The 115,343-nt window shown below is 34.2% G+C and carries 87 protein-coding genes, 2 tRNA genes and 1 other RNA gene (1 of these 90 running past the window's edge); 60 read left to right on the plus strand and 30 right to left on the minus strand.

Annotation, left to right across the window (positions count from 1 at the left end):
- Positions 1–201: 201 nt before the first annotated feature.
- Together B2745_RS06025 and B2745_RS06030 are read right to left on the minus strand one after the other, a co-directional pair.
- A tRNA-Arg gene (locus B2745_RS06025) sits at positions 202–275 on the minus strand.
- Between the two features lie 188 nt (positions 276–463).
- Positions 464–916: a hypothetical protein gene (locus B2745_RS06030; protein ID WP_304064348.1), complete on the minus strand. Its 453-nt coding sequence runs from the start codon at positions 914–916 to the stop codon at positions 464–466.
- 194 nt (positions 917–1,110) lie between these two features.
- Here B2745_RS06030 and asnS point away from each other — a divergent pair, with 194 nt between their 5' ends.
- Positions 1,111–2,559 carry an asparagine--tRNA ligase gene (asnS, locus tag B2745_RS06035; protein WP_304064349.1) on the plus strand — a complete coding sequence of 483 codons (1,449 nt, stop codon included), beginning with the start codon at positions 1,111–1,113 and terminating at the stop codon, positions 2,557–2,559.
- 113 nt (positions 2,560–2,672) lie between these two features.
- On the opposite strand, the gene B2745_RS06040 is transcribed toward asnS, so the two are convergent.
- Entirely contained in the window at positions 2,673–2,897 is a 225-nt protein-coding gene (locus B2745_RS06040; RefSeq protein WP_304064350.1) for a hypothetical protein, read from the minus strand.
- A gap of 201 nt (positions 2,898–3,098) precedes the next feature.
- Between B2745_RS06040 and B2745_RS06045 the strand changes: the two genes are divergently transcribed.
- From B2745_RS06045 to B2745_RS06075, 7 genes are all read left to right on the plus strand, one after another.
- Positions 3,099–3,719, plus strand: a complete 621-nt coding sequence (locus B2745_RS06045; protein ID WP_304064351.1) for an L-threonylcarbamoyladenylate synthase — start codon at positions 3,099–3,101, stop codon at positions 3,717–3,719.
- A gap of 29 nt (positions 3,720–3,748) precedes the next feature.
- Positions 3,749–4,927 carry a Na+/H+ antiporter NhaA gene (nhaA, locus tag B2745_RS06050; protein WP_304064352.1) on the plus strand — a complete coding sequence of 393 codons (1,179 nt, stop codon included), beginning with the start codon at positions 3,749–3,751 and terminating at the stop codon, positions 4,925–4,927.
- 176 nt (positions 4,928–5,103) lie between these two features.
- On the plus strand, positions 5,104–6,345 hold the full coding sequence (nhaA, locus tag B2745_RS06055; RefSeq protein WP_304064353.1) for a Na+/H+ antiporter NhaA: 1,242 nt from the start codon (positions 5,104–5,106) through the stop codon (positions 6,343–6,345).
- A 438-nt stretch (positions 6,346–6,783) separates the two neighbouring features.
- On the plus strand, positions 6,784–7,497 hold the full coding sequence (locus B2745_RS06060) for an ABC transporter ATP-binding protein (protein ID WP_304064354.1): 714 nt from the start codon (positions 6,784–6,786) through the stop codon (positions 7,495–7,497).
- A gap of 67 nt (positions 7,498–7,564) precedes the next feature.
- Positions 7,565–8,113 (plus strand): cob(I)yrinic acid a,c-diamide adenosyltransferase, encoded by a 549-nt coding sequence (locus B2745_RS06065; protein ID WP_304064468.1) that lies wholly within the window; start codon positions 7,565–7,567, stop codon positions 8,111–8,113.
- Positions 8,114–8,188: 75 nt separating this feature from the next.
- On the plus strand, positions 8,189–8,410 hold the full coding sequence (locus tag B2745_RS06070; protein ID WP_002996718.1) for a DUF2795 domain-containing protein: 222 nt from the start codon (positions 8,189–8,191) through the stop codon (positions 8,408–8,410).
- 169 nt (positions 8,411–8,579) lie between these two features.
- On the plus strand, positions 8,580–8,729 hold the full coding sequence (locus tag B2745_RS06075; RefSeq protein ID WP_155977818.1) for a lmo0937 family membrane protein: 150 nt from the start codon (positions 8,580–8,582) through the stop codon (positions 8,727–8,729).
- A gap of 141 nt (positions 8,730–8,870) precedes the next feature.
- Here the strand turns inward: B2745_RS06075 and uxuA are convergent, their stop codons facing one another.
- Positions 8,871–10,076 carry a mannonate dehydratase gene (gene uxuA, locus B2745_RS06080; protein WP_304064355.1) on the minus strand — a complete coding sequence of 402 codons (1,206 nt, stop codon included), beginning with the start codon at positions 10,074–10,076 and terminating at the stop codon, positions 8,871–8,873.
- A gap of 142 nt (positions 10,077–10,218) precedes the next feature.
- Here uxuA and B2745_RS06085 point away from each other — a divergent pair, with 142 nt between their 5' ends.
- The 5 genes from B2745_RS06085 to B2745_RS06105 all read left to right on the plus strand — a co-directional run bounded on the left by B2745_RS06085 (position 10,219) and on the right by B2745_RS06105 (position 19,027).
- Positions 10,219–12,063 (plus strand): sugar-binding domain-containing protein, encoded by a 1,845-nt coding sequence (locus B2745_RS06085; RefSeq protein ID WP_304064356.1) that lies wholly within the window; start codon positions 10,219–10,221, stop codon positions 12,061–12,063.
- 376 nt (positions 12,064–12,439) lie between these two features.
- A complete protein-coding gene (locus B2745_RS06090; protein ID WP_304064357.1) occupies positions 12,440–13,585 on the plus strand; it encodes a glycosyltransferase family 1 protein in 1,146 nt (381 codons plus the stop codon).
- Between the two features lie 13 nt (positions 13,586–13,598).
- On the plus strand, positions 13,599–14,720 hold the full coding sequence (glf, locus tag B2745_RS06095; RefSeq protein ID WP_304064358.1) for a UDP-galactopyranose mutase: 1,122 nt from the start codon (positions 13,599–13,601) through the stop codon (positions 14,718–14,720).
- A 1-nt stretch (position 14,721) separates the two neighbouring features.
- The gene (locus tag B2745_RS06100; protein WP_304064359.1) at positions 14,722–16,875 is read left to right on the plus strand and encodes an SDR family oxidoreductase; all 2,154 of its coding nucleotides are present in this window, start codon (positions 14,722–14,724) and stop codon (positions 16,873–16,875) included.
- Between the two features lie 181 nt (positions 16,876–17,056).
- A complete protein-coding gene (locus B2745_RS06105) occupies positions 17,057–19,027 on the plus strand; it encodes an alpha-L-arabinofuranosidase C-terminal domain-containing protein (protein WP_304064360.1) in 1,971 nt (656 codons plus the stop codon).
- 481 nt (positions 19,028–19,508) lie between these two features.
- Here the strand turns inward: B2745_RS06105 and ychF are convergent, their stop codons facing one another.
- Positions 19,509–20,609 (minus strand): redox-regulated ATPase YchF, encoded by a 1,101-nt coding sequence (gene ychF, locus B2745_RS06110; RefSeq protein ID WP_304064361.1) that lies wholly within the window; start codon positions 20,607–20,609, stop codon positions 19,509–19,511.
- Between the two features lie 170 nt (positions 20,610–20,779).
- Here ychF and B2745_RS06115 point away from each other — a divergent pair, with 170 nt between their 5' ends.
- From B2745_RS06115 to B2745_RS06125, 3 genes are read left to right on the plus strand one after another with little or no spacing between them, the layout of a single operon-like run.
- Positions 20,780–21,271, plus strand: a complete 492-nt coding sequence (locus tag B2745_RS06115) for a DUF5362 family protein (protein WP_304064362.1) — start codon at positions 20,780–20,782, stop codon at positions 21,269–21,271.
- A 36-nt stretch (positions 21,272–21,307) separates the two neighbouring features.
- Entirely contained in the window at positions 21,308–23,611 is a 2,304-nt protein-coding gene (locus tag B2745_RS06120; protein ID WP_304064363.1) for a family 20 glycosylhydrolase, read from the plus strand.
- Positions 23,612–23,621: 10 nt separating this feature from the next.
- Positions 23,622–24,224 (plus strand): hypothetical protein, encoded by a 603-nt coding sequence (locus B2745_RS06125; protein ID WP_304064364.1) that lies wholly within the window; start codon positions 23,622–23,624, stop codon positions 24,222–24,224.
- Here the strand turns inward: B2745_RS06125 and B2745_RS06130 are convergent.
- The gene (locus B2745_RS06130) at positions 24,221–24,826 is read right to left on the minus strand and encodes a hypothetical protein (RefSeq protein ID WP_304064365.1); all 606 of its coding nucleotides are present in this window, start codon (positions 24,824–24,826) and stop codon (positions 24,221–24,223) included. The two genes, B2745_RS06125 and B2745_RS06130, sit on opposite strands and share 4 nt — an antisense overlap.
- On the minus strand, positions 24,813–25,310 hold the full coding sequence (locus B2745_RS06135) for an RNA polymerase sigma factor (RefSeq protein WP_304064366.1): 498 nt from the start codon (positions 25,308–25,310) through the stop codon (positions 24,813–24,815). The genes B2745_RS06130 and B2745_RS06135 overlap by 14 nt, the downstream gene beginning before the upstream one ends.
- 109 nt (positions 25,311–25,419) lie before the next feature.
- Here B2745_RS06135 and B2745_RS06140 point away from each other — a divergent pair, with 109 nt between their 5' ends.
- The 7 genes from B2745_RS06140 (at position 25,420) to B2745_RS06170 (ending at position 32,011) form a co-directional block, all read left to right on the plus strand.
- Positions 25,420–26,493 (plus strand): formylglycine-generating enzyme family protein, encoded by a 1,074-nt coding sequence (locus B2745_RS06140; protein WP_304064367.1) that lies wholly within the window; start codon positions 25,420–25,422, stop codon positions 26,491–26,493.
- A gap of 333 nt (positions 26,494–26,826) precedes the next feature.
- Positions 26,827–27,417 (plus strand): hypothetical protein, encoded by a 591-nt coding sequence (locus tag B2745_RS06145; RefSeq protein WP_304064368.1) that lies wholly within the window; start codon positions 26,827–26,829, stop codon positions 27,415–27,417.
- Positions 27,418–27,475: 58 nt separating this feature from the next.
- A complete protein-coding gene (locus B2745_RS06150) occupies positions 27,476–28,561 on the plus strand; it encodes an alpha/beta fold hydrolase (protein ID WP_304064369.1) in 1,086 nt (361 codons plus the stop codon).
- A 735-nt stretch (positions 28,562–29,296) separates the two neighbouring features.
- Complete coding sequence (locus B2745_RS06155) at positions 29,297–29,518, plus strand: hypothetical protein (protein WP_304064370.1); 222 nt, start codon at positions 29,297–29,299, stop codon at positions 29,516–29,518.
- 261 nt (positions 29,519–29,779) lie between these two features.
- Positions 29,780–30,787 carry an STM3941 family protein gene (locus B2745_RS06160; protein WP_304064371.1) on the plus strand — a complete coding sequence of 336 codons (1,008 nt, stop codon included), beginning with the start codon at positions 29,780–29,782 and terminating at the stop codon, positions 30,785–30,787.
- Positions 30,788–30,962: 175 nt separating this feature from the next.
- The gene (locus B2745_RS06165; RefSeq protein ID WP_304064372.1) at positions 30,963–31,520 is read left to right on the plus strand and encodes a GNAT family N-acetyltransferase; all 558 of its coding nucleotides are present in this window, start codon (positions 30,963–30,965) and stop codon (positions 31,518–31,520) included.
- A gap of 2 nt (positions 31,521–31,522) precedes the next feature.
- The gene (locus tag B2745_RS06170; protein WP_304064373.1) at positions 31,523–32,011 is read left to right on the plus strand and encodes a DUF4199 domain-containing protein; all 489 of its coding nucleotides are present in this window, start codon (positions 31,523–31,525) and stop codon (positions 32,009–32,011) included.
- A gap of 183 nt (positions 32,012–32,194) precedes the next feature.
- Here the strand turns inward: B2745_RS06170 and mgrA are convergent, their stop codons facing one another.
- Positions 32,195–33,187 carry an L-glyceraldehyde 3-phosphate reductase gene (mgrA, locus tag B2745_RS06175; RefSeq protein WP_304064374.1) on the minus strand — a complete coding sequence of 331 codons (993 nt, stop codon included), beginning with the start codon at positions 33,185–33,187 and terminating at the stop codon, positions 32,195–32,197.
- Between the two features lie 156 nt (positions 33,188–33,343).
- Between mgrA and trxB the strand changes: the two genes are divergently transcribed.
- Positions 33,344–34,294 carry a thioredoxin-disulfide reductase gene (gene trxB / locus B2745_RS06180; protein ID WP_304064375.1) on the plus strand — a complete coding sequence of 317 codons (951 nt, stop codon included), beginning with the start codon at positions 33,344–33,346 and terminating at the stop codon, positions 34,292–34,294.
- A 74-nt stretch (positions 34,295–34,368) separates the two neighbouring features.
- Here the strand turns inward: trxB and B2745_RS06185 are convergent, their stop codons facing one another.
- Entirely contained in the window at positions 34,369–35,037 is a 669-nt protein-coding gene (locus tag B2745_RS06185; protein ID WP_304064376.1) for an outer membrane beta-barrel protein, read from the minus strand.
- Between the two features lie 223 nt (positions 35,038–35,260).
- Between B2745_RS06185 and B2745_RS06190 the strand changes: the two genes are divergently transcribed.
- From B2745_RS06190 to B2745_RS06225, 8 genes are all read left to right on the plus strand, one after another.
- Positions 35,261–35,626 (plus strand): hypothetical protein, encoded by a 366-nt coding sequence (locus B2745_RS06190; protein WP_304064377.1) that lies wholly within the window; start codon positions 35,261–35,263, stop codon positions 35,624–35,626.
- Positions 35,627–35,636: 10 nt separating this feature from the next.
- Positions 35,637–36,350: a head GIN domain-containing protein gene (locus B2745_RS06195; protein ID WP_304064378.1), complete on the plus strand. Its 714-nt coding sequence runs from the start codon at positions 35,637–35,639 to the stop codon at positions 36,348–36,350.
- A 54-nt stretch (positions 36,351–36,404) separates the two neighbouring features.
- Positions 36,405–37,724 (plus strand): MFS transporter, encoded by a 1,320-nt coding sequence (locus tag B2745_RS06200; RefSeq protein ID WP_304064379.1) that lies wholly within the window; start codon positions 36,405–36,407, stop codon positions 37,722–37,724.
- A gap of 66 nt (positions 37,725–37,790) precedes the next feature.
- Entirely contained in the window at positions 37,791–38,528 is a 738-nt protein-coding gene (locus B2745_RS06205; protein WP_304064380.1) for a (Fe-S)-binding protein, read from the plus strand.
- A gap of 312 nt (positions 38,529–38,840) precedes the next feature.
- Complete coding sequence (locus B2745_RS06210) at positions 38,841–39,770, plus strand: hypothetical protein (protein WP_304064381.1); 930 nt, start codon at positions 38,841–38,843, stop codon at positions 39,768–39,770.
- A 365-nt stretch (positions 39,771–40,135) separates the two neighbouring features.
- The gene (locus B2745_RS06215) at positions 40,136–40,738 is read left to right on the plus strand and encodes a hypothetical protein (RefSeq protein WP_304064382.1); all 603 of its coding nucleotides are present in this window, start codon (positions 40,136–40,138) and stop codon (positions 40,736–40,738) included.
- Between the two features lie 162 nt (positions 40,739–40,900).
- A complete protein-coding gene (locus tag B2745_RS06220) occupies positions 40,901–41,056 on the plus strand; it encodes a hypothetical protein (protein WP_304064383.1) in 156 nt (51 codons plus the stop codon).
- A 29-nt stretch (positions 41,057–41,085) separates the two neighbouring features.
- Positions 41,086–41,226: a hypothetical protein gene (locus tag B2745_RS06225; RefSeq protein WP_304064384.1), complete on the plus strand. Its 141-nt coding sequence runs from the start codon at positions 41,086–41,088 to the stop codon at positions 41,224–41,226.
- A gap of 211 nt (positions 41,227–41,437) precedes the next feature.
- Here the strand turns inward: B2745_RS06225 and B2745_RS06230 are convergent, their stop codons facing one another.
- Positions 41,438–43,771, minus strand: coding sequence for a M1 family metallopeptidase (locus B2745_RS06230; protein ID WP_304064385.1), 2,334 nt, complete (start codon positions 43,769–43,771; stop codon positions 41,438–41,440).
- A gap of 8 nt (positions 43,772–43,779) precedes the next feature.
- The gene (locus B2745_RS06235) at positions 43,780–44,355 is read right to left on the minus strand and encodes a HupE/UreJ family protein (RefSeq protein WP_304064386.1); all 576 of its coding nucleotides are present in this window, start codon (positions 44,353–44,355) and stop codon (positions 43,780–43,782) included.
- Positions 44,356–44,406: 51 nt separating this feature from the next.
- Between B2745_RS06235 and B2745_RS06240 the strand changes: the two genes are divergently transcribed.
- From B2745_RS06240 to tnpA, 4 genes are all read left to right on the plus strand, one after another.
- Positions 44,407–44,883 (plus strand): DUF6702 family protein, encoded by a 477-nt coding sequence (locus tag B2745_RS06240; RefSeq protein WP_304064387.1) that lies wholly within the window; start codon positions 44,407–44,409, stop codon positions 44,881–44,883.
- Between the two features lie 57 nt (positions 44,884–44,940).
- On the plus strand, positions 44,941–46,182 hold the full coding sequence (locus B2745_RS06245) for a DEAD/DEAH box helicase (protein ID WP_304064388.1): 1,242 nt from the start codon (positions 44,941–44,943) through the stop codon (positions 46,180–46,182).
- A gap of 59 nt (positions 46,183–46,241) precedes the next feature.
- Positions 46,242–48,950: an alanine--tRNA ligase gene (gene alaS / locus B2745_RS06250; RefSeq protein WP_304064471.1), complete on the plus strand. Its 2,709-nt coding sequence runs from the start codon at positions 46,242–46,244 to the stop codon at positions 48,948–48,950.
- A 468-nt stretch (positions 48,951–49,418) separates the two neighbouring features.
- Positions 49,419–49,868, plus strand: a complete 450-nt coding sequence (gene tnpA, locus B2745_RS06255) for an IS200/IS605 family transposase (RefSeq protein WP_304064389.1) — start codon at positions 49,419–49,421, stop codon at positions 49,866–49,868.
- Between the two features lie 90 nt (positions 49,869–49,958).
- Here tnpA and B2745_RS06260 read toward each other — a convergent pair whose 3' ends face one another.
- From B2745_RS06260 to B2745_RS06270, 3 genes are all read right to left on the minus strand, one after another.
- The gene (locus B2745_RS06260) at positions 49,959–50,132 is read right to left on the minus strand and encodes a hypothetical protein (RefSeq protein ID WP_026903530.1); all 174 of its coding nucleotides are present in this window, start codon (positions 50,130–50,132) and stop codon (positions 49,959–49,961) included.
- 29 nt (positions 50,133–50,161) lie between these two features.
- Positions 50,162–50,232: transfer RNA gene (locus B2745_RS06265), tRNA-Cys, on the minus strand.
- Positions 50,233–50,276: 44 nt separating this feature from the next.
- Complete coding sequence (locus B2745_RS06270; RefSeq protein ID WP_304064390.1) at positions 50,277–51,032, minus strand: TrmH family RNA methyltransferase; 756 nt, start codon at positions 51,030–51,032, stop codon at positions 50,277–50,279.
- On the opposite strand from B2745_RS06270, the gene B2745_RS06275 reads away from it, so the two are divergent.
- Positions 51,023–53,350, plus strand: coding sequence for a BamA/TamA family outer membrane protein (locus B2745_RS06275; protein ID WP_245584797.1), 2,328 nt, complete (start codon positions 51,023–51,025; stop codon positions 53,348–53,350). The genes B2745_RS06270 and B2745_RS06275 overlap by 10 nt on opposite strands.
- Before the next feature lie 2 nt (positions 53,351–53,352).
- Here the strand turns inward: B2745_RS06275 and B2745_RS06280 are convergent, their stop codons facing one another.
- Together B2745_RS06280 and B2745_RS06285 are read right to left on the minus strand one after the other, a co-directional pair.
- Complete coding sequence (locus B2745_RS06280; protein WP_304064391.1) at positions 53,353–53,895, minus strand: hypothetical protein; 543 nt, start codon at positions 53,893–53,895, stop codon at positions 53,353–53,355.
- A complete protein-coding gene (locus B2745_RS06285; RefSeq protein ID WP_304064392.1) occupies positions 53,892–56,204 on the minus strand; it encodes a patatin-like phospholipase family protein in 2,313 nt (770 codons plus the stop codon). Before B2745_RS06285 ends, B2745_RS06280 begins: the two co-directional genes overlap by 4 nt.
- Before the next feature lie 48 nt (positions 56,205–56,252).
- Between B2745_RS06285 and B2745_RS06290 the strand changes: the two genes are divergently transcribed.
- From B2745_RS06290 to B2745_RS06305, 4 genes are all read left to right on the plus strand, one after another.
- Positions 56,253–57,482: a DEAD/DEAH box helicase gene (locus B2745_RS06290; protein ID WP_304064393.1), complete on the plus strand. Its 1,230-nt coding sequence runs from the start codon at positions 56,253–56,255 to the stop codon at positions 57,480–57,482.
- An 80-nt stretch (positions 57,483–57,562) separates the two neighbouring features.
- An RNA gene (ffs, locus tag B2745_RS06295) (signal recognition particle sRNA small type) lies at positions 57,563–57,661 on the plus strand.
- Between the two features lie 178 nt (positions 57,662–57,839).
- A complete protein-coding gene (gene fsa / locus B2745_RS06300) occupies positions 57,840–58,499 on the plus strand; it encodes a fructose-6-phosphate aldolase (RefSeq protein ID WP_026903537.1) in 660 nt (219 codons plus the stop codon).
- A 254-nt stretch (positions 58,500–58,753) separates the two neighbouring features.
- Positions 58,754–60,589 (plus strand): DNA topoisomerase 3, encoded by a 1,836-nt coding sequence (locus tag B2745_RS06305; protein WP_304064394.1) that lies wholly within the window; start codon positions 58,754–58,756, stop codon positions 60,587–60,589.
- A 54-nt stretch (positions 60,590–60,643) separates the two neighbouring features.
- On the opposite strand, the gene B2745_RS06310 is transcribed toward B2745_RS06305, so the two are convergent.
- The 3 genes from B2745_RS06310 to B2745_RS06320 all read right to left on the minus strand — a co-directional run bounded on the left by B2745_RS06310 (position 60,644) and on the right by B2745_RS06320 (position 63,600).
- Positions 60,644–61,981 (minus strand): sigma-54-dependent transcriptional regulator, encoded by a 1,338-nt coding sequence (locus tag B2745_RS06310; RefSeq protein ID WP_304064395.1) that lies wholly within the window; start codon positions 61,979–61,981, stop codon positions 60,644–60,646.
- A gap of 95 nt (positions 61,982–62,076) precedes the next feature.
- A complete protein-coding gene (locus B2745_RS06315) occupies positions 62,077–62,499 on the minus strand; it encodes a hypothetical protein (protein ID WP_304064396.1) in 423 nt (140 codons plus the stop codon).
- Between the two features lie 186 nt (positions 62,500–62,685).
- The gene (locus B2745_RS06320) at positions 62,686–63,600 is read right to left on the minus strand and encodes a YihY/virulence factor BrkB family protein (RefSeq protein ID WP_304064397.1); all 915 of its coding nucleotides are present in this window, start codon (positions 63,598–63,600) and stop codon (positions 62,686–62,688) included.
- Positions 63,601–63,708: 108 nt separating this feature from the next.
- Here B2745_RS06320 and proB point away from each other — a divergent pair, with 108 nt between their 5' ends.
- The 6 genes from proB (at position 63,709) to B2745_RS06350 (ending at position 69,433) form a co-directional block, all read left to right on the plus strand.
- Entirely contained in the window at positions 63,709–64,743 is a 1,035-nt protein-coding gene (proB, locus tag B2745_RS06325) for a glutamate 5-kinase (protein ID WP_304064398.1), read from the plus strand.
- 12 nt (positions 64,744–64,755) lie between these two features.
- Positions 64,756–66,003 carry a glutamate-5-semialdehyde dehydrogenase gene (locus B2745_RS06330; protein ID WP_304064399.1) on the plus strand — a complete coding sequence of 416 codons (1,248 nt, stop codon included), beginning with the start codon at positions 64,756–64,758 and terminating at the stop codon, positions 66,001–66,003.
- A 143-nt stretch (positions 66,004–66,146) separates the two neighbouring features.
- A complete protein-coding gene (locus tag B2745_RS06335; RefSeq protein WP_304064400.1) occupies positions 66,147–66,992 on the plus strand; it encodes a hypothetical protein in 846 nt (281 codons plus the stop codon).
- Positions 66,973–68,007, plus strand: coding sequence for a glycoside hydrolase family 113 (locus tag B2745_RS06340; protein WP_304064401.1), 1,035 nt, complete (start codon positions 66,973–66,975; stop codon positions 68,005–68,007). The genes B2745_RS06335 and B2745_RS06340 overlap by 20 nt, the downstream gene beginning before the upstream one ends.
- A 661-nt stretch (positions 68,008–68,668) precedes the next feature.
- On the plus strand, positions 68,669–68,938 hold the full coding sequence (locus tag B2745_RS06345) for a T9SS type A sorting domain-containing protein (protein ID WP_304064402.1): 270 nt from the start codon (positions 68,669–68,671) through the stop codon (positions 68,936–68,938).
- A gap of 150 nt (positions 68,939–69,088) precedes the next feature.
- Positions 69,089–69,433: an L-rhamnose mutarotase gene (locus B2745_RS06350; RefSeq protein ID WP_304064403.1), complete on the plus strand. Its 345-nt coding sequence runs from the start codon at positions 69,089–69,091 to the stop codon at positions 69,431–69,433.
- 17 nt (positions 69,434–69,450) lie between these two features.
- Here the strand turns inward: B2745_RS06350 and B2745_RS06355 are convergent, their stop codons facing one another.
- The 4 genes from B2745_RS06355 to B2745_RS06370 all read right to left on the minus strand — a co-directional run bounded on the left by B2745_RS06355 (position 69,451) and on the right by B2745_RS06370 (position 77,458).
- Positions 69,451–70,035 carry a hypothetical protein gene (locus B2745_RS06355; RefSeq protein ID WP_304064404.1) on the minus strand — a complete coding sequence of 195 codons (585 nt, stop codon included), beginning with the start codon at positions 70,033–70,035 and terminating at the stop codon, positions 69,451–69,453.
- A gap of 169 nt (positions 70,036–70,204) precedes the next feature.
- Complete coding sequence (locus B2745_RS06360) at positions 70,205–72,778, minus strand: DUF7594 domain-containing protein (protein WP_304064405.1); 2,574 nt, start codon at positions 72,776–72,778, stop codon at positions 70,205–70,207.
- A gap of 65 nt (positions 72,779–72,843) precedes the next feature.
- Positions 72,844–74,385 (minus strand): RagB/SusD family nutrient uptake outer membrane protein, encoded by a 1,542-nt coding sequence (locus B2745_RS06365; RefSeq protein WP_304064406.1) that lies wholly within the window; start codon positions 74,383–74,385, stop codon positions 72,844–72,846.
- Between the two features lie 10 nt (positions 74,386–74,395).
- Positions 74,396–77,458 (minus strand): SusC/RagA family TonB-linked outer membrane protein, encoded by a 3,063-nt coding sequence (locus B2745_RS06370; protein ID WP_304064407.1) that lies wholly within the window; start codon positions 77,456–77,458, stop codon positions 74,396–74,398.
- A gap of 503 nt (positions 77,459–77,961) precedes the next feature.
- Here B2745_RS06370 and B2745_RS06375 point away from each other — a divergent pair.
- The 5 genes from B2745_RS06375 (at position 77,962) to B2745_RS06395 (ending at position 85,036) form a co-directional block, all read left to right on the plus strand.
- The gene (locus B2745_RS06375) at positions 77,962–78,654 is read left to right on the plus strand and encodes a hypothetical protein (RefSeq protein WP_304064408.1); all 693 of its coding nucleotides are present in this window, start codon (positions 77,962–77,964) and stop codon (positions 78,652–78,654) included.
- Positions 78,655–78,669: 15 nt separating this feature from the next.
- Positions 78,670–79,914, plus strand: coding sequence for a hypothetical protein (locus B2745_RS06380; RefSeq protein ID WP_304064409.1), 1,245 nt, complete (start codon positions 78,670–78,672; stop codon positions 79,912–79,914).
- 192 nt (positions 79,915–80,106) lie between these two features.
- Entirely contained in the window at positions 80,107–81,345 is a 1,239-nt protein-coding gene (locus B2745_RS06385) for an MFS transporter (RefSeq protein WP_304064410.1), read from the plus strand.
- A complete protein-coding gene (locus B2745_RS06390) occupies positions 81,342–83,870 on the plus strand; it encodes a T9SS type A sorting domain-containing protein (RefSeq protein ID WP_304064411.1) in 2,529 nt (842 codons plus the stop codon). The genes B2745_RS06385 and B2745_RS06390 overlap by 4 nt, the downstream gene beginning before the upstream one ends.
- Positions 83,871–83,953: 83 nt before the next feature.
- A complete protein-coding gene (locus B2745_RS06395) occupies positions 83,954–85,036 on the plus strand; it encodes a glycoside hydrolase family 88/105 protein (RefSeq protein WP_304064412.1) in 1,083 nt (360 codons plus the stop codon).
- A 144-nt stretch (positions 85,037–85,180) separates the two neighbouring features.
- Here the strand turns inward: B2745_RS06395 and B2745_RS06400 are convergent, their stop codons facing one another.
- The gene (locus tag B2745_RS06400) at positions 85,181–87,877 is read right to left on the minus strand and encodes a glycoside hydrolase family 2 TIM barrel-domain containing protein (protein WP_304064413.1); all 2,697 of its coding nucleotides are present in this window, start codon (positions 87,875–87,877) and stop codon (positions 85,181–85,183) included.
- Between the two features lie 5 nt (positions 87,878–87,882).
- A complete protein-coding gene (locus tag B2745_RS06405; RefSeq protein WP_304064415.1) occupies positions 87,883–89,325 on the minus strand; it encodes a hypothetical protein in 1,443 nt (480 codons plus the stop codon).
- A 411-nt stretch (positions 89,326–89,736) separates the two neighbouring features.
- Here B2745_RS06405 and B2745_RS06410 point away from each other — a divergent pair, with 411 nt between their 5' ends.
- The 4 genes from B2745_RS06410 (at position 89,737) to B2745_RS06425 (ending at position 98,006) form a co-directional block, all read left to right on the plus strand.
- A complete protein-coding gene (locus B2745_RS06410; RefSeq protein WP_304064417.1) occupies positions 89,737–92,817 on the plus strand; it encodes a SusC/RagA family TonB-linked outer membrane protein in 3,081 nt (1,026 codons plus the stop codon).
- A gap of 1 nt (position 92,818) precedes the next feature.
- On the plus strand, positions 92,819–94,375 hold the full coding sequence (locus B2745_RS06415) for a RagB/SusD family nutrient uptake outer membrane protein (protein WP_304064418.1): 1,557 nt from the start codon (positions 92,819–92,821) through the stop codon (positions 94,373–94,375).
- Positions 94,376–94,378: 3 nt separating this feature from the next.
- Positions 94,379–95,875, plus strand: a complete 1,497-nt coding sequence (locus B2745_RS06420; protein ID WP_304064420.1) for a DUF7594 domain-containing protein — start codon at positions 94,379–94,381, stop codon at positions 95,873–95,875.
- Positions 95,876–96,020: 145 nt separating this feature from the next.
- A complete protein-coding gene (locus B2745_RS06425) occupies positions 96,021–98,006 on the plus strand; it encodes an FAD-dependent oxidoreductase (RefSeq protein WP_304064421.1) in 1,986 nt (661 codons plus the stop codon).
- 24 nt (positions 98,007–98,030) lie between these two features.
- Here B2745_RS06425 and B2745_RS06430 read toward each other — a convergent pair whose 3' ends face one another.
- Positions 98,031–102,149, minus strand: coding sequence for a hybrid sensor histidine kinase/response regulator transcription factor (locus tag B2745_RS06430; protein ID WP_304064422.1), 4,119 nt, complete (start codon positions 102,147–102,149; stop codon positions 98,031–98,033).
- A 339-nt stretch (positions 102,150–102,488) separates the two neighbouring features.
- Between B2745_RS06430 and B2745_RS06435 the strand changes: the two genes are divergently transcribed.
- The 3 genes from B2745_RS06435 to B2745_RS06445 are packed head-to-tail and all read left to right on the plus strand — an operon-like array spanning position 102,489 to position 107,342.
- The gene (locus B2745_RS06435) at positions 102,489–104,141 is read left to right on the plus strand and encodes an alpha-L-fucosidase (protein WP_304064423.1); all 1,653 of its coding nucleotides are present in this window, start codon (positions 102,489–102,491) and stop codon (positions 104,139–104,141) included.
- An 11-nt stretch (positions 104,142–104,152) separates the two neighbouring features.
- Positions 104,153–105,763, plus strand: a complete 1,611-nt coding sequence (locus B2745_RS06440) for an alpha-L-fucosidase (RefSeq protein WP_304064424.1) — start codon at positions 104,153–104,155, stop codon at positions 105,761–105,763.
- Between the two features lie 16 nt (positions 105,764–105,779).
- Positions 105,780–107,342, plus strand: coding sequence for an alpha-L-fucosidase (locus B2745_RS06445; protein WP_304064425.1), 1,563 nt, complete (start codon positions 105,780–105,782; stop codon positions 107,340–107,342).
- A gap of 77 nt (positions 107,343–107,419) precedes the next feature.
- On the opposite strand, the gene galB is transcribed toward B2745_RS06445, so the two are convergent.
- Positions 107,420–109,891 (minus strand): beta-galactosidase GalB, encoded by a 2,472-nt coding sequence (gene galB, locus B2745_RS06450; RefSeq protein WP_304064427.1) that lies wholly within the window; start codon positions 109,889–109,891, stop codon positions 107,420–107,422.
- Between the two features lie 25 nt (positions 109,892–109,916).
- Positions 109,917–111,509 (minus strand): alpha-L-fucosidase, encoded by a 1,593-nt coding sequence (locus tag B2745_RS06455; RefSeq protein ID WP_304064429.1) that lies wholly within the window; start codon positions 111,507–111,509, stop codon positions 109,917–109,919.
- 273 nt (positions 111,510–111,782) lie between these two features.
- Between B2745_RS06455 and B2745_RS06460 the strand changes: the two genes are divergently transcribed.
- Positions 111,783–112,652: an alpha/beta hydrolase gene (locus B2745_RS06460; protein ID WP_304064431.1), complete on the plus strand. Its 870-nt coding sequence runs from the start codon at positions 111,783–111,785 to the stop codon at positions 112,650–112,652.
- Between the two features lie 105 nt (positions 112,653–112,757).
- Here B2745_RS06460 and B2745_RS06465 read toward each other — a convergent pair whose 3' ends face one another.
- Together B2745_RS06465 and B2745_RS06470 are read right to left on the minus strand one after the other, a co-directional pair.
- A complete protein-coding gene (locus B2745_RS06465) occupies positions 112,758–113,648 on the minus strand; it encodes an AraC family transcriptional regulator (protein WP_304064433.1) in 891 nt (296 codons plus the stop codon).
- A 420-nt stretch (positions 113,649–114,068) separates the two neighbouring features.
- Positions 114,069–115,343, minus strand: the 3' portion of a protein-coding gene (locus B2745_RS06470) for a T9SS type A sorting domain-containing protein (RefSeq protein WP_304064434.1). 2,496 nt of this gene lie beyond the right edge of the window; the window shows 1,275 of its 3,771 coding nt (coding positions 2,497–3,771); its start codon lies off the right edge, out of view; it ends in the stop codon at positions 114,069–114,071.

Here is a 115,343-nt window from a genome sequence, read left to right on the forward strand (position 1 = left end):
TTCAATGCCAAGATAAAAGCTTTCAGATCGCAGTTCAGAGGCGTAAGAAATGTGAAGTTCTTCCTTTTTAGACTAGCTAAAATATATGCTTAATGTCTCTCCTCAACTTTTACGCTTGATCCGCAAATTCTTTACATTCTTTAAATCAAAAACCTCTAGAAATAAAAAAGGCCTCAGATAATCTCTGAAGCCTTTTTAGGGTGGTCGCATTTGGATTCGAACCAAAGACCTACTGCTTAGAAGGCAGTTGCTCTATCCAGCTGAGCTATGCAACCATCATTCAAAACAATAGTTAAGAATTGCTGCAAATATAGGCTTACAAATCATATTCTGCAATATTTCTTAAAAAAATCTTGAAAAATATCGCAAAACTTTCATCCTTAATTATTTATGAAATCTAAATGCAAAAGACCGATGATGGTCCTTTATCAGCATATCATCGGTCTTATCAGTTTTCTTGAACTTATTCGGCTTTTCTTTTGTCTTTAATCATTTCACCCATCTTTGCTCGTCTTTCTTTCATAGCTGCCTTTTGTTCTTCCGTAAAAGTTGCTTCTAATTTTTCTCTCATCGCTTTAGCTTGCTCTTTTTGTTTAGCAACCATCTCTTTTTGTGCTGGCGTGTAACTTGCTTCTAAGGCTTTTCTTTTAGCCATCATATCTAGCTCTTGATTGGCCATAATTGCTTTTTGCTCTTCCGTAAAAGTTGCTCTTAAAGCTTCTCTATCTGCCTTTTGTTGTTCCATATTGGCTTTGGCTAATGCTTTTTGTTCTTCTGTCATATTGGCTACAAGCTCTTTACCAGGGCCACCACCTTGTGGACCTTTTCTTTTTGCAACTTCTTGTGCTTTAGAACTCACGGTTACAGCTAGCAATAGCATACCAGCCATAGAAACTTTTTGAATTAATTTTTTCATCATCATGGGGTTTAAAATTTTTATATAGGTAAGAATACAAATCATAACAATGGTTTAACAGCACTACCCACCCAATAGCTTTTTTAACAAAAATTAACACCTGTAGGCTTTAACGGTCTTAATAGTTCTATTTGTTGTTTTAATTAACAGAAAGGTTTGTATTTTTGGTCTTTATCAAAAACATCCGATTGAATATGATTAAGAGAGAAAAAGTTAAAAATTTGCTAGCAGCTACCACATTTGGCAAAGAGGTAATAGTAATGGGTTGGGTAAAAACATTTAGAAATAACCAATTTATTGCTTTAAATGATGGCTCTTGTATGGCCAATTTGCAGGTAGTAGTTGATTTTGAACAAACTCCGGATGAAATATTAAAGAAAATTACTACAGGCGCAGCTTTAAAAATTACCGGTAAGTTAATTGAGTCTTTAGGTAAAGGCCAAACGGTAGAAGTTAAGGCAAGCTCAGTAGAAATTTTAGGTGAAAGTGATGCAGAGAAATTTCCACTTCAACCCAAAAAGCATAGTTTAGAGTTTCTAAGAGAAATTGCACACTTACGTTTTCGTACCAATACCTTCAATGCGGTATTTAAAATCAGGCACCATCTAGCTTTTGCTATACATCAATTTTTTCATGATAGAGGATTTGTTTATTTACATACCCCAATTATCACGGCTTCTGATGCAGAAGGTGCCGGTGAAATGTTTAAAGTAACTACTTTAGATTTTGATAAAACCCCACGTACAGAAGCCGGTGAAGTAAACTTTAAAGAAGATTTCTTCGGTCGTTCAGCTAATTTAACCGTTTCTGGTCAGTTAGAAGGCGAGCTTGGTGCGATGGCTTTAGGAGAGATTTATACTTTTGGACCAACTTTTAGAGCAGAAAACTCTAATACCACCAGACATTTAGCGGAGTTTTGGATGATAGAGCCTGAAGTAGCTTTCGCTGATATTGAAGACAATATGAACCTAGCAGAAGACTTACTAAAATATGTCATCAAACACGCATTAGATAACTGTAAAGATGAATTAGAATTTCTGAAAAACCGACTGCTAGAAGAAGAAAAAAACAAACCACAAGCAGAGCGAAGCGAGCTTAACCTTTTAGAAAAGTTAAACTTTTGCTTAGACAACAATTTTGAGCGCCTAACTTATACAGAAGCTATAGAGATTTTAAAACGCTCTAAGCCAAACCAGAAAAAGCAATTTAATTATATTATTGATGAGTGGGGTGCTGATTTACAAAGTGAACATGAAAGGTATTTGGTAGAAAAGCATTTCAAAAAGCCAGTAATCTTAACTAACTATCCTGCAGATATCAAATCATTTTACATGAGACAAAATGAGGAGGAAATTAACGGTAAAAAAACTGTTGCCGCTATGGATATTTTATTTCCTGGGATAGGGGAAATTGTAGGAGGCTCTCAAAGAGAAGAAAGATTAGATAAATTAACCCAACGTATGCAAGAACTGGGTATCCCGCAAGATGAATTATATTGGTACTTAGATACGCGTCGTTTTGGTAGTGCGCCACATGCTGGATTTGGTCTAGGTTTCGAAAGGTTAGTGCTTTTTGTAACCGGTATGACTAATATACGGGATGTAATTCCTTTCCCTCGTTTTCCAAAAAATGTAGAGTTTTAATTTAAATAAAGAAGGCCGGATAAAAATCTGGCCTTCTTCTTTTCATGTTAAGTAATCATTTTTAAGGATGACATGATTACTTGATATATGATATGATAGAGTGAATAGCTTTATTAACTTACTTTTGCTAAAGTAGTAGCATTTCTTTTCCTAAATTGTTCTAACTCGGTTGCTAAAATTTGCTTTAGCTCCATATCAAACCTTTTAGTATTAAAGTTTATCATATTATCTTGATGGTTTTGACGGAATTTTTTAACATCTTCTCTTAAAATAGAGAACAATTCCTGGTCAAACTTTCTTATTATATCTTTAGCTGCTTCAGTTATCATAGTTTTCATAATTTTAATTTTAGATTTGTTAAGACAAATACGAATACTATGCCATTCCAACTCGTAAAAGAGTATTTTTGTTAAATATTTAAGGCTGTTAAATAAAAAAATAGCTTTTTATACCTTTAAACGCATGTTTTAGGAGTTAATAGGCATAAAAATTGTATAGCATACTATACAATAAGTTTTGTTTTAGATAAAAAAAATATCATGCTGTTACGTATATACGAAGAGAATCCAAACGAAAAAGCAATTGAACAAGTAGTACAAGTATTAAAAAAAGGTGGAATTATTATTTACCCAACAGATACTGTATACGGATTAGGTTGCGATATTACGAACAGCAAGGCGATAGAAAAAATTGCTCGTTTAAGGGGTATAAAGCCAGAAAAAGCTAATTTTTCTTTCATCTGTTATGATCTAAGTCATATATCAGATTATATCAAACCCATAGACAATACCACTTTTAGAGTTTTAAAGAAAGCTTTACCAGGGCCGTTTACCTTTATTTTTAATGCAAGTAATAGAGTTCCAAAGCTTTTATCTAGTCAGAAAAAAACAGTAGGTATCCGTGTTCCTGATAATCTTATAGCCCGCTGTATCGTAAAAGAGCTGGGTAATCCTATAGTTTCTACATCTATTCATGATGATGATGACATCATCGAATACTCAACAGATCCAGAATTAATTTATGAAAAATATAAAGATCAGGTTGATTTGGTTATAGATGGTGGCTATGGCGATAATGTAGCTTCTACAGTTGTGAGCTGTTTTGATGGCGAATTTGAAATCATCCGTGAAGGAAAAGGAGATTTAGCCGAATTTCTGTAGCCCTTAATTTTCATCAAAAATTACTTAATATGCCGAAACTTATTAATTTAAAAATCTTTAAAAATTTTTTCGAATCTCAATCTGCCGGAGGGATACTCTTGATGGTATGCGTAATCATATCTCTGATTTTGGCTAATACAGCTTTAGGTCCTGCATTAGAAGCTTTGTTAAACACACAAATAGGTTATCATTCTGAAAATATTCACTTACAATACCCCCTATTGTTATGGATTAATGATGGCTTAATGGCGGTGTTTTTTCTTTTAGTGGGTCTAGAAATTAAAAGAGAGCTGGTAGAAGGAGAGTTGTCCTCTATCAAACAAGCAAGTTTACCTATTTTTGCTGCCATTGGCGGGATGTTAGCGCCAGCTTTAATTTATACACTCATCAATTCATCTGCGCCAACATTACACGGTTGGGGTATTCCTATGGCTACAGATATAGCTTTTGCCATAGCTGTAATTTCTTTATTAGGAAACAAGGTGCCTTTATCACTAAAGATATTTTTAACTGCTTTAGCTATTGTAGATGATTTGGGAGCTATACTAGTTATTGCGTTTTTTTACACTGAAGAATTGCATTTAAGCTATTTACCCTATATTTTGGGAGTTTTAGCCATATTGTTTTTACTCAATTACTTCAATGTGCAAAAGATTTGGATGTATATCATTCCGGGGGCATTTTTATGGTATTTTGTTCATGGTTTTGGTGTTCATGCAACAATTGCAGGTGTTTTAACAGCATTTTTTCTGCCTACTACAGAAGATGATAAAGAATCTCCTTTAGAAAAGTTAGAACATGTATTGGTCAAACCAGTAAATTTTTTGATCATGCCCATATTTGCATTAGCCAATACAAATATCAAGTTCGAATCTACCATGTTAGATGGCCTTACAAGCCCCTTAAGCTTAGGGATAATCATAGGATTGTTAATTGGTAAACCGTTAGGTATTATGCTGATGTCTTTTATAGCAGTAAAAATGAAAATAAGTAGTTTACCCTTAGGTGCTAGATGGCAACAAATTTTGGGATTAAGTCTATTGGCAGGTATTGGTTTTACCATGTCTATTTTTATAGCATTGTTATCATTTTCTGAGCATGATTACCAGATACAAGCTAAGTTTTCTATTCTCATAGCCTCGGTTTTAGCCGGTATTTTGGGCTTTTTTGTTTTAAATTCTATAGCAAAACATCAGCAGGAAGTTTAAAAATTGAAATTTTATAAGTGAAATTTTAAAAAAGCTAGAATTTCTAGCTTTTTTTGTTTTGTTTTTTTGTTATTTTAATAAAAGTTATTGTTTTTTTATGTTATTAATAGATTTAATATGTAATTTTTGTTTATTTGTAATGAAAAAATTAATAGAAGCATTAAAATTATAGAGAAATGAGAAAATTAAGCCAAAATATCTATAAAAAATTCATTGAAGCTGAGTCTAAAGGTGGGATTATACTTATTTTATGTATGGTTCTTTCTATTTTAGTAGCTAACACCCTATTAGGTGATTATTTAATTAACTTATTAAATTTTGAATTTGGTTTTGAAGGTTTTGGATTAGATTTAAAATATAGCACCTTAAGTTGGATAAATGATGGTCTGATGGCTATTTTTTTTCTATATGTAGGGCTAGAAATAAAGAGGGAAATAGTAGATGGAGAGTTAAAATCTGTTAAACAAGCTTCTTTACCTATTATAGCGGCATTAGGAGGTATGTTAATGCCAGCAGCATTATATTTTTTGTTTAATTACGGTGCAAAAACAGAAGGAGGATGGGGAATTCCAATGGCTACAGACATAGCTTTTGCTATCGGAATATTAGCTGTTTTAGGAAATAGAGTACCAAACTCTCTGAAGATATTTTTAACAGCATTAGCTATCGTTGATGATTTAGGAGCTATTGTGGTTATTGCTTTATTTTATACTTCTGATATTCATTTTAACTACTTATTATTAGCTTTAGGTGTTTTTGCTTTCCAAATGTCTTTAAATTATTTTGGTGTTAGAAAAGTAATATTTTATATCATACCAGGTTTAGCTTTATGGTACTTTATACATCATAGCGGTATACATGCTACTATTGCAGGCGTACTAACAGCTATTGCCATTCCTGCTACAAGCGAGAAAAGAAAATATTCTCCTATGGAAAAATTAGAACATGCTTTAAGCAAACCAGTAGGTTATGTGATTATTCCTTTGTTCGCATTTGTAAATACCAATATCAGGTTCGAATCGGCAATGTTAGATGGGGTATTTAGTCCTTTAGGTTTAGGTATCATAGCTGGTTTATTTATAGGAAAACCTCTTGGTATTACACTAGCTTCTTGGATTGCGGTAAAACTTAAAGTAGCTAAAAAGCCAAGATTAGCTAGCTGGAAACAGGTTATAGGTGTTGGGATGTTAGGAGGAATAGGTTTTACCATGTCTATTTTTGTATCACTGTTATCATTTTCATTACCTTTATTTCAGCTACAAGCTAAATTCTGTATTTTGATAGCATCCTTAATATCAGCAGGAGCTGGATATATTTATCTCAGCATACTAAGTAAGAAATCAGCTAAAAATGAAAAAGTTGAAGTTATTCAGGTAGCAGAAACTCAACTTATAACAGATAATTTAAAAGTAGCTTAAACAGTTTTTTGAATAATTCAACCAAAACCCTTGGTTTATTCGAGATTTACAAGCAATCTCTATAAGCTAAGGGTTTTGTGATTTTATATAAGCCTTAATCTAAAAGATTGATGATTTACATGATGTTTTGTTTTAAAAGGAAGAAGAAAACTATTGAGTAGAATTTCTGATAACCAATTGAGTGTCAAGCATCTTAGTGACAGCTTTCCAATCTTTAACAGACACTAGCGGCATACTTAAGAGAGTTAAGTTAATTCAAACAAGTTGAAAAAGACTTCTTCTTCTTCTTCTTCACAGTAAAAAAGCAGGTTGTAGGCCCTCATTTTTAGTATATATCAATAATAGACTTTATTCATCAATTTATTTATGTTTACAATATCGCAAATTTTGGTGTAACAAAAGTTTATGAAATTTGTCTTATACAAAACAAAAAATCACATGCAGCCATTAATAACCATTACAGATATAGGTAGAAAGTATGTTATAGGTTCAGAAACCATACATGCTATAAAATCTGTAACACTTACTATAAACAAAGGGGAGTTTGTGGCTTTAATGGGTCCTTCGGGCTCTGGAAAGTCTACTTTAATGAATATTTTGGGGTGCTTAGATACCCCCACTAAAGGAGAATATATTTTAAATGGTATTCAAGTAAGTCAAATGACGGATAGCGAGCTTGCAGAGGTTAGAAATAAAGAAATTGGCTTCGTTTTTCAAACTTTTAATCTTTTACCGCGTTCATCGGCACAAGATAATGTAGCCTTGCCTTTGGTTTATGCCGGCATAGCTAAGAAGGAACGTGATGAAAGGGCGGCTACTGCTTTAACAAATGTAGGTTTAGCTAACAGATTACATCATAAACCAAACGAGCTTTCTGGAGGACAAAGACAACGGGTAGCAGTTGCCAGAGCTTTAATCAATAATCCTTCTATTATTTTAGCTGATGAACCAACAGGGAATTTAGATACCAAAACATCTATAGAAATTATGGGCTTGATAGAGGAGATACATGCAAAAGGCAATACCATTATTTTGGTTACCCATGAAGAAGATATTGCGCAACATGCACACCGTATTGTGCGGATGAGAGATGGTTTGGTGGAAGATGATTATCAAAACCAGGATATTAAGACTGTAGCAGAAAAAGTTTAAACTAATTTTATAATACGCTCATTTTTCTAAACAAAAAAAGCTTTATTTAGTTAACTCAACAATGAGTATGAAAATATATACCAAAACCGGAGATACAGGTTATACTTCTTTAATTGGTGGAACCAGGGTTCCAAAGCACCACATTAGAATAGAATCTTACGGAACTGTTGATGAGTTAAATTCTTATATAGGTTTAATTAGTGACCAAAACATAGCCCATGAAGATAAAGCTATACTAAAAGAAATTCAGGATAGGTTGTTTACCATTGGTTCCTCACTGGCATCAGATCCAGAAAAATCTAAAATGAAAATCCCTGATTTACATGAAGAAGATATCTTATTGTTAGAAAACGAAATAGATAAAATGAACGAAAGTCTACAACCTCTAAAGCATTTTATTTTACCAGGCGGTATAACGGCTTCTTCTTATTGCCATTTAGCAAGATGTGTTTGTAGAAGAGCCGAGCGTAATGTGGTACACCTAGCAGAAGAGAGCTTTGTTGATGATAAAATAACCATATATCTAAACCGTTTGTCTGATTACTTGTTTACTTTAGCGAGAAAAGTAAATGCAGATCATCAAATTTTAGAAAACAAGTGGATTCCTAGAGTTTAAAATAATGTTGAAAACTTTTTTAGGAACTATGAATTATTCATATACTTTTGCGATTAAATTAAAATTCTAAGAAATATGTATTGGACATTAGAATTAGCTTCTCATTTAGAAGATGCTCCGTGGCCAGCCACTAAAGACGAATTAATAGATTATGCTATCCGCTCAGGTGCTCCTGTAGAAGTTATAGAAAATCTTCAAGCCTTGGAAGATGATGGCGAGCCTTATGAAAACATTGAAGAAATTTGGCCGGATTATCCAACAAAAGATGATTTCTTCTTTAATGAAGATGAATACTAAATTAAAGCCCGAATGTTATGATCGGGCTTTTTTGTATACAAAAATATACGTTTAGCAATAAGCTTACATGTCCTTTTTAACTTCCAAATAACAAAACTGTTTTTGGTCTGGTTTTGGTTTAGGTAATTTTATAATTATCAAAACATTAAAAACTATAAAAAACAAGGACATGGGAAATTTACTTTATTTAATCGCAGTTATATTAGTTATTATCTGGGTTTTCGGAGCTTTTGTATCTCCATTTGGAGGAGGATTAATTCACATCTTATTAGTTATAGCAATTATTGCAGTACTGTTAAGAATTATTAGAGGGGCTTAATATGGCTATATTAAAAAGAAGCGAGGCTCATTTTGGCCTCGCTTTTTTTATGGCTGCTTCATTTTACCAATTCTATTTTTGCTAAACGCATTTACAATATCAGATGAGGATATGATCTTTAGCATTTAATAATCGCCAGATTTACGATTTCCAAGCACCCTCTATACCTAAAGTTAAGCCTGATATTTCGCATAAACCTTTCATACGCCCAATTAAAGGGTAGCCAGGATTACTATCTTTATGAAAATCATCTAAAATCTTTAAACCGTGGTCTGGTCTAAAAGGCATACGTGTATCTTTTCTACCTTCGGTAATCCTCCTTTTTTGTTCTTCCAGTAAAATTTTTAAAATGCCATACATGTCTACTACACCATCTAAATGTGCTGATTCGTAAAAACTTCTTTCACCCAATTTTTTAATATTTCTAAGGTGTACAAAATGTATACGCTCTGCAAAACGTTTGGCAATAGCCATCAGATTGTTATCATTTTTTACTGATAAAGAGCCACTGCAATAAGTTAAACCATTGTTTAAAGATGGATATTGGTTAAATAACCATTCAAAATCTTCTTCGGTACTAGCAATTCTAGGTAAGCCCAACAAAGGAAAAGGAGGGTCGTCTGGATGGATACATAAATTGATACCATATTCCTCGGCAATTGGTAAAACATCTTCTAGAAATTTGGCTAAATGATGTCTTAGCTTAGGTTTATCAATATCTGCATACCTGCTAAGGAAGTATAAGAAATCTTCTTTAAAAGTAGCGGCATTATCCACAGTACCATTAATAAAACCTTGGGTTACCACAATAATGTTAAAAGCCAGGGTGTTTTGCTCTTCCTCGCTCATCCCATCAAAAATGATTTTTGCTTTGTCAACAACCTCTTTAGGGTAATCTTGTGCGGCCTTGGGTCTACCAAGAATAAAAATATCAAAAGCAGCAAAAGTATCATGGTCATATAACATAGATTCGGCTCCGTTATCATGCTTATAATGCAAACTGGTACGGGCCCAATCTAATACAGGCATAAAATTATAACAAACCGTATCTATACCACATAAAGCCAAGTTTTTAAGAGAAGTCTTATAATTTTCTATAGCTATGGCTCTTTTTTGACTGTAAATTTTAATTTCTTCAGCAACAGGAAGGCTTTCTACCACGCTCCAGCGCATACCATAACGTTCAATTTCTTGTTTAACTTTTAAAATTTCTTCTACAGGCCAAACGTCACCAGCTTTAATATGGTGTAGAGCGGTAACAATTCCTTCTACACCAAATTGCTTTAAATCTGATAACTTTATAGAATCTTTAACGCCAAACCATCGCCAGGTTTTTTCTAGTGCCATAACTAATTTTTTAAAAACCCAAAAATAGAAAATGTAAGGCAATTTATGCAATCGGTAGCATTATAGTTTTACAGCTATTTTAAGCTATGGCATACGTATTGAGTGTTTAGGTCATCATCTTCATTTTAAAAACATAAACATCATGATTAAAATAACACCTGCACATCCAAATTACGGGTTATCTAAAAGTAAAGATGAAAACTCTTTAGATGAAAATTTTATTAGTCCTTTACCTAGAGCCGTTATTCGTCCTAATCATTTTATTTTGTTAGATGGCGAGTGGAAATTTACTATCGACCCAGAAAATATAGGTTTACAAGAAAGCTGGTATGTTAATCATGATTATCAATACACAGCACAATGGCCTGGTAGTGTAGAAGAGCATATTAAAAATGGTTTAAAATCTGATGTGAGCTGGTACGATAAATATGTGGTTTGGTACGAAAGAAGTTTCCCTAAGCCAGTGATGCATAAGGAAGATATCCATCCGTCATCCCAATTACAATTAACTTTTGGTGCTTGTGGTTACGAAACGCAGGTTTGGTTAAACGGACATCATTTAAAAACGATTGATGGTGAGGAAATACATTATGGCGAGTATACCTCTTTTTCTTATGAGTTGGATGAGATGCTTCTACAAAATGATAATCGTATTACGGTAAGAATTGCGGTAAGCATGGATGCAGATATCCCCAGAGGCAAACAAGAATCTCATATTTATAAAAGAGGAGGTATTTGGTACCAAACTTATACCGGGGCGGTAAGAAGTATATGGTTAGAAGCGGTAGAAAGAAACAGGTTACGTTCTAGAGTGGGTGTAGTAAGCGTTGTTGAGGATAATTTGGTAAGATTTAATTTTACTACCCGTATACACGACCCAGGTTTGTATACCATCCGACTAAAGGTGTATCATAAAAAACAAGAAGGAGAAGAGCCCATTGCTGTAGATGAGTTTCCTTTACTTTTGAGTGCTGGCGAAAAACAACAACGCTTAGTAATGGAGATTCCTGAAGCTAGGTATTGGTCGCCAGAGTCTCCACACTTATACAGGTTGGTGGCACAGCTTGTTGATATCAATGGCTATGCTGCGGAGATAGAAACTCATTTTGGACTCCGGAAAATTGAAGCCAGAGGTGCTTATGTTTATCTCAACAATCAAAGAATTTATTTAGATGGTATTCTTTACCAGCCCGGTACAGCTACTTATGAGGAAATAAAAAGGCACATGTATGCCATGAAAGAATTGGGGTGTAACCTGGTCAGAATTCATATTGCTGGGGTAGACCCCCGTATTTATAAAATTGCAGATAAGCTGGGTTTATTACTTTGGTTAGAGGTACCTAGTCCACACAGTTCTAGTCATAAAAGCCGCATGAATCATAAGGAAGAGTTAAACCGAATGCTGGCCTTGATAGAAACACATCCATCCGTTATTATATGGAGTTTATACAACGAAGATTGGGGCGCACAAGATATTGCCAGTAACCCTGAGACCCGCAATTACATCATAGAAAGGTATCATTTTATGCAGATAGAGCATCCTCAGTTTTTAGTAGTTGATAATGATGGCTGGCAACATATTTCTTATCAAGGACGCTTAAAAAGTGATTTGTTAACGGCTCATTTATATACGGCAGAGCTTGAAAGATGGAAAGAAATGTTAGATAATTTGATATCCGGGCAAATAGACCATGTTGCTGTTTTACCTTTGGTTGTAGGCGATCCGTTTTTTTATCGTAAACAAGTGCCTTTACTAGTGAGCGAGTGGGGTGGATTTGGTTTTGCTAACTATGGCGGCCCGCAAGATGCAGCAGATAGAGAAATATCAATCAAACAATTTAAAACGGAGTTAAGAAAGAGAGAAATTGCTGGCGATGTTTATACCCAAGCTACTAATATTGAAGACGAGAAGAATGGTATCATTGATTTTAAAACAGGTGCTTTAGAGGTAACACCCGGGTTATTAAACTCTAACCCTTATTTATAAGGCTTTATGTAGCATATTCATTTTTATTGTAGCTTAAATGATACTACTTAGATGATAAAAAAGTCATGAACAAAAGATTAAACAAAAAATTCCCTTACGTATTAATACGGTAAATTTTTAAAGTCTTAACCTAAAAGACGATTAAAAATAGTCCTAAAAAATAGATAAACGTATTAGTTATTGTGCAGATTAACAATGTTTCTTTTGGTGTAATTATAAGATATACAGATAAATGCTACCTGAACTAACGGCACACACTTTGAATTTTAACCATTAACTGATATAAAATTTCATCAGTTGTTTGGTTTGGATAAAATGTTATCATCATGATGTCAAAACCAACCATTATCTACCAAAAATATGACAGCTAATTATTATGAAAAACATCACTAAATCATTACCAGAAAATTTGCTATGCTTTTCTCATCTAAGATGGGATTTTGTATTTCAAAGACCACAACATTTATTAAGCAGGTTTGCGAAGCAGATGAAAACCTACTTTATAGAAGAGCCATTTTTTGATGCCGAAGAACCCTATTTCTCTGTAGAAAATAAACAACCTGGTTTATGGGTTTGTACACCACATTTACCTGTAGGTTTAGAAGAAAATGAAGTAAACAATCTGTTAACAAGCTTTTTAAGTAATTTCTTATCGCAAAAGGATTTAGAAGATTTTGCTTTTTGGTATTATACCCCAATGGCATTAGCTTTTACAGATAAATTTAGACCCAAACTTACCATATATGACTGTATGGATGAATTATCGGCCTTTAAGTTTGCTCCAAAAGAGTTAAAAGTTTTAGAAAAGAAACTTATACAAAAAGCCGATATCATTTTTACAGGTGGCCACTCTTTATACGAAGCTAAAAAGCATTTACACGCTAATATTTATCCGTTTCCTAGCAGTATAGAAAAGGAGCATTTTCAAAAAGCCAGAACAATTAAAACAAGCCCGGCAGACCAACAAGAAATTATAGGCCCAAAAATTGGTTTTTACGGCGTAATAGACGAACGTTTTGATATTGAGCTTATTGAGGCTATTGCTGTAGAAAAGCCAGATTGGCAAATTGTATTGATAGGCCCAGTAGTTAAAATAGACCCTACAACCTTACCTAAAAACAAAAACATCCATTACCTAGGGCAAAAAAACTATACCGAATTACCTGCTTACTTAGCCGAATGGGATGTAGCCCTAATCCCTTTCATGCTTAACGAGTCTACCAGATTTATCAGCCCTACTAAAACTCCAGAATATTTGGCGGCCGGCGTACCTGTAGTATCATCGGCTATTAGAGATGTAGTAAAGCCCTATGGCATAAAAAACTTTGTACATATTGCTAACAATAAGTTGCAGTTTATAGAAGCTATAACAATAGAGCTAAACAAAAAAGATAAGTTAGCTTGGTTAGCAGCAGTTGATACTTTCTTAGCTAATAATTCTTGGGATAATACTTGCCGTAACATGCAAGAATTAATGTTAAAAACCCTCAATAATAAACAAGATATATCTATAGCCAGCTAATTTAAAACCATTTATGTTTGATTATTTAATTGTTGGCGCTGGTTTCGCAGGAAGCGTACTGGCCGAGCGTTTGGCTCGTGTAGCTCATAAAAAAGTTTTATTAATTGATAAAAGAAATCATATTGGTGGTAATGCTTACGACCATTATGATGAAGCAGGTATACTGGTTCATAAATATGGGCCACATATTTTCCATACCAATAGTAAAGATGTGTTTGATTATCTTTCTGCTTTTACCGAGTGGAGAAATTATCAACATCGGGTTTTGGCTAGTGTAGACGGACAATTACTACCTATTCCAATAAATCTTACCACCATCAATAATATGTATGGTTTAAACCTTAATTCTGATGAATTAGAAGACTTTTTTGCCTCAAGGGCAGAGGATGTGAAACAGATAAAAACTTCTGAAGACGTGGTGGTTGCCAAAGTAGGCAGGGAGCTTTACGAGAAATTTTTTAGAGGATATACCCGTAAACAATGGGCTATGGATCCATCAGAACTTAATGCCTCTGTAACAGCTAGGGTACCTACTAGAATCAATAAAGACGATAGGTATTTTACCGATACTTATCAGGCCATGCCGCTACATGGTTATACCAAAATGTTTGAGCAAATGTTAAATCATCCTAACATCAAAATCATGTTAAATACAGATTATAAGGAGATTATAAACGAGATAACTTATAAAAAATTAATTTTTACTGGTCCGGTAGATGAATATTTTGATTATTGCTATGGTAAATTGCCTTATCGTTCTTTAGCATTTAAGTTCGAAACCCATGATCAGGAAAAGTTCCAAGAAACCGGAACCGTAAATTATCCTAATGATTATGCTTTTACCCGTATTTCTGAGTTTAAGTATATCAGTGGGCAAAAACATGCCAAAACATCTGTCGTTTATGAGTTTCCGCAGGCAGATGGAGACCCTTATTATCCTATACCTAAAGAAGATAATGCTGCTTTATATGCCAAATATCAAGCTTTAGCTAGCCAATTGGAAAATACTCATTTTGTTGGGCGTTTAGCTACCTATAAATATTATAATATGGATCAGGTAGTAGCGCAGGCTTTGGCAACATTTAAAAATATCCTCAAAAAAGAAACCACAGCTACCGAAACTTTAATAGAATAGGATGGAGATTTGGGGAGGTTTAGAGTGCAGCATCAATAGGATAGGAAATCAATATTTTAATCAGTTAGAGCATGCTGGATATGATAGCCGGCCATCAGATTTAAAAGCTATTTCGGCATTGGGTATCACCAGTATCCGCTATCCGATTTTATGGGAAAAACATCAGCCCCAGCAAAATACGGTTATAGATTGGGATAAAACCCGTGAAGAGCTTCTTTATTTAAGAGGGCAAAATATAGAAGTTATTGCCGGTTTGGTGCATCATGGAAGTGGACCTTTATATGTAGATATTTTGGACGATTCTTTCTCTAGCGGCTTGGCCCAATATGCGCAACAAGTTGCTACTGATTTCCCTTGGATAAATCATTATACGCCTATTAATGAGCCGTTAACCACTGCCAGATTTTGCGGTTTATATGGTTTATGGTGGCCGCATGAGCGTAATGATTATAGTTTTTTAAAAATCTTATTTCAGGAATGTAAAGCAACCGTATTAGCCATGGAAGCTATAAGAACTGTAAATCCGAAAGCCAAGTTAGTACATACAGAAGATTTAGGTAAAACTCATAGCACAGCTCCATTAAGCTATCAAGCCGATTTAGAAAATAAACGTAGGTGGTTAGGTTTAGATTTACTGTGCGGAAGGGTTCATCAGAATCATCCACTATATCCCTATTTAATAGAAAATGGTATTACAAAAGAGGAAATAGCTTTTTTTGAAACCTCTATTGGAATGCCAGATATTTTAGGTTTTAACTATTACATCACCTCAGAACGGTTTATAGATGAAGATTTGGATGCTTATCCTACTCATACACATGGTGGAAATAGCACCCACCAATATGCAGACATTGAAGCTGTAAGGTCATCAAAAGTAAATATCCTAGGACCTTATCCTTTATTAAAGGAGGCTTGGCAACGATATGGAATTAGCTTGGCGCTTACCGAAGTGCATTTACATTGTACCCGCGAAGAACAAATGCGCTGGCTTCAATATATACATCAGGAAGCTAAAAAATTAGAAATAGAGGGTGTTGATATAAAAGCCATTACCATTTGGGCCTTATTAGGTGCTTTTGGTTGGGATAAACTTTTAACCCAGCCAAAGGGAAATTATGAGTCAGGGGTGTTTGATATCAGGTCTGGAAAATTGAGGCCAACTGCTTTAACGGCAATGGTTAAAGCATTAACAAAGAACGAAAATTTTCATCATCCTGTGATAGCTGGTGGCGGTTGGTGGGAGAAAAACTATCGGGTACTATACGGCAACTTAGCTCAAGAAGTAGTGGGTAACTTTAATGGCCAACCCATATTGATTCTTGGTAAAACCGGAACTTTAGGTAATGCTTTCGCTAAAATTTGCGCTAAAAGGGATTTACATTTTAAGCTTTTTAGCAGGGCTGAGCTAGATATAATTAACCCAGCACAAATAGAACAAATAATTATAGAAGAAAAGCCTTGGGCTATCATCAATACTACAGGTTTTGTACGTGTTGATGATGCAGAGGAAGAGCAAGAAGATTGCTACAACAGCAATACTATTGGATGTAAAAATTTAGCAATCCTTTGTAAAAAACATCACGTTAAGCTGTTAACCTTTTCATCAGATTTGGTTTTTGATGGAGTTAAAAATCATCCTTATACAGAAGATGATGAAGTAAATCCGCTCAATATTTACGGTAAAAGTAAAGTACATGGAGAGCATGAGGTACTTCAACATCATCCAAACGCTTTAGTAATCAGAAGTAGTACTTTTTTTGGTCCTTGGGATGAGTATAATTATATCTATCAAGTTATAAATTGTTTAAAAGCAGGTTTGCCATTTATTGCACCTCATGATGTGATGGTTTCTCCAACCTATGTACCAGATTTGGTTAATACCAGCTTAGATGTTTTGATAGACAACGAAAGCGGAATATGGCATCTTGCTAATGTAGGAGGTATAAGTTTTGCAGCATTTGCACTTCTTGTAGCTAAACATCAAGGTTTAGATGAATCTTTAATTATAGCCAAACCTATTCAAGAAATAAATTTAAGTGCAAAAAGACCTTCTTATAGTGTGCTAGCCAGTAAACACGGTTGCTTATTACCCACCTTAAACGATGCTTTAAAACGTTATTTTCAAGAAGTTAAATTGTACGACTTTATGTATTAGTGTCTTTGATGGTTTAGGTAGACATTATTTTAAGATAGCTGATCAGAAGTTTATAGTTTTTAAGAAGAAATCCCTATCTTTTTAATCTTAATACTCAATTTTATATGTGTACTTGGGTAAAAGAGGGCTCTATCTATCATAAGTTGTACTACAAACAACCTAAAACTTTAACCAATTATCCATGGCCATAAAACAATCTTTACCGCTGATTTTTGCAGCAACCATAACCGGTTTTTCTGCAGCAGCCCAATCTGTATTTACAGTACAACCCAACCAAATTAGAGCAGAAATACAAGCTACCATGTGGGGTGTGTTTTTTGAGGATATCAATATGGGGGCCGACGGAGGTATCTATGCAGAAATGATTAAAAACCGCTCTTTCGAGTTCTATAAACCTTTAATGGGTTGGACAGTAGAAGGTAAAAAAGTAGAAGGAGAGCTGTTAATTCTAAACCGTGGCGATGCAAATCCTGCTAATCCTCGTTTTCTAAGAGTTCAGGTTCAGAAAGAGGCTAAAAGTATGGTAAATGAAGGTTTTAAAGGGATGGGAATTAAAGCTGGGCTGAGGTATGATTTTTCATTCATGTACCGTCAAGCTAATGCAGGTATTAAAATTCAGGTAGAACTGTTAAATGAGCTTAATGAAGTCATTGGTAAAGGGGAGGTGATACCAACGTCCGTTGGAGATAAGTGGCACAAGCAAGAACTCAGTTTTAACGCTACCGCTCATGCACAAAAGGGCAAGTTTAGAATTATTTTTAGTGGAGCAGGGGTTATAGATGTTGATATGATTTCTTTATTTCCATCAGACACCTGGAAAGGAAGAAAAGGTGGTTTAAGAGCAGATATGGTACAACTTTTAGCCGATTTAAAACCTGGCTTTGTACGTTTCCCCGGAGGGTGTATTGTAGAAGGGCATGATTTATCTACCCGTTACCAGTGGAAAAAAACGATTGGTCCGGTAGAGGAAAGAACACTCATCATTAACCGTTGGAATAACCAAATGGCTAATCGTTTAGCCTCAGATTATTATCAAACCTTTGGATTAGGTTTTTACGAGTATTTCCAGCTGGCAGAAGACATTGGCGCACAAGCCCTGCCTATTTTAAATTGCGGTATGGCATGCCAGTTTAATACAGCAGAAGTAGTACCGCTAGACCAGTTAGAGCCTTACATACAAGATGCCTTAGACTTAATAGAATTTGCCAATGGCGATGTACAAACACCCTGGGGTAAAGTTAGGGCGCAAATGGGACATCCAAATCCCTTTAATTTAAAAATGTTGGGTGTTGGCAATGAAAATTGGGGTCCACAGTATATAGAAAGATTAAAGTTGTTTACCAAAGCCCTAAAGGCAAAATATCCGGAAATTAAATTGGTAAATAGTGGTGGTACTGATCCGGATGGGGAGCGTTTTGAGTACCTAAATACAGAATTAAGAAAAATGAATGCTGATATCATTGACGAGCATTACTACCGTAAACCCGAATGGTTTTTACAAAATACAGCTAGATATGATAATTATCCAAGAACAGGACCTAAAATTTTTGCAGGTGAGTATGCAGCGCAAACAGATAAAGTAGTTAGTGTAAATAACAAAAACAATTTAAAAAGCGCTATTGCCGAAGCTGCTTTTTTAACAGGTTTAGAGCGTAATGCTGATATCGTAATTATGGCTTCTTACGCACCTTTGTTTGCGCATGTTGAGGGTTGGCAATGGACACCAGATTTAATTTGGGTTGATAATTTAAAAGCTTATGGAACACCTAATTATTATGTTCAGAAATTATTTGCCAATAACAGAGGTACACATGTGGTAAATTTAATTAGGAAGGAGATTAAAGAAACTGTTGGCGATGGCATTTATGCTTCTGCTATCATAGATAAACAAAGTAACGAGCTGATTATTAAGGTGGTAAATGCTTCTGAAAAAGTGCAAGAAGTAATGTTTAATGTGGATAACAAGAAAGGTATTCAAACCATAGCTAAACTCAGTAGCCTTAGTTCAAATAGTTTGGATGATGAAAATACTATAGCTAAACCTAAACAGATTTTTCCAGAAGAAAGTGTCATCAAGGTAAAGAAACATCAAATTGCTCTCCAGCTCAAGCAAAATTCATTACATGTAATTAAAGTAAAATTGATAGATTAATTTTTTGAATGATACGAAGAAAAGAAACTTGCTGATAGAGTTTAAAACTTTTAGCGTTTTGATTTTCGCTTTCAGCTTTTAAGAATGATTGATTTTAAGACAACTTGTGTAACGGCAAGAACAATAATTTTTCATAAAAACTACTTTGTTGAATTTTACATATAACAAGACGAAAAAGTGAAAGTAAAATTTAGTACTTTCTTGAGTTGATTAAACAGGTTGATTGTGTTCCAGAAAAGTTTTTAAAGCATTTGACAGGAACTGAGGGTCTTCCCTATGAGATTAGAATAATAAGAATTTTTGAAATGGGTTTGAATAAAAGAATTGGTTTTACATTCTTGTAAGTTAAAAAAAACAAAAAAGCCAAATCATTAACAATTTGGCTTTATTCTATAAATACTCTTGCGCTCGTTTGTAACGAGTGCTTAACATGGTCTAACGATTCAATCGTATTTGAAACTTATATTATAGAAATGAAAATCTAAACATTAAATCTAAAGTGCATAATATCACCATCTTCAACTATATAAGTTTTGCCTTCAACACCTAGTTTGCCTGCTTCTTTACAAGCGTTTTCAGAACCTAAAGTCACAAAATCTTGATATTTAATCACCTCGGCTCTAATGAAACCTTTCTCAAAATCACTATGGATAACGCCAGCAGCTTGTGGGGCAGTAAAGCCTTTGGTAATAGTCCAAGCCCTAACTTCTTGCACACCAGCAGTAAAATAGGTTGATAAATTTAATAGGCGGTAAGCAGCTCTAATCAATTTAGCCACGCCAGATTCGGTTAAACCTAAATCAGCCAAAAACATTTGGCGTTCTTCATAATCTTCCAGCTCAGCAATTTCAGATTCTATCTTAGCAGAAATAATTAAAACCTCAGCATTTTCATCTTTAACAGACTCTTTTACCAGGTCTACATATTTGTTTCCGGTGTTTACAGAAGCCTCATCAACATTACACACATATAAAACCGGTTTGATGGTGAGTAAGCTTAAATCTACAATAAATTCAAAATCCTCTACAGTGATAGGGGCAGTACGAGCAGATTTTCCAGACTCTAAATGAGATTTTACCGCAGATAATATCTCAAAAGTCTTTTTAGCATCCTTATCAGTACCTGTTTTAGCAGTTTTTTCTACTTTTTGGATACGCTTGGTTACCGTTTCTAAATCTTTCAACTGTAGCTCGGTATCAATAATTTCTTTATCTCTGATGGGGTCTACAGAACCATCAACATGGATCACATTACCATCATCAAAACAACGTAAAACATGGATGATAGCATTGGTAGCTCTGATATTTCCTAAAAACTGGTTTCCTAAACCTTCGCCTTGTGAAGCACCTTTTACCAAACCTGCTATGTCTACAATCTCAATCGTATTAGGAACAACCTTTTGTGGTTTTACCAATTCGGCAAGTTTAGTTAACCTTTCATCCGGAACGGTAATAACACCAACATTGGGTTCAATAGTACAAAAAGGAAAGTTTGCTGCTTGCGCTTTAGCGTTAGACAAACAATTAAATAGGGTAGACTTGCCTACGTTGGGTAAACCAACTATTCCGCACTGTAGTGCCATATTTTTTTATATTATGATTTGTATTTTTTGATGTTTATCTGGGTTTTACCAAGAAACCAAGACTAAAATTTGCGCAAAGATAAGAGTTTAAGTATAAAATTTTGGTTTAAGTGTAGCTTCCTTTTTAAAGAATTTCATTTATATTCATAAAAATTTAAATTTTACTAAACATGGAAGAAAACAACTACTCAGAAAATCTAGACAATCAAGAAAATCAAAACAAAGAAGAAGTAAAGGCATTGGTCTTTAGCTTCTCTATAGAAGAATTTTTGCTAGAGACGGCCAAGTGGGCTAAATTTTTAGCTATAATGGGTTTTATATTTACCGGTTTAGCAGTTTTGTTAGGATTATTGTTCTCTGTTTTTGGTTCGGCTATGTTATCTGCAACTGCTTTTGGTGCCATTGGTGGTGCTGCCTTCGGACTAATTTATATCATTGCTGGTTTGATATATTATTTCCCAGCAAAATACCTGTATGATTTTGCCGTTTATACCAAACAAGCCATTTTAATCAAAGACCAAGAATCTATAGAATATGCTTTTTCCAAAATAAAATCGGTATTTAAGTTTTGGGGAATTATGGTTATCATTATTTTAGTGATATACTTTTTAGCTTTCATTTTTGGTATTGCATCGGCCATTTTTATGGGGATGGGTTCTTAATTATAAATACTAAGCTTTAAATATTTTAACATCGATATGCGCTTTTACTTCTTTATTTTCTGTTCTCTACTCTCTTGTTCTGTATTTAGTCAGGCTGTAAACCAAAACTTAGGTATTATACCCGCACCACAAGAAGTGGTATCTAAAGAAGGTTTTTTTGTATTAACACCGCAAACGGCTATTCTTTATCAGCAAGATGCAGATAGAAAAATAGCAGAGTTATTTAGAGATTTAGTAAAACAGCATAGTGGTTTTGAGTTGGTGGTGGCCAAAAACTTTATTCAAGCACCAGAAAGCCTTATCAGCTTTATCAATCAAGCTTTACCGCAAAATCCAGAAGCCTATGAAATCAACATCGGCGAAAAGCAAATTACCTTAAGCGGACAAGAACAAGGGCTTTTTTACGCCATGCAAAGTTTAGCACAGTTGTATCAACTGCATAAAAACAATCTTAACATCCCGCAGGCTATCATCAAAGACCAACCAAGGTTTCAGTATCGTGGTTTACACCTAGATGTTGGCAGGCATTTTTATCCGCTAGATTTTATCAAAAAGTATATTGATATCATGGCGATGTACAAGCTCAATAACTTCCATTGGCATTTAACAGAAGACCAAGGTTGGCGCTTAGAGATTAAAAAATATCCAAAACTAACAGAAATAGGAGCTTACAGGGCACAAACATTAATTGGTAATTTCCACGACCGTATGCCTCAATGGTTTGATAATAAGCCTTACGGTGGATTTTACACACAAGAAGAAGCCAAAGAAATTGTGGCTTATGCAGCATCCAAATACATCAATGTGATACCCGAGATAGAATTGCCTGGCCATGCTGTTGCTGCTTTAGCATCATACCCAGAGTTTGCTTGTGGTGATACCCCTGGTCCTTTTAAAGTAGAAGAAAAATGGGGCGTTTTCCCTGATATTTTTTGTGCAGGTAAAGAAGAAACTTTTAGTTTTTTGGAGGATATCCTTACCGAGGTGATGGCTATTTTTCCTTCATCTTACATCCATATCGGTGGTGATGAAGCGCCTAAAACCCGTTGGAAAACTTGTAGCTATTGCCAAAAGCGTATCAAAGCTAAAAAGCTTAAGAACGAGGAAGAGCTACAATCTTATTTTATCCAAAGGATAGAGAAATTTGTAAATAAAAACGGTAGAAAAATTATAGGTTGGGATGAAATTTTAGAAGGTGGTTTAGCACCCAATGCCACGGTAATGTCGTGGCGAGGAGAAAAAGGTGGCATAGCAGCCGCACAACAAAACCACGATGTGATCATGACGCCCGGTTCAAACGGTTTGTATCTAGACCATGTTCAAGGTCGCTCAGACCAAGAGCCACTTTCTATAGGTGGCGATGGCAGGATAGGGCTGCTTTACCAATACAATCCAACGCCTTCGGTTTTAACAGCAGCGCAACAAAAATACATCAAAGGGGTGCAAGCCAATATGTGGACAGAATATATGCCTACCACACAAAAAGTAGAGTATATGCTTTTTCCTAGGGTTATGGCTTTGGCAGAAGTAGCATGGACAAATACCTCCCAAAAGGATTATCAAAACTTTGCTCATCAGCGTTTGCCTTTACACTTAAACCTGCTCGACCAAACCTCTACACTTTACAGAGTGCCTACTGCTATAGGCGCTAAAGACACCACGCTAAATATCCAATCAAGCTATACCTTCACGTGGAAACCCTCTGTAAAAGATGCTATTATCTATTATACATTAGATGGTAAAATACCTGATGCTACATGTTTAGTTTATCAAGGGAATTTAGAAGTTACCGTAAAAGAGGGAGAGCGTATTCCAGTAAAATCTATCGTAATTACGCCTTCTGGTAAGCGTAGTGCTGTAATTACCACTTGGTTGGTAAACCGTAAACCTTTAGAAGCTATTACAGATACGCCAGCCGTTTCTGGAAGTTTAAAATACCATTATGTGCCAGGTAAATTCACCAGCGTTTTAGAAATTGATACCAATTTAGCTACAAAAAAAGGTTTAGTTAATCAGTTAGCTTTAAATAAGATAAGTGGTAAAGATAGAAGCTATGGTTTAGTATTTAGCGGATACATCAAAGTAAATGAAGATGCAACTTTTGAGTTTTCTTTATTAAGTGATGATGGTGCTAGGTTGTATATTGATGATGAATTGATTATCGATAATGATGGCAAGCATGCCCGCTACGAGCGAGCTGCCGGAGTTTGGCTAAGACCAGGCTTGCACAAAATTAAATTAGCTTATTTTGATGATGGATTAGGTTCGGCCTTAAAATTATCTGTTAAAGGTACGGATGGAAAGAAAATAGAATTACCCCCTGTGATGATGTTTAATTAGTTTTTAAACGATGAATAAAGTATTGATTTGTGTTTGTGCACTTGTACTAGGTTTAGCGGCTTGTGGCGGAGAAGAAAAAACAGAAAATAAAGCTGTTGAAGCTAAAGTTGTTTTGCCACAACCTTTTAAAAGTATGCAGAAATTGATGGTAAGACCAGGTTTAGATTTTCATATCTTAAACTGGGGTAAAGGTGCCGATACGCTAGGCGCTGTATTAGTTTTGCGTACTGATACTTTACAGCAAGAAAATACGGCTTACAATTTAGAAATAGAAGGCAAGTTTGTGGAGGCTTTTAATACCGATATGGATACCGATGGCAATCCAGAGATTTTAATTTACACCACTTTAAATGATAGTGTTAAAACTCCAGAATTATATTGTTTAGAGTATAATAACGGCGAACCTAACCGAATTAAATTCCCGGCTTTAACCAGTAAAACATCTAAATTATACCGCGGAAAAGATAATTTTTACCTCCACGAAGGCAAGCTGAGAAGAGCTTTTGATTTGTACGAGGATCCTAATCCAAAAGCAAAACCAACGGGTAAAAAACTGATAGAATATAGCATCAGAAGTAATACTTTTGATATTACCGAAATCCAAGAAAACTAATTTTCTTGATTGGCAAATTGCTTTTTTAAACGTTCAAGTTCAGCAATAAGCTCGTTAAAGCGCTTTTCCTCTTTACGGATATAAACCACCCTAATGAAGAAGGTACATAAAGCAAACCAAGTGATAGAAAAAGCTACCGCCAACACCAACGTTATGGTATTTACATGATTAAAAAACTCGATAAAATACAAACCCAAAGCCAGTGCTAAGGCAACAGTATAAACGTAGTAATTACGTGTATTTTGTTGAAAACGCTCTTTTCTAAAGCCCTCAATATAGTCAATATGCTTTTCCGGAGTTTCTAAAAGAGAATCGTTATTTAACGTTTTTAAGTTTTTAATTTGGGTATAGATATAATAAAAACAACAAAGCTCAAAAATAAACATGGCAATATGGGTAGTCCAAGTATTAAAAGATAGGGTAGCCCACAAATAACCAATGGTACAAGCTGCTAAAACCATCCATATAAGTTCTATCCAAATTTTCGCACTAAATTTATTCCTCGATTTTTTATAACGAGAAATCAACTCCTTATAATCAACTTTAGGAGTATTATCGGCTTGTTCGTTCCAAATATTTAATATAGAATCAAAGTCTTTCATGCTTATTAAAAAGTTCTGTAAGCTTGTGTTTAATACGGTGAATTTTTACTCTCAAATTTCCCTCAGAGATACCAGAAATCTCCGCAATTTCTGGGTAAGGCACTTCATCCATCACCAAAGTAATCAAGAGCCTTTCATTTTCTTCTAACTGGGCAATACAATTGTAAAGCGTTTTAATTTGTTCTTGTTTCTCTGAAGTTTCCTCAGCTTTGTTTTCTATGATGTTTGGTGTTAACTCGTCCTTAGCTTGTCTTTTTTCTGTTTTAAGGTAAGTTAAACAAGTGTTTACAGCTATCCGGTAAATCCAAGTAGAAATCATGGCTTGGTTTCTGAATTTGTCCAGATTTTGCCAAACTTTCAAGAAAGTCTCTTGCATTAAATCATTCGCACTATCCTCATCATTGGTATAACCAAAACATAAACGATATATTTTCTTAGAATTAGCCTGAAAAATTTCTTTGAAAACTTGTTCCTTCTGAGACATTTATGTGAGTAGTTTTTTAAATGAGATAGGTTTTGGTTTTAATTGTTACAAATTAGAAGAATAATTTTGATAATTTTAAATTTTGAAAGCCAAACATATTCTACACACGATGCCAAATCTCAGATTAAAAGAGTCTTTATTAGGATTAAGCTTACTAGCTATCACTTTTAATGCTTGCCAGCAAAGCACCAAACAAGTAGATACCAGTAGCGAAACAGATAGCACTGTAACTATCAGTTTTAATGGCGATACTTCTAAAACGGGTATGGTTTACATTCCGGGAGGTACATTTATGATGGGTGGGGATAATGAGCAAGCCGATAAAGATGAATTTCCTAAACATCAAGTAACAGTTTCTGGCTTTTGGATGGATGAGCATGAAGTAACCAATGCGCAATTTGCCAAGTTTGTAGAGGCTACAGGTTATATCACCACGGCAGAGCGCAAACCTAACTGGGAAGAGTTAAAAAAGCAGCTTCCTCCGGGTACGCCCAAACCAGATGAAAGTCAGTTAGTTGCAGCATCCTTAGTTTTTACGCCAACATCTGCTGAGGTTGATTTAAATGATTACAGCCAGTGGTGGCGCTGGGTAGAAGGTGCCAATTGGAAACACCCAGAAGGTCTGGGTAGTGATATTAAAGGAAAAGATAATTATCCTGTGGTACATATCAGTTGGGACGATGCCACAGCTTATTGCAAATGGGCAGGAAAACGCCTACCAACAGAAGCCGAGTGGGAGTTTGCAGCCCGTGGAGGTTTACAAAATGCGATTTATCCTTGGGGTAATGAACATATTAGTAAAGGCATAAAAGCAAACTCATGGGAAGGAAGTTTCCCTTACCAAAATCTTAAAAAAGATGGTTTTGATGGTTTAGCCCCTGTAAAATCTTTCAAAGCCAATGGCTACCAATTGTATGATATGGCTGGTAATGTATGGGAATGGTGTGCAGATTGGTACAGAAACGACTATTACACAACAGCTAAGCAAGCAGGCGGCATAACCAACCCACAAGGCCCAACAGACAGTTACGACCCTGATGAACCTTATACGCCTAAAAAAGTAGCAAGAGGCGGTTCTTTTATGTGTAACGATAGCTATTGTTCTGGTTACCGCGTAGCAAGACGCATGAAAAGCAGCCCCGATTCTGGCATGAGTAATATGGGGTTTAGATGTGTGAGGTAGGTGGTTAGGTTGTTAGTCCTTATAGCTAGGGAGTTGGTGTTTGGTTTAGTCTTTTAAACTTTGTAATTTATATTTCTATTTGTGAAAGTTTTGTTTTAGTTATGATTCAAATTACCTGTAATTTCTACTCTGCTATGTGTATCAAGTAAAAAAACTGTATTTACATCTACTTAAATAATCTTAATATGAAAAAGCATCATATAACTTTTATTTTCATTAATCCTAATGACTTCTATGGTTTCATGTAAGAAAGATGCTATTTTACATGAAATGTTAGCCCCAATCCTAGAAAACCTAACCGATTTAGAAATATAAACTATAACGAACAAAATAATGAATAGACTAAAGTACCTTCTAATTTGCTTAACAATAGCAATTCAATGTTGTAACGGACAAACTAAACCAAAGAAAGAAATTTATAATAAAGACTTTAATTGGACAATTACAATCCCTGAAAATTTTCAAAATGTTAGTGCTGAAGAATGGTCAAAACTGCAAAACAAAGGAGCGGATGCAATTGAAAAAACGTATGATGAAAAGGTTATAAATCAATCAAAGACAATCTTCGTGTTTAAAAGTGACCAGCTCAATTATTTTGAATCTAACTACCAACCTTTTGACATAGCAATTGACGGCAATTATTTAGAATCTTGTAAAAATGTAAATAATATGTTGTACGAGACTTTTAAAACACAAATGCCAGACATAAAAATTGATTCAACATCAACAATTGAAAAAATTGACAATTTGGAATTTCAGACTTTTAAAATGAAAGTTGAGTACCCTAACAAAATGGTATTAAACGTTTTAATGTTCAGTCGACTTTTCGACAAAAAAGAGTTGTCGGTAAATATTATGTATGTTGACAATAATAAAGGACAGCAAATGCTAGAATCTTGGAGAAAATCGAAATTTACAAAATAATGTAATAACACTGCTATTGCTATTCAGGTGTAATTTTATAACCAACAATTTTAAATCCATGCAAACATTGATTTACGTTTTCATTAGCATTTTATTTACAGTAAATGTAAGTTTTTCACAAGACTTTAGTTCATCAAAATTTTCACTTGATGTAAAGTCGATTTATGATAGTGCAAAAGTTGAGTTTAATAATTATGAAAAGAAACATGGGCGTTTTATAAATACAAAAAATGTTCTAATGCACTATCTTGAATGGGGTAATCCCAAGAATACACCTTTAATTTGGGTGCATGGAAGTTTAACAAACAGTTATGAACTAAAGAGTATAGCAGAAGATATCGTACAAGAAGGTTATTATTTGATTGCTATTGACAGCTATGGTCATGGTCTTACAAAAATTCCTGAACATGAGGTTTCTTTATATCACTTAGCAGATGATATAAATGAATTAATGGAAGTGAAAAAAATAAAGAAAGCGGTAATTGGAGGTTGGTCAAGAGGTGGTTTTACTGCGACAGCTTTTTATGACACTTACCCTGATAAAGTTTTAGGGTTAATTCTTGAAGATGGGGGCTCGGTTTCAACAAATACTTATTATCATAAGCTTCTGCCCCATGAATTAGATTTAAGAGTTAAAGATATCTTTAAAGACAGACAATCATACCCATTGTTCAATAATGAATTCGAAGCGTTTAAATTTTTATATGATCAAAGTGCTGGTGGAGGTTCACAATTTGAGCTTTTAGCTTGGTTAACCTTAGATAGTAATAAAAAATGGAGTGTTGGAAGCGGTATTGAAAAGTTATTCAATATGGATAATGAGAGAAAATTTTTAGACAACATTTTGAGACCGACACAGTCTAATTTATTTGGGGAATCTATGGCTATTATTGAACCTAAGATTGTTTACAGAAATTTAAAAGTACCAATGTTAATTTTGGATCCAGTTTCTGATCAAGACGCTTTCCCCTTTAAAAACGAAAACAGAGAATTGAAAAATCAGCACCCGAGTTTAATCACTCATAAAATCTACGAAAATACAGGACATAACATTCATTATGAAAAGCCTAAAATGTTTGTTAAAGACCTAGGCTTTTTTTTAAAGACTATACGAAATCAGAGGCCCAACACAGCGCTAGAATGATAATCAAGCCAAGTGGGCAAATACTCTTGTGCCATGTAAAGCAGAGACTTTAACACAATTTAAACTAACTTTAAAGGACGAATTTTTAGTTTTTTCCTTTCATAGCGATGAGGAGCGAAGAAGCAATCTGTTTTTATTGATTGAATGATTTATTTTTGAATGAGTGATTTCCCTGTTTTTTAATTTTTAATTTTTAATTTTACCTTTTTAATTATGATTTAACCACGGAGTACGCTGAGGACACAAAGCTGGGTGTACACTTATAAAAGCCCTCTGTGAACTTTGTGTTCTTTATGGTTAAAAAAATTCAATTGTCTAGTATCAAGGATGAGTGAAATAAAAAAATAAAAATCAATCTCTATATCATGATTCAAAGCCTTAAGCCTTCCGCCTTTTGCTTTAGGCTTTCTCCCTTCTGCTTTCAGCTTTAAGGTATATCCGGATAATAGTTGTCTTAATTCTTATAATGGTTAGATTTTGTATTTCAAATATTAAAAATCACTTTATAAGATAGGCAGTAACAGTAGAAAAAACCAAAATATAGATGATTATAAAGCATATTAGCCAAATAAAAAGTCTTTTAGATCATTTGAATATTTAAAATCTAATACTAAATCGTAACTTAATCGAAAAATATGCGCTATAGGATAGCGGATATTTACTAGTTAGCGGTAAGTGTACCCGAACAAAATTTATTATAACCATTATATTAATCAACTTGAAATAACGACAGACATGAATCCAACAGACGATAATAAAAACTATAGGTTTGGCTTGTTTTATTATAATCAAGACGACCCTCGAACTATAGTTCCAAGAAAATTGAGAACACTGGGTTATACCATGAATTTCGCAAGACCTATAAGTTATGTTGCTCTCATACTTCTTATAATTATGCTGGTTTTTCTGGTATATGTATTAAGCAATGTTTCTCTCGACCCGAAAGGCTTTGCCTAATATTTAAAAGTAAGGAAGCGAATGCCCAATTTGGGTGTGTAAAATATTTTGCTAAAAGTAATTTGCAGAAATTAGTAAACACACCAACCGCTAACCACAGGTTTAAAAAATTGCGGGCGAAGTGCTTGTACTTTCTTCATCACTTTTTACTAAATTTGGTGCAGGCAGACAAGTTTTTGCAAGAAAAACCGCAAATTCTTAAACCTGCAAACCGTTAGCGGTAATATTACAAAACCGACCGTAACGACAAAGAAACAATTAGTGACAGAAATAAAACTATACAAGACGACAACCAAAGGACTGAAAATTATCGGTATGAGTTTACCATTTGTAGCAATTGGACTATGGATGATAACTCAAGAACCAATCGGGACGACACCTTACATTATGGGTTGGGTCTGCACTTGCTTTTTTGGACTCGGTATTCCAGTTGGACTATTTCAGACATTTGACAAAAGACCGCAGATTATAATAACAGAAAACGGCATTTGGGACAGGACAACAAAACAAGATGAAGTAAAATGGGAGCAAATAATTGAAGCTTATCCGCTTGACATACACGGACAAAAGTTTATTTCATTAATAACAGATGAAACATTCGTTTTCAAGAAGAAAACTTACAAGTGGGCTGAGAAAATAAATAAAGAAGTTGGAGCACAAAATCTCAATTTGCACTTAGGACAAATAAACATTGACGAAATTGAACTGACAAACTTTATTAATCAGCTTACCAAAGAAACAAGAGAAGAACGAAGAAAGTCAATTAAGAATTTTAAGGTTAAAGGGACTAATTTTTCGCAAACAGACTTTCAAAAAATTCTTTTCTATGTTTTAATTTCTCTAACGCTTTTAGTTTTAACTCTAACAAGTTATGTAGCATTTTGGGTAGTTATGGTAGTTATGGGCGTTTCTGCAATTATCGCTCGTTGGCAGCCGGACAACAAGACACTTAAAAAGTATGCAGGTATCGGAACTTGGCTTGGACTTGTAAATTTGGTCTTACTCTTTGGAACAATCAAAATTTATGACAATATAACCGAAGATGTTGGAGAACAACTAGCAATTGAAATTGAAGAGTTTCAAAAACGAAATTCAACTTTTCCAACAGACATTAATTCTATCAATGAAAAATTAGAGTTTAATTACGTAGAACGTTATTTTGCCGACCAAATTGACTATAAGATAATTGACAATGACTATGAATTAGAAGCTACTATGCTATTCAGAAAACTTAGAAAATACGACAAAAACAACAGCGAATGGAAATAAATACTACCGCCAACAAGGGTTTTGCGTCAGGCGGGCTGACGTACAAACCTGGAGCTTTGTGCTTCTATTCAAGTTCTGTGCTGGTTGACAGTTTTGTGCTTCTAAACCCGCCCGAACGCAAAGCCCCGAACCGTTATGTTGCTATTTGGGACAACTTTGACACAAGTAACAACTTATGAAAACATTTGAATTTCCAATACTAAAGACTCAAAGATTTTTGTTAAGACAATTTCTTGAAAGCGACTTGGAGAATGTTTATAAAGGTCTCTCAGATCCGGAAATTATAAAATATTATGGTGTCAGGTACAAAACACTTGAAGAAACAAAAGAACAAATGGAATTTTTTTCAAACTTAGAAAAAGAAGGGACAGGTATATGGTGGGCAGTTTGCTCTTTAGATCATAAAACGTTTTATGGTGCAGGCGGACTGAATTCTTTAAGTAAGGAACATAAAAAAGCAGAAATCGGATTTTGGCTTTTTAAAGAATTTTGGGGGCAAGGAATAATGACTGAAGTACTTCCTGTTATTTGCAATTACGGATTTGAAAAATTAGCACTTCATAGAATTGAAGGGTTTGTAGAATCGGATAATTTAAATTGTAAAAATGCAATGAAAAAACTTGACTTTAAACACGAAGGAACGATGATTGATTGCGAAATTAAGAACGGTAAATTTATTAGCCTTGATATATTCGCAAAAATCCTCAACAATCTGAATGTAAAATACCTTTAGCCATGAATAGTTTAAAAATTGAAATTAAATGGGCAATCATATTTTCAGTGGTTGTATTACTTTGGATGGTATTAGAAAAACTATGTGGACTACATGGAAAGTATATTGACTATCATCTTTATTTGACTAATCTTTTTGCGATTCCTGCAATTGCGGTTATGGTAATGGCTTTGAAAGATAAAAAGAGAAGTTTTTATAACCAGCAAATAAACTATAAACAAGGATTAATTTCTGGAATTATTTTATCAGTTTTTATTGCTTTATTAAGTCCATTAACACAATGGATAACATCTTTTATAATCACGCCTGAATATTTTCCAAATGTGATCAAACGTTCTGTAGAACTAGGTTATTACAAGACAACAGTAGAAGCACAAGCCAATTTTAATTACCAAAATTATGCAGTACAAGGCGTAATAGGAGCTTTAGTTATGGGTATAATAACCACAGCAATTGCTATGATTTTTTTACGGACAAAACAAATTAAATAATTACTTAAAGCCCTAACCCACACTTATCCAAAAAGGAAATAATCATGTTATCCTCAATAAATACCTATAAAAAAAATCTCCTATCCCCAACAAACTAACCACTAACAACCCAACAACCAAACAAACTAACCACCTAACAAACTAACCACCCAACAACACCTAACAACCTAACCACCCAACAACCTAACCACCCAACAAACTAATAATCCTCTCCAGTTCATCTTCGCTAAATACGATATGGTCTAACGCTTTAAGAGAGTCTTCTAACTGTTCGGGTTTGCTTGCACCTACCAAAACAGAGGTAATACGCTCGTCTTTTAACAACCAAGCAATTGCCATTTGTGCTAAACTTTGGTTTCTGCTGATAGCTATATCATTTAAAGCTTTAATTTGGTTTAGTCTTTCTTCTGTGATGTGCTCTGCTTTTAAAAAACCATGAGATTTTGCAGCTCTGGAATCCTGCGGAATACCTTTTAAATATTTATTGGTTAATAAACCTTGTGCCAAGGGCGAGAAAGGAATACAGCCAACACCCTCTTTGCCTAATAAATCTAATAAGCCATGCTCAACCCAACGTTCAAACATAGAATATTTGGGTTGGTGGATGATACATGGAGTGCCCAAATCTTTTAAAATTTGTATGGCTTTGGCACATTCTTCGGGTTTATAATTAGAAAGACCAACGTATAAGGCTTTTCCCTGTCGCACTATTAAATCTAAAGTGCTCATGGTTTCTTCCAGTGGTGTCTCTGGATCTGGGCGGTGATGATAAAATATATCCACATAGTCTAATTGCATACGCTTTAAACTTTGGTCTAAGCTAGAAACCAGATATTTTTTAGAACCCCAATCGCCATAAGGGCCATCCCACATGGTATAACCCGCTTTAGAAGAAATAATCATTTCATCGCGGTAGCCATTAAAATCTTTTTTTAAGATGTGTCCAAAATTTTCTTCTGCCGAACCCGGAGGCGGGCCATAGTTGTTAGCCAAATCAAAGTGGGTAATGCCATTGTCAAAAGCAGTTCTAATGATATTTCTGCCGTTCTCAAAAGTATCTACACCACCGAAGTTATGCCACAAGCCTAAGGATAATGCCGGTAGTTTAATGCCACTTTTACCACATCTGCGGTAAAGCATGTTGGTATATCTGCTTTTTTGAGGAATATAATGCATGTTTTAAGATTTAAAATGCCAAAATAATAATTAATTATAGCTTTAAGGCTTCAAAAAAATAAATGACCGGCAGCATCATAATTTCATCATAATTTCTTACAGATTTGTGTTTTTAGCTGCTAACATTAACTTTGCATCTCAATCACAAATAAAATAATGACAGAAGAATTAGAACACGTAAAGTGCTTAATTATAGGATCTGGTCCGGCAGGCTATACTGCTGCTATTTATGCTGCCAGAGCAGATTTAAAACCTGTGATGATAACAGGTATGCAAATGGGTGGGCAATTAACACAAACCACTGATGTGGAGAATTTTCCGGGTTACCCTGGAGGTGTGATGGGGCCAGAGATGATGGAAGATTTTAGAAAACAGGCAGAACGTTTTGGTACTGATATCCGTTTTGGTTACGTATCATCAGTAGATTTTACAGGTCCGGTACATAAAGTTGTGGTAGATGATGCCAAAACGATATTAGCAGATACGGTAATTGTTTCTACAGGAGCATCGGCTAAATGGTTAGGTTTAGAATCTGAGCAAAAATATAATGGTTTTGGTGTTTCTGCTTGTGCTGTTTGTGATGGTTTTTTCTTTAAAAACCAAGATGTTGCCATTGTAGGGGCAGGAGACACCGCAGCAGAAGAGGCTACCTATCTGGCTAAGTTATGTAATAAGGTTTACATGATTGTTCGTCGTGATGAGTTTAGAGCATCAAAAGCCATGGAAAAGCGTGTGTTAAATACCGCAAATATTGAGATTTTGTACAACTCAGAAACCCAAGAGATTTTAGGTGATGGTAAAAATGTAACAGGTGTTAGGGTTATCAATAACAAAACACAAGAAACTAAGGATTTAAATGTTACGGGTTTCTTTGTAGCTATTGGTCATAAACCTAATACAGATATTTTTAAAGGTTGGATAGATATGGATGAAACAGGCTATATCATTACCAAACCAGATAGTACAGCTACAAATATCCCCGGAGTTTTTGTTTCTGGAGATGCGCAAGATAAAATATATCGTCAGGCAGTAACCGCAGCAGGTTCTGGTTGTATGGCCGCTTTAGAAGCCGAGCGTTATTTAGCTGCTCTAGAAGATTCAGAGTAATAAAACAAAATATAAAATATAAAATATAAAAAAAGCGAGCTTAAACTCGCTTTTTTTATTTCAGATTGATTTTTTTAAAAGGCAAAACCTACAGAGAAAGATAAAACACGATTGTTTTTCTCTACATTAGTTGCGCTGGTACTACCCGGACGTAAGTTAGTTAAACCTAAACCATAACCAGCACCAATATTAAAACCAGAATTAAATTGGTATCCTGTTAAGAAATTGAAACCAAAATCTAGAGGTTTAATATCATCCCCAGAGTCGTTACCTATATCCAAATCAGTTTCTCCCTCGTAATCTTCTCCTAAGAAAGTACCTTCACCTTTTAATTGGGCTGCTACGTTAAACCCCGCATAAGGGCCAGCACCTAAAAAGAATTTACCTGGTCCGGCTGGTACATTTAAAACAAAGTTCACAGGTACCTCAACAGCCAAAATATTTTCTGTTAGTTCATTATTTCCGATAATGTACTTGGCACCTTTACCTTGTAAAGAAATACCAGGTTGTACAGAGAACATTCCTGATAAAGGAACATCAGCATAACCGGTTACATGGAAGTTTACAGCACTTTCTGTATCGTTAGAAGTGTTGGCATCATCATCAGTAAACTGATACTTTGGTAAGTTAACTCCGGCTTTTAAACCAAATTTGGTTGCCCCTGTAGAAGATGTTGTACCTGTTTGTGCATATACAGTGCTTCCGAAAATGAAAGCTGCTGCTACTAAAAAAACTTTTTTCATAATTGTATTATTTAAATTAAATAAGTTCATAACCTTTTGTTCAATATCAGGTCCAATTGGCATGATGTATACTGTTTTTACATTATATGGCTGAAAATGAGCCTGATTTTTGCTGTAAGCCGTATCATCAGCTTTAATTGATTTGTAGCTTATAAAATACATTTTCGTCACTTTTATGTTACAATTTGTCGACTAAAGTATAATCTATTTTTAATTTTGTTTTATGCAAGAGACCAGAAATATCAGCCTAAGCGAAGAAGAAAAAAGTAAACTAATAGGGGAGAAACATCAGGAACAGCTATTTTTATTCCTGAAAAATCAGGAAACTTTACTACACGATTTAATTTTTAGTTATCATTACCATAAAAAGGAAAGGGTGTATGATTTAGTCTTACAAGAAAATCAAATCTATTATCAAACTGCTGAGAGCGGATATTTCATCGTTCATTACCAAATAGGTTTTTTTAATGCTTGTGCGGATTTAGATTACCATGCACCTGAAAAAATGAAAATTGATTTTAATTTTAACCATCAAAGCTTACAACTAAAAGGCGAGTATGTACCAGAAAGAGAAGCAGATGAAATTTAATATGATAATTATGAGAAACTACCTATTTTACACATTAGCACTATTGATAAGCATTTTATCTTCTTGCGGAGGGTCTGGCTGTATAACAGGTTCAGGAGAACAAATCGTAGAACAAAGAAGCATCGGCAATTTTTCGAAATTAAACATATCAGGCGATTTTAAGGTTTTGATTTTTCAATCCGACTCTAGCACCATGAGCATCATGGCAGATGATAATATTATTCCTCATGTAAAGCAAAAAATATCTGGTGATGAACTCACGATAAAACTTGACCAAAATATGTGTGATGGTGGGCCTATTGCTATTAGTTTATCTTCTAAAACTTGGAATGCTATTACAGCATCTGGAGCGGTAGAAATTATAGGAGAAAGTAAAATTACGACCCAAGATTTTGAGTTGGATTTAAGTGGAGCAACTGATATAGCTTTGGTTTTAGAAGCTGCAAGATTAAACACCAAAACATCCGGAGCGGCAGAAATCAGTTTAAAAGGTCAAAGCAGACAGCATTTTGTAGAGAGTAGTGGCTCAAGTACCATTAAGGCATTTGATTTTGTGGTAAGTGATTATAAAATAGAAAGTAGTGGAGCTAGCGATGCACAAATAAATGTTTTAAATAGTTTGGAAGTAAAAACATCAGGACAAAGCAATATCGTTTATAAAGGAAATCCTAAAACTATAAAGCGAGATGAAAGCGGCATATCAAGTATAACTCAGGCAAATTAGCTTTAAAAATTGTGATTATTAAAATGCTGAAATATTTCTATAATTTTAAGCCCAATGTTTAAAGACAATCAAAAAACCATTCGGTCATGGGCCATGTTCGATTGGGCAAACTCCTCTTATAACTTGGTGATTACATCTACCATTTTTCCTGCTTATTATACAGCTATAACCACTACAAAAACAGCTTTTGGCACAACAGATAAGGTTTCTTTCTTTGGCTTAGAATTCGTAAACACAGCATTGTCTAATTATGCTTTAGCAGTTGCTTACCTGGTTATTGCTATCATTACGCCTTTTTTAAGTGCCACAGCAGATTATCGTGGTAATAAAAAAATATTTCTGAAATTATTTACTTGGTTAGGTGCTTTATCTTGTGCGGGTTTATATTTTTTTAAATCAGACACTTTAGAACTTGGGGTTATTTTATTTGCGCTTGCGGCTATAGGTTATTGTGGTGGTATTGTATTTATAAACTCTTATTTACCCGAAATAGCAAGTAAAGAAAACCAAGATGCCGTTAGCGCAAGAGGCTTTGCTTACGGTTATGTAGGTAGTGTTATTTTACAAATTATTTGTTTTGTTTTTGTTTTGATGCCTGATCTTTTTGGTATTAGAGATGCAACTTTTCCGGCTCGTTTATCTTTTCTATTGGTTGGTATCTGGTGGATAAGTTTTGCGCATATATCTTTTAGGGTTTTGCCAAAAGGTAGCCCAAATTATAATAAGGTGGATAAAGCAAAAATAAGTAGTGGTTTTCAGGAATTATTAAAGGTTTGGAAACAGGTAAGTCAAATGGCTGTATTAAAACGCTATTTATTGGCTTTCTTTTTTTACGCTATGGGTGTACAAACCATTATGCTGGTTGCTGCAAATTTTGGCGAAAAAGTCTTACAACTGGGTACAGAAAAGCTCATCATCACCATTTTAATTATTCAATTGGTAGCTATTTTAGGGGCTATTTTAATGTCTAAACTATCTAAGCGTTTTGGTAATATACAAGTACTTATTTTTGTGGTAAGTATTTGGATATTGGTTTGTATTGCCGCTTATCATATTACCAACCAAACAGAATTTTTTGTTTTAGCAGCTGTTGTTGGCTTGTTTATGGGGGGTATTCAATCTTTATCACGTTCAACATTTTCTAAATTTGTACCAGAAAACACACCAGATACCGCTTCTTTTTTTAGTTTTTATGATGTAACCGAGAAGATAGCTATTGTAGCAGGTTTGTTTAGTTTTGGTATGATAGAGGAACTTACAGGTAGCATGCGAAACTCTACACTAGCTTTAGCATCTTTTTTTACTATAGGCTTAATCGTACTTTTTACGGTTTTGAACTCGCAAAAGAAACAAAAAGCTATTGCTGGTATTTAAGCAATTTAAAATTGCCTAACGCTTTTTAACTTATATCCTTTACTTTTGAGCTTTTAACGCCCATACATGAACGTAGAACTCTTTATACCTTGCTTTATTGATCAGCTTTATGCAGAAACTGCCCACAATACCGTAAAACTTTTAGAAAAGGCGGGCTGTAAGGTAATTTATAATCCAGAGCAAACTTGCTGTGGGCAGCCGGCTTATAATGCTGGCTTTTGGGATGAAGCTAAGGAAGTAGGGAGTAAATTTTTAAATGATTTTTCTGAACAAAATTATATCGTTTCTCCGTCTGCTTCTTGTACTGGGATGGTAAAAAACGCCTACAACAATTTATTTTTTAATACAGCAATTCATAATAAATGTAGGACTATACAAAGCCATATTTTCGAGCTGTCAGACTTTTTAATCAACATAGCAAAGAAAGACTATTTTGGTGCCGAGCTAGAGGCAAAAGTTGTTTATCACGACTCTTGCAGCGCCTTAAGAGAATGTAAAATTAAAGAAGAACCACGTCTATTATTAGCCAAAGTACATGGTTTAGAACTGGTAGAAATGAAGGATAATGAAACTTGCTGCGGCTTTGGTGGTACTTTCTCTGTTAAATTTCCTGATATTTCATCGGCTATGGCCGAGCAAAAGGTACTCAATGCTTTAGATACCGGGGCAGAGTATATCGTTTCTACAGATGCTTCTTGCCTTTTACAATTACAAGCTTATATAGATGCGCATCTATTACCTATTAAAACCATGCATTTAGCAGATGTTTTAACTACTGGTTGGATGGAAGATGCTTCTTTATAATGTAATGCTAACCTAAAAACCTTATTGCAAAGATATTTAACATGAATTTTATGTTGATGTGAGGCAAATTTTTAAGGTTAGAAAATATGTCAATTCTTGAAATTTATAATATATTTTGACTTTCAATAAATATTTACTTACTTAGAATTAAAATCTGCTTCATGAAATATATCTATAAAATTTGATGTGAATTACATTACAAAAAATCAATAATAACATGATGAGTTGTACATATACTACCGTATTATGTTGTATTTGTGCAAGTTTATGAGACATATATACTAGTTAGCAGATATAATAAAAAAACCGACAGTGATAACGAACTTACCAACATATAAAGACTTTGAAGATGTTTCTAAACAATGTTTGACTCAAGCATTTAATCTGCTTTATAAAGTTTATGACAATTACAATGAGTACGATGACGATGTAATACGAGCAGAAGTATCTTTAGAGCAAATTTGGGAGCATAACTCAGGGACAATAAGGACTTCTTTAATTCTCCTACACCAAGGAATAGAAACCTTTATGAAATCTGCAATTTGCAAGACGACACCACTTTTACTTATAGAAAAAACAAGAACTGATTGGCCAACTTTACCTTCAAGAGCTGACAAAGAATTTGATAGTTTATATACCATATCAGGCGAAGCACTTCTTACAACATTTTGTGCAGTATCTGAAAATAAAATCACAGAAGAATTTATTGAATTTATTGAAATAGTAAGACAAAAAAGAAACGAAGCTATTCACGGAGCTAACAAGGTTGCAATTAAAGCGAAAGAACTTTTAGACCACATACTAAATGCATACACATATTGTTTTGGCAAAGACGCTTGGTTTTTAGAGACAAGAAATTTCAATTATGAAAATCCACTTTTCGGTTACTTTGACTGGGATATTGAATATGCAGTTGCATACAAACATTTAGATTTTGCATTGGATATACTTGGCAAGAAGAAACTTAATAAATATCTAAGTACTGACATAGTAGGAAGAGCATATTTTTGTCCAGAATGTAAAAGGACAATTGATGGTGATTATGGATATTTAGAGAGCAAATGGGCTTTTTTAAAACCAAACAAACCTGACTCAACTAACATTCATTGTATTAATTGTGACGCTGAATTTAATGTTATTAGAAAAGACTGTCAAGCAGAAAATTGCAAAGGAAATGTAATTCACGACTATGACGGTGAAGAAACGTGTTTAACCTGCTTTGAATACCAAGAAAATGAATAGAATTACATCTGCTAACATGCGTTTGGCCCATTTGGCGCAAGTATGCAGCTGGGGAATGAAGGAAGAGTACTTGTGCCTTTGAAGAGTTATCAATATTAAAAATAAATTGATAATGATGAAAAGTTCTTTTTACAAGGCACAAGTACACACCGCATATGGCTAAGGCTGATACTTGCGCCAGAGGGGGGTAAAAAAACGGGGCGAGATTGAAAAGCTAAACGAGTAGGAAAGTAAATAAATAAGATTATGACTTATACAATTATTAAAGAATTTACAATGTGGTCAGCAAACTCATTAAAACGAAAGGTAGAAAAAAACCTTAATGAAAAAAATAAAGACGGTTATGAAGTTGTGACAGAAGGACTATGAAAACAGGAATTTTATTGTTGATAATAATTTTTATTATTGGGTGTAAATATGAGAACAAACGGACTGAAAATAATGTGGTTGTTAATGCTCAAGATTCATTAAAGCCAAAACAAGAAGTTCTTGATTCACTATCAGATCCATATAGTTATTATTATTTATCAAATCAACCAATAGAAAATAATGCTAGACTTATTCTTATTGACAGCATTTACCCATTAGATAATAAAATCACATTCGATTCAATGGATAGTCTAAGTTCAAAAAATGTAAAAACTAGAAATTTTTTCTTTAAAGTATTTATTAAAATTTTAGATAAAACGGATGGAGCTTTATCGGAAGCAGTAGGAAGTTATGTTTTACAGTATATAGAAAGGTACCCAAAGGAATTTTTAAATAGAACAGATAAAATTGGTAAAAAGTATTTTGATAAATTTGCTCATTTTGCTGGCTATGAGCTAGGTTTTTCAGAAGATTATGGTAAAGGTTGGTTAGACTCTTTAACTAACCGTTGTTTAAATTGTGACTCAAACGAATTTAAAAAACTTAATACTTTTAAAGAAATCGCTCAAGAGACAATAAACGAAGTCAAAAGTCAATAAAAAAATTTCTAGCGTAAGTCTTTCGTGATAGGGTTAAAAAGATATAGGCTAACTTGTACTTTAGATAAAGAAATTTAAAATAAGACAAAAAAAATCATCAGAAGTCAGGTTTTGCACCAATCAGCCCGCTAAGACTTGCGATAAAAAGATAGAATTAACCTTATGGCAACTAAAGAATTAAAAACCTACTCGCTTGCCGAGATGAAAGATAAATATATCGGTAAAGTTGGAACCCAAGAACGTGACGAATACGAATACGAACTCCGTATGGACGTTTTAGGCAAGATGATTAAAACTGCCAGACAAGAAGAAACCTAACACAAGAAGAACTTGGGCGACTTGTTGGTGTGAAAAAAGCTCAAATTTCTAAGCTTGAAAGTAGTGCCAATAGTGCGACAATTGACACCATCATAAAAGTGTTTAAAGCATTAAAAGCCGAAATAAATTTCAATGTGAAAATTGAAGATAACTTTGTTAAACTAGCCTAACACTATGAAATACCAAACCCAACTTAAATAAACCGGGGCGGCAGCGGTATCTTTTTGCCTCGGGATTTTGAGGGTAGGCCTAGAGCGGGCAAAAAAAAAGCAGAGCACCGGACTAGCGTAAAATAGTTTCACAGCCTTTGCTTTCCAAAACAAAAAAAGCAGCGCCTCTTGTCTAGAAACGCTGCTTTCCATAATATTATAAAAATAACTATTATTGCCTTGCTCTTTGCATTGGGTTTACACCTGTAGAAGCACCTCTTGCCGGAGCTTTTTGTTGTTTAAACATCTCGAAACGGGTAGGAGTAAGCTGTCTTGGGAAACTGTTATTACTTTCGTCAATATCTGCGGTTTCTTTGTAAGGGTCTAACTTAACAGAAGCCATTTCTTTAGCTTTAGCAAATACTTTGGTTACTTTTTCTTCATTCTTTCTCCAAATATAAGCCGGGATATAATCTACTTCTTTGCTACCATCGGTATAAGTCCACTCGATAATAATAGGCATTACCAAACCACCTTTATTGGTAAATTCTAACTCGTAGAAATTAGTTTTACTATCATAAAGGGCTTTTTCTTCTGGGCTTAAAGCATCATAATAGTTTTTAAACTGTGCTTTTTTATCTTTGGTAGCAGCAAATCTATCCCATTTATTATAGAAATCGTTTAAAGAAGTATCGGCTTCTACAGCAAAGTTAATATTAGCCTCGCGGTTTCTTTTTCTACTGATGCTATAAGCCTCTTCATCATAAAGTTTTCTATCGTAGGCAGCTTCAATTTCTGGGTTTTTACTATCCATACGGTAATACTTAACGGCATCAAGCGAGATATCTACCGCATCGGTTCCGTAAAACCAGCCTCTCCAAAACCAATCTAAATCTACAGCAGAGGCATCTTCCATGGTTCTAAAAAAATCTGCCGGAGTAGGGTGTTTAAAAGCCCATCTTTTAGCGTATTCTTTAAAGGCATAGTCAAACAGCTCGCGTCCCATAATGGTTTCTCTTAAAATATTAAGAGCGGTAGCAGGTTTGCCATAAGCATTTGGTCCAAAATTGATGATGTTTTCTGAGTTGGTCATGATAGGCTCCAGCTCGTCTTTAGGCAAGCGCATATAATCTGCAATTAAATGTGCCGGACCTCTTTTTGATGGATAGTTATTATCCCATTCTTGCTCTGTTAAATATTGGCAAAAAGTATTTAAACCTTCGTCCATCCAAGTCCATTGGCGTTCGTCAGAGTTTACAATCATCGGGAAGAAATTATGCCCAACTTCATGGATGATAACGCCTATCATACCGTATTTGGTAGCTTCAGAATAGGTACCGTCTTTTTCTGCTCTTCCGTAGTTAAAGCAAATCATAGGGTATTCCATACCATTTGCAGCTTCTACAGAAATAGCAACCGGGTAAGGGTATGGGATGGTGTGTTTAGAATAAACTTCTAATGTTTTAGCAATAACCTTGGTAGAGTATTTTCTGTACAAAGGATAAGCCTCTGGACCGTAGTAAGACATCGCCATAGGGCTATTACCTTCTACATTTACCTTCATAGCATCCCAGACCAATCTTCTGGAAGTTACAAAAGCAAAATCTCTTACATTGGTAGCTTTATAAACCCAAGTCTTTTTTGCTGATGATTTTTTCTTCATCGCATTTTTAGCATCATCTAAAGTCACAATTTCTACAGGTTCTTTAGCTGTTTGTGCTTGTTTCCATCTGCTTAATTGTGCGCTATTTAAAACTTGAGCATAGTTTTGGCATTCGCCAGTAGCACCCACCACATGGTCTGCAGGTACAGTGATATTTACTTTATAATCGCCAAAAGCTAAAGCAAACTCGCCACGGCCAGTAAATTGTTTGTTTTGCCAACCTTGAAAGTCTGAGTAAACAGCCATTCTAGGGAACCATTGTGCTATGGTGTACAGGTAATTATCATCTTCTTCAAAATACTCTAATCCACCACGGCCACCTTGTACCATTCTGTTAGGAATTTTGTAGTTCCAGCTTACTTTAAAGATGTATTTGCTGCCTGGGTTAAGGGTGTTTGGTAAATCTATACGCATCATGGTGTGGTTAATGGTATATTTTAGGTTTTTACCGCTAGCATCGGTAACTTTTAAAATGTTAACGCCATAACCATCTTCTACACCTTTGATGTTTTTAAGCTGGTTATAGGTCATTCTTTCGCTCATTTTGCTGCCATCAAACTTTTGGTTCTCGCCACCAGCTCTATGCTCGTTTTCATCCAATTGTAACCATAAATACGTTAATGGGTCGGGTGAGTTGTTGGTGTAAATTACCGTTTCAGAGCCATAGAGGATTTGTTTGGTATCGTCTACTTCAACATCAATATCATAATCTGCTTTTTGTTGCCAATATTTTGGTCCGGGTGCGCCAGAAGCAGAGCGGTACATATTTGGGCTTCTTAATATGGTTTCTAGCTGCTCAAATTTATTGCCGTGGTTAGCATTTGGGTTGTGCTGTAAAAATTGTGCTTGTGTATAGGCTATTGATGCACTTAATAACAACAGGAAAGCTAAAATTTTCTTCATAAACTATTTTAAGGTATTCTTTCTATAGCCATGATGAGGGAAATCCCAAAAATGGCTGAAGAAATAAACAAGTTCCACTCTCTTTTTTGTACTCTTATCACATTTACCAGTAAAAAGGATAAGACGAGTATCGAAAATACGATAATTATTTGACCGAATTCTAACCCTATATTAAAAGCAAAGAGCTCTGCAACAACATTGTTGCTTTTACCCATCAAACTCTTGAGGTAATTAGAAAAACCTAAACCATGAATTAAACCAAATATCAAAGCAAGCCAATAAGAGCTGCTGATGTTTTTTCTGATGGTTTGTTTATTGATGATGTTTAAAACAGTAGTAATTAAAATGGTTACAGGAATTAAAAACTCGACCCATACTGTAGGAATTAGTATTTTGTTAAATATACTCAATGCTAAGGTAAGCGAATGCCCAATGGTAAATGCAGTAATGAGAATAAGGATTTTTTTCCAGTCTTTAATTAAATAAGTACCGCAAAGTGCTGTTACAAATAAAATATGGTCATAGCCTTGCCAGTCTAAAATGTGTTGCCAGCCAAGTTCAAAAAATAAAGAAAAGTCTTGCATCTATAATTTTTCTTAATTTAGGTTGTAAAATCAACTTTGAAGTTATCAATAATGCTGAAAATATTAAGTTTATTATTAGTGTTTTTTCATCCTTACTACGTAAGTGTTACAGATATAAAACAAAATCCAGAAAGTAAAACCATACAAATAAGTAGTAAAATTTTTTTTGACGATTTAGAAAAGGCTATAAAAGAGGAAAGTGGGCAAGATATCAATATCCTTAAGCCCACAGATAAAGCAGCATTAGAGAAATTATTAGCTGCTTACTTTCAGAAACATCTTTATGTAGTGGTAAATAATGAAACTATGCCAGCTAGTTTTTTAGGTTTTGAGATTGAAGGAGATGCAGCCTGGTGTTACCTGGAAACAGAAAAAGTATCAAAAATTAACAAACTTGAAGTTTTTAACGATATTTTATTTAAACAGCATGATAGCCAAATAAACATTTTAAATATAATAGCTGGCGATACCAAAACCAGTACAAAACTGGATAACCCAAAGAACCGGGCTTTCTTTAGCTTTAAGTAAAAGCTTTATTATACAATATTTAAGATATATTTACAGAAAATATAATTATATAGTCATTTGAAATTCGAAGAATTTAATTTTGTAAGCTCATTACAAGAAGGTTTAGATACCATGGGCTTTACCAAAGCAACCCCCATACAACAACAAGCAATTCCTGTTATTTTAAACAATCAAGATTTAATAGCTTGCGCCCAAACAGGTACCGGTAAAACAGCATCTTATTTATTGCCCGTTTTGCATAAAATCCAATTATTAGGAACCGATGATATCAATACCATCATTTTAGCGCCAACCAGAGAGCTAGCTTTACAAATAGACCAGCAAATTATGGGCTTGGCTTATTTTACTGGTTGCACTTCTATTGCCGTTTATGGCGGTGGCGATGGCATCAATTACGAGCAGCAAAAAAGATCTTTAGCAGAAGGGGTAAACATTATTGTGGCTACTCCTGGTCGTTTAATAGCTCATTTAACAGCAGGAAAGATAGATTTTTCTAAGCTACAACATTTGGTTTTAGACGAAGCCGACCGTATGCTGGATATGGGCTTCTTTGATGATATTGTACGTATTATGAGTTATTTGCCGGCAGAACGTCAAAACATTATGTTTTCTGCTACCATGCCGCATAAAATCAGGACTTTAGCTAATAAAATCCTACGCAACCCAGTAGAAGTTAATATTGCTATCTCTAAACCATCAGAAGGGATCAATCAGCAAGCTTATATGGCTTTTGATGAGCAAAAAATACCTCTGCTAAAAACCATTTTAGCCGATGCAGCCTATAGCAGTATCATCATTTTTGCATCCCGTAAGGAGATTGTTAAAAAACTTAATTCTGAGCTTAATAAGAAAGGAATAGCAGCAGAAGCTTTCCACTCAGACCTAGACCAAGAGCAGCGTGAAGATATCATGAGTAGGTTTAAGGGTAAAAAACTAAGTGTTTTGGTTGGTACCGATGTTATTTCTAGAGGTATTGATGTAGAAGGCATTAGTTTGGTAGTCAATTACGATGTACCGCCAGATCCGGAAGATTATATCCACCGTATTGGTCGTACAGCCAGAGCAGAAACTACAGGAACAGCCATTACGTTTATCAATGATAAAGACCAAAATAAATTTGGTAGGATAGAGGCTCTCATGGGGCGTGAAGTTCCTAAAATAGCATTACCCGAGAGTTTAGGCGAAGCACCTGTTTATAAGCCAAATACAGCTGGCGGAGCTAAAAGAAAAAGCAACTGGAAGAAGAAAAAGTTTAATCAAAACAAAAAGCATCAGCAACAGCAAGCCAAACAAGCTTAGTATTCTGAAATCTTATCTTTAAAAATCCAAAATCAAATTTATCTTTGCAGGCTATGAGTATGACTGCTAAAGAAATCCGTCAGGCATTTTTAGATTTTTTTGCTTCTAAAGGCCACCAGATTGTTCCATCTGCACCTATTGTTGTTAAAAACGACCCCACATTGATGTTTACCAATGCGGGTATGAACCAGTTTAAGGATCTTTTTTTAGGAGAAGCACCCATAAAATACCCTCGTGTGGCCGATACACAACGTTGTTTAAGGGTTTCTGGCAAGCATAATGATTTGGAAGAGGTGGGTATTGATACTTACCACCATACCATGTTTGAGATGTTAGGAAACTGGAGCTTTGGCGATTATTTCAAAAAAGAAGCTATTGAGTGGAGTTGGGAGTTACTTACCGAGGTTTATAAACTAGATAAAGAGCGTTTATACGTAACCATATTTGAAGGCGATGAGAAAGAAGGTTTAGCAAAAGACCAAGAAGCCTACGATTTATGGTTGCAATTTGTACCTAAAGAGCGCATCCTCACCGGAAATAAAAAAGATAATTTCTGGGAAATGGGCGAAACAGGTCCTTGCGGTCCATGTTCAGAAATACATTTTGATAGCCGTTCTAACGAAGAAAGAGCCAAAGTAGATGGAGCTACTTTAGTAAATGCTGATGACCCTCAAGTTATAGAAATATGGAATAATGTTTTTATGGAGTTTAACCGCTTAAAAGACGGTTCTCTTAAAAAACTTCCTGCCCAACACGTAGATACCGGAATGGGTTTCGAGCGTTTGGTGCGTGTAATACAAGGTAAAACCTCAAATTACGATTCTGATGTGTTTACACCGATGATAGATTTTATCTCCAAATCTGCTGGTGTGGCTTATAATGCTGATGCGCAACCAGGCGATCAGGATTGGGGACAAGCCGTTGCGATGCGTGTAATGGCAGATCATATTAGAGCTATTGCTTTTGCTATTGCCGATGGGCAGTTGCCTTCAAACAACAAAGCAGGATATGTTATTCGTCGTATTTTAAGAAGAGCAATCCGTTATGCTTATCAATATTTAGGTTTCAAAGAGCCTTTCATGAATAAACTGGTTCCTTTATTGGCAGAGCAATTCAAAGGTGTTTTTGATGAATTGATAGCGCAACAAGATTTTGTTCAAAAAGTAATCCTAGAAGAGGAAAATGCTTTCTTAAGAACGTTAGCTCAAGGTGTCTCTAGATTTCAGGTTTATACAACTTTGGAAAGAGGTTTTACTGTAAGACAAGAAGAGGATAGCTGGGAGATGATGACTTATCAAACTCGTTATGAGAAAGAAAGATCGCAGAAACTAATTGCTGGAAAATTTGCTTTTGAACTTTCAGATACTTTCGGTTTCCCGATTGATTTAACAGAGTTAATGGCAAGAGAGATAGGTTTTACTGTAGATATTAAAGGTTTTGAAGCCGAGCTTGAAAAACAAAAAACTCGTTCTAGAGCAGCCACAGCTATTGATACAGAAGATTGGGTGGTTGTAAGTGAAGGTGAAGAAGTAGAGTTTTTAGGTTACGATGATTGGGAAGCAAAAGCTAAAATCTTGAAATATCGTAAAGTAAAAGCTAAAGGAAAAGAGCAGTATCAATTGGTATTAGATCGCACTCCTTTTTATGCTGAAAGCGGTGGTCAGGTAGGAGATAGCGGTGTTTTAATTGGTGAAGGCGAAGAAGTTATCATTACCGATACGAAGAAAGAAAACGGTTTAATTATTCATTTTACTGATGCTTTGCCTCAAAACTTAGAGGCAGATTTTATAGCTAAAATAAACTCGATAAGTAGAACTTTAACAGAAAACAACCACTCGGCAACCCACTTACTACATGCTGCATTAAAAATGGTATTGGGAGATCATGTGAATCAAAAAGGTTCATTGGTAAATGCATATCAATTAAGATTCGATTTTTCTCATTTTTCTAAACTTACAGATGAAGAAATACATCAAGTTGAAGCTATTGTTAACGAGAAGATTAGAGAAAACATCGCTTTAAAAGAAGAAAGAAATGTGCCTTATCAAAAAGCTATAGAAAGTGGTGTAACGGCTTTATTTGGCGAGAAATATGGTGATTTTGTTCGTGTGATTACTTTTGACGACCATTACTCAAAAGAGCTTTGTGGTGGTACTCATGTAAAAGCAACCGGGCAAATTGGATATTTTAAAATTGTTTCTGAAAGTGCCGTGGCTGCGGGTGTACGTAGGATAGAGGCGATCACCGCTATTGCTGCAGAGCAATTTATACAAGAGCAAAATCAGCTTTTAGCTAGTTTAAAAGAGTTATTAAAAAATCCTAAAGACCTTGCTAAAAGCGTTGAAGCTTTATTAGAAGAAAACAACAAGCTTAAAAAGGAAGTAGAAAAATCTGTATCAGAAAAAGCATCAGCTATGAAAAATGCTTTGAAAGATAAAGCACAAGAAATAAACGGTATTCAGTTTATTGCAGAAATTGTTGATTTGCCTCATGCTGATGCGGTGAAGAATCTGGCTTTCCAACTGAAAGATGTGCTAGATAATTTATTCCTTGTAATAGGTGCTACTTTTGATGGTAAACCAAACCTTACTGTGATGCTTTCTGACAATCTAGTGAAAGATAAAGGTCTTAATGCAAGCAATATTGTAAGAGAGCTAGCTAAAGAAATACAAGGTGGCGGCGGCGGTCAGCCTTTTTACGCTACCGCAGGTGGTAAAAACGCAGATGGCCTAAAAAGTGCCTTAGATAAAGCTAAAGCTTATTTATAGTTTTCCTTACTACATGATATCAAAGCAGCGTTTTCTTCGAGAGCGCTGCTTTTTTTGTCTCTAGGTTGCACCTAGTGTTATCTCTCTAGGTTGCACCTAGTGTTATCTCTCTAGGTTGCACCTGGTGTTATCTCTCTAGGTTGCACCTAGTGTTGTCTCTCTAGGTTGCACCTGGTGTTATTGACATTTAATCCCGTTGGGATTATGGGTTACTAAGAGCTTTTCTAGTTTTGTTAACTAAGCTATGGATATTATTTTATAAAAAATTTGCTACGTTAATTATTGTTATTAACTTAAACAAAAAAATTAAAAGCATTTCATTGCCAAGTTTCAGGCTAAGCCTAAAGGGCTTAAACTTGATTAACCACAGGTGCAACCCGTGGTCTAAAGCAACAGTAAGCACAGATGTGCCGGCTATAGCAACCACAGGTTACGCAAGCAGATGAGGTGCAACCTATAAAAAACATCATGAGTACCTATACACAAATCATCTATCAAATCGTATTTAGTACTAAATACAGAGGACGTACCCTTACAAGGGATAATAGAAAAGAACTTTTCAAGTATATATGGGGGATTTTAGAAAATAAAAAATGTCACTTATATCGAATCAATGGAGTTGAAGATCACATCCATATTGTAACGCATTTACATCCATCGGTTTCTTTGGCATCTTTGGTCAAAGACATCAAAGTAGCTAGTTCTTTATACATCAAAGAGCAAAAATTATTTGAAAACTTTATAGGCTGGCAGGTAGGATATGGTGCTTTTACATACAGTATTAAAGAAAAAAATAGAGTAATTAATTATGTTAAAAATCAAGAAGAGCATCACAAACAAAAAACATATAAAGAAGAGTATATAGCCTTACTTAATAAACATGGGATTGAGTTTGAAGAGAAATATTTATGGCTATAATTTTTAACAAACTTGTTGAGAAAACGCATAAAAAAACCTATATACCGGCCGATATATAGGTTAAATTTTAGAAGAGTAAATTCTATCGAATTATTTAGATGCGTTTAATGAAGCTAATACTTCATTGTTTTTTACAACTTGACTTCTTCCTTCTTTAGAACGACTTCCTACTTCAATGTTAGAAGCATTCTTAAGAAACTGAACTTCAAGACGTGAAACGGTCTTATTTCTTCTGTCTTTTCTTTTTAAACGCGTTACTGCCATGACTTTTTTTATATATAAAACTTTAAATGAGGTCGAGAGCGGATTCGAACCGCTGTACAAGGTTTTGCAGACCTCTGCCTAGCCACTCGGCCACTCGACCTTTTCTATTTAAGGACTGCAAAAATAGTAAAATTATTATACAAGTCAATTTTTAATGTAATTAATTCTCTTAATTTCTGTACAACAAATAGCAGCAGAAATGGCAACATTTAAAGATTCAGTATTCCCGGCACCTGGTATGGTAATAGCTTCGGTAACTAAAGCTTTGATTTCCTTAGAGATACCATTTCCCTCGCTACCCAAAACAATATATCCAGAAGGAGGCCATTTAACTTCAAAAATATTTTTACCGTCTAATAAAGTGCCATAAATAGGCAGAGTTTCTGTACTTAACAGCTCTTTTAAATCCGTATAAACAACTTTTACTCTGGCTAAAGATCCCATGGTAGCTTGTACCACCTTTGGGTTATATACTTCTACCGTGTCTGTTGAGCAAATAATTTTATCGAAACCAAACCAATCTAAGGTTCTAATAATGGTTCCTAAATTTCCAGGATCTTGTACACCATCTAATATAAAAACAAGTTCATCATCCGCTTTATATCGCTTAAAATCATATTGTTTTGGGATTTCTAAAATGGCTAAAGCTTCTTGTGGTGTTTTTAAAGTGCTAATTTTAGTTAAATCTTGATCACTCACTTCAAAAACTTTTTGTTTCTGAGATAATTTAGGCAATTTTGAAATGTTATCAGCCAAACAATAAATACTTTGGACATTATACTGAGAGTTTAAAAATTCAGTTATAGATTTCATACCTTCAACTAAAAAAAGACCGTTTTCTTTGCGGTATTTTTTTTGGTGTAGAGATTTGATAAAACTTATTTGAGATTTTGAAAGCATATATTATTTATCCTGTTACAATATTACTTCTTTTCACTTTAATTTTAGGTGCTTGTAGGTCTACTAAAAGATTAAAAGAAAATGAAGCTTTAATTACTAAGCTTAACATAAACGGGGTAGATAAAGAGTTTGAAGAGCAAGCAGAGTCTTATGTTTCTTTAGACATTAGACCTAATTCTCCTTTTAATTTATGGGTTTACAATACCTTTAATAAAAAAGGTAAAAAAAGTTTAGGCGAAGCTCCGCACCTTTTAGATAGCTCTTTGGTAGAAGTTTCAAGAGCACAAATTCAGAAGTTTTTAAACACAAAAGGTTTTTTAAATGCTAAAGTAGAAAGCGCTATAGCTTTACAAGAAAAAAAAGCAAGTATCACTTTTACAGCAGTACAGGGTCCATCTTTTAAGTTTAAAGACATAAGTTTTGATATTAAAAATCAAGATATTAAAGATCTTTATTTAGCTAATAGAAATAAATTTACCCGTATAACCCCCGGTCAAAGATTAGATGAAGATAGCATTGCTTATGAAAGAGACCAGGTTTATACGCTGATGAAAAAAAATGGTTATTATGATTTCATCAGGCAATATGTAAGAGCCGAAATAGATACCAATTTAAATAACAGTCAAGCAAACGTTACCATAGAAATTTTAAATCCTGATACTACAACCCACCAACAATACACGCTTAACAATACTTATATCAGAATACAACCAAGTACCGGAATTATCAAACAAGGAGCGCAAAGAAATACATCAGTAATAGATTCTCAGTATTATTTTTTCGATTACTCGAAATTTTTTAAAACATCTAAAGTAGCCCCTTATATTTTTCTAAATAAAGGCGAGCAATACTCAATAGAGAATGTAGAATTAACAAACCAACGCTTGTTTGAGCTCAATGTATTTAAAAGTGTGTCTGTTGATTTTAGGAAAAGACCCAATTCAACAGAGCTAGTGGGGCTAATAGATATTATCCCTTTAAAAAAGAAATCTAATAGGATAGACGGAGATTATACGTTTAACTCTAGTATTACTGGGGCTAATTTGGGTTTAACTTATCAAAACAGAAATATTTTTGGTGGAGCAGAAATTTTAGAAATTAAATTAAGAGGTGGTTTACAGTTTGATAAGAATCTTACAGGAAGTATTTCTGATAGATTGCTAAGTAGAGACTACCAAATAGGTGCTAGTTTAACCTTTCCCAGATTGGTAACACCTTTTAACCTGCCCTTTATCGGTTATAGTGGTATTCCAAGAACCAGATTAGGTACTAATTTTCAGATATATGAATTAAAAGATAGGTACTTAAGAAGAGCACTAGGCACCAACTTTACCCATGATTGGGTAGAAACAAAATATAAACTACATTCTTTAACTCCTATAAATATACAATATGCCTTAGGTATGATAGACCCTGTGGTAGAGCAGGATTTGATTAACAGAGGCTATGCTTTCTTTTTAAATACCTTAAGGTCTCAGTTGGTTTCAAGCTCTATCTACAATTACACACTTAATTTAGCAAGGCTTTCAACGCTAAGTAATTTTACTTTTTTTAATGGAATAGTAGAAGTAGGTGGTAATACAGCAGCTCTAGCAGCACAGGCTATTGGTAAAAGCAATACAAGAGGACAAAAAACTTTATTGGGAGTTCCTTATTATCAGTTTGCTAGGTTAGAAACAGATTTCAGATTTTACAAATATTTGGGTCAAGAAAAACAATTTGTAGTAAGGTTAAACCCAGGTATTGGCTATTCTTATGGAAACGTTAAATCCTTACCTTTTGATAAGCAATTTTTTGCTGGCGGTTCTAGTGGTATCAGAGCTTGGCAAGCCCGTACTTTAGGTCCTGGTAATTATAACCGAAGCTCTTTAGAAAGTGATTCTACACGTTTAAATTTAAGAAATATTGACCAATTGGGAGATTTAAAGTTTGAAGGTAATTTAGAGTATCGCTTTAAAATTTTAGATAATTTTTTTGGTAGTAAAGTAAAAGGAGCAACTTTTGTTGATTTTGGTAATATATGGCAGCTAAGAGACAATGGTTTTGAAGGCGCACAAATTAAATTCAATAAATTATGGCAACAGATGGCCATAGGAACAGGTGTAGGTTTACGTTTTGATGTTTCTTTCTTTGTGTTTAGACTAGATGCTGGTTTTAAAGTTAAAGACCCACAATTTAGAGGTGCAGACCAATGGATAACCAAATACTATTTTGACAGAGAAGCTAAAAAGCAGTTGAAAGCTACTTATGCAGATACCAATAATCCAGACCGTTACTCTACAACACAAATCCAGTTTGGTATTGGAATGCCTTTCTAAGTTTAAAAAAGATTTTTTAAACCATCAAATACACTTTCTATGAAAGTACCCATAGATAAGCCTTTACTGTAATTAAAATAGATATAAGCCATTAAAATAAAAACCATCAAGCCTATTAATTTTCTAAACATATAGCCTAGTAATATTAAACCCACAGGTATGGCTAGTAAAATATACCAACTTATACGGATGGGAGTTAAGCTTTCGCTTGATTTATAGATGTAGTATAAGTTAGAAACATCAGTTTCATCGTTTTCATGTTTAATGTACATGAAAGTAGATTTTTCTATAGGCATATCCCAAGCAGCCACACCATCATGAAAAATTAAATCTTTACTAAAACCATTAATATCAAATTTATAAGTTCCGTTGATAGATGTTCTTGGATTTTTTAGAGAATCTGTAGCAATAACAGCTATTTTATCAGCTTTTAAAAAGCTTTCTTTAATGATGAAATCTTTGATAATAAAATTTTCATGCGTTTGAGAAAAAGCGGTTATCATACCAGATAAGAAGAAAATAAACAAAGTAAAAAGTCTTATCATTCTATAGCTCTTTTATTATAAAGTAAGTATCCGATATGGAATAAAATCCCAAACGGACGGGGTTGATTTTGGTAATAATTAAAATTTAATGCAACTGGTCCAACAGGACTATGATACACCATAGAACTTGCACCTATGAAGTGTCTGTCAGAAAAAAGCGTTCCCAATTTTGTTTGTTGCAAACCTTTCAAACTAACCTCCTCAAAAGGTTGAAAAACATATCCCTCTAAACGCAAATCTAAGTTTCTTTTTAATAAAAAGATATGCTTCATTCCTAAACTTAAATATTTATCGGCCCTTAAATTATCTAAAAATATAGACCGAGAGTCTTGTAAAGGATAAAATGCCGCTGTACTTAACAAATTACTTTTAAAAGTGGTAAAGGTTGGTCGGTTAGCGTAAACATTATCAGTAACATAAGCTAAATGATAATGTGGAGCTATGCGGTAAAATTTCTCGGCCTTTATATCAAATTTAAACCACTGCCTGTTATTGGCTGATGAAGTGATGAGATTAAACTCTGGCGTATTGCGCAAAATATTACCAGGGTTATAGCTTTCTGTACCCGTATAATAAGATAAACCATAACTTAGATAAGACCCCGTATTAGCGTACTGCTTGTAGTTAAGTTTATTTTTAGTGTACCTGATGGAGGATAAAAAGCCATCAAAAGTTGATTTATCTAAGACATCACCTACATTAAAGTTATCAGTAGGGCTATAGTTATCCCGGTTATGAAAATAAGCTCCATGTAAAGTTAAAACGGTATTATTCCTTATCGGGATGCCAAATTTTATACCCACCCTTCTGTCGGATTGTTTAATAAATGCTGGAGGGCGATTATTGATGGCAAATAATTCGCCCGAGCTAAAATAATCCCAATTGTTATATACAAATTCGGTTTCAAAGAAAATAGGTGTTTTAAAAGGGAAATCAAGCCTGATGGCACTTTGTGCTGATTGGTAAAAACGACCCGAATAAAAATTACTATTAAAAGTGTAAGCCAGCTTATTTAAATAATTGTACTGCAAGCCCAAAAAAATATTACTGATAGGTCTGCTAGAAATATTACCACCTAAATCAACCTTAAAATTGGTTTCTGATTGCACTTGAACATCAAATTCGTAATTATTGGTTTCTGGTTTAAATTTTAAGCTCGGATAAACAGTTTCAAAATTATCATCGCCTAAAAGTTTATAATAACCTTCTTTAATTTCTAAAAGCGATAGTTGCTTATTATCGTAATTAAAAGTGTTTTTAATATAAGAGCGCTTCTTAGAGTTTACCCCGTAAACATTTACCTGATTAAAAGTTAGGTATGGGTTTCTATTAGTAAAAGCTTTACGTTTAGCAGTAAGCTCTTCTGATGATGTCCTTTGTGCAATTTTAGCTTTAATTTCTGCCATATTGGCTAATGTTTTTAAATAGCCAGCTTGTATAATAGCTTTTACAGGTTTAAAATTGGTGGCGCTAAAATTGGCCATTTCTGGTTCTATATAAATACCATTTTTACCAATCGCACTAGAATCAGTCTTACTTAAGAAAAGATAAACCAGCAGGCGGTTCATTAATTTATCGTCATTATCTTTTGGGTAATCCGTAAAGTTTTTGGATGAAACATTAGCACCAATAATGATATCGGGTTTAAAGTCTTCTTTCATCACATCAACCGGGAAATTATTATACAGGCCACCATCAAAAACATATTTTCCATCTATTTTTATTGGGCGATAAACTAAAGGAACTGTCATGCTACCTCTTACAGCCTCAGCCAAATTTCCCTTCTTTAGTGCAATCATTTCTTGCGAAAGCACATCAGAAACCATACATCTGTAAGGGATAAATAAATCATCAAAATTATCTTTAGCATTAGCTGATGCTTGCGAGAGCAATTCTATCAAAGCAAAATTTAAAGGAATATCATTGATTAAATTAGAACGTAGTTTTAAATTAAAACCAGAATCAATTTGGATTTTAGCCGTAAAAAAGGAAGGGTTTTCTGGCTTTTTCTGATAAAAATAGCTGTAGTTGCTGCTGTATCTACCTGCTACCCAATTCTGAAATTCATCGCTTAAAGCAATATACTCTATTTCTTCTGGCGAATATCCTGCTGCATACATAGCACCAACTACAGCACCCATAGAAGTACCCGTAATATAATCTATAGGAATATTATTTTCTTCTAAAGCTTTTAAAACGCCAATATGAGCTAAGCCTTTAGCACCACCACCGCTAAAAACCAATCCAACTTTTTGGGCATAAGTACTTTTGATGCAAACAATAAGGATAAGGAGGATTATATTTTTCACGTAGCTAAAAATAATCAATTAGTTTAAAGATTGCTACCTTTGGACAGCATGAAATTCAATAAATACCATATATCACCAGAGTTAAAAAGAAGTTTAGAAGAATTAGGTTTCAAAAAACCTACTGATATACAATTTAAATCTATCCCTCAAATTTTATCCGGACAAGATATTTTGGCTATAGCCCAAACAGGAACGGGTAAAACTGCTGCTTTTGCGATTCCTTTAATTAGCATGTTGCAAGAAAAGAAACGCTACCAGCAAGAGCAACATGTAAAGGCCGTTGTAATGGTACCTACCAGAGAATTAGCCTTGCAAATACAAGATGTATTTATTGAATTAGCTAAGTATACAAACATTAAAACCGCTGCTATTATTGGTGGTGTTGATATAGACCCACAACTTCAAGAAATAAAAGCAGGTGTTGATATTTTAATTGCTACGCCTGGCCGTATTATGGATTTGGTGCACAAAAGTATCCTTAACCTAAAAAAAATAGACTATTTGGTCTTAGATGAGGCCGATCACATGCTAGCAAAAGGTTTTTATGCTGATATACAGAAGCTCATAACCTTTTTACCAAGAAGAAGACAAACCATGTTTTTTTCGGCTACGATTAATGAAACTATTAAAGATTTAGCCTACGCCTTAGTAAATAAACCAGTCAGGATTCAGTTATCGCCTAAAGACCCCGTATCTAAAAATGTTGACCATGCGGTTATTTATGTTGAAATGGATGATAAAAGATTTTTTCTAGAAAGATTGATAAAGGAAAATCCGGAAACAAAAATGATGGTTTTTGTAAGAACAAAAGTAAGGGCAGAACGTGTGGCAAAAGCTATGGAAAGAGTTGCTATTACCACCGCAACCATACATGGCGATAAAGAGCAACAAGATAGATTTGGTGTTTTAGAAGATTTTAGAACCGGTAAAATAAAAGTTTTAATAGCTACCGATGTAAGTTCTAGAGGGATAGATGTAAAAGGCGTAGACTATGTTATTAATTACGATTTACCCGATGTAGCCGAAAATTACGTTCACCGTATAGGACGAACCGGTAGAGGGATAAGCAGGGGTAAAGCTATATCATTTTGTAGTGAAGAAGAAAAAATTATATTAAAAGAAATAGAAACTTACTTGACAAACCCGATTAAGACCATGGAAGTACGCCATACGGAGTATGAAGAAACGTTGGCTATTTCAGAAGATAACCCTCATGATTGGAAGAGTTTATTGAAAGAAGCAGCCCAGGAACCACTTAAAAGGAGAAAGAAAAAATAATTTTCTTTTTGATAATCAGTCACTTGTTTATAAAACAAGAAAATTTGCGTTAAAACGCATAAAAATTATACCTTTGTGCCGGGTTAGTCTTCTACGACCAGCTCCTTCTGAACTCCCCCAGGGTGGGAACGCAGCAAGGGTAAGAGGTTGTAGCGGTGCGATAGAAGGTGCTAGCCCATTTTTTTCTTCTTTAATATTTCTACCAGTATTTTTTTCTGATAATTTCTGATAAAACAATCGATTTAAATGATTAAAAAAAGATTATTTTGATAGATTTGCATCTGAGATGGATACATCACTCATATTAAATTCAACAAATTAACCAAATACATATTCACAATTTTCAAATTAAACAACATGAAATTTTTCATAGATACCGCAAACCTTGCACAAATTAAAGAAGCACAAGATTTAGGCGTTTTAGATGGCGTAACTACCAACCCAAGCTTAATGGCTAAAGAAGGTATTACCGGAGAAGAAAACGTTTTAAACCATTACAGAGCTATTTGCGATTTAGTAGATGATAATGTAAGTGCAGAAGTAATTTCTACAGATTTTGAAGGTATGGTAAAAGAAGGCGAAGCTTTAGCTGCTTTAAACCCTAAAATTGTAGTTAAAATTCCTATGATTAAAGATGGTATTAAAGCCTTAAAATATTTCAGCAGCAAAGGAATCAGAACCAATTGTACTTTAATTTTCTCTGCTGGGCAAGCACTTTTAGCTGCTAAAGCAGGCGCAAGTTATGTGTCTCCTTTCTTAGGTCGTTTAGATGATATTGGTGCTGATAGCTTTGGTTTAATTGAAGATATCCGTTTAATATTTGATAATTACGGATATGAAACCGAAATTTTAGCAGCTTCTATCAGAAATTCTGTACATATTGTAGAGTGTGCTAAAATTGGTGCCGATGTAATGACTGGACCTTTATCTTCTATCATGGGATTATTAAAACACCCATTAACGGATAACGGTTTAGCACAGTTTTTAGCAGACCACGCTAAAGCAGCAGGTAAATAAACCTTATGGTATAGTAAAAGAGCAAAATGGAAAAGCTCTTTCTAAAAAAAAAGTCCTCAATATTTAGTTTATCAACTTTATATTGAGGATTTGTTATTTAATAGTTCTTCGTATGCTGGGATAATTAAAAATGATTTCTAGATTGTTTAAAGCCAAATTTGTTATCAAAAATCCACAACAAAGAAAATTTATTCACATAAGCCTACATCATCAATTATTATCATAAGATTTGTAGCCTTATTTATAAATCTTAAATGAAACTTGTTATAGCCGAAAAACCATCTGTTGCCCGCGAACTCGCAAAAGTTTTTGGAGCCACCAATAAAAAAGGGGGTTATATAGAAGGAAAAGGCTATAGTTTTACTTGGGCATTTGGTCATTTATTGCAATTAGCACCTCCACAAGATTATGGTTTTTACGGCTGGAAACAGCAAAACTTACCCATGCTTCCGCATAAATTTAAGTTGGCTGTAAGAAAAATTAAAACCAAAGATGGACTGGTAGAAGACCCTGCTGTAAGAAAGCAATTAGACGTTATCAAAGCCTTGTTTGACGAGTGTACGGAAATTATTGTTGCTACTGATGCCGGGCGAGAAGGAGAGCTCATCTTTCGATATATTTACTATTATTTGAAATGTAAAAAGCCTTTTCGCCGTTTATGGATTTCTTCCCAAACAGATGCCGCTATTAAAGATGGTTTTAGAAACCTCAAACCCGGGTCTGATTATGATACTTTATTTAATTCTGCCCACTGCCGCTCAGAGTCTGATTGGTTGGTAGGGATGAATGCTACTCAAGCTTTAAGTATTTCGGCAGGAAACAAAGCCGTACTTTCTTTAGGTAGGGTGCAAACACCAACCTTAGCCATGATTTGCCAGCGCTATCTTGAAATTCAACAATTTGTACCTCAAATATATTTTCAAGTAGCCATACAACTAAATAAAGACGGACATCTTTTTAGAGCTATTTCAGCAATCAATTATAAAACCAAAGAAGAAGCAGAAACTGTTTTAGGTCAAGTTTTAGATGTTGCAGCTGGGCATCCAACAGGTGGGCATATCACCAAAGTTGAAGCAAAAGCTAAAAAAGAACCACCACCACTATTACATGATTTAAGTAGTTTACAACAAGAAGCTAATAAGAAAAAAGGTTACACTGCCGACCAAACACTGGGTATTCTACAACAATTGTATGAAAGTAAATTGGTTACTTATCCGCGTACCGGAAGCAGATATATTGGTGATGATATTTATGCAGGTATACCAGCTTTGATAGCCAAGTACCAGCAACACCCACAATTTGGTAAACAAGCAGAATACCTAGCAACCATAAAATTAAACAAGCGAAGTGTTAATGCTAAAAAAGTAACAGACCACCACGCTATTTTACCAACTGGCGAAAATGCCGGCTATTTATCAGAAGATAAGCAAGCTGTTTATGATATGGTTGTTGGTCGTATGTTAGAAGCTTTTCATCAAGAGTGTATCAAAGAAACAACTAAAATAAGTGTAAGCTCCGGGGCTGATTTTATAGCTAACGGTACGGTGATACAATCTGCGGGTTGGCGTTCTGTTTTTAATGACCCCGATGATGAAAAGAAAGAGGGCGAAAACGCTTCTTTACCAAAAGTAGCTCAAGACGAGTATTTACCTGTTACCAATAAAGCCGTTTTAGAAAAACAAACCAAGCCTAAGCCTTTGTATACCGAGGCGACTTTACTTAAAGCATTAGAAACTTGCGGTAAAGATATAGAAGATGAAGAGCTGCGTTACGCCATGAAAGAAAGTGGTTTAGGTACACCTGCTACCCGGGCATCCATCATAGAAACATTAATTAAACGAGAGTATATCGGTAGGGAGAAAAAGAATTTAGTGCCTACAAAGAAAGGATTAGCCGTTTATGAGGTGGTAAAAGATAAAAAGATAGCGCATGCCGAGCTTACAGGACAATGGGAAAAGCGTTTAGAAGAAATAAGATCTGGTGCTTCTGTCCAGGATTTTAAAGCAGAAATAACAGCTTACACCAAAACCATCACACAAGAGCTACTGGCTGCTGGGCAAGGTTTACATCAAATTTTGCAAGAAGCGTAATAAATATATTTAATTAGAGCTATAAAGGTTATGGCATTCTTAAATAACCTATATTTAATCTATCTCATAACGCTCTATTTTAGCATAAAGCGTTTTTCTATCAATATTTAAAAGTTTAGCTGCCTTAGATTTATTATATTTTACTTTCTCTAAAGTTTGTGTAATCAAAAGTTTTTCATTTTGCTCGTTAATTGCTTTTAAATCTGATGTAGGATCTTGTTGAACGGCTTGTTGCCTGTTTACCGTGAATAACATTTCATCCGGTAAAGCGCTTACTTCTGCCGTTTCTGTAAGGCTTAAAAGTACCATTCTTTTAATCACATTTTTAAGCTCTCTTAAGTTTCCTGGCCAAGAATAGCGTAGCAATAAATCTTTAACTTCTGGTGATAGCAGTTTTACATTTCTTTGCAATTCTTGATTAGAAAGTTTGATAAAATGAGCAATAAAAAGCTCTAAATCTTTTCCTCTTGCTCTTAACGGAGGTAATTGAATTTTAAACTCGTTTAAACGGTGGTAAAGGTCTTCTCTGAAATCTCCACGAGCTACGCTATCTATTAAATCATCATTGGTAGCCGTTAAAATTCTAACATCAACTTTAATTTGTTTGGTGCTTCCTAAAGGTTGTATAGTTCTTTCTTGCAACGCTCTTAATAACTTTACCTGCACTTCATAACTTAAATTACCAACCTCATCCAAAAATAAAGTACCGCCATTAGCAACTTCAAATTGCCCTTTTTTATCTTGTAAAGCACCTGTAAAAGCACCTTTAACATGTCCAAAAAGCTCGCTAGCAGCTAAATCTTTAGATAAAGCCCCACAGTCTATAGCTATAAAGGGTTTATGGTTTCGGTTGCTTTGGGTATGGACAGTTCTTGCGGCATATTCTTTTCCTGTTCCACTTTCTCCCTGAATAATAACCGACATATCCGTGGGGGCAACCAAATCTATATAACTGTATAATTTATTAGCCTCTGGGCTATTGCCTTTTATAATGGTATCAGGACTAGTACTTTTTTTAGGTAAACTTTCTACTTTTTTATTCAAAGCATTACTCATAATCATGAGTAATTCATCAGGATTAACAGGTTTAGTGATGTAATCAAAAGCACCTAGTCGCATTGCTTTAACAGCCGTTGGTACATCGTTGAAACTGGTCATGATGATAGCAGACATTCCTAAATTTTTGTGGGCAACATGGTTTAAAATGTCTAAACCTGTACCATCTGGTAAACGGTAGTCTAGCAATAATAGGTCAAAAGAGTTCTCATCAAGCAGTTTAAGACCATTTTTGATGGTATTTGCTGCTTCTACCACATGTTGGTGTTTTTTTAAAAAACCTTGTAAGAGTTGTGAAAAAGTAATATCGTCTTCAACGATAAGTATTTTTGCCATAAAAACCTGTACTGTACGAGCTGAAAAACACAAAAGCCGGACCAAAGTCCGGCTTTATGCGTCATTTATGTGTGTTAATTGTTAAAATGATTGATTTATTGTACTACTTTACCGTCTGCGCCAATTCTGATAGCTCTTACTTCCTCACCTTTTTTTACCTCAATTTGGTAATACTCTTTATCTTCTGATTTAACCAAAGTTGCTGAGCTTGGAATCCATTCTTTAAATAAATCTGCCTGTAAAGTGGTTTTTACTGCCTCTGGAAGATCTTCCATATTTACTGGAGTAGATTGCTCTGCGGTTTGAGTATTTTGTTTGGTGGTGTCTTGCGCAACCTCACTATACATAGACTCTTCTTGCTTTGGTGCAGGTGTTTGTTTAGTAGTATCCTGTTTCACCGTGTCTTGTTTGGTGGTGTCTTGTAAAGCAAATGATCTGTCAAAAGATAATGATTTTGCTTCTGCTGTTGCTAATCCTGCGAACGCTAATACTGCTGCTGATAAAATGAACTTTTTCATAACTTATATATTTTAAATTTTAATGTTTAACAATACAAACCTATGTTTGATAATGATGCCAAATCATAATTTATAATATAAGTTTCTGATAGTTAGATTTTTATAATATAAGTGATTGTTTCTTGATTGTAGATAAACTCCACACTTTGTTGCATCATACAACGATTTACTTACTTCATAACCAGTTTAAACTTCGCCTTTTACTTCTTCAAGTTTGAATTTATAGGCCATACTGCTGGTTTTAATAGGTAATTTAAGCTCTTCGCTCATAGTTTGTATAAAACAAGCTCCGTAGTAAAAAATAAAGGACGAATAGAAAATGTATAACATCACCAATAAAATGGCACCAGAAGTACCATAAATTTCATTAATATTAGAGTTGATGAGTGCTGTTTTCAGGATGATTTTTCCGATAGTAAATAAAATCGCTGTAAAAGTGCTTCCTAAAAAACTAATACGCCAATAAGGTTTTCCATCAGCAATAAACCTAAAAGCAATGCTAAACCAAGTAGTAGCTACGCTTAAAAATATCAATTCGTTAAGAAAATTACCTAAAATAGGCAGGTAACCAAATTCTTTTTCCAGATATATTCTTATCCCTTCTAATAGAAAAACTACAAACAATAAAAAACCACCTAAGCTAATGATACCTAAAGATTTTGCCCTTTGTCTGATATGGAATTTAAAACCGGGATGTTCTTTTACCTTGATACTCCATAACTGGTTAATGGTATTTCTGATGATGACAAATAGGGTAGTAGAAACAAAGAGCAAAAAAATAAACCCCAAAACGGTGATGTACCACGTTTCGCTCATGGCGTAAATATTTCTTAAAATGCTCCTGATTTCATCTGCGCTAACAGTTCCTATATTTTCAGAGAGTTTCTCCAGGATATTTTGTCCAAATTCTCTTCGGTTAAAAAACATCCCAAACACTTGTAAAAGCACAATAATGATAGCCGGTAAGGCAAAAGTTGCGAAAAAAGCTGTAGAAGCGGCCAGTCTTAAAGGGTCGTTTTTCTTAAAATTATCAAAAGCAAGTCTGGCAAATAAGGTAAAATGTTTTAAATGCTTTATAAATCTCTTTCTTTTAGATTCCATACCATGAGTTAAACAAAAATAGAACCACTAAAAAAGCAGCTTTAATTGCACTGATTTAACCTAATTCAATTCAAATTTTTATAGTTTTACGCTTCAAATAAAAAGAGATTGAAGAAGCCCATAATCGTTATCAAATTTGGTTCGGCCTCCATTACTACTAATAAAGGAGAGCTTGATGAACTGGTAGTGAGTGAAATAGCCCGTCAGATTGCCCAATTGCATCAAAATTATAATATTGTTTTAGTTTCTTCTGGTGCTGTAGCGGCAGGTAAAAAGCATTTACAACAATATGCAGGCACTTTAATAGAGCGTAAAGCAGCAGCAGCCATTGGTAACCCTTTATTATTACAAACTTATTCTAAATATTTTGCTCCTTTTCAGTTAGCAATTGCCCAAAGTTTGTGCGAGCGTCATCATTTCTCTAACAGAGACCAGTTTTTACAGCTTAAAAAAACTTATGAAGAGCTTTGGAAGAATGGTATCATCCCTGTTGCCAATGAGAATGATGTGGTGAGTAACCTCGAGCTTAAGTTTTCTGATAACGATGAACTAGCTACTTTAATAGCCGTTGGTTTTGGTGCCGAGCAGATTTTATACAGCACTTCTGTTCCGGGTGTTTTAGATGCCGATGGACAAGTGATTCCAGAAATAAAAGTGATAGACAAAGAAGCTTTATCCCTAGCTAAAAAAGAGAAATCTGCCGTAGGTTTAGGTGGGATGACATCTAAACTTAACTTTGCCCGGCTAGCAACCCAAATGGGTATAAAAGCTGTAATTTTTGGAGTACGCACACAAGATGGCATTTTAAAAGCCGTTAAAGGAGAAACTGGTACGGTATGTTTGGCGCAGCCTTGTAATATTCCATCCAGAAATAAATGGTTAGCCAGCGGTAGTTTAGTCACCGGGCAGCTTCAGGTTGATGATGGAGCACAAAAAGCCTTAAAAGCAAGACATAGTTTGTTAGCCGTAGGCGTTAAAAAAGTATTAAGAGATTTTGAAGCAGGCGAGGTATTTGAGATTTCAGACGAGAAAGGTATAGCTTTCGCAGTGGCAAAATCTAAAATAGATTCAAAAATTTTAAGTTCAGATACCAAAAAGCAAAACTTGGAAATTGCTCATGCAGATGACATCGTTTTACTTTAAATTTTATAGGAAATGGAAAATATTCAGGATATACTAAAAGCAGCATCCAAAGCAACAACAGTCATTAAAAATTTATCTGCGGAAAAAAAGCAGGCAGTTTTACACGATTTAGCTAAAGATTTAATCAAGCATAGCGATTTGATTATAGCAGAAAATCAGAAGGATTTAGTTAAAATGGATGATGCAGATCCTAAAAAAGATAGGCTATTACTTTCTGCCGATAGAATTATTGGTTTGGCTAAAAGCGTAAATGAAGTTGCTGTTTTGGAAGATCCAACTGGGCAGCTTTTATCAGAAAAAACTTTGCCTAACGGACTTCAAGTGCAAAAGAAAACAGTTGCACTGGGTGTTGTTGGGGTGATATATGAATCGAGACCTAATGTAACCATAGATGTAGCTGCTTTATGTATCCGCTCAGGTAATGTTTGTTTGCTAAGAGGCGGTACCGATGCTTATTTTACCAATATCTGTTTGGTGGATATTATCCGCAATGTTTTAAAGGCACATCAGCTAAACCCTGATATTGTACAACTGATGCCGGTAGACCGTAAATATGTTCAAGAATTGCTTACAGCAACTAAATATGTAGATATTATTATCCCTAGAGGCTCGCAGCAATTGATAGATTTTGTAAGACAAAACGCTAAAGTTCCGGTAATAGAAACTGGTGCTGGGGTTTGCCATACTTATGTAGAAAGTACTGCTAATTTGGCTAAGGCATCAAAAATCATCACCAATGCTAAAGTGAGCAGACCATCTGTTTGTAACTCTTTAGACACCATTGTTGTGGATAGAAGTGTTACCGCAGATTTATTAAAATTAGTTGCTGATGATTTGCTACCTCATGCCGTAGAAATTTTCGCAGATGATTATGCTTTTCAAATCCTGAATGATTTAAAATATCCTTTCCTGCAAAGGGCAGAAGCAGAAGACTTTGGTCGCGAGTTTTTATCCTTAAAATGCTCTGTTAAAGTTGTAGATGGGATAGAAGAGGCTCTAGCACACATTAGCGAGTTTTCTTCTAAACATTCAGAAGCTATTATTTCAGAAGATCAAGACCTTATCCATAAATTTATGAATGATGTAGATGCTGCTGCTGTTTACTCCAATGCTTCCACCCGTTTTACCGATGGTGGCGAGTTTGGTTTAGGTGCAGAAATAGGCATCTCTACCCAAAAATTACACGCTCGTGGTCCTTTTGCATTAGAAAAACTCGTGACAGAAAAATGGTTTGTTACGGGTAATGGGCAGGTGAGGTAGGTTTTGGAGTCGGATGTCCGTGGTCCGAAGTCTGGGTGGTGAGTTGGAAGTTTTAGAGTCGGATGTCCGCGGTCCGAAGTCTGTTTTGAAGGGTTGAACATTAACAGCAATAGTTTGTTCATCATATATCAACATTTAAAAAGATGAAACATATACTTATCATATTGGCGTTATTTTGCTTTTCTTGTAATGAAAAAGCACAAACACAAGAAAAAAAGCGAGATCAGTTTGCTGCTATCAGTTCTAATTTTAATCAGGATTGGGCTAATCAAAACCATTGGGATGATGGCTTGGCAGAAGTTGCCGTTTATGAAGCTACTCGTACTATTTACGGTAAAGTGAGAAGTTTTGATTATACCTATATCACGGTATCAGAAGATTTTAACAAAGCTTTTAGGGTTAAAACCGATGATTACCAGCTTAAAGACCTTTATAAAGTATTAAAAGTGAATGCTTTTGCTCGCATCCCTACAGATAACTATCCTTACCATTTGCTTACTTCTATGTTTTTCCTCAGAGAAAACGCTTTAAATTTAGATAAGATGACCACCAGCTCGCAAGAATGGTGTGGTAATACTTTTAAAGAATACCTGCAAGACCATAAAGGTTTTAATCTTACCTATCATTCTTATTGGGATACTGAAGGAGATGGGGAAACCAAAATTGCAGCAGGAATTTTATTAGAAGACCAATTAAATTATACTTTAAGAGCCTTGAAATTTCAAGAAGGTTTAACCTTTTCCGCTCCGGTTTTAGAAAGCCAGATAAGCAGTAAAGTAGGTAAGCTAAAAGTTTACGACGCCAATTTTAAAATTAGCGATGATAAAGCATCTAACACTTGGAAGGTAGAGCTTACTTTAGAGAAAGATAAAGTAAATACCTATTATTTTGCGAAAGCTTATCCTAACGTACTCATGAAACAAAATACTTGGGACGGTAGAAATCTCGTTTTAAAAGACCTTTCTAGATATGCTTACTGGCAACAATAAAATCATACTGGTTTTTACTTTTTTGTTGCTCTCTTGTTCACAGGCCGAGTCTCAAAAGAAAAATGCCGTTTGGGTAAAAGACAAAATTAATGGGATAAGTTTTGTTGCACCGCCACGTGTGGTTGATGATGCCTGGTCTGTAGAAATTAAAAATATTCAAGCAGGTTGGGTGGCTATTATTCCTTATGCTTTTTCAAATGTAAACGAGCCTGCTGTTATCTATCATCCCGAAAGGCAATACTGGGGCGAGTCTCTAGAAGGTGTAAAAGCCACCATTAAACAAGCTCATGCTAACGGACTAAAAGTAATGGTAAAACCACAAGTTTGGCTGCAAAGAGGTGCTTGGATAGGCAGTTTTGATTTAAGTACTGAAGCCCAATGGCAACAATGGGAGCAAGATTATGAGAACTATATTTTAACTTTTGCTAAACTTGCCAACCAAGAGCAGGCTGATATGATTTGTATTGGTACCGAGTATAGAAATGCAGCCATTAAGCGCCCACAATTTTGGTTAAGGCTTATTGCTGATATTAGAAAAGTTTACCAAGGGAAATTAACCTATTGCGCCAATTGGGATGATTACCAGCAAATCACCTTTTGGCAAGATTTAGATTTTGTAGGTATTAGTGGCTATTTCCCAATCTCTGAAGCCAAAGAACCTAGCGTAAAAGAACTAGTTAAAGCCTGGAAACCTTATCAGCAAGAGCTAGCAAAATTTAGTAAAGAAGTAGCCAAACCTATCTTATTTACAGAATATGGCTACCGCAGTATGGAGCAGCCCGCATGGAAATCTTGGGAAGCAGAACATCAAAAAAGAACCATCAACCAACAAGCACAAGCTAATGCCTATGAAGCACTTTTCTTAAGCCTTTGGAAAGAACCCTGGTTTGCCGGTGGTTTCGCCTGGAAATGGTATTCCTCTTTCAGAAGAATGGATCCCATCCAAAACGATGATTGGACACCTCAGAACAAAAAAGCTCAAGCGATTATAAAAGCTTATTATGGGAAGTATTGAGGGGACAAGACAGAGGTCTTCTCCCAGACAGGTTCGAGACTTGTTCGGGAAAACACCCCTATTTCCCGAACAAGTCTCGAAGAGGTCTCGAACAAGTCTGCAAAAAGACTGGCAAAATCCGGCAAATGGAGGCATCCTGCGGCAAAACCCGGCAAAATAGGCTTACACTATTGACTTTTGTTTTGCAAACTGGCATCTTTTGTACAAACGAATACTGAAAACTTTAAAGAAGAAGTTGTTAAAAAGTGGTTTAATTTTTACTAGTAAATTAGAATACTGGCAGATTATTAGAAGCGCATTTATAATAATTGCTGGAATAAGGATAGTTTGTATTTAAATACTATGAAAGACGAGATAAAAACGACCTTAGAATTTAACTGAAACAATTGTAACTGCATAATGTCATAAAACACATGTATGAAGTCTAAATTTTTCAAACATCTTAGTGTTTTGTAAACCAATTGATTAAATTTTTATGAAATACAATATGTTGTAGTTAATGCTAGTAGGTTAAATAATCTCTGCAGTTTTAGTTCAATAAATATTGCAATTTGGAATTATAAGTTTCATACCTGAGAAGCCGCTCGACATAAACCTTTTGTAGAAATAACAATTACCTGTGACTCCGGTACAGGTTAAATTATTTAAAAAAATGGATGATATGATTATCAATAAAGTAAATCTGGATGAGGATTTTATGGTATATCCTAATCCTGTAAAAGAGGATTTGAATATATTAGTTCCTGCTTCAAAAGATATGATGATAGTAGAAATTTTCGATTTGCAAGGTATTAAAGTGAGAGCGTTTATGAGGGATCACTATCATAAAATATTATCTGTTGATGTTTCTTCTTTGACAACAGGCGTTTATATTGTAAGGGTAAGAAATGAGGAGAAACAAATTGGTGTAGTGAGTATCATTAAAGAATAAAAATAAAATTTAAAGAACCTGTCTCAAATCATCTTTTTTGTCATACACAGCCTATAATGTTAAAGTCAGAGTGTATTTCATATCTCTGTCTTTGATATTGAGGTGCTTAAGGAGATAATATGATTTTTGAAACAGTCTATTTGTTATCATATGGAAACTAAAAGATATTGTTTAGCACTGGATTTGATTGATAAACCAGAGCTTATTGCAGAATACGAGTACTGGCATCAGGCAGAGCATGGCTGGCCTGAAATCAGAAAAAGCATTCTTGATGCCGGAATTCTAGAGATGGAAATTTACAGAACAGGCAACCGTTTGTTTATGATTATGGAAACCGTATCAAGTTTTGATTTTGAAGATAAAGCCAAAATGGATGCCATGAACCCTAAAGTTTTAGAATGGGAGCAATTGATGTGGAAATTTCAAAAACCATTAGCATGGGCTAAGGATGGAGAAAAGTGGATATTGATGAATAGGATATTTAAATTGGTTTAGCTGTACTAGAGCCGCTTTTAAGGGTCAATAAATACTTTTTTAAGTCTTGATGAATAGATGTTAATTGTTGCTTTTTGAAGCTCAGAATCAATCCATTTTTGATAATTTTTTCTATCTACCTGATAATGAGCTTTCAGGCTGTCTAGTAAAGGGTTTAAATTATTTGAAAAAACATAACTATAATATTCGCTTTCTGTAGTTTGAGGAGGCCCATAAACGATTTCATGATGTGCTATTGCTTTAGCTCTTTGATCTGTATAGTGCTTAAATTCTATTTGAAATTGAGTATAGCTGATGTCTTTTTGAATACCGTATTTTTTCATTAGCGTTTGTTGGAATTTTATTCTGATAGCTTTATGCAAGGCTCTTTTTTGCAGGGTTATTTCAGGGATTTCATCACCATATTTTTTTCGCCATTTAAAGGTATCATCAGCAGATGGATATTTACCAACAAAGTAGGTATAAACGCCTGTTCGTAAAGCATACATTTCAAATTTCAACTCATTTTCATGTATAGGTTCGCCGTTAACTGTGGCAATGGTTGCGTTTTTTTGAGGGCTTAGCCAGAAGAGAAAATGGAATAATAAAAGGATAATATTCATGTTGTAATTCATCTAAATGAAGAAAATGAAACTGTTTTATACATCAAGTGGATATTAAAGCAAAGCGAAGTCGAAATATTGCTTTTAAAAGCTAAGTATTTAGTTCCGACTCCGCTATTGCCAGATGAAGTTGCTGTATTAAAGACAAGCTTCTTAAAGGCTGTCTAATTTATTCTTTAATGATACGAAGCGTCTCAAACTGTTTTGTACTACCAGATAGCTTAATGATGTAAACACCTGTCTTTAATAAAGATACATTGGTGCTTAAAGTACCATCATAAACCGTTTTGCTTTCTTTCTTTACTAATCTTCCCTGTAAATCAAATATCTCTAAAGTGATAAGTTCATGAGATATAGGAAGGGAGATAAAGAGCGTTTCTTTAACAGGATTAGGGTACACATTTATTTTATCTGCAGTAGATTTTTGCTCTAAAAAATTTAAACTGTTTGTAGGTGTAAATGAAGATGTTGAACCAGAAGAACAGGTAGTTACAATTTCTATAAAGGGCTTGTTAGTAGCAGATTCACGAGTGTTAAAACCCAGTACAGCGCCTGATGATGATTGTGCTACCACCATATAAGACCTGGTTTTAAAACCTCCGTCAAGTATGGCTTTAATATCATCTGTTATATCCCAATCATAATATTGATTAACAGCGCTTATAGTTGTTGAAGCTACAAGATCTGCACTTGTAGGAGGGAGAGCCTTAACCTTAGCATGAGCATTATCATAAGTTACACTAGATTGATACCAGCTATCAGAAGGTATTTTATACAGAGAAACGGTTACCGTAGAACTAAAGTTTGTGGCACTATCGCAATAAAGTTTAAGTTTAGCAGTACTAATTTGTGATGATGTAATAGCTCCGTCTAAAGTGAAGCCCACAAGAGCTCTTCTTCTAAAACTTTCATCAGAAGATTCTTTAGCAAACATGAGCGTTTGCGATCCATAATTGGTGTCTTTATATGCTGTTCCTGCTCTTACAAAAGCATCTTTAGCGATAACAGTTTTTTGTGCTATACATTCATTATAAGCGCCTCTATGAGGTCTGGTGCTAGTACTTACCGGATTATTGTAAAAGTCTCTTAAGCCATTATCACTGATAATACAACCTGTATATAAAACTGGCGAGTAGGAATTACTTATTTTATAGGCATCTAACTGGTTTCCAAATGAGGGAGTTCCATTACTGTTTGCAGTACCAATAACATTGATAAGATTGCCTGCTGTACCAGGGCTTTGTAAGTACGCGTTCCCTGTTGTATTGGTATTTACACCGGTACCTTCTCCATACATTCCGGTTGGAGACATTGGTGCGCTACCGCTAGGGAAATTTTCAAAATGATTGTATTCCCATATAGCACTATCAGTACTACGTTTTACTATACCTCCTTGGCTATTGTAAAATATATTATTGGAAAATGTGGAAGTATTAGCAGCGAAGTTTGATATAGCAATCTTGGTAGCATCATTTGTATAAACATCATCATCAATAAAGATGGTATTGTTGTAAATTTTAGCAGTGGCGGGTACTGTAGTGCCACCAGAACTGGTTGGGTTTACAACTTCGCCATACTCAGAAAAATGGAATATCCGGTTTACCGCATTGCTTCTTCCGTCTCTTTGGCTTATGTTATATCTCACAATGCTATTGGTTGAAGAACGAATAAATAATACAAAGCCACCCAAATTATCGTGAGAATAATTGTATTGAAAAATGGTGTTTTTTGCAGAAAGATCTGCATCTAAAGCAAAACCATCTTTTGATACAGCTTGTGTATTATAAATTTCATTAAACTGAAATACTGCATCGTTTGTGCTTCTACACCATAAGGCTACACCGTGTCCAACAAGGTCTTCATCTGCATAATGGTTATTAACGGCTCTGTTATTTTCAATCAATGGCGAATTTGCATATCTAACAATTAAGCCGTTACCTGCACAGTTTTGAATAATATTTTTTCTAATGATTAAGCCATCTATAGGATAATTACTTCTATCAAAACTAGTATAATCTCTGAAAACAGTTGAAACGCTGGTCATAATACCTTCTCTTGCTGCACTATCTATGGTACATTCTTCTATAATGATATTATTGAATCTTGCAGTAACATCTGTTTCTCCATCACTTGGGGCTCTGTAAATAAAAATACTAATACCAGCAGTAAGTTTACCTCCAGCCCAGTCTTCTTTATTTAATTTACCACCTATGTTTTTAACAATTACTCCTTTTATGAGAATGTTTTTTACAGTATCGGGTGTGGCATCATCTACCACAACAATTTTAATTCCCTGCCTTACACCTCCGTCTGTTTCTGTTGTCTTTGCAGGATTAGTAACTTCGAGGTTTTGTACCGTCCAATAGGATTGATTTTTTAGAAGAAGAGCAGCGCCGGTATGATTTGCATCTGTTAAACTCGCATCTTTAATTCCATTACCGTTAATAATAGGTAATGCTCCAGTTCCATAAGCATCAATAACAATTGGATTTGCCGCCGTTCCACTTCCTTTAGGGTATAATTGTCCTGTCCAGGCTTGCCCTCTTTTAAAAAATATTTTATCTCCCGGTTGAAATGTAAATGAGTTAACTTTAGCAAGTGTTTTCCATGCCGTTGTTATGGATGTACCCAATGCAGTATCGCTGCCATCTGTATCTACATAATAATTTGTAGCATAAAGTTTAGAGCTTAATGCAAGTAGTATTAGACAAGTAATACTTTTAATCAGTTTGTTAGTTTTCATAAAATTTGGTTTTTTAGTTTTTTTAAGATTGCTTTTAGCAAGCCTAAATAAGTTTTAGGGTTAAATTATTGCCATTCTGTATGTTGGATGAGGGCTTTATTAGCTTCAATCTCTCTTAGTGGTATTGGGAAAAGAGCGTGTTTTACACCAATCAGTAATCTGTTTTCTAATGCAGGAACAGCTACTTTATCAACAGCCATATATTTTGTAACAGCTTCCTGCTCATAAATATTCCATCTTTTAAGATCAAAAAACCTAAGTCCTTCAAAAGCAGTTTCTACCCTTCTTTCATGACGGATAATTTCTATCAGTTTGCTTTGACTTAAGCCTGTACCTTCTACAGCTTGTACTGTAGGCATGGTAGCTCTGGTTCTAACCTGGTTTACTAGGCCAACTACTTCAGCTTCTGTATAAATACCGCTTTCTACTAAGGCTTCTGCTCTGGTTAATAAAACTTCTGGGTAACGTATCACATAAAAGTCTTGTCCCGAATCAAAATTTCTGGTAGATGTTTCTTCGGTAAATTTTCTAACTCTGTAATTTGTTGGAAGTAAATTGGTAGCCGTAATACTTGCCCCTCTAAAAGTGGAAGTATTGGTAACTAAAGTAGCATCAAAACGAGGGTCTCTATTCAGTAATTCATTGCTAGGTACATATAGGGTTGAGGTACTTTTGGGTTTTCCATCTCTAAAATAAAAGTCATTTGCCAGATTGGGTAAAGCTACATAGCCGTTTGGAGGGGCGGGGGCAAAGTATCCTGCAAAAGCAGAGCCTACACCTAAACTTGGACCTGCATAAGCCACTCTAAAAATAATTTCACCACTATTTTCACCAGCCAATTTAAATAAATTACCATAAGGTGTATTTAGATTATACTTATTGAGATCTATTACTTGCTTTGCAGTAATAGCAGCTTCCGTAAAGTTTCTGATGTATAAATATTCTCTTGCAAGTAAAGATAAGGCAGCACCTCTGTCTACTCTGGCCAATTGTATAGCATTTAAAGGCAAAACTGTTCCAGAACTTATTTCTCTTAGTTCATTTACAATGAAGTTATGTAGTTCTTGATTGGTATTTTTAGGGACTTGTGCTTCTGCTAATGTCTGAGATTTTGTAATGAGAGGAGCATCCCGGTAGGTCATAGCTAGAATTTGATAAGCTAAAGCCCTAAGAAATCTTACTTCGGCTTTCATTGTAGTTCTGGTTGTCTCAAGAACTGTAGTAACCCTATCGGCATTATCCAAAAAGTCATTACAACGGGCAATTAAACGATAGCACCCTGTCCATAGGTTACTTACATAAGTGTCTTGCGGAGTATGGTCTCCGCGAGCAACCGAAGCGCCATTAATGAAATTTGAGTTAGCATAGCTATTATCTGTAATGATATCTAATCTGATGACACCACCTGTGGTATAGTCTGTTCCGCCATTATACAATTGTGCATTTTGTAATGCTGCATAACAACCTGTTAAGCCTCTGTCTAAATCTGCAGATGTTTTCCAGAAAGTTTCTTTAGACAAAGCATTAGGATTAACTTCATTTAAAAAGTCTTTAGAACAGCTATTTAGTGTTATGATAGTGGTGATAAGGAAAATAATCTTTTTCATGTTTTTAGATTTAAAATGTTGCACTTAGACCCAAAGCGATATTTTTTGTATTGAGATAACCCAGATTTCTATCATCTGTAGCATCCTTTTCTACATCAAAATTTTTAATATTTGTCCAGGTATAAGGGTTAACTGCACTAGCATAAATTCTAATTCTAGACATTTTTAACTTAGCTATGATGTGCTTTGGAATAGTATAGCCAAGCTCTATATTTTTTAATCGTAAATAAGATGCGTCTCTAAATCCGTAAGAATCGGATGCACCATAAGTAGAGTATAAATCATTATTAGCATTGTTCCCAAATCTTGGTAAGACACCATCTGTATTGCTTAGCGTGAATCTATCTGTCCATACGTTAAGTTTTTGTTGCCTTACACCAATACTTGATAAATCAGTATATCTTCTGTTAACACCTTCTATACCTTGTAGAAAAATATTAAGATCAAAACCTTTATAAGAGCCTCCCAGATTAAAACCATAACTTAACTTAGGAAAAGGATTACCAATAATGGTTCTATCATCAATAGTAATTCTATTATCGCCGTTTAAATCTCTATATCGGATATCACCTATCCTTAAAGGAATACTACCAAAACCTGCTGGGGCGGCTGCAAGTTCTTCTGCAGTACGAATAATACCTTCTGCTATATATCCATAATAAGAATCTATAGGCGAGCCAGGTACCAGAATGGTATTACCATTAATAACCCTATCCTGAGAAGCTAAGCTTACTACTTTATTTTTGATGATAGAGCCATTAATGCCTACTTGATATTTGAAATCACCAATACTGTGGTTATGAATAAGATTGAGTTCTATTCCCCTGTTATTAACGGCAGCCGAATTTTGAGGTGGTGCACCTAATCCTCCTAAAGTGTTAGGAATAGGTGTTGTAAATAAAATATTGGTCGCATCTTTATTGAAATAATCTGCTGTTAGGGCTAACTTTCCTCTGAAAAACTCAGCGTCAATACCCATATTCGACATGGTAGTAGTTTCCCATTTTATAGCTGCATTAGCCAAACTGGTTACCGCTACACCTGGGCTTAAAGTACCATTAAAAACATAATTTTGGTTTAGATTGTAATTTTGAACAAAAGCGTAGTTACCAATTTGTTGATTACCTAAAGTACCATAACTAGCTCTTATTTTTAATAAACTTATGTATTTATTGTCTTTTAGAAAAGACTCTTCTGATACTACCCAGCCAGCAGAAATTGAGGGAAATAAGGGATATTGTTGAGACTGTGGTAACCTGGAAGAACCATCTATACGGGCATTTAGTTCAACAAAGTATTTATTGTCATAATTGTAATTAACCCTGCCTAAAAAAGATTGTAAAGCAACTGCATTTGTGCTTCCCGTATTGGTAGGTTGTTCTGTACTGGCACCAATAACTCTTATATCATTACTAGGAAGGTTTACAACGGAAGCACTAAAATTTTCAGTCTTATCATATTGTACAGTATGACCAATTAAAACCTTAACATCATGTTTTCCTATTCTTTTATTATAGCGTAAAAGATTTTCATTTACGTAGTTGGTAAAAGTTTCATTGGCATTTGTTAAACTATTAGGAGTTCTGGCAACAATGATGTTTCTATCGGGACCATAACTGTCCAAACTAGGGTTAAACCTTACTGATTTGGAGTTTAAGTAAATGACCGCTAAACTGGAAGTAAAACTAAAATCTTTCAAAAATTTGGCTTCTACAAAAGCTTTTCCATCTAATCTATACTCGTCTGTATCAAATTGTTGTTCATAAAGAAATCTTAATGGATTTTTAATTTGAAATAAGGAAGTACCATCTGTATAACCATATTCTCTGAAGCTATAACGGGCAGGAACAGTTGGTCTTGTAAAAGCACTTAACACCCTGTTGATACCATTGTCTCCAGCATCATTTCCATCAGCAGCGGCAATGGGTTCTTTAATTTTTTGCTTTAAACCTCTTAGATTAAGCCCAAAACTTATAGCTTTAGAAACTTGATGATCTAAGTTAGCTCTAAGCTGTATTCTATCTGCACCTGTATTTACTAAAGCCCCTTCCTGTTTCTGGTATTCTGTAGAGATCAAATATTTACTAAAGTCACTTCCTCCAGACAAAGAGATATAATGATTTTGCATGGGTGCAGTTTGATAGATTTCATCAAACCAATCTGTATTAGCAAAACGATCTGGGTCTGTCTGATCTTTAATTTTCTGAATCATTTCTGGTGTAAATTCTGGAGCTGCACCTGTCTCAGTTAAAAAATCATTGTAAGTATTGGCCCATGTAAAAGCATCCATATAATCTGGTTTTATTAAAGGCTTTTGCCAGGATACGGTTTCTCTAATTTGAACTTTGGGCTTGCCATTTTCACCCCTCTTGGTAGTTACCAGGATGACACCATTGGCTGCTCTAACACCATAAATAGAGGCAGAAGCCGCATCTTTTAAAACAGAAATACTTTGTATATCGTCTGGTGAAAGGTCTCCTAATGATGCAACATCAGTGGGTACACCGTCTATCACCACTAAAGGGTTGTTATTATTAAGCGTACCAACACCTCTTATTCTTATTTGGGGGTCGTTTTTACCAGGTTGATTGTTAAAAGAGCTAATGGTTACGCCCGGTAATCTACCTTGTAAGGCAGTAGCAGCATTTGCAATAGGTAATCCTTGTATATCATCCATGTTTACAGATGCTACAGCGCCTGTAAGATTAGCTTTCTTTTGTGAACCATAACCCACAACAATCACCTGATTGAGTTGAGTAGCATCTGGTTTTAAACTTATATTTATAAAATCCTGATTTTTTATACTTAAGGTCTGGCTTTCATAACTTAAGAAAGTAATTTTAATGATGGCTTCTGAAGAAGATAGGATAAGTGTAAACTCGCCATTTTCATTAGTTGTTGTTCCGTTACTAGTACCTGTTTCCAAAATACTTGCACCTGGTACAGGTTGATTAGCTTCATCGCTAACCTTTCCCTTTAAAATTTTTCTGGTTTGGGCATGGGTAGTTAAGGATGCTAAAAACAAAAATAGAATCCAGACCAAAGGTCCTTTTAGTAAGTAGTAATATTTCATATTGTTAGGTTTAATATTTAATGAAAGGTTAAAAGGATGGGGTTTACCATTCTAAAAAGTAAAGCACACAGCGCTTGCATGTTAAGTCATTTTTTTATGGTTTTAATAAACAACTGGGAGTTGTATAATTGGTTAATTTGTATCTAGAAAGAATTGTTAATTTTCTAAATCACAAATACTAAGCTCGTCTGATTTTCTGGAAGTAAAGACAGTCATTTATTTCATACAAGCATGTCTGTTAGTCCAGCTTCTGTTTTAACATTCAACATCAGTGTTGTTTGATTTTAAGACAAACTCAAACGCCTAGTTGTCATCATCATCTTAACTATACCTGATAACAGTTATTTAGACTTTGCTTTTGTATCAATTAGCATGGTGAATTGCAATGATTGACTCTTACCAATTGTGATGAAAGAAACGATTATTGTGAAGCTGAATTATTCCTGTATTTAAGAGGAAATAGAAAGGCTTACAACCAAAAAACAAACCTTAAATAATTCATAATGACTAAATCTTTTCTTGTAGGGGCATTAGCTTTATTCAGCAATTTTACGCTTTATGCTCAATCAGACCTCAATCCTCAAAAAGTTCCTTATCAACAAAATTTTAATGCCTTAGATGGTGTTTCAAAAGAATATCCGGCAGGCTGGCAAGGTTGGAAAATATCTAGTTCTACACCATCAAATGTCGGTAGGTTAGCACCCGGGTTAACAAATGTCCCTTTAACAGTTTCAGCTTCTGCAGCCAATGTTTATCCAGGTGTTTATGATTTTGATGGTAAAATTGGTTTAGCTAGTAATTATAATAACGATAACAGTATTATTCTCTCCCTTAATACAACAGGAGTACCAGCCAATAAAGTTTTAAAACTTTCTTTCGATGCCATGGTGATGAGAAATCTTTACGATGGAACAACTAATGATTTTGTACAAGGTTTAGCGCTGATGTATAGAGTTGATACGGTAGGAACATACAAAATGATTAGCAATGATTTCATTGATAATTCTGGAGCACCCATCAATACCTCAAAAACAACAACAGGAGTAAATTTAAAGAAAGTGTCTTTTGATTTACCTCAGACAATCAATGGTAAACCAATTGTACAAATTAGATGGGTGATACGCTCCGTTTCAGGTACACCTCCAGCAGGTAGAGACAGACCAAATTTTGCTATAGATAATGTTCGTGTAGAATAATTAAAAATAAATTTTATGAAAAAATCAATACTTTACATTTTATTACTAACAGGTTCTGGTTTAATGGCTCAAACCAATCCTACACCCGTAAGTATTCCTTACCCTGCTGCTTATTCACAAAATTTTGATGCCTTAGATGGTACAGTAACAACCTATCCAGCGGGTTTTCAGGGAGGGCAGGTTTCTACTTCTGCTCCCAGTTTTTCTGGCAGATTAAACCCTGCTACAGCAGATGTAACTTTAAGAGCAAACGGAACTGCAGCAACAACAGGGTTTGTTTGGGATGGTACCGGTAAAATAGGGTTCAATAGCGATGCTGGTGCGGATAGATGTATCATGTTGGCTTTAAATACTTCAACAGTTCCTGTTACAGAGCAAATTAATGTAGCATTTGACGCTTTAGTGATGCGGAATCTTTATGATGGTGTCTCTAACAATTTTGTTGCTGGTTTGGCCTTTATGTACAGAGTGGGTACCACAGGAAATTTTACCTTAGTAAATAATAATTTTATTACCAATGAAAATGCAGCACAAAATACCTCTAATACTAGTACTACACCGGTTAGAACAGTAAATGCCTCTTTCAATTTACCCTTAGCTTGTAGTGGTCAACCTGTTGTACAAATCAGGTGGATTATGAGAGAAGTATCTGGAAATGCTGGTAGTGGTAGCTCTAGGCCTAGTTTTGCTATAGATAATATTGTAGCAAGAGGAGTAAGTACAATGCCGGTAAGTTTTGAGTCTTTAACCAGTAAGCTATCTAACCAAGGTGTTGATTTAACATGGAAAACATTAGCGGAAACCAATAATGATAAATTCGAGATTTGGAGAGCGGGGGAAGATAAAGACTTTAAAAAAATTGGAGAAGTTAAAGGGAAAGAAAATTCTACACAGGTAAATATATATAGTTTTAAAGATGTTTCACCGTTAAACGGTAGTAATTATTATCGATTAAGTCAAACAGATTTTGATGGTACTACTGAAATTTTAGCTATCAATTTTGTGTATAACGGAATATCTAAACTTCAGTCGAGCTTTTTTTATAATCATGATGTAATCCATTTAAATATCATGGATAAACCTCTTGAAAAAGTTCAATTTAAAATTCTGGACATCAAAGGAACAAAGCTTTTTGATGAGAACTTTTATGTAAAAGAAGCGCAGGATATTCAATTAAAAACTCAACTCAATAAGGGAATTTATATCGGCATATTAGAAATAGATCGACAAGTATTTTCAAGAAAATTTGTAGTTAACTAGTATTCAGTTTCATCAAACCATGATGAGGTTGTCTTGAATTGTCTAATGTCAGGATATAAGAATGCAGCGTCTTTTATCCTGACTTATCAGATACATGTATACTTGCTTTAGGCATACAATCTACATAACAAATATGATGTCTAAGACAGCCTCTCTATTAAAAATTAATATAGCTTCAGAATAGCATTATACATGAATAACGATAAAAACAAGACAAGAATATTAAACGCAGCGGTAGTAGTAGCAGCCTTAGGCTATTTTGTAGACATCTATGATTTATTACTGTTTAGCATCGTAAGAGTACCCAGTTTAGTATCTATGGGCTTAACAGGAGATACCTTAACGAATGAAGGCATGTACATACTAAATGCCCAGATGTTGGGATTACTGATAGGGGGATTGGTGTGGGGCGTATTAGGAGATAAGAAAGGTAGATTATCCGTGTTATTTGGTTCCATATTTATCTATTCTATAGCCAATATTGCTAATGGCTTTGTAGAAAGTACAGATGCATACGCCTTTTGGCGTTTTATAGCAGGCTTTGGACTAGCGGGAGAATTAGGAGCAGGAATAACCCTGGTAGCAGAGATTATGCCCAAAGAGAAGCGAGGTTACGCCACTACGATAGTAGCCTCTATAGGGGTAAGTGGGGCAGTGGTAGCCTATTTCATAGCCCAGTATTTTGATTGGCGCACCTCATTTTTCATAGGCGGAGGATTAGGACTGTCATTATTATTACTTCGAGTAGGAGTAACAGAATCAGGCATGTTTAAGAAAGCCCACCATAGTAATGAGAAGAGTGGAGATTTTATGATGTTACTAAAAAGCCGAAAGCGTTTTTTAAAATACTTAGGCTGTGTGGTGATAGGAGTACCCCTATGGTTTGTAGTAGGGATATTAATTACCTTATCACCAGAGTTTGGCAAGGTATTACAAGTAGATGGCGAAGTAAACGGCGGAGCAGCTGTAGCTTGCTGTTATGCAGGTTTGGTGCTAGGCGATATAGCAAGTGGTTTGCTAAGCCAATACCTAAAAAGCAGGAAGAAGGTAGTGTATGTTTACCTGTTTTTATCCGTCATAGGTATAAGTTTATTTCTAGGCTCCAGTCAAATCAGTTTAATTACTTTTTACAGTATCTGTATATTTTTAGGATTCTCAGTAGGCTACTGGGTCATCTTCATGACGATAGCAACCGAGCAGTTTGGAACCAATATCAGGGCAACGGTAACTACAACAGTACCCAATGTAGTAAGAGGAGCAGTGGTACCGCTTAGTTTGTTGTTTCAGTTCTTCACAGGCTTTTTCAATAACAACTTAATACATGCAGGTATAGCAGTAGGCATCATCAGTTTAGGCTTAGCATTTTGGGCTTTAAAATACATGGAGGAAACCTTTACTAAAGATTTGGATTACTTGGAGGAAACAGAATGAAAAATTTTATAAAGCTTATATTTTTAGGAACGATATTATTATTTCCATGCTTGTTATGTGGGCAAACACAACCTACTCCTCAAGATATAACAGGTGGTTATGTTCAGGATTTTTCGTCTCTAACGGGTAATGGAAATGCTGTTTATCCCAATGGTTTTAAAGGGTGGTTAGTTGCTAATGGAGCCCCAAGCACTACTGTTAGGACAAACGAGCCTATTTCAGATTTAAATATCAGACAGTCTGGTAATGCTTCCAGCACAACAACAGGAATTTATGATTATAGCGGAAAATTAGGGTTGTTAAGCAGTAGTTTCAGCGATTTAGCTATTGTACTAGCTATAAATACAAGCTCTGTCATGAGTCCTAATCAGGTACAAATAAGTTTTGATGCCATGGTATTGAGAAATTTATACGATGGCTCAGTAAATAATATGTTAAATACATTAGTTCTGCAATATAGAATAGGTGAGACTGGAAGTTTTACCAATGTAAATAATGTTGCCAAAAATGGTACAACAACAAATACCACAGGGGTAAATGGAGTTGATATCAAAAACTCGATTTTTAAATTACCTCTTGCCTGTAATAACCAACCTGTAGTACAACTACGATGGATCATTAGAGCTGTTTCTGGAAATGCTGGTAGCAGACCAAGTTTCGCTATAGACAATATCATGATAAATGGTGTTGCGCCAACGAGTACACCACCTTTTACAGGTTATCAAATAACTTCAAAGAATATTACTATAGTTAGTGGCACAACGTATCAAACCAATGTACTGAATGAGATTAACAGATCGGCTAATTTGAATCATTATTTAGCCTCATCAGATGATTATGTAGGTACAACCAAAGCTTTCTTTACTACCTATAAAAACCCAGTAAGTGGTGTTTGGAATTTTGTTGATCCTGAAGGTTTTCTGTTCTATTCAACTGCTGTAAATCAGGTCTTACCTGGAGGTGGGGTAGATCCTGTTCATCAGCTTAGAGAAATTAATAGTAATACTATTGGCAACTTTTCTGATGAAACCATTACGGTAATGCCTTATACACCAAGGCTAAATTTGGGCGATACTTATACCTATACAAATTCAAGAGTAAGAAATCTATATCTCAGCGGAATTTTTCCGGTATTTGATCCAGATTTTGTAAGTCATGCAAATACCAGGGCTTCAACTTTAATAACACCCGAGAAAATAGCTGATAAAAATCTGATAGGATATTTCTCTGATAATGAAGTAAAACTAGGAAATCCATTTTCTGGAGATAAACTCATTGTTGCCTTTCTTAAGGTCTCAAATTATGGTGGTCAAACTCAGGCCGATAATGATCCTAATTACATAGCTGCCGTAAATTGGATGAAAAGCCGGCATGGTGGAGTTTTAACAAACCCTAACCAAGCTGATATTCAGGAATGGCCTGGTTATTTGGCAGATAGATATTATAGCGTGTGTAAAGCAGCTATTAGAGCAGTAGACACCAACCACCTTTACATTGGAAGCCGTTTACATCAGGATTTGTTAAATCCTTATCTGTTTCAGGCTGCCGGGAGGCATTTAGATGTTGTATCTGCAAACAATTATAATGTTTGGACAGAAGCTTCTATAAATGCCCGATTAAATGTTTGGGCAGATAATGCCCAAAAACCTTTTTTAATAGGTGAGTTTTATGCAATGGCACAGGATTCTGGTTTACCTAATGATGAAGGTGCAGGTTATAAAGTTTATACTCAACAAGATCGGGCAGATTTTTTTGAGCATTATACTATGACTATTCTAAAGCATAAAGCCAGTGTAGGCTTTCAGTTTTTTAAATATAGAGATGACCCTGCCAGTAGTACTGATCCTTTAGCAGGCAGCAATAAAGGCTTATTAAATAAAGACTATGAATGGTGGGAACCGATGAAAAATTCTTTTTCAAAAATCTCAAAGGATATATATCGGTTACGAAATTATTTAATTACCGGAAATCAAACCTTGCCTGTGGTTTTAAAACAATTTACTGCCGTTAAATTAAGCAACGAAGTAAAGATTTTATGGGAGACAGCTGAAGAATATCATCATGATTATTTTGAGTTATTGCATAGCACAGATGGTATTCATTTTAAACAGATAAAAAAAACATCTGGTAAATTAAATAGTAGTACCCCTGTTCTTTATAGCTTTTACCACCAAAATCCAAGTATTGGTAATCATTATTACAAGCTAATTCAGTATGATTTAGATGGCAAACAAACCGATTATGGGACTAAAGTAGTAACGTTTTTACCTCAATTAGATGATACAGTACAGGTGTATCCAAATCCTTCTTCAGGATTGGTAAATATTATTTTTAATACTCAAGAAGAAATTAAAGAGATTAAAATCTATGATTTATCTGGTACCGAGAAATATCATGTTAAACTAGATAATACTAAGCAAAAACATGTTGTTTTAAATCTTAAAGACCAATTATCATCTGGATTATACCTATTGCAGATGACTACCTCTAAACAAATAAAATATTCAAAATTAATACTTCAATAATCACCATGATGTCTTCTACTAAACATTTAAAGCTTTTTCTTTTTGTTCTTTCTTTAATATTCTCTTCATGCACTAATAAATTCGTGATTAAAAAAGTAGCCAATGAAGTTATAAGCAATACAAACTATCATTTAAACGAGCTAAAAGTAGGTGAGAATCCTTCTAGATATAATGAATGGATGTACCAGAATTTCATGATTATGGAAGCTATGGATCAATTAGGACTAAGTTTTCAGAATAAGGCTTATGCCAGCTATGCTAAACGTAATGTTGATTTTTTCTGTGCTTATCAGAATAGCGAGATAAAAAACGAGCAGATAAAAAGTATGTTATGGTACAGTAAGCCAGATGAAATGTGGCATTGTGGAATGATAGCCGCTTTTGCAGATCAACAGGCACTTTATCCAACTCCTGAAAAGTTAAAAGGAATTAAAATTTTTGAAGATTTTCTAGCTTCAGCACCAAAATTAAAAGACGAGACCTTTGTTAGATTTAAAGAGGTTAATTATAATTCTAAAGCTGTACAGATAGATGATATTTACATGGTATCTCCTTTTTGGGTAAGAATGTGGAAATTAACAAACAAAGAAGCATATTTAGAAAAAGCTATCTCAGAAACTTTAAAGTATGATGAATATTTGTGGGATAATAAAAATGAATTAATGCATTGTTTATGGCTAGAGAGTACTCAAAAAACAGCTGCTCATTTTTGGGGTAGAGGTAATGGATGGTTTATTATGGCTTTAACAGATTTGTTAGATAATTTACCAAAAGAGCATCCTCAAAAAGAAAAACTGCTAGCCATATTTAATAAAGTAGTTAAAGGTTTACAAAAATATCAGGCACCAGATGGCTTATGGCATCAGGTGATAAATGTAAAAGAAAGTTTTACAGAATCTTCTTGTTCTGGGATGTTTACTTATTGTATTTTAAAAGGGGTAAATGAAGGTTGGTTAGATCAGTCTTATAAACAAACAGGTATTAAAGGTTGGGAAGGTTTACAAACGAAGCTTACTAAGGATTTTAAAATTAAAGATACCTGCCCACCAACAGATATGAGTGAAGATGTTCAATATTATTTAAATCGCTCAAGAATTACACATGACCAACATGCTATTGGTCCTTTCTTATTAGCCGGAGCAGAATTATTAAAGTTGAATAAATAATTCTTTACAATAAAGTAGAGGCTGTCTCAAATCACCATTTTGTGTCAGGCTGAGCGGAGTCTAAGCCTTTTCTGAGTATATCAGAGAACATTTCGACTCCACTCAATGTGACAAATATGATTTTTGAGACAGCCTCTTTTCACTTTAAAATACTCGTTTTATTTGGATACCATTTAAAATACTTTTATTTTTTATTTCTCTAAAGCTTACTATTATTCCCTTGTTATCTTTAGCATAAATAATAAACTTTTCGCCAACAGCAGTTTCAGGGATAAGTTCAAACGCTGTACCGAAATTGGCCATAACTTTCTTATCGTTAATAAATACATCAAATTCACGTTCTTTAAACTCTTCTGTATTTTTCTGTGAACTTAAATTATAAACCAATTCCTCTTTACTTTTCTTGGATAAAAGCTCGGCAAAGTGTAAAACAACTTCATACTTACCGTCTGGTACATCAAATCTAAAAGCTTCTAAACCTATTCTTTGAGTTTGATAAATAGGGTCTAAATTTGTACCTAAAATATCTTTATCAGAACCAAAAGATTGTCTTACGTTATTTGGTATTTTATAAATTTCGCCACCAACAAAACCCCAACTTCCGGTTTTGTAAGCTTGTTCTGGTATCCATATTTCGTGATTAACGTTATCATGAAATATTCTTTTATCACCTAAACTCACATTTAATTGTTGAAATGGTATGAGAGGGTTTCTAAGATTTTGATTTACCAACCTGAAATCTATATTAAGCAGGTCTGTAATCATTTTCTTTTCATGCTCTACACTAGCTAACAACGTATTTATTCCATCTTTAAATGGTACTTTAAAAGTTGCAATTCCGTTGATGGTTTTCTCTTTAAATTCATGTATACCATTTAAAAGTAGTTTAATAGTTGGCATATTAGAGAAAACTTGAATGTTTTGAGTAGAGGTTAAACTGGTATCTGTATCTGCAAAACCTGTTCTCAAGTTCCATTCTTTAGAGCCAATTTGTACGAAAGGGGTTTTTAACAAACGAGCCTGATAGTACCTGTAAGGATCTTTAGGTTCACGATTATAAGTAAGTATCCCTTTTGTATTCATGTGCGGAGTAGCTTCTGCTCTTTCTTCTGCATTAAATTCTGCCAGATTCCAAATCATTGCTGCAGAGACAAAAGGTCTTTCAAGTATAGCATTTATGTAAGAATCATGGTATAGGGTTGCATATTCTACCGATTTATCGAATCTTTCGGGCGAGTTGCTATGTATTCTGGTGTCAGAGTCTGCACCATATTCTGTTACTAAAAGAGGTTTATGAGGAAGTTCCTGATGATGTTGGTCCAAGAATTTATCAAAGCCCTTTAAATTAGCCCCATACCAACCTTGATACAAATTCCAACCTACTAGTTTTGGTATTTCTGTAAGTTTATATTTTTTATATAAAGCAAAGTTACCATGGTTAGGTATCATGGTGTATCTGGTTTGGTCTTCTTTTAGTGTTAAATTTTCTAGTTCTTGGGCTAACTGAGCTACGCGATTGAAATAGGTGTCTTGTGCAGCAGAACCTTTTTCATATCTAGGTCTTAGCATAATTTCATTCATATAAGCCCAAATGATAATGCTTGGGTGATTATAATTTTGTCTGATCATTTCCAAATGCATCTGTTTAGCATTGTTGGCAAAAGCTTCAGTCTCTGTAATCCTGTTAACCAATGGAGTTTCCACAGATGTAAGTATCCCCAGCCTGTCACAAGCTTCTAAAATTGCAGGATCTTGTGGATAATGAGCTACTCTTAAAAAATTAGCACCCATTGCTTTAAGAAGTTGTACATCACGGGTGTGTAAAGCATCAGATAGCGCATTTGCTTTATTTAAATAATCTTGATGTCTGCTGGCTCCTATAAGCTTTAATGGTTCGCCATTTAAAAAGAAACCTTTATCAGCATCAAAATTAAACCATCTAAAACCCACTGGATTTTCTAACTGGTCTAATACCTGTCCACTTTTTTGGGTTTGAATGGTAGAAACTACTTTATAGAGATAAGGATTTTTTGTAGACCATAAATGAGGGTTATTTATATTCTCAAAAAGAAAAGAGAATGACGTTTTTTTATCTTTGAATGCTTTAATTTTCTGACTTTTCTTCGCTACAATTTCATGGTTTGCGTTCAAAAGTGTATGATGAATAATAAGCTCCTCTGTTTGCCCAGTATAATTTGATAAATTACCTTTGATAGCTAAAGAAGCTGAAGTTTTACTCACTTGAGGGGTAGAAATAAAAATACCATTTGATGCTACATTATCCATATCAAAATGGATTTTATCTACAACTTTCAAATATACATCACGATAAATACCCCCAAAAAAAGTAAAGTCTGCTGATAATGGAGCTATATCTTCATGATGGCTATTGTCTAACTTTACATGTATTTGATGTTTTGTTACAGAATCATGATCATTTAAATATTGATCAATATTAAAGCTGAAAGCCGTATAGCTACCAATGTGTTTACCTACAAATTTTCCATCTATAAAAACTTCTGCAACTTGTGCAGCACCTTCAAAATGAAGATAAATAGATTTTGATTTCCAGTCTTTTGGGATATCAATAGTTTTACTGTACCAGCTAATACCTCTATAATATCCAGGCTCATCATCTACAACATCTTTATCATTCCAACTATGAGGAATAGAAATTTTTGTCCAATTTTCATTTTTTTCATCCCAGGGTAACCCGTTTAAGCCACCCTTATGAAAAAGCCAATTACTATTAATAGATTTTATAATTCTTGTTTGAGCAAATATTTCATGAGAGAATAAATAACAAGAAAGTATAAGGATAAATTTTAAAGTGTTTCTCATAAGAATTATTTATTCAAGCTATCAAAATAGGAAATCAACCTATATCTATTCATGTTAAGTTGTTTCATTTTGTTTGAAAGAGGAGTGTAAAATTGATAGTCATTATCAACTATTCCCTTATTTGAATCTGTATTAGAGCCGGTTGCTTTTTTATTGTCTGGATCATTATCTTGATATTTAAACCAATGCCATCCAACACAATTTTTAGATTCTAACAATCCTAAACAAAAATTTTGGTAAGCTTTTCCTCTATCTTCCTGATTTCTTACCTGCCATCCGGCACCAGAAAGATTAGGAAAACCTGTATCAACGCCCTTGGTATAGAACTCTGTGATCATAAAAGGTTTACCTGCCCAATCACCCCATTGCTGCATTCTTTCTTTACTAGGTGTCCATGCACCATAATAGTTAATAGATATAATGTCACTGTATTTACCTGCTACCTTCATAAATTCTGGGCTATTTTTCTCACTTCTATATAACCTGGTACCTAAAATGAGATGATTAGCATCAACACTTTTAATAGCATGATGAACGGCACTATAATATTTCTCCGCTGCCAAAGCCATAAACTCATTTTTAAGTTCTGGTGTCAATTCTTTCTCTGTAATTCCCTTTTCAGTAAGCCAGTTTTTTGCAGCTAAATAATTGGGGTCATTCTGATTTGATATTTTTAAGTACTCTTCTAAATTGGTGGTAGAAAAGGGGATTTCATTATCAGTGAAATACCCAAACAAATTCGGATCTTTCTTAAATTCATCAATTTTTTTTGCTAGCTTTTTGCAGAAAGCTGGAAATTCTGGATCAAAAGCGTAAATAAGACCTTTTTTATGTCCTGTGTTCCCCAATTCTTTATAACTTCCGCCTCTTTCTCTGGTATAAGCAGCCATGAAATTTAGAATGATACAGTAAGAAACAGGTTTTTTAGCTACTTTATTATGATTGATGAAGCTTTCATAATCAGACCAAGAACCAATGCTGTTAAATCCTAAATCAATAATTTTTTGATGTGTTTCTTGTGCCCATTCATCATTGCTATTATTAAAATATTTTTCAAAAGCAGTCTTATTTCTGTCAGATGTTCCTCTTGAGACACTGTTAATAGAAACATTGGTGCCTGCGTAGCCATCTGGGTCAATAATCCACCACCTGTTGTTGATCTTTTCAATCCTAAAAAAACCTGTAGATTTAAATTTTAGTGACAAATCACTTCCATATTTATTGAAGGTAATTTTATCAACAGGTTTAAAGTCATTAAAATTGTCAATAAGTCTGGTTTCAAATTTCTTCCAGTCAGAGTATTTAGAGTTTCTGTTAGCATCTATACTCCAGGTTTTAGCTTCAACATATTCAGATAAATAATTACCTGATTGTTTAGCTTGAGAAAAGCAAAGAGAGGCGCTGGTTAAAGAAAGACCTAGCACCATCATAATGGTTTTATAATTCATGATTAAAGATTAATAATTGATGGAGCTAATTTATCTACTCTTATTGAGCTTAAGTACTTTCTAATGTTTCAAAAGAACTAGTTTGATGTAAGCATTTATCAAATTTATAAGACTATTAATATTTATGCTAACTCTTTATACATGTTTTTTAATGATAAGCAAAGCTATTTTCATATTTTGTACAATGTCACATTAAGCATGCTTGTTTGAAAAAAACAGCATGAAAAACTCATACACTATTTTTTCAATTTTGATTTAAACAGATAATTTATTTTGATTTGAAAAATAGCAATTTAAAACCGCAACTTAATTTATTCTTTATTGGGATATTATTAATTATTGGAGTGTTGCTATTTATCAGGTTGATTTAGATTTCTTATAAACCTTTTAATAAACCTTAATTAACGTTTCATGAAACAATTTTATCAAAATTGCAAAATTCTGTTATTTGCGATTTTTTTAAGTACGATTAGCTTAGAAATTCAGGCACAAAACTTAAAAATCACAGGACTAGTAATTGATGCTAGCGATAACAGTCCCTTACCAGGTGTTACCGTTAGTGTTAAAGCCCAACAAAAGAAAGCTATTACTGATGTAGACGGAAAATATACGCTCTCAAATATGAAAGAGCAGGATATACTTATATTTTCTTATGTAGGTTATAATTCATCAGAAATTTCTATTAAAGAATTACAAAAAAATAATTATCAAGTAAATCTGTCACAAAATCTATCCAAACTTGACGAGGTAGTGGTTGTGGGTTATGGTACACAAAAAAGAAGTGAAGTTACAGGGTCTATTGGTTCTATTAAAGCAGACCAAATGGATCAATTTTCTGGAGGTTCACTGAATACCAGTTTACAAGGGAAGATTGCAGGTTTACAAATTACAACCAATTCTGGCGAGCCAGGAGCGGGGGCAAATATCACTTTAAGAGGCGTTTCCTCTATTAACGGAGCCAGCCAGCCTTTATTTATTATTGATGGAATACCTGTAAATAATGATAATTATGGTGCTTTAAATGATGAAGCCTCTTTTAGTCCTTTAAATGATATCAATCCATCTGATATTGAATCTATTGAAGTATTAAAGGATGGTGCTACAGCTTCCATTTATGGTTCAAGAGCAAGTAATGGTGTCATTATCATCACAACTAAAAAAGGTACAACAGTAAAGCCTGTTATTAATTTTTCCTTTAATAGTAGTTTGGTTGAGTTAACAAGAAAGATTGGTATTCTTAACGCCAGAGATTTTAGAGAAGCTTATACAGAGTCTATTTATAACTCTACAGATATACTAACCACTAAAGTTTCTGTTATTGATTCCTTACATCCTTACTACAGGGATTCTTACAATTGGCAAGACATCATGTATAGACAGGCTTTGCAATACAAGTTAGATATGAGTGTTAACGGAGCATCTAAAGATAGAACAATAGATTATTACATTAGTGCTGGTTACCGAGATTTAAAGCCTATAGTAGTAGAAACTCAATACAAACAGCTATTTGCTACTTCTAGAATCAACTATAAAATAAGTAAAACAATTCAAGGCTCAACCAACTTCAATCTCTCTAACTTTTTGTATAATAGGCAAAATAATAGTATCATTAGTAGATACCTATCTGCACTGCCTGTTTATGGGCCTTACGACCCGATAACTGGTGAAGTTATTCCATTATTTGAAGGTAATAGGCCAAGTGCTTTAGCACAGGCCATATATTCTACAAACGATATTAAAAGGTGGCGTTTATTGGGTAAACAAGAAATCAGTGTGAATATCCTTAAAGATCTTGTTTTTAAAACCAATATATCTGTAGATTACAGTACAACAGATTCTTATTTCTTTAGTCCGCCCATCTTTAGTACAGCAAGTTCTGTAAGATCTATTTTTAGTGATTTTAGACCAGAAGTAAGATCCTCATTTATAAATGAAAATATCCTAACCTATAAATTGAAAATTAAGAAAAATCATAATTTCGATTTTCTTTTAGGGCAATCTTACCAATTATTCAGAACTGATGAAACCTATGTTAGGGGTATTGGAAATATAGATAACCAGATAACTTCAATTGCGGGCTCTGCAAATATTACCAATTTTAGTCAAACTCAGGAAGAAAATGCTTTAGCATCATTTTTTGGAAGAGCAAACTATAACTACAAATCAAAGTATCTATTATCACTTGTTTTAAGAAGGGATGCATCTTCAAGATTTGGTGAAAATAATCAAGCTTCTTATTTTCCATCTGTTTCAGCTGGATGGAAATTTTCCAGTGAAAAATTTGCATCTGATTTAACTTGGCTTTATGAAGGTAAGTTGAGAGCAAGTTACGGTATTACAGGTAATCAAACCATTGGTAATTATGCCTCGCAAGGAGCCATCTCCAGACAAGGGTCTTATTTAGGAAATTTAGGTTTAGTTTCTACTAATCTTGCAAATGGTAATTTGAAATGGGAGACGACAAAGCAATTTGACATAGGTCTAGATTTAAGTTTTTTGAAAGGTAGATTTAATGTAACTACCGATTATTATATTAAAAACAGTAGTGATTTATTATTTAATGTTCAAATACCTATTCAAAGCGGTTATAATTCTATTCCTTACAATTTTGGAAGTTTAAGTAATAAAGGGTTTGAATTAGCATTAGATGGTGTCATTATTGACAAAAAATTTAAATGGTCTTCCATATTTACCATTGGTATTAACAAAAATACGGTAACAGAATTACCAGGTAATGAAGATTATCGTCCTAATCAGTTTTCTTTAGCAAGAGTAGGGGAAGCTGTAGGTGTATTTTACGGTTTTAAAGCTTTAGGGGTATATGCTAGAGATGAAGATAATGTTTATACTACTGACGCTAACGGAAATGTTATTCCTTACAGAAAGGGGTCTTCTAGTGGTGCTATTTATAAGGCTGGAGACGTGATTTATGAAGATGTTAATGGTGATGGAGTCATTAATCTAGATGATTTACAAATTATAGGAGACCCTACTCCTAAAGCATTTGGAGGCTTACAAAATACTTTTCGCTATAAGAACTTTACATTTAGTTTCTTCCTCAATTATGTAATAGGTAATGATTTGTTTAATAATCTTGTAAGAAGCTTAGATGGAAGTATCTTCGATACCAATTACTCAACTAATCAATTAAGAAGATGGAGAAAACCGGGTGATGTAACAGATGTTCCTAGAATTATAAAAGGGGATCCTATGGAAACCTATGCTATTAGTGATAGATTTATTGAAGACGGAACATTCGTTAGGTTGCAAAACACTTCTTTGGCCTATAATCTTCCTAGAAATATTGTAAATAAGTTAAAATTAAGTAGCGCTAATATTGGTGTTAGTGTTCAAAATTTATTTACATGGGGAAGTTACAGCGGTTATGATCCCGAAATCAGTACAGGAAATAATCCACTTGGTTACGGTCTAGACAATGGTTCTTTTCCTAGAACCAGATCTTTTAACTTAACCTTAAACGCAAAATTCTAAAATGATGAAAGCAAAATATATATCCTCTTTTATTATTGGACTATCGTCTTTAGTAATGCTAAATTCATGTAATTCTGCATTAGATAGAGACCCTCTAACACAATATGGTTCTGATAATTTTTGGAATGAGCCTGCACAAGCTAGTGCAGTTTTAACAGGAACCTATTTAAGATTACAAACTGCATTAAATACGGAGTTTTTCTTTTATGGTGATTCGAGATCAGATATCTGCGGTTTATATTTAGAAAATAACACTCAAAATATAGCTGTTATCTTTAATAGACTTGATGCAAACCTTCCAGTTACAGATTGGGGAAATTTTTATGTCATTATTAATCAGGCTAACCTGATTATAAAGAATGTAAAAATAATGAATGATAAAGGTTTGTATGTTGGAAGAACAACAGAATACAATAGGGTGTTAGGGCAAGCTTATGCCTTAAGAGCTTTAGCTTATTTCTATTTAGTAAGGGTTTGGGGCGATGTGCCTTTGATTACCGAGCCAGTAGAAAATCCATCAGATTTAAATGCGCTTAAAACTCCTAGAGTAGCTAAAGACACAGTTTTTAACCGCATATCAACAGATTTAAGATTAGCAAGAGATTTAGTGCCTACTTCTTATTCGGATGCTCAACAAACCAGAGCCACAATAACTAGGGGAGCAGTAGATGCAATTATGACAGATTATTGCATGTGGAAGAATGATCCAGACAGTGTGATCACTACTTCTGCCAGGGTAATATCTAATACGCAATATGGCTTAACAGCTCTTTATGATCCAAATATAGATTATTATACTTTACCACAAGTTGAAGTAGATAAAACAGAGTATTCTAAAATGTTTACAGATGGATTTAGTAAAGAATCTATTTTAGAAATAGCTTATAATAATGATGAAAATACATTGTCAGGCTTATTAACACTATTTGGTGGTGGTCAGGGAGTAGCACAATTTTTTGCTGATAGAGATTTAGTAACCAGCTACAGATCAGGAGATCTTAGAACAGTTGCACATTTTAAAAATGAGAATCAGATTTATAAAAACTTTCCTAAAGGTACTTTTGATAGGGTAACAGAAAATGATAAAAATGTTATCCTCTATCGTTTATCGGATATCTTACTACTCAGAGCAGAAGCATTAGTTAAAACTAATCAGCGTTCTGCTGCGTGGACACTTATTAAGCAAGTTAGAGAAAGGGCTTTCGGTCCCGTTGAGGTTGAAACATTAGTTCCTGGTTCTAATCCAGCTAGGTATGTGATTAATAATCCTAATCCTTATAATAGGTTAAATACAGGTGTTACTAGTAATTCCGAAAGAGCTGCTTTTTTAGCTTTAAGTAATGATGCTGCCGAGGATTATATCCTAGAAGAGAGAAAAAAAGAGCTTTGCTTTGAAGGTAAGCGCTGGTTTGATTTGGTTAGAACCGGAAAAGTTATCCAGGTGATGCAAAATAGAACCAATGGTAAAATTACCAATCCGGCAAATATCCTTTGGCCTATTAACTTAAATATCATCAGACAGAATCCAAATATTGAACAAAATGATTTTTATAAATAGTTTATGAAAAAGGTTAAAATATTTATAAGTGTTCTAATTATAGTTTTAATTGGCACTTCATGCAATAAGTTACAGTTGTTAAAAGATGTAGACCCAAACCCTATTCCGGCAGGTATAGATCTTAAAAATAAAACCATCTGGGAGTTTCTTGCTGAGGATAATTTTCATGAAAACGATTTAACAGAAATTGGTATGTATGGTAAAGCCATTGAACATGCAGGGTTAAAAGATTTGCTAAACAGTGATGGTAATCTTACCGTAATTATTCCTAATAATACCGCTATTAATAATTTGATAACTTCTGCTTTAGGTTATAGCAGTTTACAAGATGTGCCACCGGCAGTAATGAAAAACTTACTTTTGAGTACTATAATTAGTCAAAGAGTTAGATCATTTGATTTACAAGTATCAGAAACAAAGTCATTTGAATCCTTAAATAATGATTCTTTGTACTTTACCAGAACAGTAGCTACAGCAGATGCTTACAGGTTTACCATAAATAGTTCTCCAAGATTGGCTTCTCCATCATCAATTGTAAGAACTCAAAATCTAGAATTTAAAAATGGTATTGCACATGTGGTTACTTCTTTTACCAATTATATCCCGAGTACCTCTAATAAGGATGCTGGAAATGCTACAGTAAAAGTAGATTCCATTCCCGTTACTAAAGATTCTTACGTTAATGGTGGTAGTTCAACCTTAAGAAATACCAATTATGGCTCTGTAACTACCATGTCTGTTAAAAATTTCCCAACAGATATGAGTTTTACACGAAGGGGGATTACACAATTTGCGGTTAGAAGACCATCATTTACAGAAAGGATTGGTTCTGTTGAAGTTTATTTCTTTTTAAATAGGATAGATGGTGCGGGAACAATCCTTATCAATGAAGATCAAAATATTGATTGGCAAGAAAACACCATTAATTGGAATAATGCACCTATACCTGGCTCTGTACCTTTATTTTCTTTTCCTGTTAATTCTGAAAGTAATTTTAGGTGGCAAACCGGTATAATTACCTCTGCTTATATAGATGCTATCAATAGCAATAAAACTTTTATCAATATTGGTATTTTCACACCAAATACACCCCTTTATTATTTTGCAACTAAAGAGGCTCCGGCAAACAGAAGGCCCTACATGCTGATAAAAAGTGTAGCGCAAACGGTATTAAGAGATTTACTCAATACTGGATTAACGGTTAATGCCAATACTGGATATAAGATTCTTACTATCCAAGACTTAAAGCTAGAAGGTACTACAGATAAAAATATCTTTTATAACATTAAAACCTTACCTACAAACGGTATTTTAGTTATAAACGGGATTCCGGCTAAAGAAGCTGGTAAATCATCATTTTCTCAGGAATTGATGAGAAAAGGTGGAGTTAAATACTTGTATACCGGCACTGGTAATACTGATACTTTTGAACTAGAAGCAAGCGATTTTCAAAATGGCTTCTATCCAGATATCATCAATGTGAATGTAAGCATTCAGTAAACTCAGGATAAGCCTGCATTTTACCTTTATTCTAATAAATGTAGAGTGCAGGCTTTTTATATCAATACTTATCTTAAGCTATTACTCGTCTCAGAATAGCCTTTATTTCTCAATCAAATTTATCAAAATGAGGGTTCATATTATCATGATACTGTTATTATATAGTATCAATCAAGCAAATGCTCAAAAAACAGATGTTGTTATTTATGGAGCAACTGCTTCAGGTGTTATGGCGGCTATTGCAGCTGCTAAAGAAGGGGTAAAAGTAACTTTAGTAGAGCCTGGAAATCATATTGGTGGTATGCTTACTGGTGGATTATCTCATACAGATTATGGAGATAGAACAGTTATTGGAGGTTTAGCAGCAGAGTTTTATCAAAAAGTTGCGGATTATTACAAAGTTCCTATATTCTATTGGCGTGGACCCGAACCTAAAGTGGGAGAACAACTATTAAAAGAATGGCTTATCCAGTATAAAGTAAATGTTCTTTATGGGAAAAGAGTGATTCAGGTTGAAAAAGAATCAGGTGTGATTTCTGCTTTAACTTTCAAAGATGGTACAAGAATACAAGCAAAAGCTTTTATAGATGCTAGTTATGAAGGAGATTTAATGGCCAAAGCGAAAGTTTCCTATACTTTTGGAAGAGAAGGAAAGAAGGATTATAATGAAACATGGGCAGGCAGGCAACCCATTACCTTTACAAGCCATCAGATAGATGTTAAGTTAAGTCCATTTATTGATGAAAAACAGAAATTGATTCTTCCTTTGATAAAAAAAGAACCCATGGTAGAAATTGGGGAGGCAGATAAGGGTATACAGTCTTACTGCTTTAGAATGATTGCGACAAATAATTTGGAGAATATGATACCGTGGCCAAAACCAAATCATTATAATCCAGAAAATTTTGAACTTATAAAAAGATATTATCAAGAAAAGCCTGAGGCCGGGCCCTTAATTAATTTTATTCCAACACTACCTCATCAAAAAGCTGATATTAATTCTGCTGTAGGTATTTCAACAAACTTATTAGACGGCTCTAGTTGGCGTTATCCTGATGCAGATTATGAACTACGTGATAGTATTTGGCAATGGCACAAAGATTATACCTTAGGTCTTACTTATTTTTTGGCTCATGATAGCTCAGTCCCAGAACATGTAAGGAACAAGATGAAAACATTTGGTCTTTGTAAAGATGAATATATCAACAATGCCAATTTTCCTCATCAGCTTTATGTTAGGGAAGCTAGAAGAATGAAAGGGGAATATTTTATGACTGAACATGATCTCTTGAAAGATACGATAAAGTATGATGCTATAGGAATGGGATCTTATAATATGGATGTTAGAGAAATGCAGAGGAGTTTTATTGGTATTAGCCGTTTTCCTGATATTAAATATGAAGTTTATAATGAAGGATATTTATCTATTCCTGTAGCACAGTATGAAATCCCTTATAGAGCACTGGTGCCTAAATATGAGGAGTGTAAAAATTTATTGGTTTCTGTTTGTGTTTCTGGAAGCCATTTGGCTATTTCCTCAATCAGAATGGAACCTCAATATATGATTATGGGCCAGGCAGCGGGTTTAGCTGCAGCCTTAGCTATTAAAACAAATAGAGCAGTACAGCAAATTGATATATTTTCGCTTCAGCAAAAATTAAAGGCAGAAAATCAAATACTTTCTTTAAAAAATAATCCTTATGGATTATGGAATAAAGTAGATGATATTGTTATTGATAATAATATGAAGGGATTTATTTCTTTTACCGGAGATTGGAAAGAAGAAGAAACAAAATTAAAGGGACGTTATGAAATGAATTTTAGAAGTAAGCAAAAAGGTAAAAGTGGTACGTTTACTTTTAAGCCATATTTATTTAAGTCAGGGCAGTATAATCTTTACTATTGGTCTCCTGCTAATCAGGAAAATGAAACTGAGGTGCCATTAGAAATTCACACCTCATCAGGTCTAAAATTTGCCACCATCAATCAAAAGAACTTTGGCGGAGAATGGATTAAAATTGGAAGTTATTCTTTTGAAAAAGGTAATAAACATGGTGTAACTATTATTGGTGATAAAGATAAGTACACAGTTGCAGATGCTTTCCGTTTTGAGTACATCAAAAATCAATAATTATTTTACTGCCACTAAAATTACCTAAGAGTTGGTTTCGGCAAACTCTTTTGGAGTTTTACCAAACTCTTCTTTAAAGCATCTTCTAAAATAATTTAAATCTAAAAAGCCTACCATATAAGCAACTTCGCTTATATGGTGCTTTTTTGTAGCAAGAAGTTGTGCAGCTCTTTTTAATCTTACACCTCGTATAAACTCTACTGGAGTTTGATTGGTAAGTGCTTTAATTTTTCTATATAAAGTTACTCTACTCATAAAAACCTCTTTACATAAATCTTCTACACTAAGTTTTGGATCTGAAATGTGGGTCTCTATGAATTTCATGATTTTTTCTAACAGAACTTCATCAGTAGATGAAACGGCAATATTTAAAGGTTGTAAGGTAACTTCTTTTTTATAGCGATCTCTTAGTTTCTGGCGTATTTCAAGTAAATTCCATACCCTGGTCTCTAATATTTTAATGCTGAATGGCTTGGTTAAATAATCATCAGCTCCAGTTTCTAATCCTTCAATTTTATAAATGATAGGAGTGCGGGCTGTTAATAAGATGATAGGGATATGGCTCGTCCTATGATCTTTTTTTAAAGTGCTACATAAAGTAGTACCGCTAGTTTCTGGCATCATGACATCACTAATAATGATATCTGGTAATAGTTCTAAAGCTTTATTAATTCCTTCTTTACCATTTCTTGCTGTATGTATATGAAATTTTTCTTCAAAATGATTAACCAGAAAGGATAAAACATCTTTATTATCTTCCACAATTAGCAAAATGGGCTTTTCACCTTTATAATCTTCAAGGATATGGTTATACTTTTCTTGGTTAATTTCAATAGAATCAGTGCTAGCTTCTAATTGATAATAAAGCTGAATATCCTCACTATTTTTATAGTTACTAATAATTTCTTCGGGTTTAAAATGTTGGTTACCTAATGGCAATGTAATGGTAAAAGTGGTAAAACCGTTTTCATTTTCATGCGCCTCTTTACTTGCTACGCTAATTGTTCCTTTATGTAACTCAACTAAAATTTTTGTAAAACTAAGACCAATTCCATGTCCAGGTTTGTGTTCGCCATTACCATTAAAGTTGATAAATTGATCAAATATATGCTTGATATTTGTTTCTGCTATACCAATACCATTATCTACTACTTCAATTAAAACCTGTTGGTTCTCTTTTGTTTTAACTCTAATTATAACTTCTCCACCCTTTTTATTGAATTTAAGGGCATTTGAAATGAGATTATAAAATATCTTCTCAAACTTATCCCTGTCAAACCATAATTTAATACTGCTCTCATCAGATTCGATTTTAAGATTGATGCCTAAATGTTTAGCATAGCTTTGAAAAGAGTAGGTAATCTCTTTCAAAAATCTGATAATATTGCCTTCTGCTACTTGTAGCTTCATGTTTCCACTCTCAAATTTCCTAAAGTCTAAAAGCTGGTTAATCAGTCTCATCAGCCTTTCCCCATTTCTTTTCATCATCATTAACTGATTATTTATCTTATTGTTAGCTGTATTAGCTTCAATAAGTTTCTCTAAAGGAGCTAGAATTAGTGTGATAGGTGTTTTTATCTCATGAGATATATTGGTGAAGAAATTCAACTTTTGTTGGTATAGTTCTTGGTCTTTTTCTCTAATTAAATGTTCATAGTATAAATCATTTTTAAGCTTTGCCGTTTTAAGAGAATAGAAATAATACAAATAAAGTAGTGTAGCAATGATGCTTGCGTATAACAGGTAAGCCCACCAGCTTTTCCACCAAGGTGGTAGAACTATAATTTTAAGTACCTTGGCCTGTTCGTTCCATAAACCATCATTGTTGGCTGCTTTAATATTTAAATAGTATGTTCCAGCATCTAAATTAGTGTATGTGGCAACCCTTTGATTATTAACTATATGCCAATCTTCATTACCCAAACCATCTAGTTTATATTGATATTGGTTTTTGGTAGGATTGATATAATTTAATGCTGAAAATTTTACACTAAAAAAAGCTTGATTGTTGCTTAAGACAATTTTATCCACCTCATTTATGGCAGCGGTTAAAGGTGAGTTTTCTTCTTCAACATAAATCTTTTTATTTCTAATTTGAAACTCAGTAAGTACTACGGGTGCTTTAAATTTATTAATGGTTATTTGTTCAGGATCAAAGTAACTAATCCCATTAATACCTCCAAAAAATAGCTTTCCTTCTTGGTTAATTGTACTAGAACCTGTTATAAATTGATTACTTTGTAATCCATCTTCAAAATAATAGTTTATGATTTTATAATCTTTTTCATTAAAAGGAGCTTTGAATTTATGGAAGCTAAGTTTTGAAAGCCCTTTGTTAGAGCTTAACCATAAATTACCATTTTTATCCTCTTTAATATCCTGAATAACATCATTTGCCAAGCCATGTTGAGTAGTTAAGGCATAAAATTTCTTTAGTCTAGCATCAAAAAAGTTTAAACCTCCTCCTCTTGTTCCTATCCAAATTCTATCTTTAGAATCAATAAAAATAGATTGAACGCTGCTGTTACTTAAGCTATATTCATTTTCTGGAAGGTGTCTGTAATTATAAAATCTAGTGCCATTAAAAAAGCTCAACCCTCCTGGAGTAGCAATCCATAGATTTTCTTTTTTATCCTTATAGATTTTGGTAATATGGTTACTAACTAATCCCTCTTGCTTTTCATTATACTTAAATTGCTTTATTTCTCCATTATCTTGCAGCAGCAGTATACCAGAACCATTTGTACCCACCCATATACCTTTATTTGTTTTTTCTAAAGTATAAACACCATTATTTTCAGGGATTTTGTATTCCTTAAAGGTTTCTTTAGCCGTATCCATACGCCATAAGCTACTTAAAGTGCCAATCCATAATTGATGATTATCACTCATGATAGCTTTTACAGTATTAGAAGTATTAGGATTATAATTGGTAAATAGAAAAGTTTTAAATGATGATAAATTATTACTTATCAAATTTAGCCCTCTACTTTCTGTTCCTACCCATAGTTTTCCATCTTTATCATAACAAATAGCATTTACTACTTTTGAGCTTAAGCCCTGTTTGTTACCAAAATTCTCAGTAATTAAAGAGAAAAAATTATTGTTTTCAGAAACCATATTAAGACCACCAGAATAGGTTCCTATCCAATAATTATTGGCTTTATCTTTAGTAATACATCTAATGATATTGTGAGAAATAGAAGTTAAATCATATTTATCATTTACATAATTGGTGAATTTATTTTGTTTAATATGATACACTACTAATCCTTCTCGGGTACCAAGCCAAACCTCGTCTTTATTTTTAATGAAGATTTCTCTAACTGCATTAATAGGTAAACCGTTTTTTGTGGCTAATTGAGATAAATTTCTTAATGAATTTCTTTTTTTATTATAAACAAATACACCATAAAACTCGGTACCAATCCATACATTACCATGATCATCTTTTTGAATAGTTCTGATAAAAGATTTTTGTAGTATTTTATGGTCTCTTAAAATAGGTGAGGGGTGTTGTAAGGTATTAGTTTTAGGATTGAAAACTTTAAGTCCTTTGCCTTTACTAAGCCATAATAAACTTTTTTCATCTAAATAAATATGATGTATTCTATTCTGATCTTTTTCTTTTGTAGGGGGAAGTTTATAAACCGTTACTTTTTTGGTTTTTTTATCGTATCTCTTAAAATCGCCTAAACTTCCTATCCATATATCTCCATTTTTAGCTTCTTCAAATGAAGTAATATATTCGCCAGAGCCATCAATGATAGCTGATTTATTCACAACTTTTTTGAAAATTTCTTTCTTTCTGTCAAATACATTGAGTCCTTTGGCTGTACCAATCCAAATATTACCCTCTTTATCTTCATGTAAGGCATTAATCTGGTTATTGCTTATTGATTTCTTGTTTTTGTTATCATGTCTATATATCGTAAACTCATAACCATCAAACTTATTTAAGCCATCTTCTGTACCTATCCAGATAAATCCATAATGATCTACCAAAATGCATAATACAGTATTTTGAGAGAGACCTTCATTGATAGTATAATGCTTAAATGAAATTTTTTTGGTTTGCGCATGGTTTTCCCCATGTAGACTAAGAAATATTAGGGCTAAAATACCGAGTAATTTTATTTTCAAGAATCTAATATTATTGGTTTAAATAATTTAAACATTAAAATAGCCATCTACAACATCTTCAAAATGATAAGGCTAAATTTTAGTTTATTTGGCTTTTTTAAGACTTTCAAGTTAATTATTTATTTTAAGAATATCCCTTACAAATATTTCAAATAAAGTGGTCAATTGTTAAGTAAGGTATTAAATATTGGCTATTTAAGATGTCAATTGTACTTAACTTATTTTTTTATCAGTATACTAAAGTAATATTAAGCATGTTTTTTTGAAGTATTACACATGTCTATTCTATCATTAATATGAAGACTTTAGCACAAAAACCTTTAATAACCTATATTAATTATGTTTAAGAATAATAAGCCAGGTAAATGGTTTCTTGTGGCTACTTTTATCTTGGTAGGAACAACTAAAACCATCTTTTCTCAATCCTTAGAACTCACTCAAGGGCCCTTTAAGCCAACTTGGGAGTCTTTAAAAAATTATAAAACGCCAGATTGGTTTAGGGATGCCAAGTTTGGAATATGGGCGCATTGGGGGCCACAATGCCAGCCAGAAGCAGGTGATTGGTATGCTAGGAATATGTATATACAAGGACACAAGCAATACAATACACACATCGAAAAATATGGACATCCCTCAAAATTTGGGTTTAAAGATGTCATCAATTTATGGAAAGCTCAAAATTTTAATCCAGAAGAGCTGGTGGCACTTTATAAATCTGCCGGAGCCAAATACTTTGTAGGTATGGCTGTACACCATGATAATTTTGACTTATGGAATTCTAAGTACCAACCATGGAACTCGGTAAATATGGGGCCTAAACAGGATATTGTTGGAAAATGGGCTCTTGCTGCAAAAAAGAATGATCTCCATTTTGGTGTTTCTATACATGCAAGAAGTGCCTGGTCTTGGTATGAAGTTGCACAATCAAGTGATAAAACAGGCCCTATGGCAGGTATTCCGTATGATGGTAAGCTTACGGCGGCAGACGGAAAGGGTTTATGGTGGGAGGGCTACGATCCACAAGACTTGTATGAACAAAATCATAAACCTAGCCCGGTTTCTGAAAATAGAAAACTTCAAGGGCAAAATCCAGGTGAGAAAGCTACACCAGCTTACAACCAAAAATTTTATAATAGAGTTTTGGATGTAGTTAACAAATACCAGCCAGATTTAGTATACTTTGATGACTACAAACTTCCTTTAGGCATGAAAGATGGAAGAGACGCCTATGGTTTAAATCTGGTTGCAAACATTTATAATCAGAGTATCCTGCGAAACAAGGGAAATAATCAAGCTATTGTAAATACAAAGGCCCTTACAGATACAGAACAGTTAGCGCTCACTAATGATTTGGAAGTAGGTACCGAGCGAACAATTAACCCCATCCCATGGCAATCAGACGCTTGTATTGGTAGTTGGCACTACAATAGCAATCTAAAGCAGTATAAATCTTCTAAGGCTGTTATTGAAGCCTTGGTAGATGTAGTTAGCAAAAATGGAAACCTGCTGTTAAGTATACCTATTAGGGCAGATGGTACAATTGATGATGCAGAAAAAAAGGTTCTTAATGAAATTGGTAAGTGGTTAGCTATAAATGGCGAAGCTATTTATGGAACCCGTCCTTGGACAATATTCGGAGAAGGTCCTTCAACAACCTCTTCTACAGAAAGTAACTCTAAAGGAGATCAGCCTTTATTCAGAAAAAATAGTAATCCTTACCTACCTAGTGATTTTAGATTTACAACAAAAAATAATAGTTTATATGCAATAGGGTTAGCATGGCCTGAAACTAATAAAATTTGTATTGAGTCTTTAAAGTTAAGTAATAACAAAAAGAATCAAAAAATAACACAAGTTAGCCTGTTAGGTGCTCAAGATAAATTAACCTTCCAACAAACTTCAAAAGGTCTTGAAGTTACATTGCCTAACAATAAATTAATGTCAACGGCTTACACGCTTAAGATAGATGGATTAAGTACCTCCAAAAATTAAATATAAATGATATGAAGAATAAATCTTATTTAACTAAACTGTTTTTATTGATGCTGATGAGTATTGTCTCAGATATTCAATCTCAGGAATTAGAAATAAATCAAGGACCTTTTAAACCAAGTTGGGAATCTCTAAAAAGTTACCAAACACCAGAATGGTTTAGAGATGCAAAATTTGGTATATGGGCACATTGGGGCCCACAATGTGAGCCTGAGGCGGGCGATTGGTACGGTAGAAATTTATATATAGAAGGGCATCAACAAAATAAAATTCATAATGAAAAATATGGGCATCCATCTGAATTTGGTTTTAAAGATGTTATCAACCAATGGAAAGCAAATAAATTTAACCCGCAAGAGCTCTTAACTCTTTATAAAAATGCTGGGGCTAAGTATTTTGTAGCAATGGCAAATCATCATGATAATTTCGATTTGTGGAATTCAAAATATCAACCTTGGAATGTTTTAAATATGGGCCCCAAAAGAAATATCATACAAGATTGGGATAATGCTACAAAAAAAGTGGGTTTACGTTTTGGTGTATCTATACATGCAAGTAGCGCATGGTCTTGGTATGAAGTAGCGCAATTAAGTGATAAATCAGGCCCTAAAGCAGGGATCACTTACGATGGTAATTTAACAAAAGCGGATGGTAAAGGAAAATGGTGGGAAGGCTACGATCCTCAGGATTTATATGCACAATATCGTCATAAAATAAGTCCTGATGTTTTAAACAGACGCTTGGCTTGGTCAAATCCAGGTGATGCTCCGTCTAAAGAATATTTATTGAAGTTTTACAACAGGGTTAGAGATGTTGTTCAGCAACATCAGCCAGATTTGGTATATTTTGATGATTCTCATTTACCATTAAATCATGAGAGTCCGACTTATGGTTTACATTTAGCGGCAGATATTTATAATGGAAATATCAAAAGAAATGGTAAAAATGAAGCTGTTATCAATACAAAATCATTAACAGAAGAAGAAAAGAAATGCTTAATAAATGATTTAGAGGTAGGTACAGAAAGAAATATTACTGCTGTACCATGGCAGTCTGATGCTTGCATAGGAAGTTGGCATTATAAAAAAGATGTTAAATATAAAGATGCTAAAAGTGTAATTCATGCTTTAGCAGACGTAGTAAGTAAAAATGGAAATCTATTATTAAGTGTACCCATCAGAGCCGATGGCACCATAGATGAAGACGAAAAAGAAATTCTAAAAGGTATTGGAGAGTGGTTAGCTATAAATGGTGAAGCGATATACAACACCAGACCATGGACAGTTTACGGAGAAGGACCGTCGATAGCAGATAAGACCCCCAACAATTCTAAAGGAAATATGCCTTTATACCGTAAAGCACCTTATACACCTGCTGATTTTAGATTCACTAGAAACAAAAATGTACTTTATGCTATAGGAATGGCATGGCCAGAAGATCACAAAATTATTATTTCATCGATTTCTGATAAACTAATAAAAGATAAATTTAAAGTATCGTTATTGGGGTCTCAGGAGAATTTGAAATACAAATTAACAGCGGCAGGATTAGAGATATCATTACCGGTTCAAAAACCTAATGTTATTGCTTATGCTATTAAAATTGATGGGTTACTTAACTAAGTCTAACAATTGTCTTATGAAAAAATATATCATTTTAGGTTTTTTTATTCTTTTTGAGCTTAAGCCTATTTATAGTCAAAATCAAAGTAAAAAATCTAAATCACCAGAACTTCAAGTTTTTGAGCCTAATTGGGAATCATTAAAACAATATGATTGTCCACAGTGGTTTAGGGATGCTAAATTTGGGATATGGGCGCATTGGGGGCCACAATCGGTAGCAGAATTTGGCGACTGGTATGCCCGTTTTCTTTACAAACCACAAACAGACACTAGTGCTTGGAGAAAAAATGGAGGTATTAAGGCTTATGCTCACCATTTAGCAACTTATGGACATCCATCTCAATTTGGCTATAAAGATTTAATTCCCCTATTTAAAGCAGAGAAATTTAACCCAGAAGAGCTGATGAAGCTTTATCATCAGGCAGGAGCTAGGTATTTCATGTCTATGGGGCAGCATCATGACAATTTTGATATGTGGAATTCTAAATATCAACCTTGGAATGCAGTTAATATGGGGCCAAAAAAAGATATTGTTAAAGCCTGGCAAATAGCTGCTAAAAATAACCAGATGAAATTTGGAGTTTCTTTTCATGGTCAAACCAGTTGGAGTTGGTTTGAAGCAAGTCGCGGTGCAGATATTGATGGACCTTATAAAGGTGTACCTTATGATGGAAACTTAACTAAAGCTGATGGTAAGGGTAAATGGTGGGAGGGATATGACCCGCAAGATCTATATGGAGAACCACATGAACCGGATGCTCCAAGAAATGAAAGATTTAAGCAAAATTTCTACAACCGTACTATGGATTTGATTGACAACTATAAACCAGATTTGATTTATTTTGATGGCGGAATCCCTTTTGAATGGTTGCAAATCGCATCAAATTTTTATAATAAAAGTATCCAGTGGAATGGTGTTAATCAGGCTGTAATAAATGTAAAAGGCGTTGCGCCTGAAAAGCAAAAGGCTGTAGTGTTTGATATTGAAAATGGTCAAAGCGGTAGTTTAAGAAAATATCCATGGCAAACAGATACTTCTTTTGATGGTTGGTTTATATCAAAAACACCTTACGTTACCACTACAAAGAAGGTTATTCAGCAGCTGGTAGATATTGTTAGTAAAAACGGTAACCTCATGTTGAATATCACCCAGCGTTCTGATGGTACGATTACAGATACTGCAGAGAAGTTTTTAAAAGAAATGGCTTCATGGATGGCTATAAACAGTGAGGCTATTCATGGTACTCGTCCTTGGGAAATTTATGGTGAGGGCCCTGTGAAGATAGAAAAAGGTGAACAAAATAAAGCACAGCGTTTAAATTATACCAAGGAAGATATTCGTTTTACTACCAAAGGAAATAATCTATATGCTATAATTATGGAGTGGCCAGGAAAAGAAATAACTATTAAATCTTTACCGAAATCAAAGAAAATATGGTTTGGTGATATTAAAGAAGTAAAACTCTTAGGCTCATCAGAATCTTTAAAATGGAAACAAGATGAGAGCGGATTAAAAGTTAGTTTACCAGAAAATGCAGTTGGAAAATATGCCTATACTATAAAGATATCTGGAAATTAAACTTTTAAAATATTTACTATGAAAAAAAGGAGCTGTCAATTTTGACAGCTCCTTTTTTTTGTTCAATTAATGAATAGCTACTTGATTTTTATTTTAAGTTTATCACTGGTTAAGTTTGAAGAAGTAGCTTCAATCTCTATACTTCCCGCTTTCCCATTATTCTGAATGATAGCCATACATTTTCCATAAAAAGCTTTTCTATAATTTGCTTGAAAAGGTTCTGTTGTTGAAGGATTTCCATTACCAACAGCTCTTAAAAAACCATTGCCTTTTACATTAAAGGAGATAAGATTATCTGCTAAAGGACAAACGTTTCCATCTTTATCAACCACACTTACTGTTACATAAGCTAAATCTTTTTCATCAGCTTTAAGATTGTTCCTATCGGCATTTAAAACAATTTTAAAGGGTTCTCCTGCAGTTTTAATGATTTTAGTTTCTCTAATCTTATTGCTTTCATCAAAAGCTACCACTTTAATTTCGCCGGCTTCATAAACCACATTTTCCCATCTTAACCTGTAACGATCTAACAAACTGTTTTTATCAAACGTTTTTTTGCCATAGCTTTTGCCATTAACAAACAACTCGGCAGCAGCATAATTGGTATAAGCAAAAACAGGTATTTGCTCTCCCTCTTTACCCTTCCAATTCCAATGTGGAAGTAGGTGTAAAACCTTTTCTTTACTCCATTGGCTCTTATAAAGGTAGTAACGATCTTTAGGTATACCAGACAAATCAATGATTCCAAAATAAGAACTTCTGCTTGGCCAATTATCATTAAAAGGGGAGGGCTCACCTAAATAATCCACTCCTGTCCAAACGAATTCGCCTGCAACAAAATCATTTTCTTCTTGACTTTTCCATTCTATATCTGGTATTTGTGACCAACTACAGTATTCTAAGTCATAAGAGGATGCCTGATTATCAGGCCATATTTTCATAGAAGCCATTTTTGCTGGTAACTGATAAACACCTCTCGAACTTACAGTAGATGCCGTTTCACTACCATAAATAACCCAATTAGGAAAGCGTTTATGAATATCAGCATAATAATTAGGTTTATAATTCCAACCCGGTATATCTACAGCTGCTGCTAAACCATTCTTGATAGCAGGTTCCAAATGATTAAAACCAGCTGTTACGGGCCTCGTAGGGTCAGTTTTTCTACAAATATCGGCTAGATATTGAGCCAACTTGCCACCATCAGGAGTATTAGCTTCTCTTATTTCATTACCAATACTATACATGATTAAAGCAGGATGATTTCTATCTCTCTTAATCATGGCCTCTACATCTTTTTTTGCCCAAGCATCAAAAATTTTATGGTAACCATTTTCTACTTTTGGTATTCTCCATTCATCAAAAGTTTCATCTATATAATAGAATCCCATTTCATCGCACAATTCAAGCATTTCTGGGGCATGTGGGTTATGTGTACCACGAATTGCGTTACATCCCATTTCTTTTAACAATAAAAGATGATGTTGAAGCGCAGCCTTATTAAAAGCAGCCCCCAGAGGACCTAAATCATGGTGTAGACATACACCTTTAAGTTTAGTTTTAATACCATTGACAAGCATTCCCTCATCTGGTTTGAACTCAATTTTTCTGATACCAAAACTGCTTTTATATTCATCAATTACTTTACCAGATGCTTTAATGATAGTTTTTAAAGAATAATTATAAGGGTTTTCAGCCGACCATAACTTAGGCTTCAGTACATCTAAATTATGAGTAATATTTAAGGAGTCTTTTAGGTTATAAAAATTTGATATTTCTCCTTTTTTATAACCTTTTGAATCATATACTATTTGAAAAACTTCTATTTCTTTAGGATTGCCTGTATCATTTTTAATTTTAGTTTGAATGTTTATAACAGCCTTTTGTTCGCTTATGATGGGTGTTGTTATAAAAGTGCCCCAATGGTCTACATATATTGGATTTTTCTTAACTAAGCGTACATGTCTGTAAATACCAGCACCAGGATACCATCGGGCTGAACCTTTAAAATTTTCAAGCCTTACAGCTAGAATATTTTTACCTCCCCAATTGATAAATTTACTAATATCAAAACTAAAGGATGCATACCCATAAGGCCACTCTCCAACAAATCGCTCATTCAAATAAATTTTGGCATTACTCATCGCACCATCAAATTCAATAGAAATGGCTTTTCCTTTATCATTTAAAGATATATTTAGTTCTTTTCTATACCAGCCTACACCAATATAAGGTAAGCCTCCTGTTCTTCCTATTCTGATTTTTTCTTTTGATTCACCATCTTCTGTGACTCTTACTTTTTGAGGATCATTTTCTTTACTAAATGGACCAGCTATTGCCCAATCATGCGGGACTTTAACTTCTGTCCATCCAGAGGTATTTAAGTTGTTTTTGAAACCATCAGAAACATCTTTATTAATGAAATTCCATCCATTTAGAAGTTCTTCAACTTTTCTGGTTTCTTGGCTATTAACTTTTAGGTATGGAAATATAGAAATAAGGAGTCCAAATATTATAAAAGGGACTCTTTTAGGGAAAACGTAAAGCATTGATAAGTTTAATTAGTTATATTTATTATTTAATAGAAAATTGTTGTCTTTCACCGTAAAAAGCTATGTTAGGACCTATAATTACAAATCTAAATTCATAACTCTTGCCTTTCTCTAAATTGTCTACGGTTTGTATAAACTCACCTATTTTATCTAGGTTTACGGTATTTGTTCTCTTCCATTCTTTGAAATATAAATTTTCTACAAAACCTGCATAAGGTCTATATTCAAAGCATCCCTGTAAAGTTTTAGCGTCTCCTTTATTTAGTAAATTACCCTTTAAGATTACTTTATTACTCGTTTCAGCTTTCATAGTTGCTAAAGTAGGAGGTATTAGAGCTGGCTCAACATTTTCTAACTTTATTGTTAGAGGATTAGGCCATTTATTATTATTGTAAATTCTCTGAGCACTAACAACAGAAACTTGAAGACCATTTTCTTTTTGGGTGAAATAGGATTTAGCATCTTTACCACTTGCATATTCTATGACTTTACCTGCATGTCCTAATACACTAATTTTAGTATTAGGGGTGGCTTTTATAGATGAAAGTATAAACTCTTTTCTTTGTCCTTTGCCCCAATCTGGCAAGCCAGTTACCATTGCATATACAGTCTTTCTATCTTTAGAAGCAGTAAACCAAATATTTTCTTCATTTGATACAATCCAAGGCCTAACATTATGTATAGCTTCTTGATTAATGAAATGCCAAGCAGAAATTTCTGTAAGTCTTCTTTCTTCTGGGTCTGCAATAGTTCCATCAGGTTTCGGTCCTACATTTAACAACAGATTTCCTCCTTTAGCCCGTGTTTCTATAAGAATTTCAATTAATCTGGTTCCAGATTTTAAATCATCATTGGTAGGCTTGTATTGCCATTGTGTTCCCATTGTTAAATTAGACTCCCAAAGCTTATCTGTAGTTATTCCAGGTATAGTTTGCTCTGGAGAATTTACAGCTCCTCTTGTGATAACAACATCAGGTTGTAATTTCCATGCTTCATCTTTACATGCCTCTTTGTGATTTCCATCTATAAATAGCATATCAATTTTTCCGTAATTTGTAAACAACTCATTTGTTTGTTTTCTTACAAGATCATTATAAGCAGCTTCTTTTTCTTTACCAAGATTATGGATACCACGGTTGATGGTTATTCCATTATCATATAAAAATTTAAAATCTTCTGGCGAATAATAAATTCCAACGGCTAAACCTGCCTTACGGGCTCCGTCTACATATTCTTTAAGTAAATCTTTTTGGTAAGCCGTGTTCATAATGTTCAAAGAAGTAGTTTTGGTATCCCACATACAAAATCCAGAATGATGTTTTGCCGTTATACAAATGTATTTTGCCCCAGCCAGTTTTGCCTGCATTGCCATTCTATAACCATCATATTTATAAGGATCAAATGATTTTGGTAATTCGTTAATGAATCTATTTAAGTAATCAGGAGAAGCTCCAACCATAGAATGGCTGATAACAATACCTAGCTGACTATCAAAACTCCAATGAAGAAATAGTCCCATGCCTAAGTCTCTTAACCATTCTTCTCTTTCTGGCTTGTTTCTGTTATCACTAAAAGTATTATCATTCTCTTCTTTCTGAGCATAAGAATTACTCATGTTAAAGGTTAACAATAATATTAAAGGTATTACAAATTGGGTTAGCCCAATTAACATCCTTAGTCTATTAATTAAGGTTTTGCTGAAGTTTTTATCCTTCAAAAGATAATATTGCATGAAGTTAAATATTAAGATAAGTTTATGTTTGATGGCAACTAAGATAATTGGCATAAAGGGCAAGAAATTATGCTGATTGATACATTTTGACATGGCAAATAGTTCTTTTAATTAAAATCTGTCGAATTTTAACTCTATAGTGTTAATTTTATCAGAATGAAAATCAGATTAGCTTTTATTTTAAAATTTACCTTATTACCTATATTCGCACTTAACTTATATGCTCAGGATTATGTATCTCCTGTTTATGAGCAAAAGAAAATAAACGATATAGTCATTCATGAAAATTTGCGTTATGGCGAAATACCAGAAAACACAAATTCATCATCTTCAGACAGAATCCTCGATCTTTATTTACCAGAAACGTTAAGTAAAAAAGATAAACTTCCTGTGTTTCTTTTTATACATGGCGGGGGCTTCTCTGGAGGGGATAAAGCTTTAACCGATTTTTGTACTAAAATAGCACAGAATGGTTATGCTGTTGCATCTATCAATTATCGTTTATCCTTAAAAAATAATAAGGTTTCTGGTGCAAGTTGTGGTGCTAATATGGCTAAAGGTTTGCCCCAGAGAGGGAAATTCCATCCCTTACTGCAAAAAGCAGTGAGTAATGCTTCTGAAGACGCTCACACAGCACTACAATGGTTAGCAAAGCAAAGTAAGAAGTACCAATTAGATATAAATCAGGTAGTGGTTTGTGGTGGCTCTGCCGGGGCAATGACTGCTTTGCATCTGGCATATATGCTGAAGCCCAAAGATGTAAAGTTAAAAGCTGTTGTAAACTTTTGGGGAGGGTTAGAAGATGCTAGTTTGATACCTCAAAATGCAGTCCCATTATTAACCTATCATGGAGATAAAGATGATATCATCCATGTAGATTATGCTTATGCCTTGCACAAAAGAATGGAAGAGTTGCAGTCTACATCCTCAAAACTAAATATTCTCCCGAATAAAGGACATGCACTTTATAAATACATCACAGAAAATAAAATAAATGAAATTATAAGCTTTTTAAAATCCCTATAAAAGAACTAACCTCATTTAAATGAGATGATAAATCCTAAGAAGAATCTTTTTGACCTATAATTTTAACAATAGGATAAGATTCTTCATAGCTTTAATCATTTTTCTTTAATTCCCTCTCTGTTGAGTTTTATAGTTTACCGGAGAAATACCCATTAGTTTTTTAAACATTCTTGAAAAATAAAAGGGGTCTTGAAAACCTAATTCCATACTTATTTCTTTGATATTTCGATCTGTGAAACATAAATACTGACAGGATTTTTTAACTTTTAACAAATTGAAATATTGGTTGGGTGAAGTTCCTGTTTTAGCCCTAAACAATCTTGAAAAATGAGAAATAGAAAGACGATGTTGTTGAGAAAACTCTTCAATATTAAATCTTTTATCTAGGTTCTTTTTCATGAATGCTATAGATTTAGATACAATATCTATTTGATTGATGGAATTTTGAATATTCTCCAAATAAATAAAAGAAGAAATATATGATAATACTTTTAACTGGCAGATTTCAATTTCTCTTTCATTTACACAACTTTCTATCATTCCATAAATTTGGTTAAAAAGCTCAATACGCTCTTCTCTATAAGGCAAATCTATACTATTACTTTCTTGATATCTTTGATATAGGTGATTTGCATGTTCTCCATCAAAGTGAATCCAGTAAATAGACCAAGGCTCTTGAATAGAGCTGTAATATTGAAATACACTATGTTTAGGGATTATAATAAAAGTATCTTGTTGGAGATGGATGTGACGATTAGGTAATTCTACAACTCCAGAACCTTTAACACAATATAATAAAGTATAATGTTGGTCGCCAGTTCTACTTTGATAGTTGTGGTAAGTAGCATTTGGATAATACCCTAAAGCCGTAACATACAAACCTTTAATTAAAAAATTATTACTTACTATCCTTTTTGTATTGGATGGTAAAAAAAGCATTTTTTGTTCTGCAGCTTCTTCTTTAATGAAATTTTGAGTAGTAGTTTTTTCCTCCATAAAATTTAATCTTTTTTGATTTAAATCAAGATTTATCAACAATCGCTATATGTTTAGCAACTGTGCTATAAAATTTTTAGCTACAGATGGATGATGTACCGTCATATCATTTGGGGAGGTAATCATAAAAGTTTTGATAGATTTCTATGAAAACTTTTAGATTAAAATGACACAGCTTGATGACATCATCATGATTTATTTTTAATTAAATTTGAGAGTAGCGCTAAAATTAAATAGCAATTTGTAATAATCTAGTTTATATCAGTTTGGTATAAAAACAAATAAAGCCCTGTTTACCCTAATGAGAATTTTAAAAAAAGTGTAATAATTACATTTAAATTTTTTTGAGCTCATTTTTTAAAAGAAAAGGGTAGATGCAAATAGCACCTACCCTCTATCAGGATACCTAAATAAACCGAATTATTTTTTGATGATTTTTACTTGTCTGGTGATATTACCATTTGAAATACTTAGCAAGTAGATGCCAGACTCAAAACCATTACTCATATCCAGAGAATAGCCATTAATTAAGCTATCGGCACTTATACTTTGAGCTAATAACTGTTTTCCGGAAATAGAGAAAATTCTCAAATTAACCATTCCCGAATCAAATTCAGTGCTTTGTATAGATAAAACATTTTCTACAGGATTAGGATAAACTCTCAAGTCAGGCGCTTGTAAAATAAAGTTAGCATAAGTAATAGCCAGTTCTTTATAAGTTCCATCAACATCATACTGTACTAAACGGTAGTAATTCATTCCATTTAATGGTTTTGGATCAAAAGCTACATAACTGGCAGCTTCATTTTTAGCGTCTATGGTTAATAAATCACTAAAATCAAGACCATTTTGAGAGCGTTGTACTACGTAAACTTTATTGCTTGTTTCTGATAAAGTTCTCCAATGAAGCTTAATGCCATTAGAAAGTCCCTCGGCTGCAAAGCTTGCTAATGTTACAGGTAAAACATCCAGATTTTTATTCCCTAGAGCAAAATAAATACTGCTGGTGCTTAAAGTCCAATCACTACTGTTGGATGTGCTGATAACAGAAGATGCCGGAGCATTTACGTTTAAAGCCTGATAAGTACCATCTATACTTGTAGCATTTGCAATAACATCTATATCATTGCCACCATCATCTGTGCCATATAAAATGCTTACATTTTTGTAAGTTGCATTAGGTCCGCTGGTAATTCTAGTGACCCATCTTCTTTTTGATGATAAGCTGGTAACGCCAGTGCCCACAGTGCCGCCCTCAGCAGCAGTAATGTTTAAACCTACAAAAGTTGCTGGAGCACTTACCGCTTTCATATCGTTAAAAGTGATTCTTCTGTACTGTCCGCCAGAACCTATAGGGAAGTTTACAGCAGCAGTATTATCATTTCTAACTCTTAAAATAAGCGTTCCGCCTTCTATAAAGCTGGTAGCGCTACCTGCTGCTGGTAGATTATTACATGTAAGGGTATTGGTAGGACCAAGTTTGATAATCCCTCGGGTAAATACCAATGGAATACTTGCAGAAGTTAAAATGATATCATCATTTAAGATTAAACCGGCACTATTATCAATAGTTAAAGTATTGATAGTTTTAGAAGTAACGTTATTGGTGCTAATTAATGCTGATGGGATTTCTGAGCCCGCTATGGCCTGTACGCTTCCTCTGTAAGTAATGTTGATATTTGCTGTACCACCACG

The sequence above is a fragment of the Pedobacter glucosidilyticus genome, from assembly GCF_002483235.1.
GTDB lineage: Bacteria > Bacteroidota > Bacteroidia > Sphingobacteriales > Sphingobacteriaceae > Pseudopedobacter > Pseudopedobacter glucosidilyticum_B.

Excerpts from the sequence above, each read along its gene's own strand:
- B2745_RS06145 (WP_304064368.1), top strand. The coding sequence starts at position 26,827 with ATGAATAGACTAAAGTACCTTCTAATTTGCTTAACAATAGCAATTCAA.
- glf (WP_304064358.1), top strand. The coding sequence starts at position 13,599 with ATGTTTGATTATTTAATTGTTGGCGCTGGTTTCGCAGGAAGCGTACTG.
- trxB (WP_304064375.1), top strand. The coding sequence starts at position 33,344 with ATGACAGAAGAATTAGAACACGTAAAGTGCTTAATTATAGGATCTGGT.
- B2745_RS06350 (WP_304064403.1), top strand. The coding sequence starts at position 69,089 with ATGGAAACTAAAAGATATTGTTTAGCACTGGATTTGATTGATAAACCA.
- B2745_RS06405 (WP_304064415.1), bottom strand. The coding sequence starts at position 89,325 with ATGAATTATAAAACCATTATGATGGTGCTAGGTCTTTCTTTAACCAGC.
- B2745_RS06070 (WP_002996718.1), top strand. The coding sequence starts at position 8,189 with ATGTATTGGACATTAGAATTAGCTTCTCATTTAGAAGATGCTCCGTGG.
- B2745_RS06305 (WP_304064394.1), top strand. The coding sequence starts at position 58,754 with ATGAAACTTGTTATAGCCGAAAAACCATCTGTTGCCCGCGAACTCGCA.
- B2745_RS06465 (WP_304064433.1), bottom strand. The coding sequence starts at position 113,648 with ATGGAGGAAAAAACTACTACTCAAAATTTCATTAAAGAAGAAGCTGCA.
- mgrA (WP_304064374.1), bottom strand. The coding sequence starts at position 33,187 with ATGCATTATATTCCTCAAAAAAGCAGATATACCAACATGCTTTACCGC.
- nhaA (WP_304064353.1), top strand. The coding sequence starts at position 5,104 with ATGAGAAAATTAAGCCAAAATATCTATAAAAAATTCATTGAAGCTGAG.
- B2745_RS06200 (WP_304064379.1), top strand. The coding sequence starts at position 36,405 with ATGTTTAAAGACAATCAAAAAACCATTCGGTCATGGGCCATGTTCGAT.
- B2745_RS06270 (WP_304064390.1), bottom strand. The coding sequence starts at position 51,032 with ATGCTTTCAAAATCTCAAATAAGTTTTATCAAATCTCTACACCAAAAA.
- B2745_RS06205 (WP_304064380.1), top strand. The coding sequence starts at position 37,791 with ATGAACGTAGAACTCTTTATACCTTGCTTTATTGATCAGCTTTATGCA.
- B2745_RS06445 (WP_304064425.1), top strand. The coding sequence starts at position 105,780 with ATGAAAAAATATATCATTTTAGGTTTTTTTATTCTTTTTGAGCTTAAG.
- nhaA (WP_304064352.1), top strand. The coding sequence starts at position 3,749 with ATGCCGAAACTTATTAATTTAAAAATCTTTAAAAATTTTTTCGAATCT.
- B2745_RS06185 (WP_304064376.1), bottom strand. The coding sequence starts at position 35,037 with ATGAAAAAAGTTTTTTTAGTAGCAGCAGCTTTCATTTTCGGAAGCACT.
- galB (WP_304064427.1), bottom strand. The coding sequence starts at position 109,891 with ATGCTTTACGTTTTCCCTAAAAGAGTCCCTTTTATAATATTTGGACTC.
- B2745_RS06415 (WP_304064418.1), top strand. The coding sequence starts at position 92,819 with ATGATGAAAGCAAAATATATATCCTCTTTTATTATTGGACTATCGTCT.
- B2745_RS06360 (WP_304064405.1), bottom strand. The coding sequence starts at position 72,778 with ATGAAAACTAACAAACTGATTAAAAGTATTACTTGTCTAATACTACTT.
- B2745_RS06335 (WP_304064400.1), top strand. The coding sequence starts at position 66,147 with ATGAAACATATACTTATCATATTGGCGTTATTTTGCTTTTCTTGTAAT.
- B2745_RS06260 (WP_026903530.1), bottom strand. The coding sequence starts at position 50,132 with ATGGCAGTAACGCGTTTAAAAAGAAAAGACAGAAGAAATAAGACCGTT.
- B2745_RS06220 (WP_304064383.1), top strand. The coding sequence starts at position 40,901 with ATGGCAACTAAAGAATTAAAAACCTACTCGCTTGCCGAGATGAAAGAT.
- B2745_RS06380 (WP_304064409.1), top strand. The coding sequence starts at position 78,670 with ATGAAAAAATCAATACTTTACATTTTATTACTAACAGGTTCTGGTTTA.
- B2745_RS06390 (WP_304064411.1), top strand. The coding sequence starts at position 81,342 with ATGAAAAATTTTATAAAGCTTATATTTTTAGGAACGATATTATTATTT.
- B2745_RS06310 (WP_304064395.1), bottom strand. The coding sequence starts at position 61,981 with ATGGCAAAAATACTTATCGTTGAAGACGATATTACTTTTTCACAACTC.
- asnS (WP_304064349.1), top strand. The coding sequence starts at position 1,111 with ATGATTAAGAGAGAAAAAGTTAAAAATTTGCTAGCAGCTACCACATTT.
- B2745_RS06455 (WP_304064429.1), bottom strand. The coding sequence starts at position 111,509 with ATGAGTAATTCTTATGCTCAGAAAGAAGAGAATGATAATACTTTTAGT.
- B2745_RS06105 (WP_304064360.1), top strand. The coding sequence starts at position 17,057 with ATGGCCATAAAACAATCTTTACCGCTGATTTTTGCAGCAACCATAACC.
- B2745_RS06290 (WP_304064393.1), top strand. The coding sequence starts at position 56,253 with ATGAAATTCAATAAATACCATATATCACCAGAGTTAAAAAGAAGTTTA.
- B2745_RS06115 (WP_304064362.1), top strand. The coding sequence starts at position 20,780 with ATGGAAGAAAACAACTACTCAGAAAATCTAGACAATCAAGAAAATCAA.
- B2745_RS06030 (WP_304064348.1), bottom strand. The coding sequence starts at position 916 with ATGAAAAAATTAATTCAAAAAGTTTCTATGGCTGGTATGCTATTGCTA.
- B2745_RS06410 (WP_304064417.1), top strand. The coding sequence starts at position 89,737 with ATGAAACAATTTTATCAAAATTGCAAAATTCTGTTATTTGCGATTTTT.
- B2745_RS06130 (WP_304064365.1), bottom strand. The coding sequence starts at position 24,826 with ATGAAAGACTTTGATTCTATATTAAATATTTGGAACGAACAAGCCGAT.
- B2745_RS06170 (WP_304064373.1), top strand. The coding sequence starts at position 31,523 with ATGAATAGTTTAAAAATTGAAATTAAATGGGCAATCATATTTTCAGTG.
- B2745_RS06140 (WP_304064367.1), top strand. The coding sequence starts at position 25,420 with ATGCCAAATCTCAGATTAAAAGAGTCTTTATTAGGATTAAGCTTACTA.
- B2745_RS06190 (WP_304064377.1), top strand. The coding sequence starts at position 35,261 with ATGCAAGAGACCAGAAATATCAGCCTAAGCGAAGAAGAAAAAAGTAAA.
- B2745_RS06090 (WP_304064357.1), top strand. The coding sequence starts at position 12,440 with ATGAAAAACATCACTAAATCATTACCAGAAAATTTGCTATGCTTTTCT.
- B2745_RS06100 (WP_304064359.1), top strand. The coding sequence starts at position 14,722 with ATGGAGATTTGGGGAGGTTTAGAGTGCAGCATCAATAGGATAGGAAAT.
- B2745_RS06400 (WP_304064413.1), bottom strand. The coding sequence starts at position 87,877 with ATGAGAAACACTTTAAAATTTATCCTTATACTTTCTTGTTATTTATTC.
- B2745_RS06155 (WP_304064370.1), top strand. The coding sequence starts at position 29,297 with ATGAATCCAACAGACGATAATAAAAACTATAGGTTTGGCTTGTTTTAT.
- B2745_RS06345 (WP_304064402.1), top strand. The coding sequence starts at position 68,669 with ATGATTATCAATAAAGTAAATCTGGATGAGGATTTTATGGTATATCCT.
- B2745_RS06195 (WP_304064378.1), top strand. The coding sequence starts at position 35,637 with ATGAGAAACTACCTATTTTACACATTAGCACTATTGATAAGCATTTTA.
- B2745_RS06420 (WP_304064420.1), top strand. The coding sequence starts at position 94,379 with ATGAAAAAGGTTAAAATATTTATAAGTGTTCTAATTATAGTTTTAATT.
- B2745_RS06365 (WP_304064406.1), bottom strand. The coding sequence starts at position 74,385 with ATGAAAAAGATTATTTTCCTTATCACCACTATCATAACACTAAATAGC.
- tnpA (WP_304064389.1), top strand. The coding sequence starts at position 49,419 with ATGAGTACCTATACACAAATCATCTATCAAATCGTATTTAGTACTAAA.
- uxuA (WP_304064355.1), bottom strand. The coding sequence starts at position 10,076 with ATGGCACTAGAAAAAACCTGGCGATGGTTTGGCGTTAAAGATTCTATA.
- B2745_RS06440 (WP_304064424.1), top strand. The coding sequence starts at position 104,153 with ATGAAGAATAAATCTTATTTAACTAAACTGTTTTTATTGATGCTGATG.
- B2745_RS06215 (WP_304064382.1), top strand. The coding sequence starts at position 40,136 with ATGAAAACAGGAATTTTATTGTTGATAATAATTTTTATTATTGGGTGT.
- B2745_RS06370 (WP_304064407.1), bottom strand. The coding sequence starts at position 77,458 with ATGAAATATTACTACTTACTAAAAGGACCTTTGGTCTGGATTCTATTT.
- B2745_RS06375 (WP_304064408.1), top strand. The coding sequence starts at position 77,962 with ATGACTAAATCTTTTCTTGTAGGGGCATTAGCTTTATTCAGCAATTTT.
- fsa (WP_026903537.1), top strand. The coding sequence starts at position 57,840 with ATGAAATTTTTCATAGATACCGCAAACCTTGCACAAATTAAAGAAGCA.
- B2745_RS06280 (WP_304064391.1), bottom strand. The coding sequence starts at position 53,895 with ATGATAAGACTTTTTACTTTGTTTATTTTCTTCTTATCTGGTATGATA.
- B2745_RS06040 (WP_304064350.1), bottom strand. The coding sequence starts at position 2,897 with ATGAAAACTATGATAACTGAAGCAGCTAAAGATATAATAAGAAAGTTT.
- B2745_RS06240 (WP_304064387.1), top strand. The coding sequence starts at position 44,407 with ATGCTGAAAATATTAAGTTTATTATTAGTGTTTTTTCATCCTTACTAC.
- B2745_RS06075 (WP_155977818.1), top strand. The coding sequence starts at position 8,580 with ATGGGAAATTTACTTTATTTAATCGCAGTTATATTAGTTATTATCTGG.
- alaS (WP_304064471.1), top strand. The coding sequence starts at position 46,242 with ATGACTGCTAAAGAAATCCGTCAGGCATTTTTAGATTTTTTTGCTTCT.
- B2745_RS06065 (WP_304064468.1), top strand. The coding sequence starts at position 7,565 with ATGAAAATATATACCAAAACCGGAGATACAGGTTATACTTCTTTAATT.
- B2745_RS06060 (WP_304064354.1), top strand. The coding sequence starts at position 6,784 with ATGCAGCCATTAATAACCATTACAGATATAGGTAGAAAGTATGTTATA.
- ychF (WP_304064361.1), bottom strand. The coding sequence starts at position 20,609 with ATGGCACTACAGTGCGGAATAGTTGGTTTACCCAACGTAGGCAAGTCT.
- B2745_RS06340 (WP_304064401.1), top strand. The coding sequence starts at position 66,973 with ATGCTTACTGGCAACAATAAAATCATACTGGTTTTTACTTTTTTGTTG.
- B2745_RS06045 (WP_304064351.1), top strand. The coding sequence starts at position 3,099 with ATGCTGTTACGTATATACGAAGAGAATCCAAACGAAAAAGCAATTGAA.
- B2745_RS06135 (WP_304064366.1), bottom strand. The coding sequence starts at position 25,310 with ATGTCTCAGAAGGAACAAGTTTTCAAAGAAATTTTTCAGGCTAATTCT.
- B2745_RS06330 (WP_304064399.1), top strand. The coding sequence starts at position 64,756 with ATGGAAAATATTCAGGATATACTAAAAGCAGCATCCAAAGCAACAACA.
- B2745_RS06385 (WP_304064410.1), top strand. The coding sequence starts at position 80,107 with ATGAATAACGATAAAAACAAGACAAGAATATTAAACGCAGCGGTAGTA.
- B2745_RS06320 (WP_304064397.1), bottom strand. The coding sequence starts at position 63,600 with ATGGAATCTAAAAGAAAGAGATTTATAAAGCATTTAAAACATTTTACC.
- B2745_RS06150 (WP_304064369.1), top strand. The coding sequence starts at position 27,476 with ATGCAAACATTGATTTACGTTTTCATTAGCATTTTATTTACAGTAAAT.
- B2745_RS06235 (WP_304064386.1), bottom strand. The coding sequence starts at position 44,355 with ATGCAAGACTTTTCTTTATTTTTTGAACTTGGCTGGCAACACATTTTA.
- B2745_RS06315 (WP_304064396.1), bottom strand. The coding sequence starts at position 62,499 with ATGAAAAAGTTCATTTTATCAGCAGCAGTATTAGCGTTCGCAGGATTA.
- B2745_RS06425 (WP_304064421.1), top strand. The coding sequence starts at position 96,021 with ATGATACTGTTATTATATAGTATCAATCAAGCAAATGCTCAAAAAACA.
- B2745_RS06165 (WP_304064372.1), top strand. The coding sequence starts at position 30,963 with ATGAAAACATTTGAATTTCCAATACTAAAGACTCAAAGATTTTTGTTA.
- B2745_RS06085 (WP_304064356.1), top strand. The coding sequence starts at position 10,219 with ATGATTAAAATAACACCTGCACATCCAAATTACGGGTTATCTAAAAGT.
- B2745_RS06230 (WP_304064385.1), bottom strand. The coding sequence starts at position 43,771 with ATGAAGAAAATTTTAGCTTTCCTGTTGTTATTAAGTGCATCAATAGCC.
- B2745_RS06460 (WP_304064431.1), top strand. The coding sequence starts at position 111,783 with ATGAAAATCAGATTAGCTTTTATTTTAAAATTTACCTTATTACCTATA.
- B2745_RS06120 (WP_304064363.1), top strand. The coding sequence starts at position 21,308 with ATGCGCTTTTACTTCTTTATTTTCTGTTCTCTACTCTCTTGTTCTGTA.
- B2745_RS06435 (WP_304064423.1), top strand. The coding sequence starts at position 102,489 with ATGTTTAAGAATAATAAGCCAGGTAAATGGTTTCTTGTGGCTACTTTT.
- B2745_RS06125 (WP_304064364.1), top strand. The coding sequence starts at position 23,622 with ATGAATAAAGTATTGATTTGTGTTTGTGCACTTGTACTAGGTTTAGCG.
- B2745_RS06355 (WP_304064404.1), bottom strand. The coding sequence starts at position 70,035 with ATGAATATTATCCTTTTATTATTCCATTTTCTCTTCTGGCTAAGCCCT.